Genomic DNA, 111,091 nt, shown 5'->3' on the forward strand with positions numbered 1-111,091 from the left:
TGATCGCGGGTGGGGATCAGAGTCCCGTCGACGATGGCGATCTGCTCGACCGGCCGCTTACGCACTGGCGCCAGGGCCAGTAGCGGCGCGAGGGTGTCGATGACCCGGTGCGCTGCGGAGTGCGACACCCCGAACAGCGGGCCGATCTGGCGCATCGTCAGGTTCGTACGCCAGTAGGCGGCGACCAGCAACACCCGATCCGGGAGGTCGAGGGCCCACTGCCGGCCCGGCCGGCCGTCGGCGATGCCGTCACCGCCGCGCTCGGCGACCAGCCGGACCAGCCTGCGGAACTGGGCGGGCTGCAGCCCGGTGAACGGGAAGATCCACTCCGGGCGGCCTGCCGAGATCACCTGCACCCCACCATGATCCACGATGGACGCGAGACCCAGTTACGAGACGTCCCTTAGGCTCCGCGATGTGGATGAATCAGAAGATCCCGTGACCCTGCGCCCCTTGGAACTGCAGGACGCCGATGTGATCGCAGAGTGGGCAGCAGACCCCGAGTTCTGTCGAACTGCTGACTGGACTGCCGACCTGCCCTTCACCGAGCGCCAGCGCTTTCACCAGACTCTCATCGAGTCACCTCCCCCCGGCCTGATCAGACTGGGGGCGATCCACGGAGGCCTCCTCGTCGGCTATGTCGATCTCCACGGCGACGAGCCCCACCGACGTGAACTGGGGTTCGTAATCGGCGAGCGAGGTCGCTGGGGTCAGGGGCTTGGGCGCCTCGCCGGGGCTGCAGCTCTCGACTACGCGTTCGACCACCTAGGGCTGCAGCTGGTCTGGGCTGAGGCCATGGATGCCAACCAGCGTTCCGTCCGCATCCTTCAGCGCCTCGGTCTGGTCGAAACCGGCAGAGGCGACGAGGGTACTTTCCTCGGCCAGCCGACCCACTACCGACGGTTCGCGATCAGCGCCAGGGACTGGTGCGGTGGAACGCACTGAAATGCCGCAGATAGTGAAAGCTGTGACGTGCCCGTGCCCGTGCCCGTGCCCGTGCCCGTGCGCGGTGCTGAGGTGAGGTTGAATGGCCCCCGTGCCAAGCATGAGTCGGTCCCGGTACGCCGGCGTTCTCGCACATCACGACGACAAAGTCGTTCTCGTGTACGAGGAGTACCCACGGTGGGGCGGCCCCTACTGGAACATCCCGAGCGGGCGGATCGAGGACCACGAGACGCCGTTTGAGGGCGCCTGTCGAGAGTTGGCCGAGGAGACAGGTCTGGTCGTCGCAACCGCGGACCTCGTTCTTCATGGCACGGCGGCGGTGACCGGAGCAGTCACCGTCAGCCGGGTGTGGAACTTCACCGTCGACGTGGTGGATCCGACCCTGCACGTCCGCGACCCAGATGGTCTGGTTCAGGAGGCCCGCTGGTTCCCCGTCGAAGAAGCAAGCCGCTTGCTTCATGAGTTGCCCTACCGGCCGCTGTCGGAGCCGTCAGTTGCGGTCCTCACCCGTCAGGCTCAGCCGGGCGCCCATTGGGCGTATTCCGATCCGGAAGCGGAGCCGGTTGTCACCTACCCCAACGGGTGAAGGACATTTGCCACGTCCCTGTCCTGCTGATGACCAAGATGCCCCGAGACCTTGCTGGACCGCGGCGACGAGCCCCGCGGACGGACTACAGCGTGTTCGCCTCCCGAACCGTTCTCGATCTGTCGTTTACCGGATCTGCCGCAGACAACGCGCGGGTCGGCGCCAATCGCCGCTCGGTAAGCACCAGCGCCGACTACGTTCGTTAACCGGGAACAGCGACAGTCAGCCCGTGGGTGGGGCCAGTTATGGCCGTCCCGGTGGAGACCATCTCGTCCGTCATAGCCAGCCATCCCTGTCGCAGCAACCCGAATGATCCCAGCGAGAGACAGGGCAGCGGCCAAACTAGCAGCCAGTCGGCGAGCATGTGCGACAGGTCGCGGACCGGGACACCGTGCCGGCAACGCGGACCAGGCCAATGACCAGTGCCGGGGGAGCGACTCGTAACGGCGCAGGTCATGGCACAGGGTCTACGCCCGGCGCTGCCGGAAAATCCCTCTAGGATCTGCGCTGCGCAGATCCGCCACACTCGGCCTGCTGGCGGCCTTCGGCTGGCATTGGCCGGCACGGCGGACCTGGGTCGATGTCGATCCTAATCACCGAGGAAGCGGAGGCACAGGGCCTCGCTGTCCCGACATGTTTCGGCCACGCGTCGTACCTCACTCAGGATCTGCTCCTCGCCCGCACCTTCTGCCCGCTCGGCAAGGAAATCCAACTCGCTGAGGAACTGAGGCATCTCGACCGACGTGAGTTCCAGCAGACCGTACGGGTCGATCCGGTCCAGCATCGGCGTCCTCCCGCGATGCTGGACCCGCTCCAGCGCCGATGCGAGGCGAAACTGAACGTCGCCGATCAGTGCTACCCGCGACTCGCGACGTCTTCGCGGGCTCGTGCCCTGCTGTTCGACTCGGATCAGTTCAACATCGACACCCACCTGCGGAGTCTAATATGACCGCCCGGGTTCGTTATGTAGATGCCGGTTGATGGACGAGCTGTCCGCGCGGCGGTGGCGGCTGGCCCGCCGCGCATGACGCGGGCGTTGTCCCGCGCCTTCCGTCGGATGGGTGTGCCGGCCACGTCGATCCACCACGAGGAGTTCGACTTCCGCTGATCCCAGCCGCGAGCATCCGTACGATAGCGTGCGGCCCCATGGGATCCGTGGACCTGGTCTTGGCCGTCGTGGCCGCCGTGGCCAACCTGGCCGTCGCCGCCGTGCTGCTCGCCAGGAGCCGTGGCGGCACGGCGGTGCCCCGGATCTTCGGCCGCCCGCAGCCCTTCCCGCGCCTGCGGGCCACGATGCACGCCTGCCTGGGGCTGGGGGTGGGCGTCGGCTGGCTCGTCAAGGACATCTTCCCGCCCCACTCCACGGCCGACGCGGTGCTGTTCAACGTGGTAAGGATCCTGCTGGTGGCTGGCCTCGTCACCGCCCTGCTGGGTGCCTTTCAGCACGCGCGATCCATCCGTGACAAGGCCGCCCGCTAGTGCGGTGGCCGCTATGTCGGGGAACGCCTGATGTTTCCGACGTGACCGAGGATCTTTGCGGCCATGATGACACCCGATGCGAGGTGGTTCGGCCACGGCATGGTGCTGATCATCGCGCTCGGCAGGTCACTGATTTGTTGCCGGAGCTGGAGGAGGTGACGTCGGACCACCTCGACCACCCGGCGCCGCCACACTGGCTGCCGATCCGCAGGCCCTCGCCGTCGCAGCGCGGGTCCCGCTCAGTCGAGCGCCGACTCACCGCCAGGGTAGGCGAAGGACGAGCGTGGTGAATAGAAGCCCCAGACGATTTCGAGCGGCTCAGCGGGGCGCAGGGCGTAGACCGAGTGGCCGGGTGCCAGGAACTCCACCGACTCGATCTCGAAGGGGTCGACCGGCTCCGCCACGAAGGGGTAGTTCCCGCTCACCAGCCTGCCGCCGAGTTGAGTGAGGTAGCGGAGCTGTCCCCGGTTCACGGCATCACCGGTGCGGCCGACCCGGGCCGTCGTGCGGATCACCGGTACGCCGTCCGCCTCCGTGGTGGCGACCAGCCGGTGCCCCCTCACCTCGATCGTGGTGGTGCCCGCGCTCGCCGGCGCGCCCCGGGCGGCGGCGTAGTCGCGTACCACCGGGCTGGAGTTGAAGTAGTGCGTCCACCAGCGGCCGGGGGTCACCCCGTCCGGGGCGTCGACTCCAGACAGGTCCGGACCGAGATACGTCAGCGAGTATGCGCCGAAGCCGGACGTCTGCGCGGCGTCGTCAACGACGTACTGGTTCATGAAGACCTGCCGGTTCGGGGCGGGCTTGAGGCCCTCCGGCACCAACGCGGCAACCGCGTCGGGGTCGGCCGGAACCCAACCGAAATAGATCATCCGGCTGTTCACCACGAGCTGCGGTGCGGTGAGCTCAGTCACGAGAACCCCTTCCACGCATCCGATCGGTTGCCACGACGCTACGTGCCGCACGCCGCATAGACACCGACGGATTGGCGACACCGGGGGCGCCGGCAACGGTCGCACCGACCGCCGTTTCCGATCGGCCTTGGCGGTGGTCCTGATCGGCTCGGTGACGCGTGAGCGCATCGAGGTGGTGCCCGATCCGTAGGGCCCCCTCTCTCGGCAAGCGCCGCCGCGGCTGTCGCCGCCCTCGCGAACGAACTGAGGACATCCGGGTGAACCCCGTCAACCCGGGGATGGTCAAGACCGAGATGGCGATGAACGAACGCCTGCTGAGGCGTACATCCCCGGCGTGGAGACCCCGACCCTCGCGGACGTGGTCAGGCGCGCTGGGCGAGGGCGTCGACCAGACGGCGTGCCGAGCCGGCCAGGTTCCACTCGCCGGCCAGCTCCAGCAGCCGGTCCGGGTTGGCCGGGGCGCTGGGCAGCGCGGTGGCCAGCTCGGGCAGCGGCACGTCGAGGGCGACCCGGACCACCTTCGGCGCCACGGCCAGGTAGTCCCGCGCGGCGGCGAGCTTGGTGCGCAGCCCGGGGGCGAAGCCGGAACCCGGCTCGTCCAGGGCGGCCAGGATGCCCGCGATGTCGCCGTAGCGTTCCACGAGCCGGGCGGCCGTCTTCTCGCCCACGCCCGGCACCCCGGGCAGCCCGTCGCTCGGGTCTCCGCGCAGGGCGGCGAAGTCGGCATACCGGGCGGCCGGCACCCCGTAGCGGGACCGCACGGCGGCGTCGTCGCAGTCCTCCAACTTGGCCACGCCCCGCCCGACGTAGAGCAGTCGCACCGGGCGGGCGTCGTCGACGAGCTGGAACAGGTCCCGGTCGCCGGAGACCACCTCGACCGGCGCCGGCTGGGTCACCGACAGGGTGCCGAGCACGTCGTCGGCCTCGTAGCCGGCCGCGCCGACGTGGGTGATGCCGACGGCGTCGAGCACCTCCAGGATCAGCGGCACCTGTGGGCTGAGCGTGTCGGGCACCACCTCGCCGCCCTCGGGAGCCAGCCGGTGCGCCTTGTACGACGGCAGCAGCGCGACGCGCCACTCGGGTCGCCAGTCGTGGTCCATGGCGCAGACCATCCGGTCGGGCCGGCGGGTGCGGATCAGGGCCGCCAGCATGTCGAGGAAGCCGCGCACCGCGTTGACCGGGCTGCCGTCGGCGGCGCGGGCCGCGGACTCGGGGATGCCGAAGAAGGCCCGGAAGTAGAGGCTGGGCGCGTCGATGAGCATGATCGGGGGTCGCTGTGCCACGCCCGACAGCCTGGCACACCGCACCGACGTTCGGGGGGTACGGCACGGCGGGGACAGCCCGGCGGTCAGGGGCGCTCGTCACCGGAGTAGAGCGTCTCGCGGCGGGCCAGGTACTGCACCGCGTAGCTCGTGACCAGCAGGGCGACCGCGAGCGCCATCTCGATCCAGGCCGCCGTACCGTCGGCGATCGTCAGGCCGACGATCAGCAGCACCAGGCCGGCGACCGCGAGGATCCCGGACCAGAGCAGGCGGCGGCGGCGCGCCGCGGCGCGGGCCGGGTCGTTCGGTGCCACGGCTGTCGCTCCTCTCCGCCGGCGGGGCGCTCGCGGCTCCAGGCTATCGGCGCGACCGGCCGGTCGTGCCGGAACCGTGCTGCGAGCGCCCCGACGAGGGGCGCAGACTGGCCGGTGTGACGTTCGTTCCCGGCCTGACGCTCGGCCGACGGTTCCACGACGAGGTGCTCGCGCCGATCCTGCGCCGGCGCTTTCCCGGCCTGCGCTACGCGGCCGGCCTGCTCGACGGCGGCTCGGAGCTGCTCGGGCTGGACACCGCGCGTTCCACGGACCACGACTGGGGGCCGCGGGCGCAGCTCTTCGTGGCGGCTGCCGACGCGTGGCGGATCCCGCGGCTGCACGCCGCGCTGGACGCCGACCTGCCGGCCGACTTCCTCGGCTGGCCGACCCGGTTCGCCGGCCACGGCCGCCTCGGCGTGGTCGACCCGGCGGGCGTCCGGCACGGGGTGAAGATCGACGAGCTGGTCGGCTGGTGGCGCGACCGGCTCGGCTTCGACCCGGCCGCCGGGGTCACCACAGCCGACTGGCTGGCCATCCCGACCCAGCGGCTGGCCGAGGTGACCGGCGGCGAGGTCTTCCACGACGGCCTCGACGGGGCGCTCACCGGGGCGCGGGCGGCGCTGCGGTGGTACCCGGACGACGTGTGGCGGTACGTGCTCGCCGCCGGGTGGACCCGCGTCGCCCAGGCGGAACACCTGCCCGGCCGCTGTGCCGAGGTCGGCGATGACGTCGGCAGCCGGATGGTCACCGCCGGGCTGGCCCGGGACGTGATGCGGCTCGGCCTGCTGCTGCGCCGCCGCTGGCCGCCGTACGACAAGTGGCTGGGCACGGTGTTCGGCCGGCTGCCCGGCGCGGGGCCCGTGGTCGCGGCCCTGGCCGACGCGCTGGGCCCGGGCGACTGGCCGCGCCGGGAGGACGGGCTGGTCCGGGCGCTGGAGGCCGTCGCGGCCTGGACCGACGACACCGGGCTGGCGGCGCCGGTGGGCGCCCGGCCGCGCCCCTTCCACCGCCGGCCCTTCCTGGTCCTGGACGCCGGCCGGGTCGCCGCCGCGCTGCACGCCGCCGTCACCGACCCGGCCCTGCGCGGGCGGCCGCCGGTCGGTGCGGTCGACCAGTTCGTCGACAGCGTGGACCTGCTGACCCACGCCGACCGGGCCCGCCGGCTGGCCGGCGCGCTGCCCGTCGTGCCGGACGGGCCGGGCTGAGCGCGGGGTCGGGCCGTCAGCGGCCCGCCGGTACGGGGCTCGCCCGGCGGTCGTCGGCCGCCCGGTCGTGGTCGGTGAGGTCGCGCAGGCGCCGGACGGGGGACAGCAGCAGCGCCAGGGGCGCGCAGGCCGCCGCGAACGCGAAGACCAGCAGGGTGGCGCGGGTCCCGGCGACGCCGGCGAGGGCGCCCGCGAGCAGGCCGCCAACCGGGATGGCTCCCCAGGAGACGAACCGGACGGTCGCCATCACCCGGGAGAGCAGCTCGGGCGGGCTGGCGATCTGCCGGTAGGTCCGGGTGGTCACGCTGAGCACCACGATGCCGGCCGCGAAGACGACGTTGCCGACCGCGAAGGCGACGTACGCCGGCCAGCCGGTGCCCCAGGGGACGACGAACGCCCCGCCGACCGACACGAAGCCGGCGACGACCAGGGCCCGGGCGGTCCCGATCCGGGCGGTGATCCGGGACGTCAGCGCGGCCCCCACGAGCGATCCGATGCCCTCGACGGCGAGCAGCAGGCCGACCAGGCCCGCCGGGGCGTGCAGCTCGCGCACCAGGTGCAGCGGGTAGAGCGCGAGCTGCGCGCCGCAGACGAAGTTCACCGCCGTCGCGGCCCACATGCCGGGGCCCATCACCGGGTGGTACGCCACGAAGCGCCAGCCCTCGCGGATCATCTCCCCGACCGGCGGCCAGCGGTCCGGCGCGTCGACGCGGCGGGCGGGCAGGGAACGGAGCAGGGCCGCCGAGACGAGATAGCCGGCGGCGTCGACGAGCAGGGTCGGCACCGCGCCGAGCGCCTGCACCGCGAGGCCGCCGAGCGGCGGCCCGCCGAGCTGGGTGGTGGCGTGCGTGGCGGAGGTCAGGCTGTTGCGGGACTGCAGTTGGTCCCGGTCGACGATGCTCGGCAGGAAGGTCGAGTTGGCCACGTCGAAGAGCACCGTGGCGAAGCTGACCACCAGCGCGGTGACCACCAGGTGGGCGACGGTCAACCGGTCGGACCACCACGCGACCGGCACCGACGCGACGGCCAGCGCGCGGGCCAGGTCGGCGCCCACCTGCGTCCCGCGCAGCGGCAGCCGCTGCGTGACGACGCCGGCCGGCAGCCCGATCACGAGCCAGGCGACGTAGCTGGCCGCCGCGATGAGGCCCATCTCGAACGCGGTGGCGTCGAGCACCGTCAGCGCGGTCAACGGCAGCGCCACGGCGCCGACCGCCGACCCGACCGCGCTGGTCGTGCCGGCGGCCCACCACCGCCAGAACACCCCGGCTGCATGCCCGACGCCCATGTCGTCCGCCCCCGTCCGCGAGCCAGTGAGTTCCAATTTGAAACGGACTATAGTCGAGGGCGACGGAGCGGGCGGGGGTGGGATGTGCGGCGGGCCGACCTGGCGGACGCGGACTGCGGCATCGCGCAGGCGCTGGGCGTCCTCGGCGACTGGTGGACGTTCCTCATCGTGCGCGAGGTCGCCGGCGGGACGACCCGCTTCGACGCGCTCCACCGCGAGCTGGGCGTCAGTCGCCGGGCGCTGACCGAACGCCTGGCCGGGCTCGTCACGCACGGCGTGCTGGAGCGACGGCCCTACTCCGCGCACCCGCCCCGCTTCGACTACCTGCTCACCGCCAAGGGCGAGGGCCTGCTGCCGGTGCTCATCGCCCTGCAGGACTGGGGCACCCGGTACGTGATGGGCGACGGCGACCTCACCGCGACCGCCGACGCCGCCTCCGCCGAGGCGCGCCGCGTGCACGACCTGGTCGGCCGGCGGCTGCCCGACGTCGTCCTGCCCGGGCACGACGGCCGGCCGGTCGCGCCGGCCGACGCGCGGGGCTGGAACGTGCTCTACTTCTTCCCCGGGGCGTTCGCGCCCGGGGCACGGGCCCTTCCGCCGGGCTGGGGGGAGATCCCCGGCGCGGCCGGCTGCACGTTGGAGTCCACCAGCTACGCCGCCCGGCACGCGGACTTCCGGGCCGCCGGCGCGCGGGTCCTCGGAGTGAGCACCCAGCGGCCCGACCAGCTCGCCGACTTCGTGGCGCACGCCGAGCTGCCCTTCCCGCTGCTGTCCGACCAGGACGGCCGGCTCGCGGCGGGCCTGTCGCTGCCCACCTTCCGCGCCGGCGGCGTCGAGCGGTTCAAGCGCCTGACCCTGCTGGTCGGCTCCGACGCCGTCGTCCGCGCGGTGCAGTTCCCGGTGACCGACCCCGCCGGCTCCGTCGACGAGATGCTCGCCCTCGTCCGCCGCCGGGCCGCCCTCTGAGCGTCCGGCCGGGCAGCGCCCGTCGGCGCGCCGGGCCGCCGCCCGCGCCTCGTCCGGGAGCGCCCGCCGGAGCGTCGGGTGGGCTGGGTCGGCGCCCGAACGACCGTTAAGCTGACCGGTGTGGGATCCGAGAAGCTGTACCCGCCGCAGCGGCTGGCCGCCGCGCAGCGCGCCACCGCCGCCGCCGGGCTGGATGCGCTGCTGCTCACCCCCGGCTCAGACCTGCGCTACCTGACCGGCTACGACGCGCACGCCGGCGAGCGCCTGACCTGCCTGGTGCTGCCCGCCGAGGGCGAGCCGACGCTGGTCGTGCCCGCCCTGGAGCGGCCGGCCGCCGAGGCGTCCCCGGCCCCGGCCACCGGCGTGCGGATCGTCGACCACGCCGACGGCACGGACCCGTACCCTCTCGTCACCGCCGCCCTCGGCGGGCCGGTGGCGGCGGTCGGGCTGGCCGACCGGATGTGGGCCGAGCAGGTCCTCGCCCTGCGCGCCACGCTGCCCGGCGCCACCCAGCGGCTGGCCTCCGAGGCGCTGCGCGAGCTGCGCATCCGCAAGTCCCCGGCGGAGGTGGCGGCGCTGGCCGAGGCGGGCGCGGCGATCGACGCGGTGCACGACCGGATGGGGGAGTGGCTGCGGCCGGGGCGCACCGAGACGGAGGTCGCCGCAGACATCGGCGCGGCGATCCGGGCCGCCGGCCACGTCACCGTCGACTTCGTGATCGTCGCCGCCGGCCCGAACGGCGCCAGCCCGCACCACGGCACCTCCGACCGGCCGATCGGCGTCGGCGAGCCGGTGGTGGTGGACATCGGCGGCACCATGCCCTCGGGCTACCGCTCCGACTGCACCCGCACCTACGTCGCCGGCGGTCCGCCGCCGGCCGAGTTCGCCGAGTACTACGAGGTGCTGCGTGCCGCCCAGGCGGCGGCGGTGGCCGCGGTCCGCCCCGGAGTGACCGCCGAGGCCGTCGACGCCGCCGCGCGGGAGCCGATCGCCGCCGCCGGCCACGGCGCGGCGTTCCTGCACCGCACCGGCCACGGCATCGGTCTGGACGGCCACGAGGAGCCGTACGTGGTGGCCGGCAACGCCCGCCCGCTGGAGGCGGGGATGGCGTTCTCCGTCGAACCGGGCATCTACCTGGCGGGCCGGCACGGCGCCCGCATCGAGGACATCGTCGTCTGCACCACGGACGGCGTGCAACGGCTCAACACCACCCCCACGGAGCTCATCGCGCTATGACTGTCGACCGGATCCTCCCCACCGACGAGGCCCACGACCTGCTCGACCTCGCCACCGAACTCGCCGACCGGGAGCTCGCCCCGAAGGCGGCCGGGTTCGAGGAGCGCGCCGAGTTCCCCCGCGAGGTGCTGCGCACCCTCGGCCGGGCGGGCCTGCTCGGCCTGCCGTACGCCGAGGAGCACGGCGGCGCCGCCCAGCCGTACGAGGTCTACCTGCAGGTGCTGGAGATCCTGGCCAGCCGCTGGCTCGCGGTCGCCGAGGCGGTCAGCGTGCACACCCTGTCCTGCTACCCGCTCGCCCAGTTCGGCACCGACGAGCAGCGCAAGCTGCTGCCGGACATGGTCGGCGGGGAACTGCTCGGGGCGTACTGCCTCTCGGAGCCGCAGGGCGGGTCGGACGCGGCCAGCCTGACCACGAAGGCCGTGCGGGACGGCGATTCCTACGTGGTCACCGGCACCAAGGCGTGGATCACCCACGCCCGGGTGGCGGACTTCTACAACATCTTCTGCCGCACCGGCGGGCCCGGCCCGAAGGGCATCTCCTGCCTGCTGGCCGACCGGGGCACGCCGGGCATCGCTCCGCAGGCCGCCGAGCGGACGATGGGCCTGCACGCCTCGCCGGTGGCACAGGTCGCCTTCGACGACGCCCGGGTGCCGACCGAGCGGCTCATCGGCGGGGAGGGGATGGGCTTCACCATCGCCATGTCCGCCCTGGACTCGGGGCGTCTCGGCATCGCCGCCTGCGCGGTGGGGCTGGCCCAGGCGGCACTGGACTACGCGGTGGGCTACGCGAAGGAACGGCAGCAGTTCGGTCGGGCGATCATCGACTTCCAGGGGCTGGGCTTCACCCTCGCCGACCTGGCCACCCAGATCTCCGCCGCCCGGGCGCTGATGCTCTCTGCGGCCCGGCTGCGCGACGCCGGCCGGCCGTACTCGATCGAGGCGGCGAAGGCGAAGCTGTTCGCCACCGACGTGGCGATGCGGGTCACCACCGACGCGGTGCAGGTGCTCGGCGGCGCCGGCTACGTGACCGACCACCCGGTGGAGCGCTACATGCGTGAGGCCAAGGTGCTGCAGATCGTCGAGGGCACCAACCAGATCCAACGGCTGGTCATCTCCCGGGCGCTCGCGAAGGGCTGACGGTGCCCCGACGGGCCGGCACGACGCGTACGCCGCGTCGTGCCGGCGGGGGCGCGTCGTCGCAGCCGGGCGGTTTTCCCGGTAGGTTGCACGCCGTGGAGGAGATCGACCGCGCCATCGTCGCCGCACTGACCGCTGACGGTCGGCTGTCGTACACGGATCTGGCGGAGAAGGTGGGCCTGTCGGTGTCCGCGGTGCACCAGCGGGTGCGCCGGCTGGAGCAGCGCGGCGTGATCAAGGGGTATGCCGCCCGGGTCTCCTTCGAGGCTCTGGACCTGCCGCTGACCGCGTTCGTGGCGATCCGGCCGTTCGACCCGTCCCAGCCGGACGACGCCCCGGAGCGGCTGGCCCACCTGCCGGAGATCGACTCGTGCTACTCCGTGGCGGGGGAGGACTTCTACCTGCTGCTGGTGCGGGTGGCCAGCCCGACCGACCTGGAGCGGGTGCTCCAGGAGATCCGGACGGCGGCGAACGTGACCACCCGCACGACGGTGGTGCTGTCGACCCCGTACGAGAACCGGCCGCCGAAGATCAGTGCCGAGCTCCAGGCTCGGGCGCGTTCCCGCTCGGCGGGGGAACCGGCTGGTTCCACCGCTGGATGACCCGCCGGCCGTGCTCATGACCGAGCACGCTGACGGTGGCGGTGTCCAGCCGCAGCAGCCCGCCGGCCGACGGCGGCAGGCCGACCCAGCGGGCGCCGAGCACCCGCAGGCTGTGGCCGTGCCCGACGAGGGCCACGGTGCCCCGGTCGAGCAGCGGGTGGACCCGGGCGAGCACCCGGTCGACGCGCTCGCCGACCTCGCTGGGGGACTCCCCGCCGGGGCAGCCGTCCGCCCAGAGGTTCCAGCTCGGGTGGTCGTCGTGGATGTCGGCGGTGGTGCGGCCCTCGTAGTCGCCGTAGTGCCACTCGGCGAGGTCGTCGTCGGTGCCGGTGACGGGGAGGCCGGCGAGCTGGGCGGTGCGCAGCGCCCGGGCCCGGGGGCTGGTGAGGACGGCGGCGACGTGCCGGCCGGCGAGGAACCCGCCGAGGGCGCGGGCCTGCCGCTCGCCGTCGGGGGTGAGCGGCAGGTCGGTGTACGAGGTGTGCCGGCGGCTGGCGCTCCAGGTGGTCTCGCCATGCCGGATCAGCAGGATCTCTCCCATTCGTCCAGTCAACCAGAAGCCCGTCACTCCCGTTCACCTAGCTTCCTAGGACGCCATAAAGGGTGTGCGCCCCACCACCCGACACAGCCGAGGTTTCCGGCTGCCGGGTGCGGGCACGCAGTCGGACGAGGGCACGGAGGGGCCGGCCCGGCGCAGAGGCAGGGGAGGCGACATGAGCTTCACCGACAAGGCGAAGAACAAGGTCGAGCAGTTGACCGGCGCGGCCAAGGAGCGGATCGGCGACGTCACCGACAATGAGCGGATGCGGGGCGAGGGCGCCACGCAGCAGAGCGACGCGCGTGCCCGGCAGGCCGGCGAGCGCATGAAGGAAGCCGGCCGCGACGCGAAGGACGCCTTCACCCGGTGACCCGTGCGCGATGACGGACCCTGGCGCGCATGCCGGGGTCCGTCATCGCGCACGGGGAACGGGCCCGGTCGCAGCTTCCAGCCCAGAACGCGGCCTGAGGACTGCGGCCTGGATCTGGGTGGTGTCCGGCCCGTAGCGTGCCATCCGTTTGCTGACGGTCGATGGCGCCACCGGCGTCAGGTTGATCAGCAGCAGCCCTGCTCGTCGGAATCCGGGCAGGCGGCCGGGTCTACGGTCAGCACGAGACCGAGCAGGTCCGCGAGGGCGTGCGCCAGCCGGGCGTCGGCCAGCTCGTACCGGGTGCGGCGGCCCTGCGGCGCCGCGACGACCAGGCCGCAGCCGCGCAGACACGACAGGTGGTTCGACAGGTTCTGCCGGGTCGTGCCCAGCAGTTCGGCCAGTTCCGCTGGGTATCCCGGCCCGTCGCGCAGCGCCAGCAGCAGCCGCGCCCGGGTCGGGTCCGACAGGGCATGACCGAAGCGGGCCAACACCTGCCCGTGCGTCAACGTCTCCACGCTGCGGATAGTACACCCAGTGATGTACTGATCGAGGTGGCCGCCGCCTACGGCAAACCGGGTGAACCGTCGTGCGGACGTGTCGCCGTGGGCCGGAGACGTGCCACCCCCGGAGCCGGTGGTCGGCGCCGGGGGTGGTGGGGTGCGGGTGGGTCAGTCGTCGACGCGGTGGTCGGCCCACCACTTCTGCCCGGTCTCGGGCAGGGTGTCGATCGGGTCGTAGTAGGCGTAGCGCTTGTTGAGCGCCTCGGTGTCGGCGGACTCGATCGAGGTGCGGTAGTTCTTGGTCCAGTAGGAGATGCCGCGCTCGCGGTCGTACTCGGTGAGCATGTGCACCCAGCGCTTGCCGACGAAGGGGACGTCGCAGACGATGCGCGGCGTGGCGTAGCCGGGCAGGTAGCCCATGATGTCGTGCTGGAGCTGCTGGGCGTGCCAGACCGGGACGCGCCAGTGTTCGGCGTTGGGGATCATGTCGCACATGTAGAAGTAGTACGGCAGGATGCCCGCCTCGCCCTGGAGGGCGAAGCAGAGGTCGAGCAGGTCGGGGGCGGTGGCGTTGACGCCGCGCATGAGCACGCCCTGGTTGCGGACGTCGCGGACGCCGACGTCGAGGGCGGTCTGGGCGGCCCTGGCGACCAGCGGGGTGAGCGACTGGGCGTGGTTGACGTGGGTGTGGATGGCCAGGTTGACGCCGCGGCGGGCGGCGGTGCGGGCGACGCGTTCGAGGCCCTCGACGACGTCGGGCTGGAGCCAGTGCTGGGGCAGGCCCATGAGCGCCTTGGTGGCGAGCCGGATGTCGCGGATGGTCTCGATCTCGAGCAGCCGCATCAGGTAGGACTCGAGGTTCTTCCAGGGGACGTTGGCCACGTCGCCGCCGGAGACGACGACGTCGCGGACGCCGGGGTGGGCCTTGAGGTAGCTGATGTGGGCGTCGTAGCGGTCGACGGGCTTGAGGGTGAGCTTGAGCTTGTCGACGGTGGGGGTGGAGTTGCCGACGAGGTCCATGCGGGTGCAGTGGCCGCAGTACTGCGGGCAGGTGGAGAGCAGTTCGGCGAGGACCTTGGTGGGGTAGCGGTGGGTGAGGCCTTCGGCGACCCACATGTCGTGTTCGTGCAGGGAGTCGCGGCTGGCGTACGGGTGGGAGGGCCAGTCGGTGCGCCGGTCGGAGGCGACGGGGATCATGTAGCGCCGGATGGGGTCGGCGAGGAGCGCCTCGGTGGTCATCGGGGCGAACGGGACCATGGTGTTGAGCATCTGCGGCGGCACCAGCATGGACATGGTGGCCAGGGCCTTCTGGTCGGCCTCGAGGTCGGCGTAGAAGGTCTCGTCGACGAGGTCACCGAGCACGGTGCGTAGCTGCTTGATGTTCTTGACGCAGTTGACGCGCTGCCACTGCGCGTTCTCCCACTGGTCGCGGGTGACGTGGCGCCAGCCGGGGAAGCGGGTCCAGTCGGGTTCGACGAGGGGTGCGCGGCGGTATTCGTAGGGCTGTCCGGCGGTGGGGACCGCGACCGGCGCGGGGCGGGACGCTGGGATGGTCTCCACCGGTTGTGTCTGGGTCACGGCCCCTCCTCGGGTGGTGCAGTTGATCAGCGATTCCGAAGGCTACTGGAAAATATCCGGTGAAGAAATTAGTCTGCCGGAAGTTTTCCCGCTACGCGAGCCCTGGCCGGGGCTTCGGGCGGCTTGACAGGGGGTGGTCGGCGTGACGTCACCGGTGGGTCTGCACCGCGTTGTCGAACCGGCGGGGGTGCTGCCGCAGGCGGCGTGGCGGCTCGACGCGAGCCCGGAGATCGCGGCGAACGAGGTCCGCATCCGGGTGGAGCGGTTGAACCTGGACGCGGCGAGCTTCCGGCAACTGTGGGAGAAGCACGGCGGTGACGGCGACGCGGTCCGCGCCGAGGTGCTGGAGATCGTGTCGACCCGGGGGAAGATGCAGAACCCGGTGACCGGTTCCGGCGGGATGCTGATCGGCACGGTGGAGGAGGCGGGGCGGCGTTCCCCGCTGGGGTTGAAGGCGGGGGAGCGGGTGGCGACGCTGGTGTCGCTGACGCTGACGCCGCTGACGATCCTCGACGGGCTGGCGCGGTGGGACGGGCGCAGCGAGCAGGTGCCGTGCGACGGGTACGCGATCCTGTTCGCCCGGTCGATCGCGGCGGTGCTGCCGGCGGACCTGGATCCGCAGTTGTCCCTGGCGGTGCTGGACGTGTGCGGGGCGCCGGCGTTGACCTCGCGGGTGGTGGCGCGGCACGTGGCGGACCGGGAGCGGGCGGGGGACGCGTCGCCGGTGCGGGTGGCGGTGATCGGTGGCGCGGGCAAGAGCGGGTCGTTGTCCCTCGCGGCGGCGCGGCGGGCGGGCGCCGGCCGTACGGTCGGGGTGGTGCCGGTGGCGGCGGAGCGGGACGCGCTGACGGCGGCGGGTCTGGCGGACGCGGTGGCGTTGGCGGACGCGCGGGATCCGGTGGCGTTGTCGTCGGCGGTGACCACGGCGCTGGGTGCGCCGGCCGACGTGACGGTGGTCTGCGTGGACGTGCCGGGTTGTGAGCACGGGGCGGTGCTGGCGACCGCGGACGGCGGCACGGTGGTCTTCTTCTCGATGGCGACGAGTTTCGCGGCGGCGGCGTTGGGCGCGGAGGGTCTGGCGGCGGACGTGACGATGCTGGTGGGCAACGGCTACGTGCCGGGGCACGCGGAGTTGGCGTTGGGGTTGTTGCGGTCGGAGCCGGGGGTCCGGGCGCTGTTCGAGTCGCGGCTGGCGGCAGACTGATTGTCATGACGAACCCCTCGACTCTGTACCGCGGCGGCGTGCTGCACTGTCCGGCCGATCCGAGCGCGACGGCCCTGTTGGTGACCGACGGCAGGATCTCGTGGTTGGGGGCGGACGCGGACGCGCCGGCGGCCGACCGGGTGGTGGACCTGGACGGGGCGTTGGTGACGCCGGCGTTCGTGGATTCGCACGTGCACGCGACCGACACGGGGTTGGCGTTGTCGGGGCTGGACCTGTCGGCGGTGCGGTCGGCGGGGGAGTTGCTGGACGCGGTGGCGGCGTTCGTGGCGGGATTGCCGTCGGACGCGGTGGTGCTGGGGCACGGGTGGGACGAGTCGAGTTGGCCGGTGCCGGATCTGCCGGATGCGGCGACGCTGGATCGTGCGGCCGGGGGGCGGCGGGTTTATCTGTCGCAGGCGTCGATCCATTCGGCGTTGGTGTCGGCGGCGCTGCTGGCGGCGTGTCCGGAGGCGGCGTCGGCGGTGGGGTTCGACCCGTCGGGTTGGTTGCGGCGTGACGCGCACCACGTGGTGCGGGCGGCGGCGTTCGGGTCGGTGACGCGGGCGCAGCGGGTGGCGGCGCAGCGGGCGGCGTTGGCGCACGCGGCGTCGTTGGGCATCGCGGCGGTGCACGAGTGCGGTGGTCCGGAGATCTCCGACGAGGAGGACTTCACGGGCCTGCTGGCGTTGTCGGGCGACGGCGTGGCGGAGGTGTACGGGTACTGGGGTGAGCTGCTGGGTGCGGCGCGGGCCCGGGAGTTGGGCGCGGTCGGGGCGGGGGGTGACCTGTTCGCCGACGGGGCGTTGGGGTCGCGTACGGCGCATGTGTCGCGGGACTACCTGGACGGCGACGGGGGCTGCGGGCACGGGTACGTCTCGGCGGAGCAGGTGCGGGACCATCTGTTGGACTGCGCGGCGCACGGCATGCAGGGCGGGTTCCACGCGATCGGTGATGCGGCGATCTCGACGGTGCTGGAGGGTTTCGCGGGCGCGGCGGAGAAGCTGGGCACGGATCGGGTGCGGGCGGCGCGGCACCGGGTGGAGCACGCGGAGATCATGAACAAGCGGCTGATCGCCGGGTTCGTGGAGTACGGGATCGTGGCGAGCATGCAGCCGGCGTTCGACCGGTTGTGGGGCGGTGCGGGCCGGATGTACGAGTCGCGGTTGGGTCTGGACCGGTCGTTGGAGTCGAACCCGATGGGGGCGATGCACGGGGTCGGGGTGGCGTTGGCGTTCGGGTCGGATTCGCCGGTGACGCCGTTGGATCCGTGGGGTTCGGTGCGGGCGGCGGTGTGGCACCACAATCCGACGCAGCGGATGAGTGTGCGGGCGGCGTTCGCGGCGCACACGCGTGGCGGGTGGCGGGCGGTGCACCTGGACAACGAGGGTGTGCTGGCGTTGGGGGCGCCGGCGACGTTCGCGGTGTGGTCGACGCCGGCGGGGGTGGAGCGGGGTCTGCCGGTGTTGTTGGCCGAGGACCTGGAGGCGCGGGGTCCGGAGGATCCGACGCCGTTGCCGGTGTGTCGGCGCACGGTGCTGCGTGGTGACGTGATCTACGAGGAAGGGTCGGCGTGAGCGAGCGTGGCGGGTGGTTCGGTGGGGGCGCGGGTCGCGTCGTCGCGGGCCGGAGTGAGGTGACGGTGTGACGGGCAAGCTTGACCTGGATCCGCGGTTGGTGGCGCGGGCGCGGGAGTTGGCGCGCCGTGCCGGGCAGCCGGTGGTGGATCTGGCGCGCAGCCACACGACGGTGTCGGTGGAGCGGGCGGTGCTGCGGTTGGCGGGGGTGACCGGCGCCGACCCGGATGGCATTCCGTGGGTGAACCGGCTCGTCGACGCGGTGGTCGCGGACGTGGGGTTGGGGCACGGGGTGGCGGTGCCGGTGTTCGACGCCATGGCGCGGGAGCAGATCGCCGATGTGACGTTGCTGGCGCAGAAGGCGGCGGCGGGGTCGGTGCGGTTCGAGGTGCCGTCGGGGAAGGCGGCCACGGTGGCGCGGAAGGCGGCGCGGAAGGCCGTGGCGGCCGGTATCCGGCTGGTCGACCGGCGCCGTGTCGAGCGGGAGCGTCTGGTCAAGCGGTACGGGGATCCGAAGCAGCGGCCGTGGATCTACCTGATCGTGGCGACGGGGGACATCTACGAGGACATTCCGCAGGCGCAGGCGGCGGCGCGGGCGGGTGCGGACATCATCGCGGTGATCCGGTCGACGGGGCAGTCGCTGCTGGACTATGTGCCGGAGGGCGCGACCCGGGAGGGGTTCGCCGGCACGTACGCGACGCAGGAGAACTTCCGGCTGATGCGGGCGGCGTTGGACGAGTCGTCGAAGGAGTTGGGCCGGTACGTGCGGCTGACGAACTACGCGTCGGGGCTGTGCATGCCGGAGATGGCGACCCTCGCCGGCCTGGAACGGCTCGACATGATGTTGAACGACTCGATGTACGGGATCCTGTTCCGCGACATCAACCCGATCCGTACGTTCGTGGACCAGCGGTTCTCGCGGCAGGTGCACGCGCGGGCGGGGATCATCATCAACACCGGTGAGGACAACTACCTGACCACCGCGGACGCGGTGGACGAGGCGCACACGGTGACGGTGTCGCAGTTGCTGAACGAGTTCTTCGCGCACGAGGCGGGGCTGCAGGACTGGCAGTTGGGCCTGGGGCACGCGTTCGAGATCAACCCGGATGTGCCGGGGTCGTTCCGGTTGGAGTTGGCGCACGCGCTGCTGGCGCGGGAGTTGTTCCCGGACGCGCCGCTGAAGTGGATGCCGCCGACGAAGCACATGACGGGGGACGTGTTCCGGGGGAACCTGCTGGACGGGTTCTTCAACCTGGTGGGCACGATGACGGGTCAGGGGATCCTGCTGGTGGGGATGATGACCGAGGCGGTGGTGACGCCGTGGTTGTCGGACCGGGACATCGCGCTGCAGAACGTGCGGTACGTGCTGGGTGCGGCCGGTGGGTTGCACGAGGATTTCGTGCCGGCGCCGGGCGGGTTCATCCAGCAGCGGGCCAACCGGGTGCTCGGTGAGGCGGTGGATCTGCTGGAGCGCATCGGGGAGCAGTCGCTGTTGACGGCGATCGCCGAGGGCACGTTCGGGATCATGAAGCGGCCGGCGGACCGGGGCAAGGGTCTGGCGGGGGTGGCCGCGCACGAGGCCGACTACTTCAACCCGGCCACGGAGATCCTGGAAGGGGATGCGGCGTGAGCGCCGTCGAGGTCGGCGCGGTGGCGCCGGGCGGCGGGGCCGCCGAGAAGAAGATCGTGCGGCCGTACGGGGACACCACGGGCGACGGCATGGTGCAGGTGTCGTTCACGTTGCCGGTGCCGCACGACAAGCGGGCCGAGGGCGCGGCGGTGCAGTTGGCGAACAAGATGGGCATCGACCCGGCGATGCTGGTGCACGCCAAGCCGATGAGTGACGGTTTCACCTTCTTCGTGGTGTACGGGCGGGTGAACCACCTGGTGGACCTGTCGGCGGTGCAGGTGGTGGAGCGTGACTTCCCGCTGCTGTCGGCCAAGGAGGTCAACGCGGTGGTGAAGCAGCGGTTGCGGCGCAAGTTGTCGGTGGTGGGGGCGTGTATCGGCACGGACGCGCACACCGTGGGCATCGACGCGATCCTCAACGTCAAGGGCATCGCGGGGGAGAAGGGCCTGGAGTACTACCGGGAGTTGAAGGTCACGAACCTGGGTGCGCAGGTGAGCGTGCCGGAGTTGGTGGAGGCGGCCCGGGTGGAGAAGGCCGACGCGGTGCTGGTGTCGCAGGTGGTGACGCAGCGCGACGCGCACCTGCACAACACGCGGGAGATGTCGGCGGCGTTCCGGGAGGCGATGCCGGCGGGACGCCGGCCGCTGCTGATCGTGGGTGGGCCGCGGTTCGACGAGACGATGGCCGGCGAGTTGGGCGTGGACCGGATCTTCGGCCGGGGCACCACGCCGGGCGAGGTGGCGAGCTATCTGGTGCACGCGTTGATCACGGAGAAGAAGGCGAAGGCATGAGTGATTCCCGGGTCGGTCTGACCGTCACCCACCGGCGGTACGTGCCCTACTCGCACGCGCACTACGCGGGCAACCTGGTCGACGGGGCGTACGCGTTGGGGTTGTTCGGGGATGTGGCGACGGAGGTGTGCATCCGCACCGACGGCGACGAGGGGTTGTTCGCGTCGTACTCGGACGTGCAGTTCCGCGGTGCCATGCGGGCCGGGGACGTGTTGGAGGTGACGGCGACGGTGACCCGGGTGGGCACCCGCAGCCGCACCATCGACTTCGAGGCGCGGGTGGTGTGCCGGGGCCGCCCGGACCGGGGCGAGTCGGCGGCGGAGGTCCTCGACGAACCGATCGTGGCGGTCACCGCGACCGGCACGGTGGTCGTCCCGCCGGCGGCGTGAGGCACGCGGTCTGCGCCGACGTCGGGTCCACGTACACGAAGGTGGCGGTGGTGGACCTCGACGGCGGCGCGCTGGTCGCGGCGGCGGCGGCGCCCACGACGGTGGGCACGGACGTGCTGCACGGCCTGGACGCCGCGGTCGGGGCGGCCACGGCGGGCCTGCCGGTGGGTGACGTGCCGTGGTACGTGTGCTCGTCGGCCGGTGGTGGGTTGCGGCTGGCCGTGGTGGGCTACGAGCACCTGGTGACCGCGCAGGCGGGCCGGCGGGTGGGTCTGTCGGCGGGCGCGAACGTGGTGCACGTGGCGGCGGGGCGGCTCGGCGCGGCGGAGCTGGCGGGGCTGCGGGCGGCCCGCCCGGACGTGGTGCTGCTGGTGGGCGGCACCGACGGCGGTGACGCCGAGACGTTGACGCACAACGCGACCCGGCTGGCTAAGGCCCGCTGGCGGGTGCCGGTGGTCCTCGCGGGCAACGTCGACGTCCGCGACGACCTGTACGCCCTGCTGGCCGGCGCGGGAGTGCCGGTGACGGTGGCCGACAACGTGCTGCCCCGCATCGGGGTCCTCGCGCCGGCGTCGGCGCGGGCGGCGATCCGGGAGGTGTTCCTGCGGCACGTCATCGGCGGGAAGCGGCTGTCGCGGGGGCCCCGGTTCGCGCGGCTGGTGCGGGCTGCCACGCCCGACGCGGTGCTGACCGGCGTGGAGGTGCTCGCCGACGCCCTCGGCGGTGACCTGGTGGTGGTGGATGTCGGTGGCGCCACCACCGACGTGTACTCGGTGCTGACGCCCGACGAGCGGGCCACGGGGCCGGGCCGGGAGGTGGCGGGTTCGCTGTGGCGGGCCCGGACCGTGGAGGGGGACCTGGGCATGCGGTGGAGCGCGCCGGGGGTGGTGCGGGCCGCCGTCGAGGAGCGGCTGCTGAGCGACGTCGAGGGCGACGATCTGGCGGCCGCGGCGGTGGTGCGTGCCGACGACCCGGGGTTCCTGCCCGCGGGGGACGTCGACCGGGCTGTGGACGCCCGGATCGCGGCCCTGGCGGCGACGGTGGCGTTGCGGCGGCACGCCCGGGGCGCGGCGACGGGTGAGCGGGCCGGCCGGGACCTGCGGGACGTGCGGCTGCTCGTCGGCTCCGGTGGGGTGCTGCGGCACGCCGCGCCGGCCGACGCGGCGGGTGTGCTCTCCGCGGTGTTGACCGACCACGCGGGCGGGTGGCCGCTGCCGCGTGCCGCCCGGCCGGTCGTCGACGTGGACTACGTGCTGGCCGCCGGTGGGTTGCTCGCCGCCGAGCATCCGGCGGCGGCGGGGGCGCTGCTGCGCCGCCACCTGGCCACGGATTGAGACTCGCCGACGCGACACGCCGTGTTGCAACACACGACAGGCCCGGGTGGGTTGACAGCGGCGGGGGTCCACGCCGTACCGTCTTTGAGTCCTACTACGGGAAGCGGCTGTTGTTCGCTTCGTCCCTTCGTCCGCTGGCCGAGCGACATGTGCAGTGCGTCGCGGCGGCCAGGTCCAGCGGGCGGGGGTCGGCGGGGCGGCGCGAACCGGCCGCGGTTACCGGTGTACGGGCAGGGTGAGGTGCACGGCCAGTAGACAACGGCCAGGCGGGGGCAGCCAGTCCGCGTCGGGTCGGTCCGAAGGTCGGCGTAGCTCGTTCTCGCCCCACCGGCCGGGAAGGGCCTGGGAGCATCGGGGCGCGGCGCAAGCCGCGCCCCGATTTTCGTCTCTGCGGCCAGGCTCCGTTCAGCGGGCGGAGCGTGTTCCACCGGCGCGGTGTCGCCTGCCGGCCGGGACGGGCTTCCCCGTGGGCGATGAACAAACGGCGAACGGCTCGATCTGACCGCCGCGTCTCAGCGGTCGGCGGGTGGGGCCGGGGTGTGGTAGGCGTCGAGTTGGTCGGCGAGGCGTCGCGGCTGGCTCAGCGCGATCAGGTGCCCGCCGGGCAGCACGTCGACGTCGACGCCGAGGCGTTCGCGGGCCAGGCGGCGCTGGAAGTCGGCGGGGAAGAACCGGTCGTCGCGGCCGGTGACCACGCGGGTGGGCACGTCGGGCCAGCGGCGCAGCGGGTTGGGGCGGGTGAACACCGCCGGCGACTCGTCGGGCGCGTCGGCGGCGGTGAGGCGCGCCACCACCGGCTCGGGGACGTCGTGGAAGAAGTCCACCGCCAGGTCGACGTGGTCGTCGGGGGTGCGGCCCTGCGCGACGGCGTGGTCGGCGCGGGCCTGCGCGTGGCCGGTGGCCGCCCACCACTGCCCGGCCGTCTCACCGGGGGCGGGGATCATCGGGTTGACCAGGACGACCATCGTCACCCGCGGGTCGTCGGCGACCAGTGGGGCGGTGAACGCGCCGAGGGACTGTGCGACCAGCACCACCCGGTTCCGGTCGCCGATGGCGGCGCGGACGGTGGCGGCGTACTCGGGCAGGGCGGCGGTGTCGTCGGCGGCGGGCAGGTCCACGGCGATCGCCTCGCGGCCGCGGCGGCGCAGCTCGTCGACGAGCAGGTGCCAGTAGTCGGCGCTGCCGCCCGCGCCGGGGATCAGCACGTAGGTCACGACCGGCCCCGGGCGGCGAAGTCCTCGGCGGTGCCGTCGCCCAGGCGCCGGGCCACCGGATGGTCGAGCAGTCGTAGGTCGCCCTGCGGCAGGGCGGTGGTCGCGGTCATGGGGCCTCCCTCGAACCGTTTGCTCCTACATTAGGAGTGCTCGCTTCGTTTGGGCAAGCGCCACGGCTACGCTGGGCGGGTGCGTTCCTACGACGATCTGTGCGGGCTGGCCCGCGCGCTGGCCGTGGTCGGCGAACGCTGGGCGCTGCTGGTCGTCCGGGAGCTGCTGCTCGGCCCGAAACGCTTCTCCGACCTCAGCCGTGGCCTGCCCACCATGAGTCAGAACGTGCTGTCCGCGCGGCTGCGCGAGCTGGAACGGGCCGGCGTGGTGACCCGCCGCACCCTGGGCCCCCCGGCCAGCGCCCGCGTGTACGAGCTCACCCCGCGGGGCCGGGAGTTGGAGGAGAGCCTGCTGGCGCTGGGCCGGTGGGGCAGCCGGCAGCCGCTGCCCGCCACCGGTCGGTTGAGCGTCGACGCCCTGATGCTCGCCCTGCGCACCACGTACGACCCGGGCCCCGCCGGCGGGCCGGCGGCGCCGGTGGCGCTGCGGTTGGGCGCCGACCGGTTCGTCGCCGAGGCCGACCGGGCCGGGCTGCGGATCAGCCGGGGCGGCGGCGAGCGCTGCGCCGCCGTCGTCGACACCGACCCGCGCACCCTGCTGGAGGTCGTGTTCGGCTACCGCCCCCGCGACGAGGCGGAACACCACGGCGCGCTGCGCGTCACCGGTGAGCGGCGGGTCGCCGAACGATTCCTCGGCTGCTTCACCCGCCCGGTGACCGCCGGCGACGCCGGTGCCGCGCCGGCCGCCGGGTAGCCTTCCGCTCTGTGATCGAGGTGGAGATGCCCGTGACGACCGTGGACAGCAGCCAGCCGCGCGCCGACGCCCCGCGCGTGCCCGACGTCGCGCCGCGGGCGCTGCCGCTGCGGGTGGCCGCGCCGATGGCGGTGGCCGCCGGGCTGGCGCTGCTGGCGGCGTTCCCCCCGTACGGGGTGTGGCCGCTCGCGCCGGTCGGTGTGGCGCTGCTGGCCGCGGCGACGCACCGCCGCCGCGTCCGGGCCGGCGCCGGGCTGGGCTTCCTGACCGGGGTGGCGCTGTTCGCGCCGCTGCTGAGCTGGACGAACCTGCACACCGGTTACCTGCCGTGGACGCTGCTGTCGCTGTTGCAGGCCGCCTACCTGGCGCTGCTGGGCGCGGCGAGCGCGTACGCCTCCCCGCTGGCCGACCGCCTCCGGTGGGCCTGGCCGGCGCTGACCGGCGTGCTGTGGGTGGGGCAGGAGGCGCTGCGCGACCGTACCCCGTTCGGCGGGTTCCCGTGGGGGCGGCTGGCGTTCAGTCAGGACGACTCGCCGCTGCTGCGGCTGGCCGCGCTGGGCGGCGCGCCGCTGGTGACGTTCGCGGTGGCGCTGACCGGGGGGCTGCTCGTCGCGGCGCTGTGGCGGCCGTGGGACGGGCGGCGGCGGTGGGCGCCGATCGCCGGGTTGACCGCCGGCGCGGTCGCGGTGCCCGTCGCCGGGCTGCTGGTGCCGGTGGCCGCCGCCGGGGGCGGCGACACCGTCACCGTGGCGATCGTGCAGGGCAACGTGCCCCGGCTGGGGCTGGACTTCAACGCCCAACGCAAGGCGGTGCTCGGCAACCACGTCGACGCCACCGTCGAGCTGGCCGAGCAGGTCGCCGACGGCGCCCAGCGCCGCCCCGACCTGGTGGTGTGGCCGGAGAACGCCAGCGACATCGACCCGCTGCGCGACGCCGACGCCGGCGCCCTGATCTCCCGGGCCGCCGACGCGATCGGCGCGCCGATCCTGGTCGGCGCGGTGCTGCGCGGCCCCGGCGACGGCGAGGTCCGCAACGCCGGCATCCTCTGGCGGCCCGGCACCGGCCCCGACCTGGAGCAGGTGTACGTCAAGCGGCACCCGGTGCCGTTCGCCGAGTACGTGCCGATGCGCGACCTCGCCCGGATGGTCAGCAAGCAGGTGGACCGGGTGCGGGCCGACTTCGTGCCCGGCACCGAGCCGGGCGTGCTGCGTGCCGGCGCGGCCGTGCTCGGCGACGTGATCTGCTTCGAGGTCGCCTACGACGAGGTGGTCCGCGACACTGTCACCGGCGGGGCGCAGTTGCTGGTGGTGCAGACCAACAACGCCACCTTCGACGTGGCGGAGGCGCGGCAGCAGCTGGCCATGGTGCGGCTGCGGGCGATCGAGCACGGCCGGCCGGCGTTGATGGCCTCCACGGTCGGAGTGTCCGGGTTCGTTGCCCCCGACGGGCGGGTAAGCGACGCCACCGGGTTCAACACCCGCGCGGTCGTGGTGCGGCAGCTGCGCCTGGACGACGGGCGCACCCTGGCCACCCGGGTCGGCCTGTGGCCGGAGGCGGCGCTGGCCACCCTGGCGGTGGCGGCCCTGGTCGGCGCGGCCGTGCTGCGCCGCCGGCACCGCGCCGGATGACACCAGCCGGCAATCCGGCGGAGGGGAAGCGACGGTGGGCGAGACGACCGACACCCGAGGGCCACGCGCCGGCCACCCCGGGCTGGGTCGGGTGCTCGTGGTGATCCCGACCTACGACGAGGCCGACAACGTGGCGTCGATCGTGGCGCGTGTGCGCCGCGCCGCCCCGGCCGTGGAGATCCTCGTCGCCGACGACAACAGCCCCGACGGCACCGGGGCGGTCGCCGACGCCCTGGCCGCCGCCGACCCGCACGTGCACGTGCTGCACCGCGAGGGCAAGCAGGGCCTCGGCGCGGCGTACCTGGCGGGGTTCGCGTGGGCCCGCGAGCGTGGTTTCGACGCCGTGGTGGAGATGGACGCCGACGGCTCGCACGCCCCCGAGGACCTGCCCACGCTGCTGACGGCCGCCCGCGACGCCGACGTGGTGATCGGCTCCCGGTGGACCACCGGCGCGCGGGTGGTGAACTGGCCGCTGCGGCGGCTGCTGCTGTCGCGCTGCGGCAACCTGTACGCGCGGCTGGCGCTGGGTATGCCGGTGTCCGACGCCACCGGCGGCTACCGGGTGTACCGGCTGTCCGCCCTGGACGAGATCGACCTGGGGTCGGTGTGCTCGCAGGGCTACTCGTTCCAGGTGGAGCTGTCGCGGCTGGCGCACCGGGCCGGGGCGCGCATCGTCGAGGTGCCGATCACGTTCGCCGAGCGGGAACGCGGCAGCAGCAAGATGAGCCCGCTGATCGTGGCGGAGGCGCTGTGGCGGATCACCGCGTGGGGTCTGCAGGACCGGCGGCTGGCGGTGCGGCGGGGCCTGCACGGCACCCCCGACGGTCAGGTTCGGTGGCCCTGAGCGTCGGCGTGTCATGCTGGACGCAGTGCCTGCGCGGACCGACCGCGCCGCGGATGGCGGATGAGGTGAGATGCGCCGAGGACTGAGGTACGTGCCGCTGGGCCTGTTGCTGGCGGTGCTGCTGGAGCTGGCGGTGTTCGTCGTGGTGGGCCGGGCGATCGGGTTCGGCTCGGCGCTGCTGGCGGTGTTCGCGGTGTCGCTGCTCGGGCTGGTGCTGCTGCGCCGGGAGGGGATGCGCGCCTGGCGTGGCTTCCGGGCCGCCGCGGAGGCCGGCCAGCCGCCGGGACGGCAGGTCACCGACGGTCTCGTCGGGCTGGTCGGCGCGCTGCTGCTGGCGACCCCCGGCCTGGTCAGTGGCCTGGTGGGGCTGTTGCTGCTGGTGCCGCCGCTGCGTCGGCTGGCCCGCGGCGGGGTGCAGCGTGCCGCGGAACGCCGGGTGTCGTCGATGGTCGCCGGTGACCTGTTCGGGCCCCGCCGGGTGCGGGTGCGCCGGGGTGCCCCGCAGCCCGCGCCGCGCCCGACGGCCGAGCCGCCGACCGTGGTCGACGGGGGCCGGGCCATCGAGGGCGAAATCGTCGAGCCCGGCCGGAACTGATCCGGGCAGCGGACTTGTCCCGGACACGACGGCCGGAACGGGCCTGAGGACGGCCGGCGGCATCGTCGCCGGGACGCCCGGCCCGCAACGGGCCGGAGGCGGACACGGCGGCCGTAACGGGCCCAGACACGACGGCGCCCCGGGAGCGTGGCTCCCGGGGCGCCGTGGCGTGTGCGGTGCGGGTCAGGCGCGGCCGCGGCGGGTGCGAACCTCCTGCAACCGCTCGGCGAGGATGTCCTCCAACTCGGCGATGGAGCGCCGCTCCAGCAGCATGTCCCAGTGGGTACGCGGCGGCTTGGCCTTCTTCTGCTCCGGCTCGCTGCCGTCGACCAGCCGGGCGACGCTGCCGTCGAACTTGCACTCCCAGGTCGTGGGGACCTCGGCGTCGACGGCGAACGGCACCTCGAACTGGTGACCCTTGGCGCAGAGGTACTCGCGGGTCTGACGCGGCGCGAGCTCCGTGTTGCGGTCGGATTCGTAGCTCACCGCGCCCAGACGGCTTCCGCGCAGCATACGCTCGCCCATGATCGACTTCCCCTCGTTGGTGGTGCTGGTCTTCTTGGTGTAACGGTCCGTTCCCGCCGGGCCATTCCCGCCCCGGGCGCTGCCGCGCCGCCGGGCGAGCCTGAACAAGGGTAGCCGGCCATGCCAGCCGCCCGGCGGGGTCGGCCCCGGCCGGGTCGGTTGGGTGGAGTGTTTCCGTTGCCAACGGGGATGTTAACCGCCCGAGGGGAGCGGAGGTTGCGATGGTGGGTGACGCGCCGGTGCAGTCCCGTCCGCCCTCCGGGCGGACGTTCTTCGGGCACCCGCGGGCGCTGTCCACCCTCTTCCTCACCGAGATGTGGGAACGGTTCAGCTTCTACGGCATGCGGGCGATCCTGGTGCTGTACCTAACCGCGTCCGTGGCCGACGACGGGCAGGCGATGGGCGAGGCCAGCGCCAGTGCCGTCTACGGCACCTACAACGCGATGGTCTACCTGATGGCGCTGCCGGGCGGCTGGGTCGCCGACCGGCTCATCGGCGCCCGCCGCAGCGTCCTGTGGGGCGGGGTGGTCATCGCCGCCGGGCACTACGTGATGGCGATCCCGACGCGGTGGAGCGTCTTCGCGGGCATGGCGCTGATCGTCGTCGGCACGGGGCTGCTCAAGCCCAACATCTCGACGATGGTCGGCGACCTCTACGACCGGGACTCCCCACGCCGCGACGCCGGCTTCTCGATCTTCTACATGGGAATCAACATCGGGGGGTTCGCCGCCCCACTGGTCACCGGCTTCCTCGGCGAGAAGGTCAACTGGCATCTGGGCTTCGGGGCCGCCGCGGTCGGCATGACCTTCGGCGTGCTGCAGTACGTGCTGGGCCGGCGCAACCTCGGCGACGCGGGCGCGCGGCCCGCCGACCCGCTGCTGGGCGCCGACCGCCGCCGCGCGCTGACCCGCGTCGGCGCGGTCACCGCCCTGGTCGTGCTCGCGGTCGTCGTCCTCGCCGTGGCCGGGGCGTTCACCGTCGACACCGTGGTCAACCTGCTCGCCGCCGCCACCGTACTGATCACCATCGGGTACTTCGTGCGGATCATGGTGGACCGGGAGTTGAGCGCCACCGAACGCAGCCGGATGAAGGCGTACGTGTGGCTGTTCGTCTTCGCCGCCGCGTTCTGGCTGATCTACGACCAGGCCGGGTCGGTGCTGAACATCTTCGCCGCCGACAACACCGACCGCGACGTCGCCGGGTTCACCTTCCCCGCGTCGTGGCTCCAGTCGGTCAACCCGATCCTGATCATCATCGGGGCGCCGCTGTTCGCGCTGCTCTGGCTGCGGCTGGGCCACCGGGTCTCCACCCCGGTGAAGTTCGCCGTGGGCCTGGTGCTCAACGGCCTGTCGTTCGTGCTGATGGCCGCCGCCGCCCAGGCCGCCGTCGGCGGCGACCTGGTCTCGCCGTGGTGGCTCGTGGCCGTGTACGCCATCCAGGTCGCCGGCGAGCTGTCGCTGAGCCCTGTCGGCCTGTCCGCCACCACCAAGCTGGCGCCGGTCAAGTACGCCAGCCAGATGATGGGGCTGTGGTTCCTCGCCACCGCCGTCGGCGACGCGATCGGCGGGCAGGTGGCCCGGCTCGCCGACACCTGGCCCGAGCCGACGTACTTCCTCACCTTCGGCCTGGCCTCGGCGGCCCTCGGGCTCGGCGCGGTGATGTTCGCCCGGCACATCCGGGGCCTGATGGCCGGCATCCACTGACCCGGGCGGCGGGCCATGTCCGGGCCGCCGCGGCAGGCCGGCTGGGCGCCGCCGGACGGCCAGGCCACACGCCGGGGCCCGGCGCGGCCGGGACCGGGCGTGCGGCGGCCGGGTCAGGTGGCCGGGGTCGGGGGCAGCGGCAGCGGCAGGCCGGGCAGCCCGTCGATGCTGCGGGCGATGTGCTCCTTGCCGGCGAAGTAGTCGCTCAGTGAGGCGTCGTCCTCGCGGGCGAACCGCTTGCCGTGCAGGTCGCGGTCGGCGTCGTAGGTCATGAACGGCACCGCGTAGCCGCAGGTGTCGCGGATCAGCTCGGCACGCACCACGATGATCGCCCGCAGGCCGTGCACGCTGGTGTCGACGTCCGGGAAGTGGCCCGTCAGCTCGGCCCAGCGGGGGTCGTCGCGGAACACCGGCTCACCGCGCCCGTGCACCCGGACGATGTTCGGCGGCCCCTGGAACGCGCACCACATCAGCGTGATCCGGCCGTTCTCCCGCAGGTGCGCGATCGTCTCGGCGTTGCTGCCGGCGAAGTCCAGGTACGCCACGGTGTGCGCGTCGAGCACCGCCCAGGAGCCACGCAGGCCCTTGGGGGACAGGTTGATGGTGCCGTCGCCGGAGAGCGGCGCGGTGGCGGTGAAGAACAGCGGCTGCTCCTCGATGAACGTGCGCAGCCGGCCCTCGATGCGTTCGTGTGTCTTTCCCACCCGGCCATCATCGTCCCGCCGCGACTGTCGCCGCCGTCCCGCCCTCGGTGGCGTCCCACACCCCGGACGACGGGGGCGGCCTTCGCCCCGGGCAGGGCGTGCCGGCCCGCCGGCCCCGCCGGAGTCGGGCCGGCCAGATAGTCGGCGGGCCGGGCCAGCCCAGATCGTCGGCGGGTCGGGCCCCACACCGTCGGCCCGTCGGGACGGGGTTCCGGTAGTCCTGGCGGAAGAATCAACGGATATGGCTGACCAGGGCAAACGGCCCGCGTCGGGACTCGGCGCCGGGGATTCGTCGGTGGCAGCTCGCTGGCCGCGCGGAGCCGGGTTGCAGGGCTCTGACCTGCGGATCTAGCAACCGCGGAAAATCAACGGATTTGGCTGGCCTGCGAAAATGCAGGGGTCGATGATCGTCGCAGTGATGATCTCCACTATGTTCACCGCGTCTGGCCGGTGGTTGTAGGGAGTGTTCGATGGCGACGCGGTTGTTTCCCGATGATCAGATGGAGCGGCTGAGGTCGTACCCGGACATCGGCATGGACGAGTTGATCCGGTTCTTCACGCTCACTGCGGCGGATGTGGCGTTCGTCGACCCGGGCCGGGGCCGGGGTCCGGCGGATCGGCTCGGGCTGGCTGTGCAGTTGTGCACGCTGCCGTGGCTGGGGTTCGTGCCGGATGAGGTGCGGTCGGCGCCGCCGGTGGCGGTGGCGCGGCTGGCCGGACGACTCGGTATCGATCCGGTGGTGCTGGCCCGTTACGGAGAGCGTCCGCAGACCCGTACGGATCATCTGCGGCTGGTCTGCGACTACCTGGGGTGGAGGACCGCGCCGACCGGTGGCGTCGCGCTGAAAGAGCTGGAGGAGTTCCTGCTGGGGCGGGCGATGGAGCACGACTCGCCGACGACACTGTTCAACCTGGCCTGCGAGTATCTGATCGCGAACCGGACGGTCCGGCCCGGGGTGGTCAGCCTGCTGGAGATGGTGGCCACCGCCCGGACGACGGCCACGACGGTGACCCATGATCTGCTCGCCCCGCTGCTGACCGGGCAGATGACCGCTGATCTGGACCTGCTGCCGAAGGTGGATGCGGGGTTGGGGATGACCCGGCTGGCGTGGCTGACCAAACCCGCGGTGGACGCCACGGCCACGTCGATCAAGACGTCGATCGAGAAGCTGACCTGGGTGCGGGCCATGGACGGGCACCTGATCGACCTGTCGATGCTGGCCGCGGAGCGGCGGCGGTTCCTGGCCACGATCGGGCGCCGGTCGACCGGGCAGGGCCTGGAACGACGCGAGCCTGAGCGGCGGTATCCGATCCTGCTGACCCTGGTGGCGCAGTCGGCGGCGGATCTGCTGGATGAGGTGGTGGGTTTGTTTGACCAGGCGGTCTCGGCGCGGGCGAAGGGGCGCACCGAGAAGGCCCTGGCCGAGCGGGGCAAGCGCGGCGAGTCGCGGCAGGCGCTGCTGGACATGATCCTGCCGGTGCTGGCCGACCCGGGTATCCCCGACGAGCAGGTCGGCGGGCTGTTGCGGGGGCAGATCGGGATGGGGCGGTTGCGGGAGGCCGCCGCGGTGGGCTGGCCGGCGCTGCCGCGCGACAACGGCCGGCTGGCGGAGATGAACGCCTCCTACAACTATCTGCGGCAGTTCGTGCCGCACGTGCTGGCCGCGATCGACTTTCACGGCGGTCCGGGCGCCGACGAGCTGATGCAGGCCCTGGCCGTGCTGGCCGAGCTGTCACAGACCGGGACCCGTAAGGTGCCGGCGTCGGCGCCGGACGGGTTCGTGCCAGCCCGCTTCCGGGACTACCTGAACCGGGCGCAGCGGCAGAAGGACGACGTGTCCTATCGGCACTACTGGGAGCTGTGTGTGCTGCTCGGGGTGCGTGACGGGCTGCGCTCGGGTGATGTGTTCGTGCCCGGTAGCCGCCGGTACGCCGACCCGGGCTCGTACCTGTTCACCCCCGAGGCGTGGCAGCCGCGGCGTGACGACTTCTGCGCGCTGGTCGGCAAGCCCGCCGACGGGCGGGCCGGTCTGGAGCAGGGCTTGGATGAGTTGCATACCACGCTGGGCGAGCTGGAGCGGGCGCTCGCGTCGACGGGTCCGGATGAGGTGGGGTCGGTGCGTCTGGATGAGCAGGGCAATCTGGTCATCCCGCCGTTGTGGGCCGAGGACGTGCCGGCCGAGGCGACTGCGGTGAAGGAGGAACTGGCGGGGATGCTGCCGTTCGCGCCGATCGCGTCGTTGTTGATCGAGCTGGATCACCGCACCGGGTTCCTGGGCTGTTTCACTCACGCCGGTGGCCGTAAGCGGACGCTGTCGGCCGAGGTCAAACGCAACATTCTGGCGGTCCTGATCGCGAACGCCACCAACCTCGGTTTGGTGAAGATGGCCGAAGCGTGCGGGGTGCCCTACGACGTGCTCGCCTGGACCCAGGAGTGGTATGTGCGGGAGGAGACGCTGCGGGAGGCCAACACGGTGATCGTCAACCACCATCACGGGCTGGAGTTCGCGAGGGTGTTCGGCGGGGGCACGATGTCGTCGTCGGACGGGCAGCGGTTCCCGACCCGGGGCAAGTCGCTGACCGCACGGGCGATGAACACGTTCTTCGCCGACGAGGGCCTGTCGACCTACACGCACGTGTCGGATCAGCACTCCACGTACGGCACGAAGGTGATCGTGCCGACCACCCGCGAGGCCCACTACGTGCTCGACGACTTCCTCGGCAACGCCACCGATCTGCCGATCGCCGAGCACGCCACCGACACCCACGGCGTCACGCTGATCAACTTCGCGTTGTTCGACCTGGTTGGCAAGGCACTCACCCCGCGGATCCGGGACCTGGGAAAGGTCACACTGTGCCGTGACGACACCCCGTCGGTGGTCAACGCCCGCTTTCCGCACGCCGGGCCGCTGCTGACCGACCGCCTCGACGCCGATCTGATCATCGAGGTGTGGCCGGACCTGCTGCGCATGGCCGGATCGCTGAAGTTCGGCCAAGCCACCGCTTCCCTGATCGTCGGAAAGTGGTCGGCGGCGTCGAGGCAGAACACCCTGGCCACCGCGCTGAAGGAGTGGGGAACGCTGCGACGCACGATCCACTCGGCGAAATACCTGTCGGATCCGGTGTACCGCCGCAAGATCTCCCGGCAGCTGAACAAGGGCGAGTCGCTGCACGCGCTGCGCCGTGACCTGCACTACGCGAACCACGGCACTGTCCGCCGCCGGCACCTGGAGCAACAGACCGAGCAGGCGTGGTGCCTGACCGTGCTGACCAACGCCGTGATCACCTGGACCACCGAGTACTACGCGATAGCCGTCGGCCGGCTGCGTGCCGCCGGCCGCGACATCCCCGACGAGTTGCTGGCGCACATCTCGCCGGCGCACAGCGAGAACGTCAACTTCTTCGGCACCATCACCGTCGACGTGGAGGCGGAGCTGGCCAAACTCGACGAGCAGGGCCTGCGCCCGCTGCGGCCGTTCGGCTTCGAGCAGCCGTGACGGCGGCTCTTGAGGGTCGGCAAGACCGCCGGGGCAAGGCCGTTTTACCTACCGGACGAGCGCGACGTTCGAGGACCCGCGCCGCCAACATCGCGGTCTGGTGGGCAGCGTGCGGTCGATGGTCGAGGCGATCGACCGGTTGGTCGCCGCACGTGCACCCGAGCCGCCCGGCAACCGCGCCACCTCACGCCCCTGACAGCGGGGCTGGTCAGGGGCGTGAGGTACGGCGGTTTACCCGCCGCTCGCGGAACGCTGCCCGGTACGGCCGCGCGCCGCGGTGAGTTCGGCCTCGATCAGATCGGCGGCCCGGTCGGCGCCCCCAGCCTCGCGGGCCTGCCGCTTCAGGTCGGCGCTGCGGGCCACCACGGCGGGGTCTGCGGTGAGGGCGAGCAGCGTCTCGCGGAGCTCCACGGCGGTGACGGTGGCCGAGTCGACGACCCGGGCGACGCCGAGGGAGGCCAGTTGCTCGGCGTTCGCGAATTGGTCGGCCGCCTGCGGAACGGCGATCATCGGGGTCCCGCAGTAAAGGCCTTCGCTGCTGCCGCCCATACCGGCGTGGGTGACGAAGGCGTCTGCCTGCTCCAGCACGGCCAGCTGCGGCACCCATGGGCAGACCTCGACGCTGTCCGGGACGGGACCGAGCTCGGCGGGATCGACGTGGCTGCCGATCTGCAGAACGGTGTGCCAGCCGGGCAGGTCACCGAACGCGACGATGCAGCGGCGGTAGAATTCGGGCTGCCGGGTGAAGGCGGAGCCGAGGGAGACAAGCAGCACTTTCTCGACGCCGTCCGGACGGACCCAGGGACCCTGGTGGGAGCGGTCGCCCAGAACCGGGCCGACGAAGCTGTAGACCGACCGGTCCACCCGGTCGGCGTTCGGCTGGAGCGCCTCCGGCGGCAGAACGAGGCTGCGCACCGGCCGGCCTTGGAACGCCATGCTGTCGGTGACCGACGAACCCTCCGCGGTCAGCCACTTTTTGAACCGCTGGTAATAGTCGGCCCCGCGCGGATCAGCCCGCATCGCCTCGACGACGGGCGCCATCTCCTGCTCGTAGCCGTCCCAGGCCACGAACGTCGAGGACAGCTGGATGGCCGGAATCCCCCACTGCTCGCCGAGTAGCCGAGCCGGCGCGCCGGCGATGTCGTAGAGGAACAGATCCGGCCGATCGCCGGCATAGGCGGCCCGCAACTGCGGCAGCATGGCGATGGCATCGTCGAGGAAAAGCGTAAGCTGCTCGATCGGATTGTCGGTTCCGGAGCCACCGTCGCTGGGCAGCGTTGATTCATACGGTTTCAGCTCGGCGCCGGTGCCCTCGATGACCTCGGCGAAGGCGGGGTCATTGGCGTAGGTGACCCGGTGACCGCGCTGCACGAGGGTCCGGATGATCTCCAAGCTCGGGTTGACGTGGCCGTGGAACGGAATGCTGACCATAGCGATGTGCGGCACGGAATCTCCTGAGGTTTAGAGAGCCGAGACGTTTCGTCTCGCGACAAGAAGAGCACAGCGCCACGGGCGCGTCAAGACGAAACGTTTCGTCTCGTTGTAAGCTGTTGGTGTGACTCCACAGCCCGCCCGTCGCAACGAGCAGTCCCGCCGCGCGATCCTCGCCGCCGCCCTGGAGCTGTTAACCGAGACCGGTTACTCGGCCGTGACCATCGAGGCGATCGCCGCCCGCGCCGGGGTCGGCAAGCAGACCATCTACCGCTGGTGGCGCGGCAAGGGCGCGGTCATCCTGGACGCGCTCGCCGACAATATGCCGGAGGTCCTCGCCCTGCCCAACACCGGCGACCTGCGGGCTGATCTGGGCCAGGTCCTCCGGGCCACGGTCGCCGAGTTCGCCGATCCACGGCTGTCCGCCACCACCCGCGCCATCACCATCGAGACACTCGCCGACGAGGAGTTGGCCGACCAGGCGCGCGACCGCCTGCTCCGTCCCCAGCTGAACGCGGTCCGCACCCGCCTGGAGGCCGCCCGCGAGGCCGGCCAGGTCCGCCCCGACGCCCCCTTGGACCAAGTGGTGGAGCTGCTGTTCGGCCCGCTTTACCACCGCTGGCTACTCCGCAACGGCCCACTGACCGACGACTACGCCGACGGCATCGTCGACCTGGCCGTCGCCGCCATTACCCCTCCCGGCACCCGTCCTGGCGCGTGACGCTGGGGCCGTGAAAATCTGGCTGGCCTGCCCGGACAGCACCGATCTGCTGGCACTGCCCCGACTCCGGGGCACAAACTGTCGTAGTGGCAGCTCCGTTGCTGTCGTCAAATGCTCCTTTGATGACAGGCGTCTCATCCGTCCATTGGACCGCCGCGAGCACCGGAAATCGGCCCGCCGATCCAATCCAGGCCAATCAGATTTGACGACAGGGTTTACTGACAGGTAGACCCTTTGGGTGTCGACAATAAACGGACGAAGGAGACAGCGGCATGGCGGATCTTGTCTACACGCGGGTCTCCACCGACGAGCAAAGCACCCAGCGTCAGACACACGTGCTCGCCGAGGCCGGCCTCACCGACGGCGCCGACGGTGTGCGGGTCTTCAGTGATCCGGCGACCTCCTCGAAGATCCCGGCGCTGGAGCGTGTCGGCTTCCGGGAACTGGCCCGCTTTGCCCGGCCCGGGGACCGACTCACCGTCTCCGAGCTGTACCGGCTGTGCCGAGACCTGACCGACATCCTCGCCCTACGCGCCTGGTGCCAGCAGCATCAGGTGAAACTGCGGGTGCTGTCCGGCGCGCTGTCGAACATCACCGATTTGGCCGCCACCGACGCCACCACCACCATGCTGGTCAACGTGCTGGTCTCGGTCGGTCAGTTCCAGCGCGACCTGCAAAACGAGCTCACCCGCGAAGGCCTGGCCGCCGCCTGGGCCAAGGGCAGCACCTCCGGCCGGCGCCCCCGGCACACCCAACTCGGCGTGACCGATCAGATCCGCCACGGCTACCGCGGCGGGGCCAGCCTCGCGGCCCTGGCCCGCGAGCACGGCGTCAGCCGCGGCGCGATCCGCACCGCGATCGCCGATCTGCTACCCAACCAGCCCGGACCCGCCACCACCACCACGACGGCGCAGCCGGTGCGGGTGGAAGTCCCCGGCAAGGTCGCCGGTCACCTCGCCGACCGCACCGATCTCGGCGAGGCCGAGCGGCACGCTCTGCGACGCGGGCGCATGGTCCGGCGTGGCCACGGCTACAGCCTGCACGTCACCGCACCGCCCCACGTCCACCAGACGCTGCTGGCCGCCGCGGCCGCACTCGACACCGACGGCGCGTCCTCCGCCGACCGCAAGGCGTACCGGATCTACGCCGACCGGCTAAACGCGTTTGTCCTGGCCAGCCATATCCGTTGATTTTTCCGCCAGGACTACCGGAACCCCGGGACGGTTCAGGTGGTCGGCGGGCCCGCGTCGCGGGGGCCGAGGTGGGCCAGCGCGGCGGCGAGGTGGCCCACCTGCTCGGCGAGCTGGGCCACCCGCCGGTGCGCCTCGTCGCGGTCGGTCTCGGCGGCGCGCAGCCGTACCGCCAGCTCGTCGAGCCGGCCCTGCGCGGCGGTGGCGGCGTCCCGCGCGGCGGCCAGCTCCGCGCCCAGCGTGTCGTGGCGGTCGGCGAGCGCGGCCAGTTCCGCGCGGGCGCGGTCGGCCTCCGCCCCGGCCTGCGCGCGGGCCGCCTCGGCCTCCTGCCGGGCCCGCGCCGCCTCGGCGGCCGCCGTTCGGGCCGCCTCGGCCTCGGCCCGCGCCTGGTCGGCCTGCTCACGCGCCCGGTCGGCCCGGTCCCGGGCGGCGTCGGCGTCGGCGTGCAGGCGCTGCGCCCGGTCGAGCGCCTCGGTGGCGGCGCGGGCCGCCCGGTCGGCGTCGCCGCGGGCGGCGTCCCGCTCGCCCGTCAGGTCGGCGGCCCGGCGGCGTTCCGCGTCCAGGTCGGCGCGCAGGGCACGCAGCTCGTGGCGGGCCGCGTCGCGGTCGCGTTCGGCCTGCGTCCGCAGCGCCTCCGCGGCGCTGGCCTGCCGGCGGGCCTCGTCGCGGGCCGCCTCGGCCCGGTCGGCGCGCTCGGCCGCCGTCGTGGCCTGCTCGGCGGCGCGTCGGGCCTCCACGCGGGCGGCGTCCCGCTCGGCGGCGGCCGAGCGGGCCTCCTCGCGGGCCCGGACGGCCGCCGCGGCGGCGTCCTCGGCGTCGCGACGGGCCTCGTCCCGCTCGGTCTGCGCCGCCGCCACCTGGGTCGCCGCGTCGGCGCGGGCCTGCGCCAGCTGGCGTTCCACGCCGACCGGGGACAGCTCGGCGTGCAGCGCCTCGGCGAGGGTCTCCGCGACCTGCTCCAGGCGGTCCACGGCCTCCCAGGTGCGGGCCACCTGGCCGGGCAGGCCGGGGGCGTTGCGGTGCCGCATCCGGCTGTTGCGTGAGGCCCGCTGACAGGCGCCGTCGTTGTCGCGGCAGTAGCGGAACGGCCGGCCGGCGCCGACGCGCTGCGGCACCTCCCGACCACAGTGGGCGCAGGGGCGGGTGTCGGCGGCGGCGGGCTGGGCGTCCATCGAGGGCGGAGTCTACTGCGCTGCCCGGCCCCGCCGGCGCGGCGGCCGAGCCCGGTGAGGGATGGTCCGCCGGCACCGCGCCGACGCCGACGCCGACTAGCGTGTCCGGTGTGGCCGTCTCCCCGTACGTCGCGAAGCTGCGCGCCCACGTCGGCACGGACCTGCTCCTGCTGCCCGGGGTCAGCGCCGTCGTGCGCGACGACGCCGGCCGGGTGCTGCTGGCCCGGCGCGCCGACAACGGCCGCTGGTCCCTGCCCGCCGGCCTCATCGACCCCGGCGAGCAGCCGGCCGACGCCCTCCTGCGGGAGGTGTACGAGGAGACCGGCGTGCACGTACGCATCGACCGCGTCGGTGGCGTCGCCACGCACCCGGTCGTCTACCCCAACGGCGACGCCTGCGAGTACCTGAACGTGTGGTTCCGGTGCCACGCGGTGGGCGGCGAACCACGGGTCAACGACGACGAGTCCCTCGAGGTGGGCTGGTTCGACCCGGCCGACCTGCCCGAGCTCGACGACTGGGCGCGGCTGCGCATCGACACCACCCTGCGCGAGGACGCCCCCACCTGGCACGCCCCGCCCGGCGAGCGGCACCCGGCGCTCGACCAGCCCGACGCGCTCTGAACGGACCGTCAGCGCCCCGGCTACCTGCCCACCGCGTCGGCGGTGGGCACGGCGATGTCGGGCGGCGGCGTCAGGGCATGGCGACGGCGGCGCGGGACCGGTCGGCGGCGATCCGCACCGCCAACGCCGCCAGGACCGTTCCCGTCAGCAGCCGCTGCACCCTCAGCCAGAGCGGCCGGCGGGCGAAGAACCCGGCGAGCGCGCCGGCGGTGAGCACGATCAGCGCGTTCACCGTCAGCGCCACCGCGATCTGGGTCAGCCCCAGCACCAGGCTCTGCGCCGCGACGTGGCCCCGGGCCGGGTCGATGAACTGCGGCAGCAGCGACACGTACAGGATCGCGATCTTCGGGTTGAGCAGGTTGGTGACCAGGCCCATGGCGAACAGCCGCCGAGCCGGGTCGGGCGGCAGCGGCGCCGGCGTGAACGGCGACTGCCCGCCGGGGCGCAGCGCCTGCCAGGCCAGCCACAGCAGGTACGCCGCCCCGGCCAGCTTGACCGCCGTGTAAAGGGCGGGCACCAGCACGAACACCGTGGCGATGCCGGCGACCGCGGCGACCAGGTAGACGCCGAAGCCGGCGGCGACACCGAGCAGCGAGACCAGCCCGGCCCGTCGGCCCTGGGTCACCGACCGGGAGACCAGGTAGACCATGTTCGGGCCGGGGGTCAGCACCAGCCCCAACGCCACCAGCACGATGCCCACGAGCGCACCCGTACCGACCATGTCGACCCCCGTCCCGTCCCACTCGGCTGCCGCCGACCCTACGCCCGGACCTCCGCCGGCCGGCGTCCGGCATCGGGTACCCGGCGGGCCGCGACGGCCGCGCGGGTCTCCTCGGCGACCAGGTCGGCGTTGATCGCCGCGCCGGCCGCCGAACCGGCGGACGCGGAGGTGACCACCTGGGCGCGCGGGTCCGTGACGTTGCCGGCCACCCATACGCCGGGGACCGCGGTCGCCCCCGTCGGGTCGGACGGCACGACGCTGCCGATCACCTGGCCGCCCATCTCCTGCTCCACCGCCGCGAGGCCGAGCGACGTCAGCACGTCGGCGCGGGCGTGGAAGCGGGGAGCCACCACCACCGCCCCGCACGGCAGCACCTCGCCGCCGGCCAGCCGCACACCGGTGAGTGCGTCACCGGCGACCTCCAGCGCGGCGACCGGGCCGTCGACCACCCGCACGCCGCGGGCCGCGAGCTGCTCGTCCTCCTCGGCGGTGAACGCGCACCCGCCGTGCCGCACGACCGTCACGTCGGCGCTCCAGTGCCGCCACAGCAGCGCCTGGTGCGCGGCCAGCGGACCGGTGGCCAACACCACCAGCGGCTCGTCGCGCGCCTCCCACCCGTGGCAGTACGGGCAGTGCAGCACGTCGCGGCCCCACCGTTCGGCCAGCCCCGGCACGTCGGGCAGTTCGTCGACCAGGCCGGTGGTCACCAGCAGCCGCCGGGCGTCGACCGTGCGGCCGTCGGCGAGGGCCACACGGAACCCGCCGCCGTCGCGCGGCGCCGCCGAGCGGACGGCGCCGTGGACGAACTCCCCGCCGTAGCGGGCCACCTCGGCCCGGCCGGCCGTCAGCAGCTCACCCGGTGGCGTGCCCTCCCGGCCCAGGTAGTTGTGCACGTGCCCGGCCGGCGCGTTGCGCGGCTCGCCCGCGTCCACGACCAGCACCGAGCGGCGGGCCCGGGTCAGGGCCAGCGCCCCGCTCAGCCCGGCCGCGCCGCCGCCCACCACCACCACGTCGTACGTCTCACGCACGGAACTCTCCCTCCGTCGTCGGCGGGTCCCCACGCCCGCCGCCGACCCGACTGTCCACCGGAAGCGAAGAAGGTGGCAAACATCGTTGCCGGAACGGCAAAATCCGGGGGTACGGCCGGGCCGAGCCCGCCGCCCGACGACGGCGGCGACCGGGCCGGCAGCGCGTGGGGGTGCCCGACCCGCGCCCCACGGCGGCGGCCGCAGCGGGGAGACTGGGCCGATGTTGCGCGCACCGGCCACCCCGACCCTGCCGGAACTGTCGTTGCGTCCCTGGCGCGACGACGACGCCGACGCCCTGGTGGCGGCATACCGGGACCCGGTGCTGCTCCGCTGGACCCGGGCGCCGGTGACCACGACCACCGAGGCGCGCCGCTTCGTGGCCGCGGCCCGACGCGACTGGGACGACGGGTGCCGGTTCAGCTTCGCCGTGGTCGAGCCGCACCCCGCCGGCGAGACGCTGGTCGCCCAGGTGGTGCTCAAGAACGTCGCCGCGGGGCGCGGGGACGCCGAGGTCGGCTACTGGACGGCCGCGCCCGCCCGGGGCCGGGGCATCGCCCCGCACGCCCTGGACGCGGTCACCGGCTGGGCGTTCGCCCGGTTCGCCGGCCTGCGGCGGCTGGACCTGATGCACCAGGTCGACAACCCGGCGTCCTGCCGCGTCGCCGAGAAGGCCGGCTACCGCTTCCAGGAGGTGCTGGCGGCCCGCCCGCCGTTTCCCCGCGACGGCCACCGGCACGCCCGCTGGGCCTGACCGCCGGGAATGCCCGGCACCGCCACCACGCTGTCCCTTCCGGCGGCCCCGCGGGCCCGGGCCGCGTTACCGTGGGCCGGGGAGGTGTCGGCGGGTGGACAGCTGGGAAGCGACGGTCGAGGCGCGGATCCGCGCGGCCCAGGAGCAGGGCGAGTTCGACAACCTGCCCGGCGCGGGCAAGCCGATTCCCGGCCGTGGCGAGCCGTACGACGAGTCGTGGTGGATCAAGAGCTTCCTGGAACGGGAGAAGCTCCCGACGGACCTGCTGCTGCCGACCCCGCTGCAACTGCGCCGCCGCGTCGAGCAGGTGCCCGACGAGGTGCGCGACCTGCCCACCGAGGAGTCGGTGCGCGCCTTCGTCGCCGACCTGAACGCCCAGATCATCTCCTGGCTGCGAATGCCCACCGGCCCGCGGGTCACCGTGCGGCCGGTCAACGCCGACGACGTCGTACGCCGCTGGCGAGCCGAGCGGCACCTCGCCGCCGCGCCGGCACCGGCGCCCGCGCCACCCGCCCCGCCGCGCGCCAGGCCCCGGCGGGCCTGGCGCCTGCCCTGGCGCCGCCGGGCGGCGTAGCCCGCGTCACGCCACCGCTGCCCGCCACGACCACGAGGTGCGGCGGGGCCGGCCGGGCAACTCACCGCGGCCGGTCAGCCACCGCAGCACCTGCGGCGCCGGCCCGGCGGGGGCGTCCGGGAAGAGCCGACGCACGACGCCGGCGCTGAGCCGCTCCGGCGGCTGCCACGACACGCCGAGACCACGGGCGATGTCGTCGGTGTGCAGCAGCGTCTCCGCCACCCCCATCGCGGCGAAGCCCGCCGGGTCGCACGGGCCGAAGTGCCAGGCGCGCGTCTGCGGCGCGGCGGCGTCGACCGCCACCCGCAGCAGCCCACCGCAGGCCGCGACGACCCGCAGCACCTCGGCCGGCCCGGCGGCGGGGGAGACGACCAGGTCGAACGGCAGGTATGCCGCCTCGGGTCGCCCGGCGACCTGACCGGCGTACGCCAGCAGGTCGTGCGCCACGTGCGCGGCGGTGGTCCAGCAACTCCACTCCAACCCGCCGGCGGGCACGCTCCAGTCCCGTCCGGTGTGCGGGCCGAGGACGGCGGTCATCTCGGCCACCGCGCGGTCCACGTCGGCGCCGGTCAGTTCGATCATTCCCCGACCGTGCCAGCGTCCCACGCACGGCGCAACCGAACATCGTTGCCCTCGGCCGCCGCGGGCCGCTAGGGTCGGACCCGTGACTGCCGGGTCGGCCATGGGCCACGAGCGGACAGGGCACCCGGCCATCCGGTGAGCCGGGGGCGGGCCCGCGGCCCGCCGATGCGCCACATCTTCCGGTGTCGACGTCGCGTCCACCGCCTCGCGCGCCCTTCCCACCGTCCACGCCGGTCGTACGCCGGCGCGACTCCACCTTCGCCGCCACCGGTCGCCGGACGGGCGATCCACTGTGGCCGCACTCCTCCTGCCCAACAGAAAGCAGAGCATGCCCAACGACTTCAACCAGCAGGTCATCGACGAGTTCCGCGCCAACGCCGGCCGCGTCGGCGGCCCCTTCGAGGGCGCCCGGCTCATCCTGCTCACCACCACCGGGGCCCGATCCGGAGCCCCGCACACCACCCCGGTCGGCTACCTGCCCGACTCGGACCGCATCCTGGTCATCGCCTCCGCCGGAGGCGGCCCGAAACACCCTGACTGGTACCACAACCTGCGTGCCGACCCGCTCGCCACCGTGGAGGACGGCGTCTTCACCTACCAGGCGCGCGCGGAGGTGCTGACCGGGGACGAACGCGACGCGGTCTTCGCCAGGGCCGTGGAGGCCGACCCGGGCTGGGCCGCGTACCAGGCGAAGACGTCGCGGGTGATCCCGGTGCTGGCGCTGCACCAGGTGGCGGGCGGGCCGCCGAACGCGCCGTCCTGGGGCGCGGCGCTCAAACTGGTCCACGACGCGTTCCGGCGGGAACTCGCGCTGATCCGCGACGAGGTCGACCGCTCCGGTGCGGGCCTGGGCGCGCAGCTGCGGGTGAACTGCCTGACCGTCTGCCAGGGCCTGCACCACCACCACACCAACGAGGACGACGGCATGTTCGCCGCCCTCGACGGGCAACGCCCCGACCTCGCCCCGACCCTGGCGCGGCTGCGCGAGGAACACCAACGGATCGCGGCGCTCGTCGCACGCCTCCAGCAGGTCGTCGGCGCTCCCGACGCCGACCCGGCCGAGGTCCGCCGGGAGGTCGCGCGGCTCACCATCGAGCTGGAGGCCCATCTGGCGTACGAGGAGGAGCAGCTCATCCCCGTCCTCGACGCGACCGGCTAGCGGCCGCCCGTGGTGTGCGCGCCCCCGGCGGCCTCGCCCGCCGCCGGGGGCGCGCGGTCGCTGCGGCGCCCGGGCGGGTTACGCCGCGAGTTGAGGGTTAGCGCCTCTGAACCTAGACAAATGGCACGCAGGCCTCAATAAGCATTTCAATGAAAAACTTGAGGCATGGACGTCGACGAAATGAAGCACTACATCTGCCGGACCTTCGCCGGGGTGACCGCACCCGAGGCGAACGGGGACACCTTCTTCCTCTATGACCCGCAACGGGACCTGCCGGCCGAGCGGCAGTTGCCGTTCGCGACGATCGTGACCGGCGACCACTACGACACCGCCTCCGCGTTGAGCCGACCGGGCTTCTGGCGGCTCAACATCGGGTTGACCCGGTCCGGGTACGCGGCCCTGTTCGGGGCCCCGTCGCGGCGGGGTGAGCACGGCGAGACGGACGCGCGCGTCGACCACGCGGCGACGGACGTCGTGCTGCCGCATCCGGTCTACGCTGCGCAGCACTGGGTGTGCGTGGTGAACCCCGGCGAGGCGACCCTGGACACGGTGCGCACGCTGCTGGCCGACGCGTACGACTTCGCGGTCCGCAAGCACGCCAAGCACCGGGCCCGCCGCACCCCGTCCTGACCGGACGGTCTCCGGGCCGGCCGGCGCGTTCCGCCTCGGGTGTCGCACCGCGGGGCCAGCTTCGGCGGGTCTGCCGTAGGGGCAGGCCCGCCGAGGACGAGGTGGCACCGCACATGTCGCGTAACACGCAGACCATCGAGACCTAGCTGGACGGCTTCCGGAAGAACCTGCCGACGCTCACGTCACCGGCCACCACGTTTGCCCCGCAGGGGCGTCCTTGACGAACACGATCCCGTCATTGCTTGCCAGGTGGGCCGGGTCGAGCGGGGCGTAGCCGAACCAGGGGGACACGCGGGGCGCGGGCGTCACGTCGTCGAGGGCGACGACCAGCCGGCGGGCGTCGACGACGTATCGGTCCTCCGGGAGCGCGTACAGGAGCCCTTCGACGGTGTCCGGGGGTGGAGTGTCCACACCGCGGTGGCGGATCGTGCCGAGGGCCGTGGCCAGGAAGGCGTACCCCTCGCCCAGTCGGGCGCTGACGATCGCGCCGGCGCTCCACCATCGCACCGGCAGGCCGCCCATCTGCATCCTGCTCTTGTCCCGCTGGAGATGCCCGTTGTGGGCGTGCGCCAGCGCCGGGCCCCGTTCGGCGATGGCGAGCAGGTTGGCGGCCATCATCGAAGCCCGCCCGCCCAGCAGCCGCGCCATGCGGCTCGGTGACGTGTCGGCCATCCAGAAGTGGTACCGCAGCAGCCCGGTGGCGGTACGACCGTAGATGCGTGCCCGGTCCCAGTCGTCGGGTGAGGACGCCGCGATCAGGTGTGGCGTCTGCGCGTCGAGCAGGGCTACCAGATCGTCGGCGAGCAGCCGCAGCTGTCTGGCCTCGGGCGTCTGCCCCACGGACTGGGACGGGTCCAGCATCGCGGCGGGATTGGTCCACCGGTCGTCGGCGCCGATCAGGCGGTCGAGCGTTTCCGGGGTGCAGGGAAGCAGGTCGGCGTCAACCCAGGCGGTGAGGTAGGCGTGGAGCGCGGTGAGGGCCTGCCGGGGGCTCGCGGCGCCGGTGATCTCCAGCGGGCCGTCGAAACCGGCGAAGCGCAGCCGCTCGGACGCGGACCGTCCGTCGTTGTACGCGCGCATCCAGCTCACCAGCTCGCGGTTGGCCGCGGACGCGCCGAACCCGTGGCTGAAGCCGCGCTCCATGACCTCGTCGAGGGTGCCCATGCCCGAGGCGACGTAGTCGTCCACGACCAGGCCCATCAGGCAGTCGCTCTCGACAGCGATCGTCTGGTAACCCTCCCGCTCGACGAGTTGCCGGAAGAGCTCGTTTCGCACGTCGAGCAGGGCGTCCTCGCCGTGGGTGGGCTCGCCCAAGGCGAGCAGTCGGGGCCGAGCCGGAAGCAGCCCCATGACAGCGGCAGCGTCAACGACATGAGCGGTGTCTGTGATACCGGTGATCATGCCTTAAACGGTATCGTTGAACCGACGGTTGAAAGTTATGCGCGACATCGGCGGGACAGTGCGGCAGAACCCTCAAAACGGCAGACAGCTCAGGCCGGTTGACCTGGCGCGCCGGCACGGTCTGTCCACGCAGGCGATCAGGAACTACGAGGCGGCCGGCATCCTTCCGGGCGCCGAACGCACCCCGCACGGCTACCGCACCTACACGTCACTGCACGCGCACGCCCTGCGCGCGTTCCTCGCCCTCGTGGCCGGGCACGGCCACCAGACCGCCACGGCGATCATGCAGGCGATCAACCGGGACGCGACCGAGGACGCGCTGCGGCTCGTCGACGAAAGTCACGCCCAGCTTCTCGACGACCGCCGCACCCTCCAGGCCGTCGAAGCCGCGCTTCGTGACCTCAGTCCCGTACCGCAGGAACGCGGCGACACGTTCGTCGGGCCCCTGGCGGGGAGGCTGGGCATCCGCCCAGCCACCCTGCGTAAATGGGAACGCGCCGGCTTGGTGCAACCGCGCCGCGACCCGCAGACGGGCTACCGGGTCTACAGCGCGGCCGACGTGCGTGACGCCCTACTCGTCCACCAGCTCAGACGAGGCGGCTACCTGCTGGAGCAGATCGCCCCGCTGATCGTTCAAGTCCGCTCCGCCGGAGGCGTCGCGCCCCTTGAATCGATGCTGCGCGACTGGCATGCCCGCCTCTCGGCCCGCAGCCGCGCCATGCTCACCGGTGCCGCAGCACTGGACGCCTACCTCGGCTGCCGACCGGACCCCGCCCGGAGCCAGGCCGACTTGCCACCAGTTCCGGATCGTTGACGCGGTAGCCGTGGCGCTCGGCCGGATCGAAGGACCCGACCGGTGCTCGCTCGTGACACGACCTCTCCCTACCTGCACGAGGCCGATTACGCGCGGCCTCGAACGCGGTATGACCGAACGCACGTCGGCAGCCCAGCAGAGCCGACGGGAGCGTCGGCTTCATTTCGGTTGCGCAGGCGTAATCAGTTGGCGGGCTTACCGAACCAGCGGGAGAGGTGGTCGTCCAGGTCCTGCTGATCGTCGCCGATCCAGGCGACGTGGCCGTCGGGGCGTAGCAGGACGCACGGAACATCCAGTCCCGCAGTGGGATCGCCGAGGTAATCGACCCGGTCCGACCAGCCGCCGACGGTCAGGCGTTCGGTGCGGTCCAGCAGCAGGCCGCGGCCGCGATGCAGCAGACCGTAGAGGTGGCCCTGTTTCACGTCGATGTCGCGCAGGCGGCGGCCGAGCAGGTCGGGGCCTTCGCCGAAGTCGTAGCGGATGCCGATCGCGGTGATTTTCTCGATCAGATAGCGGTTCACCTCGTCGAAGTCCATCAGTTCGGTGAGCAGCCTGCGCACGGCCTGCGGGCCCGGTTCGGTGGACGACAGTTCCATCTGGGCGCGGGTGTTGTCCAGCACGTCCTCGGCGACCGGATGACGTTCGGCCTGGTAGGTGTCCAGCAGTGTCTCCGGCGCCCAGCCGCGGATCTGTGCGGCCAGTTTCCAGCCGAGGTTGAATGCGTCCTGAACGCCCAGGTTGAGGCCCTGTCCGCCGGTGGGTGGATGGACGTGTGCCGCATCGCCGGCCAGCAACACCCGCCCGACCCGATAACGTTCGGCTAGCCGGGTGGCATCCCCGAAGCGGGACAACCAGCGTGGGGAGTGAACGCCGAAATCGGTTCCGGCGATGGCGCGCAGCTGTTGTCTGAAATCCTCGAGGGTGGGCGGTTCCGCACGATCGCTGACTCCCGCGGCAGGGACCACGACGCGATAGACCCCAACACCTGCAGACCTGAGGCTGAATCGCTTGTCGGTCTCGCCGATTTCGGTCACCTTGGCGGCGATCTCCTCCTGCGGCACCCCCACTTCCATCTCGCCCATCAGCGTCTCGGTCCGCGAGGGCTCGCCGGGGAAGCCGACGCCGAGCAGTTTGCGCACCGTACTGCGCCCGCCGTCGCAGCCGACGAGATAGCGCGAACGCAGCTGTTCCCCGTCGGCCAGCTCGACGGTCACACCGTCGTCGTCCTGCTCGAAGTCGGCCACCGCGCAACCGTGCCGGACCTGCGCACCCAGTTCGATCGCATGCTCCTCGAGCAGGTGAACGATGACCGGCTGCGGGATGCCCAGCAGATAGGCGTGCGCGGAATCCAGGCCCTCGGGCGCGGGTTTGTTGATGGCGGCGAAGAAGCCGCCGGCCGGACGCTGTCTTCCGCGTGCGAGAATGCGCTCCAGCAGTCCGCGCATTGCCATCAGCTCGACACTGCGAACATGCAGACCGACTATGCGGACGAACGACACGGGCTCGGTTTCCTTCTCCAGGACGAGTACCCGCACGTCGTGCAGCCGCAGTTCGGCGGCCAGCACCGCACCAGTCGGCCCGCACCCGGCAATGATCACGTCGAACATGAGGGGCGCGCGATCGGCGCCGGCGGCCGGCAATGGGAGTCCGGGGACGTCGCCCACGGTGGAGTCGCGCTCGACCGTATCGGTCGACGACGGCTCGGCGGTGAACTGCGAAGAGTGCATCGGTGTTGCCCTTCGGGAGTGCCTTGTTGGCAAGGCGCTCCCGGCGACACCTACGTCAATCGCCCGACCGTGACGGGAAGGGGGAGCACCCACATCGATACAGCGTTCATGGGGTCTCACCTCCTCGGGCGGTGTCACGGGCAACTGCAAGCTACAAGCCGAGCATCATCCCGTCCAGTCCTTTCCCCGTCACGTGATCACGACTCCGAACGGGCCAGGGCGGTTGCAGGGCGAATCCGGCGTGGCGGTCCGGCTGGTTCCGGTCACGGTCGACGGTCTGATCCTGGCTGCTCCCGAGGCGGACCGGGACCGCGACCATCCGCGCCTGGCTCGCCCGGCACCCATGCTTCCACCTGCACTTCATCCCGACCGGATCCTCATGGATCAACCAGGTCGAACGCTGGTTCGGCTACCTTACGCAACAGAAGATCCGCCGCGGCGCCCACAGAAGCGTCCAGAGCCTCGAGGCCGACATTCGGGCGTGGACCACCGACTGGAACAGCAATCCACGCCCGTTCGTCTGGACCAAGACCGCCGACGAGGTCGAGCGCCTGCGCCCGTCGCAGAGCCGCCCGGGTCGGATTATCGGATTATCGGTAATGGCAATCCGATAATCCATGCGGACAAGGCCGGCAAACCGGACGCACATCATAATGACTGTTCTTGTGTAACAGAAGGCCCAGGGCTACCGGTGCGTCATCTGCGGCAAACACGAGAGCGAACTAAGGGTCAGGTCCCGAGGCCGGCCAAGACTTGACGGGACGCCGAACTCCGAGCCGTTCCGCCTCGTCGTGGACCATTGCCCCGACTCCCGGCGGGTGCGCGGCCTGCTCTGCACCGAGTGCAACGTTGGCCTCGGCGCGTTCCAGGACTCGCCCGAGGAACTCATGGCGGCTGCCCGCTACCTCCTCGCACGGGACGCGTCGCTCATGCCGGAATCGAGCCCAGCGATGGAAGCGTGATCTGGCGGGGCGGTACGCACTGGGGGACGGCGGCCGAGATCGCCGCCGCCCTCGGCCCCGACATCACCCCGGCCGCATCCGCGGCTGGGCCCGCGCAGCGACAGGCGCAGCACCAGACCGCCGACTCGGCGCCCGAGGACCGCCAGATGCAGGTGCCACGCAAGACGGCCATTGCAGTGCAGCAGCCCGCTCATGGCTCGAAACCCAGCCGACCGCCAGTCTGCGGCGGGGTTCAGGCTACGAGCAGGCGAAGGCCGAGCTCTGCTGCGTCGAGAGCGACGAGGTCGCGGTTGCGTTCGGCCCACCGGCCTGAGACAAGTTCCGCACGGAGGCTGCGCACGGCCCGCTGCTCGGCCTCCGTGCCGACTCTGGCCCATACCGATACTCCGCGGCGTACGTGATCATCCAGGTACGCCTCGGGCCGACGCCAGTAGGCCTCGAAGAGGCCGTCGGCGCAGTCCCACGGAATGAGCACCGGCTCCACGCGGGCTCCGATCGCGCGGGCCTGCTCGGTCAGCGAAGGTCGGCCGGCGAGAAGGTCTGCGACCTCGGGTAGGTAGTCGCGGGTGAGCCAGAACCGGCGGCGCCATCCGGTGTCACTGGCGTCATGCGTGAACACCACCACGCGGCGGGCCACGCGCCGCATCTCGCGCAGCCCGGCGATCGGGTCCGGCCAGTGGTGAACGGTGGAAACAGCCATCGCGGCGTCGAAGGACTGGTCCTCGAACGGGAGGCTCTCCGCCGCGGCGGCCACGCACGGCGCTGCGCCGGCGGGGCGCTGCGCCCGCATGAGCGCCGACGGTTCCACCGCGGTGACGTCACGGTCGGGGGGCTCGTAGGAGCCGGTGCCGGCCCCGACATTCAGTACCGTCCGCGCATCGCCGAGCGCGGCCCAGATCCTTGCGGCGATCCGCGGCTCGGTGCGCCGCGTCACGGTGTAAGTGGCTCCGATGGTGTCGTACAACTGCCCGCTGGACATGTCGCTGCCTCCCTGACTGTCACCATCCCACGCCGCGCGTGGTCTGGCCTCGCCGCCCTGGATCGAGAGCGATAGACGCCGGGCAGCACGCCGTCACCTGAGCGTCCTGCGTGTCGGACAGCGCGTCGAGTGAGCCCGACGTAGCGGGTGTCGACCAGCGCCACGGGCGTTGTCGTCGGCGGCGGCCCGGCGGGCGCCCTGCCGCGGGTCAGGGTCAATTCGGGTGGGCGCGTCCGAGGGCACCGGCTCTGCCCCACCGCCCGGGGATGTGGAGCAGTTCGATCCGGCCCATGCTCGGGGGCACGGCCGGTCTGGTCACCAGGTGCTCGCCGCGTGGCTCCATGCCGAGCATGGTGCGCAGCAGCAACAGGGGGGTGCCGGTGGACCACGCCTGTGGGCTGCACGCCGTGGGGTACAGCACGGGATATCTGGTCAACGTCCGCTCGTAGCCGCCGAACGCCTCGGGCAGCCGCCCGTCGAAGTGTTCCGCAGCGTCGATGATTCCCTCGGCGATGTGCCCGGCCTCCCGGTGGAAGCCGTAGCGGCGTAGCCCCCAGGCGATGAAGGAGTTGTCGAACGGCCAGACGGTGCCGACGTGGTAGCCGATCGGGTTGTAGCGTCCCTGCCCCTGCGCGAGGGTGCGTACGCCCCAGCCGGAGAACAGTTGGGGGCCGAGCAGGTGTTCGGCGATCTTTCCAGCTCGGGATCCGTCGACAATGCCGCTCCACAGGAGGTGGCCGATGTTGGAGGAGAGGGCGTCGACCTGGCGGCCGTCGCCGTCGAGGGCGAGGGCATAGTACTCGCCGTCGGAGACCCAGAAGTCGCGGTTGAAGCGTTCCTTGAGTTCGGCCGCCTGTTGTTCGAGGCGGTCGGCGTACGCGGGGTCGTGCCAGAACTGGCGGGCCAGGCGGGCGCCGCGGATCTTGGCGTCGTAGGCGTAGCCCTGTAGTTCACACGTCGCCCGGGGCAGGCCGGCCAGCCGGCCGTCCCGGAACGAGATCGAGTCCCAGGAGTCCTTCCAGCACTGGTTCTCCAGCCCGTTGAGCTCGTTGCGGCGCTGGTACCAGACGTAGCCGTCGCCCATGATGTCGCCGTACTCGTCGATCCAGTTCAGGGCGGCTCTCGCGGAACGTTCGAGACGCCGAACCGTGGCGGAGTCGCCGGTCCACCGTTCGTACTCGTCGAGCAGGATGACGTAGAGAGGCGTCGCGTCCGCGCTGCCGTAGTACGGCGAATGGGGCTGCTCCTCGAACGCGGTCGTCTCCCCGTACCGGAACTCGTGGAGGATCTTCCCCGGTTCCTCCTCCCGGAAATCGTGCAGGACGACACCCTGCCTCAGGGCAAGCATGCGTAGCGTCGTGGCGGCGAGGTCGGGCGCGAACGGCAGCGCCTGGATGCTGGTGAGGATGCTGTCCCGGCCGAAGATCGCCATGAACCACGGCAGGCCGGCGGCGGGGATGGCATGTGCGCCGGCGGTCAGCGGCGCGAAACGCAGCGCGGAGAGGTCGGCCAGGCTGCGCCGGTAGGTCATCGCCAACGTGGGGGAGTCGCAGGTGAGGCGGGGTGCCTCCGCGAGCCAGTCGGCCAGGTCCTGCCGGATCTCCGCTCGGGCCCGACCGGGTCTGCCCTCCAGGCTCTCCCGAAGGTCGCGCCCGCCCAGGCCCAGCGCCTGCACGTGCAGCTCGGTGGTCCACTGACCGTGGGGTCCGAGCCGAACGTGGTACGTCAGCCCCTGCTCGTCGAGTCGGGCCGGCACAGTGGACGAGACCAGGGTCTCCCGGCAGAACCCCTCCCGCTGATAGCCGAGACGTAGGCACCCGGCATCAACCCGGGTGTAGTACGTCCCGGACTTGTTCCGCACGTCCTTGATCTCGAAAAGGTCGGCGAAGTCGCTCTCGACGTCGATCCGGATCCGCAGGTCGACGGGCTCGGGTTCGTGGTTGATCACCGTCAGCCGCTCGGTGAAGCTTCCACCGATGGAGCGGTCGCGAACGGCCGAAACACCGACGTCGACGAGCGGATTGGGGAGGGCCGGGACGACGACCATTCGACTCTCGAAGAATTCGACCTCCTCGACGGTGAGCGCCTTGACTCGCTCGTCGTTGATGGACAGGATCCATTTCGACAGGAAACGCGTGTCGAACGAGAAGAAACCGGTCGGGAAGGTGGGGGACGCGTCGATGTCGCCCGTCTCCTCGCTGACCACGAACGTGTTGCCGTCCAGCAGCCGGACGAGACCGTCGCTCATGCCGCACGTCTCCGCTCACGGCCGAAATCCCGAGGGTGACGGGCTCCGGGCGGTGCCGGTAGGAGCCGATTGAAGATGCGGAACAGCCGGACATCGCCCTCCGTTCTGACCTCGTTGCGCAACCACGCAGGGTATATCTGTAACTGGCCATCGATGATCCGGTCGAAGGTGGCCCGGCTGCCGTAGAAGACACAGTCGGCCTCGCCCCCATCCCGCGAAACGTGGACATCGCCCTGTTCGATCGCCACGAACCAGCGGTCGACGCCGTGCTCGTGCGTGAGGTCGAACCGCATGGTCGCGGTGGCTTCCTCGACGAGGGTTTCGTGGCCGCGACGGGCGAGCGCTTGAAAGAAGCTCGTGGTGGGATCCGACACGTCCGCCTCCCTCCGGTGGTGCCGAGCCAGGATGAGCCGCGTACCCACCCTGACCGGGAGCGAGGCATGGCCGCATCACCCGGATCGGATGATTTCCCCGCGCCGCTCGCGGTCGCGGTTCCAGGAGCGGTGGGCCGCCGCGGGAAGCGGTCAGGGGCGCGCGCCCCCGAAGCCCAGCAGGACAGCGAGGCCCAGGGCGCTGCGCGGGGCGTACGGCACCCGCCACAGGCCGCCGTGCGCCGCGGCGTACGCCTCGTCCTGCCACGGGTGCGGCAGCGACGGCCCGCCGGTGCGCAGGGCGTGCACCAGCAGCGCGGCCATCAGCGTGTTGCTGGTCGCCGGCTCGAACACCTCGATGCCGAACCGGTGCGCGCCCGCGTACGCGGCGGCCAGCGCGCGGTTGCGCAGCACCGAGCGGGTGCGGGTGGGTGGCGCCACCGCGAACGACACGGTCGACCCGGCGTCACGGGCCACCGTCGCCCGCCACCGTTGCAGCCGCTTCGCCAGCGCGTAGTTGGGCCCCTGCTGGGGGACGAGGCTGTCGTTGACGCCAGGGTCGACGCCCGGCGGGTAGTTGCGGTGCAGGAGCCTGCCCCCGGAGGCGACCCGCAGCGACCGGCGGACGATCCCGCGCGCCGCGTAGCCCCGTTCGGCGTGGCGTACCGCGTCGCCGGGGACGGCGAAGACGTCGGTGGGGGTGGCCAGGAAGGCGAGCGCCACGTCGTCGCGACGGTCCTGCAGCCGCAGCGTGAGCGCGTCGACGGCCGTGGCGACCCGGACGTTGGTCGCGCCGTCGGCGTAGACGTAGTTGCCGAGCACGAGCCGGCCGTCGACGCCGAGCAGCCAGTCGGCCACCTGCGGGAGGTTGTGCAGCAGGTCGGCGCCGGCGCGGGCGGCCAGCGCCTCGTCGTCGGGGCCGGTCCCGGCGGGCACGGGCAGGTGGAGCCGGCCGCCGCAGCGGCGCGTCGTGTGCAGCAGCCGCCGCCAGATCTCCGGCCGCGGCAGGTCGACGGCGATCACGTCGCCGCCCCAGCGCAGCACGGACGGCAGCGGGCCCATCTCGGCGCCCGCGCCGAGCACCACGATGCGCTGGTCGCGCAGGTCGAGCCAGTCGGGGTTCGCCATGACGGCGCGTACGGCCTCGGCGCAGGACGGCTCGACGACGCCGGCGGTGACCCAGGCGTCGAGCCGGCGGCGCAGGTCGTCGCCGCGCAGCCGCTGGCCCCGGTACGGCAGGGACAGCTCGCGCTCGACCTCACCGGTGCCGGCGACCGTCGCGGTGTGCAGCGGCGCGACGTCGGTGGCGGTGGTGAACACCTCGCCGAGGCCGATCTCGGTGCCGTCGGCGCGGACCACGGTCATCCGGCGGTGCAGCGCGGCGAGCCCGTCCCGGGCGATGGTGACCGCGGCGTCGCGGGAGAGTAGTCCGGCCTCGACGAGCCGCCGGAAGTGCCCGAGGTATCCGTGCCGCCAGTTCGTCTCGTGTTCGGCCGAGCGCGCGCCGACCGCGTCGACGGCACGCAGCGCGTCGGCGACGACGGCCCGCCCGAGCGCGGAGGTGCTGCGCCCCGCGTCGGTCTTGGGGAACACCACCCCGGTCGGACCCTCCACGGCCACCATCCTTCCGCCCGGCCCGTCGGGCCGTCCTCGGTCGTCGGGTGCCACTCTGCCCTACCCGGTTGCGCGGCGCAGAGCGGGCCCGACGCGGGCGTACGGGCCGTGAGTCGCCGGAGCGGGCCCCGGTCGCCGGTCAGCCGCGGTGGCGTACCTCGGTGTCCCAGATCGCGGCCCAGGGACGCCGCAGGCCGCGGCAGACCCAGATCGGCCCGCCGTTCTCGTCGTTGTCGACCTCGACCCGCTGGTCCACCCGGCCGGCGAGGGTGACCTCGGAGAACCAGCTGCGCAGCCGGTCCGGCCGCGTGAACCCGACCGCGAGCACCACGTCCGCGGTCTCCGGCGGGCGGCCGAAGGCGGCCATGCTGTTGTGGCCGGAGTAGGCGAGCGGCAGGTCGCGCGCCGGGCCGTACCGGGCCACGGCGCCGGCCTCGCCGTAGTTGGCGGTGAGAATGACGGCCCGCTGCCGCTGGTCGGCGGGGAGGCCACGGTGGACGGTGGCGAGCGAGTCGGCGAAGGCGGGCCAGCCGATGGTCTCGCCGGCGTCGTAGTTGGCCGCGACGACGAAGCCGGGCAGCCGGTCGGCGGGCAGGACCGGCAGCAGCAGCACCGCGCTGCTGACAGCGGTCAGCACGGCGCCCACGGTCAGCAGGGCCCGGCGCGGCAGCACGCGACCCCGGGCGGCCCAGCCGGCGGTGACGATCGCCCCGGCGGCGGTGAGCACCAGCAGCAGCGGGGCGTCGTAGTAGCCCTTGCCGCCGGCGAGCAGCACGATGGCGACCACCACCAGCCAGGCCCACCCGACGGCCCGGTAAGCCCGCCAGGCCGGCCGGCGCAGCAGCGTCACCAGCCCGGCGACCCAGATCGGCACCGTGAAGGGGCTGATGATGGCGACCTGGAGGACGAGCGCGTCGAGCCGGCCACTGTAGGAGCTGTCGCCGCCGGCGATCGAGGCGGCCACCGACAGCTGCGGGAAGTCGTGTGCCGCCTGCCATGCCACGGTCGGCGCGGCGAGCAGCAGGAAGACGGCCGCGGCAGCGAGCACCCACCGGTCGCGCAGCAGCGGCCGCGGCCCGGCGATCAGGAGCCCGGCCAGCAGGCCCACGGCGAGCAGGGCCGGCAGCAGCTTGTTGAGCATGCCGACGCCGAGCGCGAGCCCGACGCCAAGAGCCCAACGGCTGTCCCCGGTGCGCAGCATCCGCACCGTGCCCAGCGCGGCCGCCAACCAGACCAGCAGGTCGACGCTGGTGGTGCTGAGCAGGTGACCGCCGGCGAGGACGATGCCGGCGGTCGCGGCGAGAAACGCGGCGTAGGTCTGCGCGCCTCGCCCGGCGCCGAACTCGCGGGCGATCGCGGCGACCAGCAGGACCGCCGCGCCGCCGATCAGCGCCGACGGGGTGCGCAGCGCCACCAGGCTGCCCGGGGCGATCGTGTCCGTCAGCCGGGCCAGCGCCGGGACCAGGGGGCCCTGGTCGACGTAGCCCCAGTCGAGGTGCTGGCCGCAGAGCAGGAAGTACAGCTCGTCGCGGTGGTAGCCGTAGCGGCCGGAGAGCAGAAGGAGCACTGCCGTCGTGGCCGCCGCGACCGCCCAGGGGCCGGTGGCCTGGGGACCACGTGGGCGGGGACGGTCGTCCGCGGGCGTCGCGCGGCGGGGTGTCCGGGCGGCGACATCGGCGACGGGATCGGCCATCCGCACATCATCGCCCCGCACGGCCGGCCCGCGCTGCCCCGTCGGGGGTGGATCCCGCGTGGGTCCGTGCCCTCGTCGAACCCGGCCGTACCCGCTCGGCGGTCCGCATCCGCCCCCGGCGGCGCCGGCTTCCCGCGGTGGGTCAGGTCCGCGTCGGGACGCGCAGTCGGCCGTCGACCATCTCGGCGACCTCGTCGACGCGGTCGAGATGCCCCCGGTCGTGGGTGACCAGGACGGTGGCGGTGCCGCGCTGCCGGGTGAGCTCGGTGAGCAAGTTGATGATCGCCGCGCCGCGCTCGTGGTCCAGCGCACTGGTGGGCTCGTCGACGAGCAGCACCGCCGGGTCGTTCATCAGGGCGCGGGCGATGTTGACCCGCTGGCGTTGCCCGCCGGAGAGCTGGTGCGGGCGGCGGTCGGCCTGCCCGGTCAGCCCTACCGCGGCCAGCAACCGGGCGGCGCGGTCGCGTCCGGCGCGGCGGGAACCGCCGCTGAGGTGGGCGATCACCTGCAACTGTTCGGCGGCGGTCAGCGAGGCGATGAGGTTGGGCTGCTGGAAGACGATTCCGACCTTCGCGCGTCGCAGGGCGGTCGTCTGGCGACGGCTGAGGCCGGTGGTGTCGGTGCCGGCGATGACGACCCGGCCCGAGTCGGGGGTGATCAGGGTGGCGGCCACCGCCAGCAGGCTGGACTTGCCGGATCCGGACGGGCCGATGACGGCGGTGGTGGTGCCGGCCGGCACGCTCAGGCTGACCCGGTCGAGCGCGGTCAGGCGGGTGTCCCCGTCGCGGTAGGTCAGCGTGACGTCGGACAGGTCGAGGCTCATCGGGCACTCCCCAGGGCGGTCAGCGGGTCGACGGAGGTGATGCGGCGGACGGAGAGGGCGGCGCCGGCCGCGCCGAGCGTGATCGTCACGGCGGCCGGCAGCAGGACGGATCCGGCGGTGAGCGCGAACGGCACGGCGCCGGCCGCCGCGGCGCCGATCGCGACGGCGAGCCCGGTGCCGACGGCCGTGCCGGCGAGCAACAGCGCCAGGGCCTGCCCGAGGGCGTCGCGCAGCAGGTGGCCGGTGGTGGCACCGAGCGCCTTCAGCACGGCGATGTCGGGGCCGCGTTGGATGGTCCACACGGTGAAGAACGCGCCGATGACCAGGGCGGAGATCGCGAACAGCATGCCGCGCATGAGCTGGAGCGAGCCGTTCTCGGCGGTGTGCGAGCCGATCGCGGACAGCGCCGCCGTACGGGTCACGGTGCGGGTGTCCAGCTGCCGGTCGGCGTCGGCCAGGTCGGCGTCGGGGGCGGTGGTCAGCGCGATGACGGTGGCGGAGTCGTCGGCGGCGCCGGGGGCCAGGTGCTGCCAGTCGGCCAGGTCGGTCCAGATGACCGGGGTGTGGCTGTGGGAGGCGTCGCCGGCCACCGCGGCGACGGTCAGTCGCCGACCGCCGACGACCACGTCCTGGCCCGGCCGGGCGGCCAGGGCCTCGGCCGCCCCCTCGGACAGCACGGCCTGCCCGGCGGCGACGGCGCCGGGGGCCAGGTGCGAGTCGGGCGCGACGCCGAACGCGGACAGCGCGGCGGTGCGGTCGCCAGCGCTGACCCTGGTGGTGGTGATGCCGAGGGGGGCGGCGCTGCGCACCCCCGGGACGGCCCGCCAGCGCAGCCACTGCTCCCGGGTGACGGTCGACTCGGTGAAGGAGAGCTTCTGCCCGTCGGCCGGAGCGGAGAACACCAGGTGGTCGGCGGGCAGGTCGGTGATGGCCGAGGTGCTGTCCCGGCCCAACCCGGCGGTCAGGCCGGACAGCAGGACGACCAGCAGCGTCATCAGCGTCACGACCGTTCCCATCAGGGCGAACCGGCCCTTGGCGAACCGCAGATCTCTCCACGCGACGAACACGAGCGCAGCAACCTTCCGTTGGTGGGCGGGGCCGCGGTGGCGGCCCGGCACCAACCCTCGCCCGATCCACGCCGGTCGGCATCGCGCCGCGGATCGTGCCGGTGGCGTCGAAGTGCGCACGTCAGGATCAACCCTTTGGTTGATGGCGGCGGCCGTGCACGCCCTAGCCTGGAGTCATCGTGAACCCGGAATCGCTCACCCGGCCGCTGCGCGTGCTGCGCGTCTGCCTGCACCTGCTGGTCGGGGGTCTGCTCGTGGTGGTCGCCGGACGTGCCCTGGCAGGGCAGGCCCCGCACCGCGCCGCCGTGCTCGCCGTGTCGGCGGCGCTGGCCGTCGGCTACGCCGTCGGTGCCGCGTTGCCGCCGGTCCGCCGGTCCCGTCGCGCGGCGGCGGCGTGGCTGGCGGCGCTGACCGTCGGGTGGCTGGTGCTGCTCGGCCTGACCCCGGACGGGGTGTGGCTCGCGTTCCCCCTGTTCCTGCTGCACCTGCACCTGCTGCCGGTCCGGTGGGGGATCGTCGCGGTGGCGGCGACGACGGCGGCGGCGGTGGGTGGCGTGGTCGCCCACCAGGGGGCGATCACACCGGGCGTGGTGCTCGGGCCGGTCCTCGGCGCCGCCGTCTCCGTCGGCACGGTGCTGGGCTACCAGGCGTTGTACCGGGAGAGCGAACACCGCCGGCGGTTGATCGAGCAGCTGACCGCCACCCGCGGCGAGCTGGCCGCCGCCGAGCACGCCGCCGGCGTCCTGGCCGAACGCGAACGCCTGGCCCGCGAGATCCACGACACCCTCGCGCAGGGGCTGTCCAGCATCCAACTGCTGCTGCGCGCCGCCCAGCGGGCCCTGCCGGAGCGGGTGGACGTCGCCGGCGACCACGTCGAGCAGGCCCGCCGGACGGCGCAGGACAACCTGGTGGAGGCCCGTCGGTTCGTGCGTGCCCTGGCGCCGCCCGGGCTCGACGGCGGCTCGCTGCCGGCGGCGCTGCGGCGGCTGTGCGCCACGACCGCCGCCCGCTCTGGGCTGGCGGTGGACTGTGACCTCGACGGGACGGCGGTGCGCCTGCCGACTCCCCACGAGGTGGCGCTGCTGCGCATCGCCCAGTCCGCGTTGGCCAACGTCGTGCACCACGCCGGGGCGACCCGTGTCGAGGTGACGCTGCGATACCAAAAGGACGGCGTCGTCCTGGCCGTGGTCGACGACGGCAGTGGCTTCGACCCCGGCGCCGTCGCCGGTCGCGGTGACGGCGGGTTCGGGCTGGCGGCGATGCGGGCGCGGGCCGAGGAACTGGGTGGCACGCTGACCGTGGAGTCGACGCCCGGCCGGGGCACCGCGCTGACCGTCGCCTTCGCCCACCCGTACGACGGGGCACCGGTGGGCGCATGAGCGATCCGATCCGGCTGCTGCTGGCCGACGACCACCCGGTCGTCCGGGCCGGCCTGCGCGCCGTCCTCGCCACCGAACCCGACCTCGAGGTGGTCGCCGAGGCCGCCACCGCAGAGCAGGCCGTCGTGCTCGCCGAACCGGACCGGGTGGACGTGGTGCTGATGGACCTGCAGTTCGGTGCGGGCATGCACGGCGCCGAGGCCACCGCCGCCATCACCGCGCGCGCGGGCGGCCCGGTCGTGCTGGTGTTGACCACGTACGACACGGACGCCGACATCCTCGCCGCGGTCGAGGCCGGCGCGTCGGGGTATCTGCTCAAGGACGCCCCGCCCGAGGAGCTCGCCGCGGCGGTGCGCGCCGCCGCCGCCGGCAGGTCGGCTCTCGCCCCCGCGGTCGCCCACCGGCTGATGGACCGGATGCGTGCCCCGGGCACCGCGTTGAGCCGTCGCGAGACCGAGGTCCTCCAGCTCGTCGCCGACGGGCTGTCCAACCAGCAGATCAGCAGGCGGCTGCACGTCAGCCACGCCACCGTCAAGACGCACCTGGTCCACGTCTACGGCAAGCTCGGGGTCGACTCCCGTACCGCCGCCGTCGCCGCCGCCCGGGCCCGCGGGTTGATCCGCCGCTGACCGGCGGGCGACGTCGGGGGATGACAGGAGTCGCCGCCGCCGCGAGGATGACCGGGTGAGAAACGAGCCGATCGGGCTGGCGAGCGCGCTCGCCAGCTTCACCGAGCTGTGGAGCCCGCGCGTCGTCACGCGGGTCAACGACTACGACGTGCGGATCGCGAAGGTCGCCGGCGAGCACGTCTGGCACGCGCACGACGACACCGACGAGTTCTTCCTGGTGCTGGAGGGAGAGCTGCGCATCGCCCTGCGCGACGGCGACGGCGGCGCCGAGCGGGAGGTGGTGCTGCCCCGGGGCGCGGTGCACGTGGTGCCGCGCGGGGTGGAGCACCGCCCGTCGTCGCCGGGTGGCGCGTCGATCCTGATGTTCGAGCCGTCGGGCACCTCCAGCGTCGGGGACCGGCACGACCCGGTCCCCGACCACGTGGACGCCACGACGGGTCACCCGCTGTGACCGTTCACCGCGCGGCGGTCGCGAGGGCGCCGTCGCGCGGTGCCGTGGTGAGTCGTCGTACGCCGGGCACGGCGGCGGTGCCGGCGCAGGCGACGAGGACCAGCGCGCCGGCCGTGAGCAGCGGCATGCCCTCGCCCCAGGCCCGCGCCGCGATCGGCGCGAGGGCGTAACCCAGCGGCATCGCGCCGAGGGAGACCAGCCAGTCGTACGAGGTGACGCGGGCGAGGACGTGGGGCGGGAACTGCCCCTGCACGACGGTCTCCCACACGGGGTTGAGGTAGCCGAGGGCGGTCAGCGCGACGCCGTAGGCGACGACGACCAGCGGGGCGGGGGCGGCGACGGCGAGCAGGGCCAGCGGCGCGGCGTAGCTGGCGAGGCCGAGGTTGGCCACCAGCACCGGGCGGCGGGGGCGGATCCGGGCGGCGAGCAGCGAGCCGACGAGCATGCCCACCGCGCCGGCCTGGAGCATCAGCACCCAGACGCCCTCGCCGCCGAGGCGTCCCACGGCGACCGCCGGGCCGAGGGTCGTCAGGACGGCGGCGGCGCCGTTCCAGACGCCGTGGCCGAGCAGGCTGGTCCAGAACCAGTCGCGGCTGCGGACCTCCCGCCAGCCGTGGGTCAGGTCGGCGAGGATGCTTCGTTTCGGCATCGGGACGTGGCGGACCCGGACGACCGCGAGCAGCAGCGCGCTGAGCGCGAACGTCGCGGCGTCGAGGACGAACGCCCAGCCGGGGCCGGCGGCCCAGATCAGCGCGCCCGCGAGGGCGGGCCCGGCGAGGCGGCTGGCGTTGGCGGTGACGCCCATCAGCGCGTTGGCCTGTTGCCGTTGCGTCGCGTCGACGGTGCCGGCGATCAGGGGCGAGGCGGTGGGCAGGGCGAACGCGCCGGCGGCGCCGCCGACGGCGGCGGCCACCGCGATCACGCCGAGCGACGCCTGGCCGAGGAGTTCGAGGCCGACGACGAGTTGCGCGAGGCAGCGTACGAGGTCGGCGAGGATCGCGACGCGGCGGGCGTCGAGTCGGTCGGCGAGCACGCCGCCGAGGGGCAGCAGGAGCAGGCGGGGCACCATCGCGCAGGCCAGCACGAGGGCGAGGGCACCGGTCGAGCCGGTCGCGCGGAGCACGGCCAGGGCCAGGGCGGCGGGCACGACGGCGTCGCCGACAGCGGAGACGGTGCGGCCGAGGAAGAGCAGCCGGAACGGGCGTACGCGGAGGGGATGAGTCACCGCACCACCATACTTCGACATCGAATCTTTCGACAACGAATATTTTGGCGGCGACATAGGGTGGGTCCATGACCGACCACGACCGCGTCGACCGCCACGTCGAGCGCTGGCTGCCGATCCTGCCGACCCTCGACCCCGACGTCGAAGGCGCGGTGACGCGGATGCAGTTCCTCACCCGGCACCTGCGCGAGGTCAAGGAGCGGACCCTCGTCGACCTGGACCTGCAGGGCCACGAGTACGACACCCTGCACGCCCTGGCCGGCCGAGGGGGCCGGGCCGCCCCGTCGGACCTGGCGCGTGACATGGCGATGGCTCCCGCCTCCGTCACCGCCCGCGTCGACGCGCTGGTCCGGCGCGGCTTCGTGCACCGGATCCCGTCCACCACCGACCGGCGGCGGGTCGACGTGGAGCTGACCGAGGCGGGCCGGGCCGCCTGGCGGGGGGCCATGGACGTCGGAGGCGCCGAGGAGCACCGGCTGCTGGCCGCCCTCGCCCCGGACGAGCGGCGACTGCTGTCCGACCTGCTGCGCCGGGTCGTGCTGCGCGCCGAGGCCCCGGGCGACTGACCAGCGGGCGGAAATGCCGTGGCGGCGGGCGTACGCCGGCTGGCAGGGTGACCGGCATGACAGCGCAGGCTCTGGCGGGAGCGCTCGCCGACGACGTACGACGGCGGGTCTTCGCGGCGATCGTGCTGGGCGGCGCCGACGCCCCGGCGGTGGCCGAGCGCACCGGGCTGCCCGCCCGGCAGGTGGTCACCGCGGTCCGGCGGCTCGTCGACGCCGGCCTGGTGGCCGACGACGACGGCGAGCTGCGGGTGGACGCCGACCGGCTGCGGGAGGCCGCCCGCACGCCGGCGGAGCCCCGACCGGCGGGGGAGCCCGCGGACCGGGTGCTGCGCACGTTCCTGCGCGACGGCGCCCTGGTCGGGTTGCCGGCGCAGCGCGGCCGGCGGCGGGTGCTGCTGGCGCACGTCGCGACGTCCTTCGAGCCAGGGGTGCGCTATCCGGAGCGGGCGGTGGACGAGGTGCTGCGGCGGTGGTGCGAGGGCGGGGGTTCCGACCACGTGACGCTGCGGCGGTACCTGGTCGACGAGCAGTTGCTGGCCCGGGAGCAGGGCGTCTACTGGCGCATCGGCGGCTGATCGTCCGCGCCGCGAACCGTCTGCCCCCGGACCACCCGCCGTGGCGGCGGATATTCCCTTGCCCGGCCCGTGATGATCGACGGGTGACGACGACAGACTGGACCGTGGCCCCGACCCGTCCCGACCACCCGGACGCGGCGGTCCTACTCGAGGCGTACTACGAGGAGATGGTCCGCCGCTACCACGGCCGGCCGGTCCGCCCGGGCGAGGTCGCGGCGGCGATGGCCGACGATCCGAGCCACGACCTGACCGCCCCCACCGGGTTCCTCCTCGTCGCCCACCGCGACGGACGCCCGGCCGCCTGCGCCGGGCTGCGGTTCCGGCCGGACTGGGCGGAGCTGACCCGGGTGTACGTGCGTCCCGCGCACCGCGGTCGCGGCGGTGGCGCGTTCCTGCTCGCCGCCGTCGAGGAACGGGCCCGCGCCGCCGGCGTCGCCCGGATCCGGCTGGACACCCGCAGCGACCTCGTCGAGGCCCGAGCCCTGTACGCCCGGCACGGCTACCGGGAGATCCCGGCGTACAACGACGGCGTCTACGCCGAGCACTGGTTCGAGAAGGTCGTCCAGTTGACGACGTCCGCGCCACGCGCTAAATAGAGAAGTGGCAAGTTGAGTCACCAGGACTCAACTTAGGACCTTCGGCCAGGAGAACCGAGGAGGCAGGACCATGTTGATGCGCACCGACCCGTTCCGTGAGATCGACCGGCTCACCGAGCAGTTCTTCGGCACCGCCGCGCGCCCCGCGGTCATGCCGCTGGACGCCTACCGCGACGGTGACTGGTTCTACGCGGCGTTCGACCTGCCCGGCGTCGACCCGGACAGCATCGACTGCACGGTGGAGCGCAACGTGCTGACCGTCCGCGCGCAACGGCACCGGCCCACCGGCGACAGCGTCGAGCTCGTCGCCGCCGAACGCCCGATGGGCACCTTCACCCGGCGGCTGTTCCTCGGCGACACCCTCGACACCGACAAGCTCGAGGCCGGCTACGACAACGGGGTGCTGACCCTGCGGATCCCGGTGGCGGAGCGGGCCAAGCCCCGCCGCGTCACCATCACCGCCACCGCTGACGGCAACGGCCGCAAGCAGATCAACGCCTGAGCATCCGCCGGGGGCGGGGCGGCCGGCGCGCGCCGCCCCGCCCCCGCGTCACGACCCGGGACAGGCCGGGCGGCGCGCCGCGGGCGGATAGAGCGCGGCCAGGGCGTGCGCGGTGGCGGTGAGCCGGTCGCGCAGCTCGGCCGGCGCGAGCACCTCCACCTGCGCGCCGAGCTTGAGCAGCTCCACGTGGCCGTGCTTCACCGACTCGATCGGCACCGCCGTGTGCACCCAGCCGGCCGGGTCCGGCTCGGAGGCCGCCGCCCGCGCCGCCCGGCTCATCGCCGGCGGCAGGACGTGCGCCGCCAGCTCCAGCGCGGCCGTCGTCATCCGCACCCGGGCCTCGTCCCGGTACACGCCGCGCTCGTACCGGTCGGCGTGCTCCTGCCAGCAGCGGGCCAGGTCGAAGCCGTCCGGGCGGTCGAACCGTTCGTCGAGGACGGTCAGCGCCAGGACCGCCGCGACCCGGTAGGTGCGCACCTGCCCGTCCGCGTCGGCCACCAGGTACCAGCGGCCGGCCTTGAGTACCACACCCAGCGGGGCCAGCGTCCGGGTCACCTCCCGCGGGGCCTTCCACCGTCGGTAGCGCACCTCGACGCGCCGGTCCTCCCACACCGCCCGGGCCAGCTCGGCCAGGTGCGGCGTGGGTTCGGGCTCCCGGAACCAGGTGGGGGCGTCGAGGTGGAACCGCTGCCGGATCCGGCCGCCCCGGTCGGCCAGCTCCGCCGGCAGGGCGGCGCGCAGCTTCAGCTCGGCGGCGGCGAGCACCGACCCGAGGCCCAGCTCGGCGGCGGGGCCGGGCATGCCGGCCAGGGACAGCGCCTCCGCCTCGCCGGCGGTCAACCCGGTGAGGCGGGTGCGGTAGCCGTCGACCAGCCGGTAGCCGCCGGCGGGGCCGCGATCGGCGTAGACCGGCACCCCGGCGGCGCCGAGCGACTCCACGTCCCGGTAGACGGTGCGCACCGACACCTCCAGGGCCTCGGCCAGCTCCGGGGCTGTCATCCGACCCCGGGTCTGCAGGAGCAGCAGCAGGGAGACCAGCCGACTCGCGCGCACCGCCCGACCGTACCGCCCCCGGGCGGCGGCAGACCGGTCGCCGGGGGCGGTCGAGCCGTGGCGGGGCACCCTCGTGATGGCCACGCAACGGCGCCTGGCTCGCCGAGGCGGTCGGCTTCCGCCGGCGCTGGTGGATGGTCGACGAGCCGGCGGCGGTGCCGATCACGTATGGCGCGCCTCCTCCCGTTTGCCAGCCGGAGCTGGGAACCTTTTTCACATGCTGTCCCCGAACGTCCCGGCGCGGTCCCGCCAGTCGCCCCCGCCGGCCCTGCCCGTCGGGCCCACCGACTTCACCGAGGCGTGGCTGCGCAACCGGCGGCTGTCCGAGCACACCCGCGACGCGTACCGGCGGGACGTCGCCGGGTGGCTCGCCTGGTGCGCCGCCCGTGAGCTGGACCCGCTGCACGCGAACTTTTTGCACGTCAACGAGTACGCCCGGGGGCTGGAGGCGACGCTGGCCGCGCGCAGCGGCAAGCCGCTCACCCCGGCCACGGTCGCCCGCCGGCTCTCGGCCCTGTCGAGCTGGTACGACTTCCTGGTCAAGCTGCGGGCCGTGGACGCCAACCCGGTCGCCGGCGCCGACCGGCCCCGCATCGACCGGGACCACTCCGCCACCGTGGGGCTCAGCCCGGAGGAGGTGGACGCGCTGCTCGCCGCCGCCGAGGCCGACACGGGGCCGACCGCCGCCCGCAACCGTGCCGCGATCGCGCTGCTGGCCGACCTCGGGCTGCGCGTCGGGGAGCTGGTCTCGCTCGACCTGACCGACCTCGGCGCCGAGCGGGGCCACCGCAGCGTCCGGTTCGTCGGCAAGGGCGGCAAGTCCCGCCGCCGCGCCCTGACCCCCGGCACCGCGTACGCGGTCGACGCGTACCTGGCCCAGCGGGCTGTCGCCCAGGGCGTGGCGGTGCACGAGCTGACCGGCCCGCTGCTGGTCACCGCGACCGGGGCCCGGCTGGACCGGCACGCCGTGTTCCGGCTGGTGCGCCGGCTGGCCCGGGCGGCCGGCATCGCGGCCTGGGCGAAGCTGTCGCCGCACTCGCTGCGGCACGCCTTCGCCACCACCGCCCGGGCCGAGGGGGTCCCGCTGGAGGACGTGCAGGACGCGATGGGCCACGCCGACCCGCGCACCACCCGCCGCTACGACCGGGACCGGCACAACCTCGACCGCGACCCCGCGTACGCCATCTGGGCGGCCCGGGCCCGTCGCCGCGGCTGACACCGACGTCTGCGCGCCCGGTGGTGCCGCGCGGCGTTTCCTTCGCGCGCCGCACCACCGGGCGCCTGCCGTGGGCCGCAGTCGGACGAGGGCACGGAAGGCCCGGCCGCCCTGCGGGTGGCCGCCGCCTGGACTGGGTCAGCCCTGCGGGCGGGGGCAGATGCAGAACGGCTGCCCGGCCGGGTCGGTCAGCACCACCCACCGGTCGCCGCCGGGCTGGAAGTCCGGCTTCGTGGCACCGGCGGCGACGAACTCCTTCTCGGCCTGCGCGAGGTCGTCGACGTACAGGTCGAGGTGGTAGCGCTTGCCGGCGTCCTCGTCCGGCCAGGACGGCGGCCGGTACCCCTCGACCAGGCCGAAGCCCACGGCCACGCCCCCGGCGGTGACCATCGCGTACTCCGGCTGGCTGTGGGTGATCTCCCCACCGAGGACGCGCTGCCAGAACGCGGCGTGGGCGACGGGGTCGGGGCTGTCGAGGTTGACCATGGCGAGGTCGGCGGTGACTGTCATGCCCGACAGTCTGCCGCGCGTACCTGACATCCACTGTCAGGTACGCGCCCACCTCGCGGCGGTCTACGGGTCCGCGAGGGCGAGCAGGCGGCTCAGCGCGCCGATGCCCTCCTGGGTTCCGGCCGCGACCAGCACGTCGCCGTGGGCGAGGACGTGCCGGTCCCCGGGTGCCGTGATCGTCCGGCCCGCGCGGAGCACGGCGATGACGGTCACACCGCCGGTACGCGCGACGGCCTCGGCCAGGGGCCGGCCGTCGTAGGGCGACGCGGCCGTGACCGGCAGCTCGGCGACGCTGATCGCCTTGGGGTGCCGCTCCAGGTGCGTGACGTGGTCGACGGTGGCGACCGGGTGCAGCAGCTCGGCCACCTCCTGCGCCTCCGCGGGGCTGAGCGACAGCGACCGCTCGACGGTGTCCGGATCGCCGGGCGCGTACAGGACGAGGTCGCGTCGCCCGCCGCGGTGGCAGATGACCCCGAGCAACCGCCCCTCGCGGGTGTGCACGGTGTAGCCGACGCCGATGCCGGGCAGCGGGACACGTTCGATCTGCATCATTGCCTCCTGTCCTGGGACGGTGCGGTGTGCGCCTGGCCGGTCTCGCCGAACCAGGTGGCCAGCCGCCCGGCGCGCGCGACGGCCCGCAGGCGCCGTTCGGTGGCGTCGCGTACGGGTGGGGTGGTGAGCACGACGAGCTGGTCCCCGACGCGTAGCCGGGTGTGGTGGTCGGGCACGAAGGTGTCGTCGCCGCGGACGACGAGGGTGGTCGCGGCGGGCGGCGGCAGCCGCAGCTCGGGCAGGTAGACGCCGTGCAGGCGGGAGCCGGCCTCGACGGTGACGTGGATGAGGTCGGCGTCCATGGCGTCCAGCGGCGCCAGCTCGATCTGCAGGTCGGGCCCGACGTCGCGCGACGCGAGGCGGAGCCGGCGCGCCAGCCAGGGCAGCGTGGGCGCCTGGATGACCGTGAACACCACGACGAGCACGAAGACGATGTTGAAGACCTGCTCGCTGCCCGGAGTTCCCGCGACGACCGGAATGGTGGCCAGCACGATCGGCACGGCGCCGCGGAGCCCGGCCCACGACAGGAAGGCCTGTTCGCGCAGGGGGATGCGGAACGCGGCCAGCGAAACCAGCACGGACGCGGGCCGGGCGAGCAGCAGCAGGGCCGTGCCGACCACGATCGCGGGGACGATCGCGGCGGGCAGCTCGCTGGGCGTGGCCAGCAGGCCGAGCATCACGAACAGGCCGATCTGGGCGATCCAGCCCAGTCCCTCGGCGACCGAGTGGGTAGCTCGCCGGTGTGCCAGGCCGGCGTTGCCGAGCACCAGCCCCGCCAGGTAGGCGGCGAGGAACCCGCTGGTCTGGGTCAGGCCGGCGACCGCGAACGCCAGCACTCCGCAGGCGACCGTCGCGATGGGGTACAGGCCGGAGGTCGGCAGGGTCAGCCGCCGCAGCAGCCACACGCCGGCCGCCCCGGTCACCACGCCGATCGCGCCGCCGGCGACCAGCTGGTAGGCCATCGTGCCGATCAGCGGCAGGGGGGCGACGGTGTCGAGGGTGGCGGCGCTGAAGGTGAGCACCAGGATCAGCGTCGGGGCGTCGTTGAGCCCCGATTCGGCCTCCACCAGGCTTGTCAGTCGTCGGGGCAGCGGCACCGACCGCAGGACGGAGAACACCGCCGCCGCGTCGGTGGACGACACGATCGCCCCCAGCAGCAGCGCCATCCGCCAGTCGACGTCCAGCAGCAGGTACGCCGCCCCCGCGGTGACCGCGACGCTGACGAACACGCCGACGGTGGCCAGCACCGACGCGGGCGCCAGCACGCCGCGTACGTCGCTGAACCTGGTGGTCAGGCCGCCCTCCACCAGGATGACCGCCAGCGCCGCCAGGCCCAGGGCCTGCGCCAGGGCCGCGTCGTCGAAGGGGAAGCCGGCGACGTCCTGGCCCAGCAGCAGGCCGACGCCGAGGTACGCCAGCAGGACCGGCATGCCCAGCCGGGTGGCCAGCCGGGCCGCGCCGACGCTGGCCAGGACCACGCCGGTGCCGACGGCCAGCGTCACGTACAGCTCGCCGAGGTTCACGTCGACCCCCTCGCGCCCGCCCCGGGCGCGTCGTCGCGACCGCCCCGGGGGCCGGCTACGCGGCGAAGTAGCGCAGCCACACGTAACCCCAGGCGATCACCGTGGTCAGCACCGTGGTGACGATGCCGTACCGGGTGAACTGCCAGAAGCTGATCGGCTCGCCGGCGCGGGCCGCGATGCCCAGCACGACGATGTTGGCGCTGGCCGCCACGGCCGTGCCGTTGCCGCCCAGGTCGGCGCCGAGGGCGAAGGACCACCACAGCGCCTCGCCGGTGACGGGATCCGGGGCGCCGGCGACGAGGTTCTCCACGATCGGCGCCATGGTCGCCGTGTAGGGGATGTTGTCGAAGAACGCGCCGAGCACCGCCGAGCCGAAGATCAGGCCGGTGGCCGCCGTGAGGTAGTTGGCGCCGACGGCGTCGCTGGCCCATTCCCCGATCAGCCCGATCGCCCCGGTCTCGGTGAGGCCGGCGACCATCACGAACAGCCCGGTGAAGAAGACCAGCGTCGGCCACTCGACCTCGGCGAGGTAGGCCGACGTGTCCGCCCGGGTCACCAGGACCATCAGCCCGGCGCCGAGCAGCGCGACGACGGCCACGTCGACGTGGATCACCGTGTGCAGCATGAACCCGGCCATCACCAGGCCGAGCACGACCAGGCAGCGGACCAGCATCCTCGGGTCGGTGATGGCGGCGCGGGCGTCCATGTCACGTACGGCCTCGAACCGTTCGGGGTGGTGCACGAACGAGCGGCGGAACATGACCCGCGCCAGCACCAGGAACGCGAGGAACATCAGCAGCGTGACCGGCGCCATGTGCACCAGGAAGTCGTTGAAGCTCAGCCCGGCCCGGCTACCGATGATGATGTTGGGCGGGTCGCCGATCAGGGTCGCGGCGCCGGCGATGTTGGAGGCGAGCACCTCGGCGATCAGGTACGGCGCGGCGGGGACGCCCAGCCGGCGGCACACCGAGATGGTGATCGGGGCGACCAGCATGACGGTGGTGACGTTGTCCAGGAACGGCGACAGGGCGGCGGTGATCGCCATGAGCAGCACCATCAGCCGGTACGGGCGCCCCCGCGAGCGCTGTGCCGCCCAGATCGCCAGGAACTCGAACACCCCGGTCTGTTTGATCACCCCGACGATGATCATCATGCCGAGGAGCAGGAAGATGACGTCCCAGTCGATGCCGGCGTGCTGCTCGTAGAACACGTGCGACCCGGGCACGAGCCCGAGCAGGGCCATCAGGCCGGCGGCGCCCAGCACCACCGCGACCCGGTTGATCTTCTCTGTGGCGATGAACACGAACGCGACCACGAAGATGGCGGTCGCGGCCAGGGCGGGCCAGACGCTCACGGGCGCCCGCCCGGCGGGCCGTTCTCCGTGCTGGTGGGCCGGTGCCCACAGGCGAGGATCGCGGCTTCCGGTGGCACGGGTGCTGACAGCACCAGGTGACGGTTCACGGGGTCCTCCCAGGAGGGGTTCGGCGCAACGGGGCAGCGCACCGGCAGGCGGTGCGTCCGGGTGCGCAGGAGTGGGGCCCGGGCGTCCGGGCCTGTCTTCATGGTCATTCGCCCGGTGCGGGCCGACATCGGGGCTGACACCCATTTGCCGCCGTCGCCCCGCCGGCGGCCCCGCCCGGCGCACGTCGCGGCAGGTCGCGGCGGCTAAATGGGTGCGGGCACGCATTTACACCACGCGCGCCGCCGGGCAGGCTGGATCATGAAGAGGGGGACCGCTGCGGAGCGTGACCGCCCGCCGGCCTGCGGACAATTTGCCGATGTCGGCGCGGGCCGGCGGGGCACCAGGGCCGGGGAGGGGAGGCGTCGTCGTGTCGCTGTTCTGGCGGATCTTCCTGCTCAACGCGGCGGTGCTCGTGACCGCCACGTTGCTGCTGCTCGGCCCGGTCACGGTCTCCACCCCGGTGCTGCTCACCGAGGCCGTCGTCCTGGCCGTGGGCCTCGCCGCGATGCTGGTCGCCAACGCCGCGCTGCTGCGGGTCGGCCTGGCGCCGCTGCGCCGCCTGACCCGGGCCATGACCACCATCGACCTGCTCCAGCCCGAGCCGCGCCCGGTCCCGGCCGGGCAGGCCGGCATCGCGGAGCTGATCCGCGCCTTCAACGCCATGATCGACCGTCTGGAGGCGGAACGGGCGACCAGCGCGGCCGCCGCCCTGTCCGCCCAGGAGGCCGAGCGCCGCCGTATCGCCCAGGAGCTGCACGACGAGGTCGGCCAGACGCTGACCGCGGTCCTGCTCGAACTGAAACAGGTCGCCCGCCACGCGCCCGACCCGGTTCGCGCGCAGCTCGCCCAGGTGCAGGAGACCACCCGCGACAGCCTCGACGAGATCCGCCGCATCGCCCGCCGGCTACGCCCCGGGGTGCTGGAGGAACTCGGCCTGATCAGCGCCCTGAAGGCGCTCGTGACGGAGGTCACCGGGCACACCGAGCTGGCCGTGCGCCTGCACCTCGGCGCGGACCTGCCGGCCCTCGACGGCGAGGCCGAACTGGTGATCTACCGGGTCGCCCAGGAGTCCCTCACCAACACCGTCCGGCACGCCAGGGCCACCACCGTCGAGGTGTCCCTGGCCGCTCAGCCGGGCCAGGTGCAGCTGCGTATCCGCGACGACGGCCGGGGCATCGGCGACGCGGCCGAGGGCGCCGGCATCCGCGGTATGCGCGAGCGGGCCCTGCTCATCGGCGCCCCGCTCGCCGTGACCCCCGGCCCGGCCGGCGGCACCGAGGTGCGGCTGCGGGTGCCGCTGACCGACCGGGACGGCCGGCCGTGACGACCCGCATCCTGCTCGCCGACGACCACGCCCTGGTGCGCCGCGGGGTCCGGCTCATCCTCGACAGCGAACCGGACCTGACGGTCGTGGCCGAGGCCGGCGACGGCGCGGAGGCCGTCGCCCTGGCCCAGGCCGAGCGCCCCGACCTGGCCATCCTCGACATCGCCATGCCCCGGATGACCGGCCTGCAGGCGGCCCGGGAGCTGTCCCGGCAGCAGCCGGACCTGCGCATCCTCATCCTGACCATGTACGACAACGAGCAGTACTTCTTCGAGGCCCTCAAGGTCGGCGCCAACGGCTACGTGCTCAAGTCCGTCGCCGACCGTGACCTGGTGGAGGCCTGCCGCGCCGCCGTACGCGACGAGCCGTTCCTCTATCCCGGCGCGATCAACGCCCTCATCCGCACCTATCTGGAACGCACCGCCCGGGGCGAGAGCCTGCCGGCGCGGGCCATCACCGAACGGGAGGAGGAGATCCTCAAGCTCGTCGCCGAGGGCCACTCGTCGAAGGAGATCGCCCGCCTGCTGTTCATCAGCGTCAAGACCGTCGAACGGCACCGGGCCAACCTGCTGCAGAAGCTCGGCCTCCGGGACCGGCTCGAGTTGACCCGCTACGCCATCCGGGCTGGCCTCATCGAGCCGTGAGGCGGCCCGGCGGAGCGGGCCCTTCCGGGTGGGCGCGTCGGCGGGCACGCGCCGACGGTGGGCGCGTCGGCGGGCTCGCGGGGCACGCGCCGACGGAGGGACGACGGGGCGCCCGTCCGGGCCGGGCCGGCTTTTCCTGCGGGCGGCCCCACCGGTTCTCTACGGTCGACGGGTGGGCGCTGAGCAGCCGTGGAGCCGGCCGGCCCGGCGGCGCCGCCCGATGCGCACCGGGCTGGTGTTCGCGGGCGTCGCCGTGCTGCTGTGCTGCGTCGGGGTGGCCGGGCTGGGCGCCTGGAACGTGCAGGTGGTCACGCAGGCCAGTGGTCCGGTGCGGGAGACCGCCGACGGGTTCCTGCGCTCCGTCGCCGCGGGCGACACCGACGGCGCGTACGACCGGCTCTGCGCCGACGCGCGCTCCCGGTGGAGCCCGATCGGGTTCACCAGTTGGCTGCGCACGCCGCCGGTGGTCAGCGGCTACGAGATCCTCGACGTGTCGGTGGCGACGCGCGGCGGCCGCCCGCAGGGCACGGTGACGGTGCGGCTGACCCGCGACAGCGGGCTGACCGAGGAGCGGAAGCTGTCGGTGGTGCGGGAGGGCGGCGACTGGCGGGTGTGCGGCGACCCGTACTGACGGGTCAGCGGCGCGGGCCGAGTTCGCCGGCCCGGTAGTGCCGCCGGCACAGCACCTGGTAGCGCACCTCGGCGCTGTCCACCGTGTCGCCGATGACGACCTGTTCGCCCTCGCGGACGACCCGCCCGCCGACCACCCGGGCGTTGAGCAGCCCTTCCCGGCCGCACCAGCAGAGCACCTCGACCTGGATGCGGGCCACCTCGTCGGCGAGTTCGAACAGCCGTTGCGCGGCCGGGAACAGGCAGGATCGGAAGTCGGTGGCCAGCCCGAACGCGTACACGTCGACGTCGTAGCTGTCGACCAGCTCGGCCATCTGCTCGATGTGCTCCAGGTTGTAGAAGGAGGCCTCGTCGCAGATGAGGTAGTCGACGCGGACCCCCTCGGCCCACGTGTCGCGCACCAGCGTGCGCAGGTCGAGGCCGTCGGTGACCTCGACGGCCTCGTGGGCCAGCCCGATGCGGGTGGTGACCTGCGGGCCCAACGAGCGGTCGATGCGGGTGGTGACCAGGCCACGGCGGCCCTGCCGGGCGTGGTTGTGGTTCATCTGCAACGCCATCGTGGACTTGCCGCAGTCCATCGGCCCCCAGAAGAACTTCAACGCCGCGGCGTGCAGCGGACGCCCGTCCACGCCCCGCGCCGCGGCGCACCCGGCGGGGGAGTCGTCGGGGCCCAGCGGCGGGCGCGCCAGACAGGTCGGGGCGGCGGCGTGGTCGGTCACGGTCGGGCAGCCTAGCTGATCGACGTCCCCCGATCAGGTTGGTGCGGTCCGCGCTGCCTCACAGCACCCGGGGCGGGGTGTTGCCGGCGGCGACGATCGCGCGGCGGATCGGCACGGCCAGCAGCAGCAGGAACCCGACGACGAAGAAGATGAGCAGGGAGACCAGGCCCACCCGGTACGAGGACGTCAGCTGGAACACCAGGCCGAAGGCCAGCGGGCCGAGCCAACTCGTGCCCTTGTCGCTGATCTCGTAGAAGCCGTAGTACTCGCCCTCCTTGCCGGCGGGGATGAGCTGGCTGAACAGCGACCGGCTCAGCGCCTGGCTGCCGCCGAGCACCAGGCCGATGGCCGCGCCGAGAACCATGAACGGCAGCGGCGCCTCGGCGGGCAGCCGGAACGCGCCGAGGATCACCCCGGTCCACAGCACCAGGCTGATCAGGACGGTCTTCCAGGCGCCGATGCGCGTGGCGAGCGCGCCGAGCAGCAGCGCGCCGCCGAAGGCGAGGAACTGCACCAGCAGGATGGTCACGATCAGGGTGCTCTGGCCGAGCTTCAGCTCCTCGGTGCCGTACTGGCTGGCCAGGGCGATGACGGTCTGGATGCCGTCGTTGTAGATCAGGAACGCGAGCAGGAAGAACAGCGTCAGCGGGTACGCCTTGATCTCCCGCAGGGTGCGGCCGAGCTGCCGGAACCCGTCGGTGACCGGGTTGCCGCCGGCCAGCGCGGCGGCGGTGGGGTGTTCGCGCAGCCAGCGCAGCGGAACCAGGGTGAACGCCGCCCACCACAGCCCGGCGGACACGATCGACCAGCGGGCCAGGTCGAGGGTGCGCTGGTGGTTGCCCTCCTCGCCGAGCATGCTGACCGCGACCAGGTTGAGTGCCAGCAGCAGGCCGCCGCCGAGGTAGCCGAGGGCCCAGCCGCGGCTGGAGATGCCGTCACGGTCGTCGGGGCCGCCGAGCTGCGGCAGGAACGAGTTGTAGACCACGACGCCGGCGCCGAAGGCGATGTTGGCGACGAGGAACAGCAGCCCGCCGAGCAGGTACCGGTCGCCGGTGACGAAGAGCATGCCGACGGTGGCGCCGGCGCCGGTGAAGGCCGCCGCGGCGAGCAACCGCTTCTTGTGCGCCGACCGGTCGGCGACCGCCCCGATGACGGGCAGCACGAACACGGTGAGGAACACCGACAACGACACCAGGTACGGGAAGTACGAGCCGGCGGCGACCTTGATGCCCAGCGGGTACACGTACCCGGTGCAGGTGTCGGCGCCGAGTTCGCAGCCGGCGGCCAGTTCGGTGACGGTGGTCAGGAACGGGCCGAGGAACACGGTGATCACCGTGGTGGAGAAGGCGGACATCGCCCAGTCGTAGAAGTACCAGCCGGTGCGTTCGCGGCGGGTGCTCGCCGGGGCGGGGGTGTCGCCGACCGTGGGGGTGGCGGTCTCGGCCATCGGGGGTCCTTCGGCGCTCAGGCGGCCCAGTGGCCGCGGCTGCGGTAGACGTCGCGCAGCACGCCGACGTGATCGGTCATGATGCCATCCACACCAAGATCAAGTAACTCGTGCATCTCGGCAGGTTCGTCGATCGTCCAAACGTGCACCTGCAGGCCGAGTCGGTGGGCGTAGCGCAGGAACCGGCGGTCCACCACACGCACCCGCCCGTAGCGCACCGGCACCTGGGCGGCGACGACCGACGGGGGCAGCCGCAGCGCCCGGCCGGTCAGCGAGGCCATCCGCAGCCGGGCCACCCCGCGCATGCCGAGGCTGGTGGCGATCCGGCCCCCGGTGCTGGCGCGCAGCCGGGCCAGCCGGGCGTCGCTGAACGAGGCGAGCAGCACCCGGTCGCCGGCGTTGGCGCGCGCGACCGTGGCCACGGTCGGGTCGACGCCGCCGTCGGCCTTGACGTCGATGTTGAACCGGACCCCGGGCCAGGCGTCGAGGACCTCGTCGAGGCGGGGCACCACGGCGGCACCGCCGACGCGTACCGAGGCCAGGTCCGCCCAGCGCAGGTCGGCGATGCGCCCCGGCTCGCCGGTGACCCGCGTCAGGGTGGCGTCGTGGAAGACCACCGCCACGCCGTCGGCGGTGCCGTGCACGTCGGTCTCCACGTACCGGTAGCCGAGCCCGATCGCGCGGGCGAACGCCGCGGCGGTGTTCTCGTCGCCCTCGGCGGCGCCGCCGCGGTGGGCGAAGGCCAGCGGCGCGGGGGCGTCGAGGTAGGGGTGACGGGTCAGCACGCGACGCAGTATGCCGGTCTCCGGTTGCCGCGCGGCGACCAGCCCGTGACCGTTGATCGCCGGTGCGGACCGCTTTCCGGGGCGGCCGCCGCGCAAGCCCACGGGCGTGCGCCGAACCCACGGTCGCGCCGGTCGTTCGCTCACAGGCTGTCACGCCGCATGGATTACTCAGCGTGCGGGGGCGTCAGGTCCGGGCGGGTGCCGGTTCTACCCCTTTGCTCTGCAGCCCTATGCGCACCACCCCGTTGGCCTGCGGGTTCTCCCCGGGGCTTGGCGCTGGCCGCTGTCCACGGGTCTCACTCTCGGTGGCCGGTGCGTCGATGGGTGCAGAGCAAAGGGGCCGACAGGGGTCCTCCAGCGGGAGTGACCGCCTGTGCGCTGAGTGACGATTCGGGTGGCAGGACAGGTTCGCACGACAAGGCGGCCGCCGCGTGGGGTGGCGGGCGGCGCGCGCTCCGGGCGCGCTCCGGCTGCGGCCGGGACGAGACTCGGGTTCAGGACGTCGGGACTCGGGTTCAGGACGTCGGGCGGCGGCGGTGCGAGCGGCTGGTGTCGGCGGGGCGGCCGGGGTCGACGTGGCGGGGCCGGTCGGGCTCGTCGGGCCGCAGTGGGACGAGGCCGTCGGTGATGGCGTCGATGATCCGGTCGGTGGCGTGCCGGGCCGCGCCGGGCGTGACGGGCGTGACGTCGCCCAGGTTGACCGGGTCACCGAAGTGCACCCGGACCACGGGGCGCCGCCACATCGCGCGGGCGACGCCGCGCAGCAGACCCTTCGGGGCGCGGTAGGGCACCACCTCGTGCGACCCCCACTGGGCGACCGGGATCACCGGCGCGGCGCAGGCCAGGGCGAGGCGGGCCGTGCCGGTCTTGCCGCGTTCGGGCCACATGCCGGGGTCCAGGCCGATGCGGCCCTCGGGGTAGACCAGGATCACCGAGCCGCCGGCGACGGCCGCGGCGGCGTCGTCGAGGGCCCGGTGTACGGCGCTGGTGCCCCGGTCGACGCGGATGTGCCCGGCGCGGCGCATCGCGGTGCCGATGACGGGGGTGCGGAACAGCCCGCCGGTGGCCATGATCCGGGGGGCGACGCCCCGGGCCCGGCAGGCGGCGGCGAGAACGACCGGGTCGAACGGGCTGATGTGGTTGGCGGCCAGGATCAGCGGGCCCCGGCGCAGCGTCTCGGGTATGTCCCCGCTGACCTCGAGGCGGGCCACGAGCGCGACGACGGCGCGGGCGAGCAGTTGCGCGGCGCGCCAGATCAGCGGGGGCTGCCACGTCGGGTGGGCGGTGTCCATCAGCCGGCAATGGTCGCACGCGCGGGCCGGGTGGTGGGGGCGGGGGAGTCGGTTCGGCCCCGACGGCGCGGCGACCGTCGGGGCCGTTCGGCAGAGGTGATCAGGGTCATTGGTCCCGGGTCGGTTAGGGACCCCCGCCCCTGCCCATTCGTCTACGACGAGAAGTAGTATTTACTACGTCTCGTAGTATGCACAGCTGGGGGTTTCTGGTGGACGCGTTGGACGTCGCCCGCTGGCAGTTCGGTGTCACCACCGTCTACCACTTTCTCTTCGTACCGCTGACCATCGGCCTGTCCGTGCTGGTGGCGATCCTGCAGACGATGTGGCACCGCACCGGCGACGAGAAGTACCTGAAGCTCACCAAGTTCTACGGCAAGCTCTTCCTGATCAACTTCGCCATGGGCGTGGTCACCGGCATCGTGCAGGAGTTCCAGTTCGGCATGAACTGGAGCGACTACTCCCGCTTCGTCGGCGACATCTTCGGCGCGCCGCTCGCCATCGAGGCGCTGGTCGCGTTCTTCCTGGAGTCGACCTTCATCGGCCTGTGGATCTTCGGCTGGGACCGGCTGCCCAAGCGGCTGCACCTGGCCGCCATCTGGGCCGCCGCGATCGGCAGCAACCTCAGCGCGTACTTCATCCTCGCGGCGAACTCGTTCATGCAGAACCCGGTCGGCTACCGGATCAACCCCGACACCGGCCGCGCCGAACTGACCGACTTCATGGCGGTGCTGACCAACAAGGTCGCCCTGGTCACCTTCCCGCACACCATCGCCGGCGCGTTCCTGGTCGCCGGCTCACTGCTGGTCGCGGTCGCGCTGTGGCACCTGATCCGCAACCGCGACTCGGCCGACACCCCGGCCTACCGGTTCGCCGCCAAGTTCGGCTCCTGGGTCACCCTGGTCGCCACCGCCGGCGTGATCATCACCGGCGACATCCAGGGCAAGATCATGACCGAGGTGCAGCCGATGAAGATGGCCGCCGCCGAAGGGCTCTACACCACCGAGTCGCCCGCCTCGTTCTCCGTGCTCACCGTCGGCAGCCTCGACGGCAGCCGCGAGCTGTTCGCCCTCAAGATCCCGTACCTGCTGTCGTTCCTCGGCACCGGCGACCCCAACGGCACCGTCCAGGGCATCAACGACCTGCAGGCCCAGTACGCCACCCAGTACGGCGCCGGCAACTACGCCCCGATCATCCCGGTCACCTACTGGAGCTTCCGCTTCATGATCGCCTTCGGGTTGGCCGCCGCCGCCATCGCGCTGCTGGTGCTCTGGAGCCAGCGCAAGGGCCGCACCCCGACCAGCAAGTGGCTGCTGCGCGCCGGCCTGGCCATGCCGCTGCTGCCCCTCGCGGCGAACTCCTTCGGCTGGATCTTCACCGAGATGGGCCGCCAGCCGTGGATCGTGTTCGGCGAGATGCTCACCCGCGACGGCGTGTCCCGCAGCGTGTCGATGACCGAGGTGCTCACCTCGTTCACCGCCTTCACCCTGATCTACGCCACCCTCGCCGTAATCGAGGTCAAGCTGCTGCTGCGCTACGCCAGGGCCGGCGTGCCCGACCTCACCCCGGATCCCCAGATCGACGACAGCCACGACGACGCCGAGCGCCCGCTCGCCTTCGCCTACTGATCACCGGAGCCCACCGTGGAACTCACCACCATCTGGTTTCTGCTCGTCGCGGTCCTGTTCACCGGGTACTTCATCCTGGAGGGCTTCGACTTCGGCGTCGGCATGCTGCTGCCCGTGCTCGGCCGCAACGACCGGGAACGCCGCGTCCTGATCAACACCATCGGCCCGGTCTGGGACGGCAACGAGGTGTGGCTGATCACCGCTGGCGGCGCGATGTTCGCCGCCTTCCCCGAGTGGTACGCCACCCTGTTCTCCGGCTTCTACCTGCCGCTGCTGCTGATCCTGCTGGCCCTGATCGCCCGCGGCGTCGCCTTCGAGTACCGCCACAAGCGCTCCGAGGCGTCCTGGAAGCGGCGCTGGGACACGGCGATCTTCGTCGGCTCGCTCGTGCCGGCGGTGCTGTGGGGCGTGGCGTTCGCCAACATCCTGCGCGGCGTGCCGCTGGACGCCGACCACGAGTACGTCGGCGGCCTGCTCGACCTGCTCAACCCGTACGCCCTGCTCGGCGGCGTGACCACCGCGGCGCTGTTCCTCACCCACGGCGCGGTGTTCCTCGCGCTGAAGACCGTGGGCGACATCCGCGAGCGTGCCGGCGCGCTCGCGGTGCGCCTGGGCGTGGCCACCGCCGTGCTCGCCGTGGCGTTCCTGGCCTGGACGCTGACCATCCGCTCCAGCACGGCCGCCGTCGTGTTCGCCGTCGGCGCGGCGCTGGCCCTGCTCGGCGGTCTCGCCGCCGCCCGGGCACGCCGGGAGGGCTGGGCGTTCACCGGCACCGCCGTGGCGATCGGCCTGGCCGTGGCGACGCTGTTCGCGGCGCTGTTCCCGAACGTGCTGCCGTCCACCCTGGACGCGGCGGGGACGCTGACCGCCACCAACGCCGCCTCCACCCCCTACACCCTGAAGATCATGACCTGGGTGGCGGTGGTGTTCACCCCGATCGTGCTGGCCTACCAGGGCTGGACGTACTGGGTGTTCCGCAAGCGCATCGGAGTGGCCCACATCCCGCAGCACTGACCCGGCCCGGGACTAGGGTGAGGCGATGACCGGCGACGCGTGGACCAACCTGTTCGGCAGCGCGACGCCGGTCGTCGCCGCCCCGCTCGCCGGGGGCGCCACCACCTGCGCCCTGGTCCGCGCCGTCGCCGCGGCCGGCGGCTTCGCCTTCCTCGCCGCCGGCTACAAGACCCCCGAGGCGGTCGCCGCCGAGCTGGCCGAGCTGCGCGCCACCGGGACGCCACACGGGGTGAACCTGTTCGTGCCCGGTGCCCGCGACATCGACGAGACCACCTTCCGCCGGTACGCCCACCAGATCGCCGCCGAGGGCGCACCGTACGGGCTCGACCTGGCCGGCGCGCCGCTGGTGCACGACGACGACCACTGGCCGGACAAGATCGACCTGCTGCTGGCTGCCCCGGTGCCGGTGGTCAGCTTCACCTTCGGTCTGCCCGACCCGGCGGCGGTGACCGCGCTGCGCCGCGCCGGCACCCGGGTGCTGGTCACGGTGACCTCGGTGGACGAGGCGCTCGCCGCACGCGAGCTGGGCGTCGACGGCCTGGTGGCCCAGGGCACCGAGGCCGGCGGGCACAGCGGCACCCACACCCCGCACCGGCCGGCCCCGCCGACCTCGACCCGCCCCCTGGTCCACGACGTGCTCCGGGCCACCGGGCTGCCGGTGGTGGCCGCCGGCGGCGTCGCCGGCCCCGACGACGTCCGTGACCTGGTCGCCGCCGGTGCCACCGCGGTGGCCGTCGGAACGTTGCTGCTACGCACCGACGAGAGCGGGGCCAGCCGCACCCATCGCGACGCCCTGGCCGACCCGGCCCGCACCGGCACCGTGCTCACCCGCGCCTTCACCGGCCGGCCGGCGCGCGGGCTGCGCAACGCCTTCATCGACCGGTACGAGCCCGTCGCGCCGCTCGGCTATCCGGAGCTGCACCACCTGACCCGGGGCATGCGCGCGGCGGCGGCCGCGGCCGGGCACGCGGACCGGGTGCACCTGTGGGCCGGCACCGGCTACCGGCACGCCACCACCGGCCCCGCCGCCGCCGTGGTCGAGCGGCTGACCGCGACGCTCTGACCGGGCGCCGGCCGGGCCGACGGCGCCACCGCCACCCGCCCCGCCGGCGCCCGCCGCTCAGTGGGCCTCGCGCAACTCCGCCAGCCGCGCCTCGATCTCGGCCAGCTCCGCGCGCAGCTTCTCCGCCTGCTGCTCCGCCTCGGCACGCTCCGCCGCCATGATCTGCTCCACCGCCTCGTGGACCCCCGGCACGTCGACCAGCGCCACCATCCGCAGCGCCTCCGCCGGCTTGACCACGTACGGCTTCGCCAGGGACTTGCTGCCCTGCTGCGCCGCGACCGTCCACTCGCCGTCGGCGTACGCCAGCGTGACCGTCAGCCCCGTTGGGCCCTTCGGCTTCGCCGCCTTCACCGGCCGCCGCGCCGGCTTCGCCTCCGCCGTCTCCACCTTCGGCTCCTCCCGCTGCTCCCGCGGCGCCGGCACCGGCGCCCGGTCCAACACGAACTCCGGCTCCGCCGGCACCGGCACCGGCGCCGGCTCGGGCTCCGGCTGCGGCTCCGCCACCTTGCGGCCCACGCCCCGCGGCGCCACCGCCACGTCGGCGGGGGAGAAGGGCAACTCGTCGCGACCGAACCGGACCACCACGAACTCGTCGGACGCCGCCGGGTCGGTCAGCTCCACCACCTGCCCCACCTGCCCGGCGATCTGGCCCGCCGACGCGGTGAACACCACCTTCGGTTTCCGCCCCGCCGCCAACGCCTCCCGGATGGTGCGCACGTCCTCGTCGGACAACCCCTGGCCAGCGCCACCCATCAGCAACCTCTTCCCTCGTACACCTGTTCAGACGCCTGCCTTGATACCAGCCGGCCCCGACACGCGCGAGATCAACCCCCCAGCGCCCGCAGCGCCGCGTCGGCGTGCGCGTTCATGTTCAGCTCACTGTGGACCACCCCGATCACCCGCCGGTCCGTGCCGATCACGAACGTCATCCGCCGCGTGCCCAACGCGCCCAGCGGCAGCCGCCGCCGCACCCCGAACCGGTCCGCCACCACACCGTCCGGGTCGGACAGCAGCGGATAGTCGAACCCGTGCAACCGGGAGAACTCCGCCTGCCTCGCCACCGGGTCCCGGCTGATGCCCACCCGCTGCGCGCCCACGGCCGCGAACTCCGCCGCCAGGTCCCGGAAGTGGCAGCTCTCCGCCGTGCACCCGCGGGTCAGCGCCGCCGGGTAGAAGAACAGCACCACCGGGCCGGCGGCCAGGAACTCCGACAGCCGCCGTGGCGTACCCGTCTCGTCGGGCAGCGTGAAGTCCTCCACCACGTCCCCGACACCCACACCCGCCACCGCACACCTCCACCGTCGTCACCAGGGTCGCGCCGAGCGTATGCGGCGACCGGGCCGCCCACCCCCACACCCGCCGCCACCGACCGCCCGTGTGACCTTCCCCTCCCGCAGCAGGCGCGCCGGTCGCGGTAACGTCGGCCCAGCAGCCACGGCAGGGGAGAGGCGCATTGAATCCCGTCACCGTCATCACCGGCGGCAGCCGCGGCATCGGCGCGGCCACCGCCCGCCGCCTCGCCCACGCCGGCCACCACGTCGTGTTCGGCTACCGCCGTGACCGCGACGCCGCCGACAAGGTGCTCGCCGACCTCCACGCCACCGGCGTACGCGGCCTCGCCGTGCCCGCCGACACCCGCGACCCCGAGCGGGTCGCCGCCCTGTTCGACGCCGCCGCCGACCTCGGCCCGATCACCGGCCTGGTCAACAACGCCGGCGTCACCAGCCCCATCGGCGCCTTCGTCGACCTCGACCCGGCCGACCTGCGCCACGTCGTCGACGTCAACCTCGTCGGCTACGTCCTGTGCGCCCAGCAGGCCGCCCGCCGGATGGGTCGCGGCGCCGCCATCGTCAACGTCTCCTCCGCCGCGGCCACCCTCGGCAGCCCCGGCGAGTACGTCCACTACGCCGCCGTCAAGGCCGCCACGGACACCCTCACCACCGGCCTCGCCAAGGAACTCGCCCCCCGCGGCATCCGCGTCAACGCCGTCGCCCCCGGCATCATCCGCACCGACATCCACGCCCTGTCCGGCCGACCCGACCGACCCGACACCGCCGCCGACCGCATCCCCCTCGGCCGCCCCGGCGAACCCGACGAGGTCGCCGCCGCCATCGCCTGGCTCCTCGGCCCCGACGCCACCTACACCACCGGCACCGTCCTACGCGTCGCCGGTGGCCTGTAGCCGTCGCATGCTGCGCCTGCGCACCACCCTCGTCCTCGCCCGCCGTCCCCGGCTCGTCGACGCGGGCTCGTGAGCAAAGGCGTCCGCGCAGGGGCGCGGCCACCCGATCGGTAGGAAAGTTTCACCGATTGCCCCGGCCGATACAGATCATTTACGATCGACGCCCATCACTCGACCGGGTGCCCGGACACCACGGGCCCGAACAGGGAGACCCGATGAGCGACGACCTGGGAACACGCCGCCTGCTCGACACGCCCGCCCGGCGCCGCACCCTCCTCACCGCACTGGGCACCGGCGTCGGCATCGGCGTCGTCGGTATGCCGAGCCCCGCCATGGCGGCCGTCGCCGGCTGGAGCAACCCCACCCTCGGCACCCTGACCTCCGGCTACAAGACCCCCAGCCGCCCCACCCACACCGGCTGGGACGTCGCCAACAACCAGGGCACCCCCGTCTACGCCACCGCCGACGGCACGGTCCGCGACATCAAAACCAACTCGTACCCGGGCGACACCACCAGCGGGCCCCTGCCCGGACGCACCGGCAACAGCGTCCACCTCAACCACGCCGACAGCTACTTCTCCTACTACGGCCACCTCCACCGCGTCCTGGTCGACGTCGGCCAGCGGGTCAGCTGCGGACAACTGATCGGCCTCATGGGCAACACCGGCAACTCCAGCGGCCCGCACCTGCACTTCGAGATCCACCGCCCCCGACTGACCTCCACCGACCCCCGCATCTTCCTCGCCAACCGCGGCATCACCCTCGGCGCGACGGCCCCCGTCGGCAGCACCGGCTACCCGAGCGTCAGCCAGGGCGCCTCCGGATGGGTGCCCCGCACCATCCAGTACCTCCTGCGGGCCCGCGGCATCACCGTCGTCGTCGACGGCGTCTTCGGACCGGCCTGCACCTCCGCCGTCAGGTCGTTCCAGACCAGCCGCGGCCTCTACGCCGACGGCCTCGTCGGCCCGATCACCTGGACCGCCCTCATCCTGCCCCTACGGGAAAGCAACTCCGGCGACCTCGTACGCGGCCTCCAGACCGCCCTCAACGCCCGCGGCGCCAACCTCCTCGTCGACGGCTCCTTCGGCTCGGTCACCGCCAACGCCGTACGCGGCTTCCAGAGCCGCAACGGCCTCGTCGCCGACGGCCTCGTCGGCCCCGTCACATGGAGCGTGCTCATCTGACCCCGGACACCGCCACGAGTGCGCCCTCTGGCCGCGCCCGGGCTGACACGACGTCCTCTTGAGACGACACTGCCCGGCCGGAGAGATCACCGGCCGGGCAGCATCCTGGCTCTGGTCAGTTGCCGGTAGACGCGCCCTTCAGGCCCTGCAGCATCTCGGCGAAGTCGGCGGTCTCCGCCGCAGGCGGCGTCTCGACGTTCGCCGCCTTGCCGTAGTCGGTGTAGTCGACCGTCATGTCGCCCATCTTGCCCATGTCCAGGCTCGCCCGGCGCGGCCGGTACTGCTCGTCGACCCAGAGGTCGATCGTGAGCTCCTTGACGCCCTGCTTGGCGTACTGCTGCTCGACGCCCGACCGCAGCTCGGCGTCGAGCTGCCCCAGGTAGGTCGCCACCGGAGCAGTGACGGTGTAGTGGACCGTGCGCGCCCCGTTCACCGTCTCCTCGCCGACGACCGTGACACCCTCGGTGGCGAGCAGCGTCTTGACCTGCTTGGTCGGGTCGATGTCCTCGAACTGCTTGGTGAAGTCCATCCCCGCCTGCTCGCCGGCCGCGGCCAGGTCCAGCTTCATCCAGCGCTTCCCGCCGATGCTCGCGCGGTCCTTCGCCGGGATCTCGACGTAGACCACGCTGCCGATCATCCGGACGACCGTCGGGCTGCCGTCCGGGCCCGCCGTCGTCATCTCGGCCTTGACCGGGTCTCCCAGATCGACCACGCCCTGCACCGAGATCTTCTCGCCGCCCGCCGTGCCCTGCATCGTCACCGTCACCGACTCGCTCTTGTCGGTGGCGTCGATCGTCTTCTGCAACGAACCCTTGAGATCACTGGCGAGCAGCTCCAGCACGCTGGGCTGCGCCGGCGCGTCCGAGCCGGGCTTCGAGCCGCAGGCAGTCACCGCGAGTGCCGTGAGCGCGGAGACCGCCAGAACAGTGGTCTTCTTCCAAAGTGACACGTGACAGCTTCTTTCCCCCGAAGGACTCTGGAGATCTCCCCAGACAGAGCGACGACACGCTATCCCAAGCGGTCAACATCGAGGCGCATCCCCGCCGGATCTTTGGTGGAAACCGACACGGCGGCAGGGGAGCGGCGGCCACAATCGGCACATACCGCCCACCCGTGGCGTCGGCCGTCGCCCCCGGGCGCGCCCGGGGGCGACAACCCGGCACCGACCGCGCCGACCCAACGGACCTGGTGTCGACCGCGACGTACGATCCGCATGTGACCAGCAGACCGGACCTGGAGCAGCGCCTGCGCGACCTCACGCGGCTGCGCCGCGTCCGCGACCGGATCGACCGGGAGTACGCGCAGCCGCTGGACGTCGAGGCGCTCGCCCGCGGCGTCAACATGTCGGCCGGACACCTCAGCCGCCAGTTCCGCGCCGCGTACGGCGAGTCGCCGTACGCCTATCTGATGACGCGGCGCATCGAGCGCGCGATGGCGCTGCTGCGTCGTGGCGACCTCAGCGTCACCGAGGTCTGCTTCGCGGTCGGCTGCTCCTCACTGGGCACCTTCAGCACCCGCTTCACCGAGTTGGTCGGCGTGCCGCCCAGCACCTATCGCGCCCGGACAGCACCCGCGAGCGCGGAGATGCCGCCGTGCATCGCGAAACAGGTGACCAGACCGATCAGGAATCGAGAAGCCCCCCGCCCCGAGCCGCAACTAGCGTGACTGCCATGAACATCACCATTCACTCGAGCTTCCTCCCGCACACCGACCCGGACGCCTCCCTGGCCTTCTACCGCGACACCCTCGGCTTCGAGGTCCGCAACGACGTCGGCCACGGAGGGATGCGCTGGATCACGGTCGGCCCCGCCGACCAGCCCGACACGTCCATCGTCCTGCACCCGCCGACCGCCAGCCCCGGCATCACCGACGACGAGCGCCGCACCATCCTCGAACTGATGGCCAAGGGCAGCTACTTCGGCGTCAACCTGGCCACCCCCGACCTCGACGACACCTTCGCGAAGCTGGAAGGCAGCGGCGCCGAGGTGGTCCAGGAGCCGACCGAGCAGCCGTACGGCGTCCGCGACTGCGCGTTCCGCGACCCCGCCGGCAACATGATCCGCATCCAGGAGCTGCGCTGAGCCGCCCGGCGATCGCAGCCACGCCCCAGACAGACGGCACCGTGAACGAGCCCACGCACGACGCCGGTGGGCCACCCCCCGCGACATCCCCATGATCGAGGGGAAGACCGAGGTTCTCGAGATCGACGCGCTGCCGCAGAAACGGGATGACTTCGTCGCGCGCACCGGCTTCGACCCGCGCGCGCCGGCCACGCCGTACCGCTGGTTCCGCATCTCCCCGCGCCGCACCCAGACCTGCCGCGAGGTGAACGAGATGCCCGACCGCGAGCTGATGCGCGACAGCCACTGGTTGGTCTGACGCCCGGCCGGGCGGTCGGAGGCTGCACGGGCCGAAGCGGCGTGGATATCTTGGTTCGTACGCCGAACGCGACTCCGGCCGGCGTCAGCCGGACGATCAGGCAGACAACGGAACGTTGCCGCGACCGCGCCGACCAAGGAGAACCAGACACACTGCGCGAAGCGCGTCAGATCGAGCCAGGCGACGCCGACGCAGACCGCGAAGGCGGCCCGCCCAACAGATGGAGACACGATGAGCATGGCCCCGAGGACGGACCCGCAGTCGCCCGCGCCGCACGTTGCCGACAACCACGACCTGATCCGTGTGCACGGCGCGCGCGTGAACAACCTCAAGGACGTCACCGTCGAGATCCCGAAGCGCCGGCTCACGGTCTTCACCGGCGTCTCCGGCTCGGGCAAGAGCTCCCTGGTCTTCGACACGATCGCCGCGGAATCGCAGCGGATGATCAACGAGACCTACAGCGCCTTCGTGCAGGGCTTCATGCCGACACTCGCACGGCCAGAGGTCGACCGGCTGGAGGGGCTGACGACCGCGATCATCGTCGACCAGGAACGGATGGGGTCCAACCCGCGCTCCACCGTCGGCACCGCCACCGACGCGAACGCGATGCTGCGCATCCTGTTCAGTCGGCTCGCGCAGCCCCACATCGGCCCGCCCAACGCGTACTCCTTCAACGTCCCCTCGGTGAAGGCCAGCGGCGCGATCACCGTCGAGCGTGGCGCCGGCAAGACGAAGACCGAGAAGGCGACCTTCACCCGTCTCGGCGGCATGTGCCCGCGCTGCGAGGGCATGGGCTCGGTCAACGACATCGACGTGACCCAGCTGTACGACGACAGCAAGTCCCTCAACGAGGGCGCTATCACCGTTCCCGGCTACAGCATGGACGGCTGGTACGGCCGCATCTTCCGCGACGGCGGCATGTTCGACCCCGAAAAGCCGATCCGCAAGTACACGAAGAAGGAGCTGGACGACCTTCTCCACAAGGAACCCACCAAGATCAAGGTCGACGGGATCAACCTGACGTACCTGGGGCTGATCCCGCAGGTCCAGAAGTCCTACCTGTCCAAGGACGTCGACTCACTGCAGCCGCACGTCCGCGCCTTCGTGGAGCGGGCGGTAACGTTCACGACCTGCCCCGAATGCGACGGCACCCGGCTCAGCAAGGAGGCCCAGTCGTCGAAGATCAAGGGGAAGAACATCGCCGACCTCTGCGCGATGCAGATCAGCGACCTGGCCGAATGGATCCGGGACCTCGACGAGCCGTCGGTCGCCCCACTGCTCACCGGGCTGCAACACCTCCTCGACTCGTTCACGGAGATCGGGTTGGGCTATCTCTCGCTCGACCGGCCGGCCGGCACCCTGTCCGGGGGAGAGGCCCAACGCACCAAGATGATCCGCCACCTCGGCTCGTCGCTCACCGACGTCACCTACGTCTTCGACGAGCCCACCATCGGCCTGCACCCCCACGACATCCAGCGGATGAACGAGCTGCTGCTGCAGCTACGCAACAAGGGCAACACCGTGCTGGTCGTGGAGCACAAGCCGGAAGTGATCGCGATCGCCGACCACGTCGTGGACCTGGGCCCGCGGGCTGGCACCGAGGGCGGCGAGGTGGTGTTCGAGGGCACCGTCGACGGGCTGCGGGCCAGCGACACGCTCACCGGGCGGCACCTGGACGACCGGGCCACCCTCAAGAAGTCGGTGCGTTCGTCCTCCGGCGCCCTGGAGATCCGCGGCGCGTCGACGCACAACCTCCAGGACGTGGACGTCGACATCCCACTCGGGGTGCTCTGCGTGCTCACGGGCGTCGCCGGCTCCGGCAAGAGCTCACTGATCCATGGCTCGGTCGCCGGCCGCGACGGCGTGGTCGTCATCGACCAGGGCGCGATCCGCGGATCGCGACGGAGCAACCCGGCGACGTACACCGGCCTGCTCGACCCGATCCGCAAGGCGTTCGCGAAGGCCAACGGCGTGAAGCCGGCGCTGTTCAGCTCCAACTCCGAGGGCGCCTGCCCAGGCTGCAACGGCGCCGGCGTCATCTACACCGACCTGGGCGTCATGGCCACCGTCGAGTCCGTCTGCGAGGAGTGCGAGGGCAAGCGGTTCCAGGCGTCGGTGCTGGAGTACACGCTGGGCGGCCGGAACATCGCCGAGGTGCTCGCGATGTCGGTGACCGAGGCCGAGGAGTTCTTCTCCGACGGCGAGGCGCGCACGCCGGCCGCCCACAAGATCCTCGACCGGCTCGCGGACGTCGGGCTCGGCTACCTCAGCCTCGGCCAGCCGCTCACCACGCTGTCCGGCGGCGAGCGGCAGCGGCTCAAGCTCGCCACGCAGATGGCAGAGAAGGGAGACGTCTACGTCCTCGACGAGCCGACCACCGGTCTGCACCTCGCCGACGTCGAGCAACTGCTCGGCCTGCTGGACCGGCTCGTCGACGCCGGCAAGTCGGTCATCGTCATCGAACACCACCAGGCGGTCATGGCACACGCCGACTGGATCATCGACCTGGGTCCCGGCGCCGGCCACGACGGTGGCCGGATCGTCTTCGAGGGCACACCCGCCGACCTCGTCGCCGCCCGCGCCACGCTCACCGGCGAGCACCTGGCGGCCTACGTCGGCAGCTGACCGAGACCCTCCGAACGCGGCGGTACGAGCGCGATGTGCGCGGACAGCGCGCGGAGGAAGTCGGGCGCGTCGAAGATCTCGCCGGCGGAGGCGACGCCGCTCGTCCTCGTCCGACCGCCGAGAATGCGATGGACCGCTTCGACCGCCAGCGGCGCGCTGATGGCGTAGATGTCCCGGCCGCTGGCCACGACGCGTCGCTGCGTGTCGCCGGCGCGCACGACGACGTCGACGGTGAACGTCTGCGCGGACCGGCCGAACTCGTCGACCGCAGCCGGCGCGGGCGCGTCCGCAGCGGCAAGGTCCTCGGCTGCGTCGGCGGTCATGTACGTGCGCACCTCGGGGATGGACAGGTGGCTGGGGACCGTGACGACGTCAGCCATCGTGAACCCGCCGAGGACGGTCCGGCGGCCCATCGGAGCGGGAAAGTCCCATTCCACGGTCGGCAGGGCGCACTCGTCGACGTAATACTCCAGCTTGCCACCGGTGTAGCGGACACGTCGGCCATCGCGCCGCTCCCGGGAGACGGTGCCGGAGGCGAGGGTCCCGGCCGTGGGGTGCCAACTACTCAGTCCGTACGCGACGTGCGCCTCGTCGGCCGCCGTCCAATCGCCCATCGCCGCCGTGACCAGCAGATCGCCGAGTCCACCGAAGAAGGCCATCGCCGGGACCACCGCGACGCCCGCGCTCCGAGCGCGGTCCGTGAAGTGCGTGAACGTGTCGAGGTTGGCCTCGATCTCAGCCGCCACGTCCACGTACGGGACCCCGGTACGCAGGGCGGCCTCGATCACGGGAGCCGCGGTCGAGGCGAACGGGCCGGCACAGTTGACGACCGCGGCAGCGCCCTTCAACGCCTGGTCGAGCGAGACCGGATCATCGACCGACGCCACCCGGAATTCGAGCCCCGAATGCGACGCCGCCAACGCCTGAAGCCTACCCACGTCACGACCGACGAGCAGCGGAACGAACCCGCGATCGCGCAACTCCGTCACCACGAACCGCCCCGTGTGTCCGTACGCACCGAACACCGCCACCGTACGACCCGAACCCATCTGCAGTTCCTCCACGCTCCGCGAAAGATCGACTGAGAAGATCCTCTCGGCAGCGACCGGCCCCGAACCAGTGTCTGGAACGCCATGCCCCATACAATTTCGGACATGGCCACTGTCGCGCTCGCCGCCACCGACGCGATGCTGCACTTCGAGCTCGCCATGGCCTGCGAGGTCTTCGTCCGCGACCCCTCCGGCCTGGCAGACCCGTGGTACGACCTCGTGGTCTGCGGCCCGGGCCCGGTCCGGATCGGCAGATTCCGCATGGAACCCGACGACGGGTTGGACCGACTCACCCGCGCCGACACCGTGATCATCCCTGGCGTGGCAGACATCGACGCGGACATGCCACCCGACCTGCTCGACGCCGTCCGCGCGGCCCACGAGGCGGGCGCTCGGATGGTCTCGCTGTGCACCGGAGCGTTCGTGCTGGCCGCCGCCGGGGTGCTGGACGGGCTGCGCGCGACCACCCACTGGGCCCACACCGAGGCGCTGGCCGCCCGCTACCCCCGGGTCCAGGTCGACCCGGACGTGCTCTACGTCGACAACGGCAACGTGCTCGCCTCCGCCGGCAAAGCCGCCGCGATCGACCTGTGCCTGCACCTGATCCGCCGCGACCACGGCGCGACGGTCGCCAACGCCGTCGCCCGCCGCCTGGTAGTGCCGCCACACCGCGCCGGAGGCCAGGCCCAGTTCGTCACCACCCCGGTGCCCGCCCGCGACGACCACCCCCTCGCCGACCTTTTTCCCCTGGGCGATGGAACGGCTGAACCGTCCGCTGACCGTGGAGGACCTGGCCCGCCAGGCGAACATGAGCTCGCGCAACCTGGCCCGCCACTTCAAGTCGGCAACAGGCACCACCCCGCTCCAGTGGCTGTCGACGCAGCGGATCCGTCGGGCCCAGGAGCTGCTGGAGAACACCGACAACAGCATCGACGCCATCGCCCAGGCGGCCGGCATGGGAACCGCCACGACGCTACGCCGACACTTCAACCGCACCGTCGGCATACCGCCGGACGCCTACCGTCGCACCTTCCGCAGCGCCGGGCCCGCATCAGAATCGTGATCACCCACTCCGACCGCTCGATCGTCGGGCGGCGGGACTCTGACCGCTCCCATTCGCCCTGGTTGACCCAGCCGACGATGCAACGACAACGCGAAGCCGACCGTACGGGCTGGGACACGGGGGAGCGGTGCCCACCTGCGCATCGATCCACTTCTAGCGGATCGCGGCATCGGTAGCGCTGGGAGGCTGCTCGCCGGGCTCCAGGCGCCCGGTCGTGAGAGCCCACTCGCCGCTGTCCGACCGCCGGACCAGGAGCACCCGTTTCCGTGCGGCCGAGGTGAGCCACCCGGACGGCAGATAGCATGTGTCGGTGCTTCACATGCCTGTGGGCGATCCCCGAAGCTCCCGAGCTGTCTATCCCGGAACGTTCGACCCCTTCACCGACGGTCATCGGGATCTCGTTGATCGGGCGCGGCGCTTGTTCGAACACGTAACGGTGCTGGTCGCGGTCAACGATGAGAAGCGGCCCACCAAGACCGGTGCGGAACGCGCGCTGGAGATCCGTGCCGTTCTCCCGGCGGGCTGGGAGAACGTGACAGTCGCAGCCTGGAGCGGGTTGACCGTGGCCTACTGCCGGCAACACGGAGCCGGAGTGATCATCCGTGGCGTACGGAACGCCGTCGACGCGGAGCGCGAGTATCAGCTGGCGGCCATGAACGAGACACTGGGAATCACGACCCTGTTCATGCCGGCTCGGCCCGAACTGGCGACGATTTCCTCGACCGTGGTCCGCGCCGCTGCGACCCAGCCGCGCCCTTCTCGCTGGAAGCCCATGCACCGGTGACAGGCGAGCCTGACGATGTTCGGTTTGGCCCGCGACGGTACGGCCGGCGAGATGTAACACGCCGCGATCAGCGAGCTGCGCTCTAATCTCCGGCAACGCGTAGGCCAGACGCGCGGCCGGACGGCCACTGGCCGCAGCACACGGAATGAGAAGAACAACGAGGTCACGCGCCGATACAGCCTGGTTCGATAATGCACATTATGTCAAGTAGACCGAATATCGCTCCTCCCCGGCGCCCGCCCTCATATGGCACAGGGGGCAACCTCACGGACGTGTGGCGGGATCCCGGCCGAGGAAGGCGACGAGGCGGTCGCCCGGCGCCGCGCCGGACGGGACCGGCACGGGCGGGTCGAACCGGGACTGGCGGGCCTGCTCGCCGATCAGCGACGCGGACAACGCGAGAAGCTCGGTGGCCAGCCCGGCGGGGATCTCCCGGTCCGCGCCGCAGGCGGTGGCAATGTCCCACCCGTGCGCCGCGAACTCGATCGCGCCGCCGCGCGCGGCACCGCCCGCCCACGCGGCCTGGGCGGGGTGCTGCGCGTCGTCGTGCACCGCCGTACGCACGGCGTCGAGCAGGCGCCGGGTGCGCTCCCGCGCGACGGCCACGGGGTCGGCCTCGCCCGCTCGCGGTGACGCCGGAAGGACCAGCTCTCCCGTGGCGGCGAAGTCGGTGAGGGCGTCGGCGGCGTCGGCGAGATGCAGCACCAACGTCCGCAGGTCCCAGCCGGCGCACGGGGTCGGCCGGTCGAGGTCGGCGTCGCCGACGGCCGACAGGGCTCCGAGCGCGTAGTCGGCGGACCGTTGGAACAGCGCGACACTGTCGGCGAGCGGGGTCGGGGGTGATGCGGTCACGAGGGTCTCCTTCGGCAACGGGTGGCGGGGGTGGCGTGGCCAGGATGTCTCAGGCGTCCGTCGACATCTCCCACGGTGCCGAGGAAAGGGCCTCTCCGGTCTCGAGCAGCGACTTGAGATTCGCGAGGATGGCGGGCCAGCCCTGCGATATCCCGGTGTGCATCTCCTGGTCGGTGAGATTCTCGTGGGTCACGGTGAGGCGGACGAAGTCCTGGTGCGGCTCGACGAGGAACGTGACGACCGACGGGCCCGCGGGCGGCTCGTCGCCCGGCGCCGCGAAGGTGATCACCAGGCGTGCCGGCGCCTCGGCCTCGACGACTCGCCCGACGGCGTCGAGGCCGCCTGACCCGTCGGCGCGCCGGTGCTCCCAGGTGGACCCCGGCTGCCAGTCGGAGACGTTGGCGTGTCCCCAGTAGGAGGCCGTCAGGTCCGCGTCCGTCAGGGCCTGCCACACCTGTTCGGCGCTGGCGCGGATGTACGTGACGTAGACGTAGGTCGGCGGGGCCGTGGCCGTGTTGGTCATGGTGTGCTCCTCTGCCTGGTTCCTGATGGCACTGATTGCTTGCAGGCGGCGCCTCTCGAAGCCCCAGATCCAGCGCTCCTCGATCTCGTGGATCGGCGTCGGGTTCAGGTAGTGCAGCCGCTCGCGTCCGCGCCGTACGACGGTGACGAGATTGGCCCGGACGAGGACGTCGAGGTGCTGGGTCGCCGACTGGCGCGCCATGTCGAGGCGCTCGCAGAGCTCCCGCAACGTCTGCCCGTTGTGTTCCCGCAGGCGGTCGAGCAGAAGCCGTCGGGTGGGGTCGGCCAGTGCCTTGAAGACCTGGTCCATCTCTCCCGCCTCTGCGCTCACCTCGCCGATTATGCAGGTATCCGCCTGCACATAATCCACCCCCTTCCACCGATCGGGCACACGAGCGCGCCGCGCGGAGACCCCGCCCCCCGTCAGCCGGGACCCTGCGGGAGGCCGGCGAGCCGCCGCAGGTGCGCCTCCACCAGCGCGACCCGCGCCGCCACCGGGGCGGGCGGGACGGCGATGAGTTCGTGGCCGTGCTCCCGGTAGACCTGCTCGTGGACACGGGCGAACGCCAGCGACTCGGCGTAGTCGATCCGGCGGGCGGCGGTGCGGGTCACGAAGCCGAGCGGCTCGACGAGGAACACCGGACGCTGGTAGGCCCCCTCCCAGAGCACCCGCTCCACCTCGGCGGCGAGCGTCGGCCCGACGGGGCAGCCCAGGTGCCGGGCGAGCGCCAGGGTGCACAGCGGAGACCTGTCGTGGACCTGCACCGGCCCCCGCGACCCGGCCGCCTCCCGCCGTTCGCGCTGCAACCGCGCCACGGCGTCGACGAAGCCCACCCCGCGCCACGGTTCGTCATCGCCGCGCGCCTGCCCCGCGGCGATGACGTCGGTGGCCGCCTCGGCGACGACGCTCCACCCACGACGTCGTAGCGCGTCGGCGAGCGTCGTCTTTCCCGCCCCGGGCGCGCCGGTGAGCACGTAGCGTTGCACGCTCTCCCCCTTCTTCCCGCCGTTGCCGGCGAACACGAAATTCATGCATAATGGTCCTTATGCATGACGAACAGGACGAATCGGTACTGCGATTGATCGAGGAGTTCCTGACCGCCCGCGCCACCCGCAAGCCCTCCCCCCACACGCTGGAGGCGTACCGGCGGGACCTGCGAACTGTCGCGGCGTTGGCGGCCGAGGAGACCGCCCCTCCCCTCCCCCTCGACGAGTTGCCACTCACCGCCCTCACTCCCCGGGTCATGCGGGCGGCCTTCGCCCGATTCGCCGCTCCCCGGGCGGCCGCCTCGGTACACCGGGCCTGGTCCACCTGGAACAGCTTCTTCTCCTTCCTGGTCGCCGACGGCGTCGTCGCCGGCAACCCGATGCCGGCGGTCGGGCGGCCCCGGGCGCCGCTCCCCCAGCCCAAGCCCCTGCGTGGGGCGGACACCCCGGAGCAACTGCTGGCCTCGGTGGCGCGGCAGGAGGGCCGGCAGCGCGACCCGTGGCCGGAGCGGGACGTGGCGGTGCTGGCGTTGGCGCTGTGCGCGGGGCTGCGGCTGTCGGAACTGCTGGCGTTGCGGGTGGGTTCGCTGGCGGGTCGCCCGGGTGAGCGGCGCGTCGACGTCGCCGGCAAGGGCGGGCGACCACGCGTGGTGCCGGTCGAGCCGGAGCTGGACCGGGTGCTGGTGGACTACCTGGACAGCCGCGCCCGCCGGTTCGGGTCGCGGACGGTGCGGCCGGACGCGCCGCTGCTGGTGGACCGCCGGGGTGAGCCGCTGCGCCGGGGCGGACTGCAGTATCTGGTGGAGTCCTGCTACCGGCGGGCCGGCATCACCGACCGGGTGCCGCGCGGGGCGCGGTTGCACGCGTTGCGGCACACGTTCGCGACGCGGTTGGCGGAGGACGGGGCGAGCGCGGCGGAGATCATGCGGCTGCTGGGGCACGCGTCGCTGGCGTCGTCGCAGACCTACATCGAGGTGACGGCCGGGCAGCAGCGGGAGGCGGTGCGGTCCAACCGTACCAACCGGGCGTTGGCGGCGCTGGCCCCGGCGGAGCGGGGGGCGGGGTCGTGAGGGCGGGTGCGGCGCGCGCGGTCGCGGCGGCATGGGTGCGGGCGTACGCGGCGCGGGAGCCCGGTGTGGAGGGCGCGCTGCTCAGCGGGTCGGTGCTGGGGATGGCGGCTGGCGAGGTGGTGCCGCCGTGGTCGGACGTGGACGTGCTGGTGGTGCGGTCGGAGCCGGCGGAGAAGTTGGGGAAGTTCCGCTGGGGTGGGGTGCTGCTGGAGGTCACGTTCGTGACGTGGGAGGACCTGGGGTCGCCGGAGGACGTGTTGGGCTCGTTCGTGTTCGCGGGGTGTTTCCGGGGCGACGGGGTGCTGCTGGATCCGACGGGGCGGCTGGCGTGGTTGCGGGCGCGGGTGTCGGCGGGGTTCGCCGACGCGGTGTGGGTGCGGCGGCGGTGTGCGGGGGTGCGGGCGCGGATCGAGGCCGGGTTGCGGGGCGTGGGCGACTCGGGGGCGTTGCACGAGCAGGTGACGGGGTGGTTGTTCCCGACGTCGTTGACGGCGGTGTTGCCGCTGGTGGCGGGGTTGGTGGAGCCGACGGTGCGGCGGCGGTACGTGGTGGCGCGGGAGGTGTTGGCGGCGTACGGCCTGGTGGACCGGTATGTGGCGGTGCTGGACCTCTTGGACGGCGGTGGGGTGTCGGCGGACCGCGTGGCGGGGCATCTGGCGGGGTTGGCGCGCACGTTCGACGTGGCGGCGCAGGTGGCGCGGACGCGGTTCTTCTTCAGTGCGGACATCACGCCGGCGGGGCGGGTGGTGGCGGTGGACGGCAGTGCCGCGTTGGTGTCGGCGGGGTGTCACCGGGAGGCGATGTTCTGGATCGTGGCGACGTACGCGCGGTGTCATGCGGTGCTGGCGGTGGACGCGCCGGAGCGGGGGGTGGAGTTGGCGCCGGCGTTCGAGGCGGCGGTGGCGGATCTGGGGGTGTCGTCCGCGGCGGATCGGCGGCGGCGGGCGGACGAGGTGTTGGCGTTCCTGCCGGGGTGGTGGGCGACGGTGGAGCAGATCGTGGGCCGGTGAGCGCCACGGGCGGGTCAGCGGGTGGCGCTGTGGTGTCGGTCGTGCTGGCCGGGGCGGGGTTGGTCGCCGCCCTCGATGGTGGCGAGCAGGCTCAGTGCGGCGGCGGAGCGGGGGTCGGCGGCGACGTGGGCGATGAGGCGTTGCCCGGTGTCGTCGGCGGTGTGGAGGACCTCGAAGTCGACGTCGACGTCGCCGACGACGGGGTGGTGCAGGTGCTTGCGTCCGGTGCTGCAGCCGTGGACAGGATGGCTGGCCCAGAGGGCGGCGAACTCGTCGCTGCGGACGCAGAGGTCGCCGACGAGTTCGTTGAGGGTGGGGTCGTCGACGTGGCGGCCGGCGACTAGGCGCAGGGATGCGACGGCGCGGCAGGCTTCCTCGTGCCAGTCGCGGTGGAGTTCGCGGGTGTGCGGGTCGAGGAAGAGCATGCGGGTGAGGTTGGGTCGGTCGGCGGGTCGGGCGGGTGCGGTGGGGTCGAGGTGGCCGGCGAGCAGGGCGTGCCCGAGCGGGTTCCAGGCGAGTACCTCGGTGCGTCGTCCCATGACGACGGCGGGGACGGTCGGCATGGCGTCGAGCAGGCGGATGGTGGTGCCGCGGGCGTGTTCGGGGCGGGGTGGACGGCGGCGGCGGGCCCGGGTCGGGCGGGCGAGGTCGGTGAGGTGGGCGCGTTCGTCGGCGGTGAGCCGCAGCGCGCGGGCGAGGGCGTCGATGACGGCGTCGGAGGCGTTGGTGCTCTGGCCCTGCTCGAGGCGCATGTAGTAGGTGGGGCTGATGCCGGCGAGTTGGGCGAGTTCTTCGCGTCGTAGTCCGGGGACGCGGCGGAGGCCGTAGGAGGTGATGCCGACGTCCTCGGGGGTGAGTCGGGCTCGGCGGGACCGGAGGAATGCGGGGAGGTCGCCGGAGGGTCGCCCTGTGTTCATGCCTGCATTGTTGCCGGTGGCGTGGTGGCCCGGCCAGGGGCGTGCCTGGCCCTGGGAGTGCTAGGCGGCGTGGTGCTGCGTGGGTCAGGGGTCTGGCTGGCTTCCGGGTGGGCGGCGAGCGTGTCCGGGTGACGGGCGGCATGGGGCCGGCCCGGGGAGAGGGAAGCCTGGTCATGGTGAATGTCGAGGCGGCGTCGGTCGCCGATGCGGTGCGGGTCGAGGAGGGTGGGGCGGGCCGGCAGCGGCTCGCGCTGCTGGTGTTGTTGACGGCGAGTTTCACGTTGGCGGTCGATTTCTCGATCCTGAACGTGGCGTTGCCGGCGATCGGTCGGGACGTGGGCCTGTCGTTGGGGGCGCTGCAGTGGGTGGTGACGGCGTTCGCGTTGTGCGCGGCGGGGTTCACGCTGCTGTTCGGTCGGGTTGCGGACCTGTTCGGTCGGCGGCGGCTGTTCCTGGTGGGGGTGGCGGCGCTCGGGGTGTCGTCGCTGGTCGGTGGGTTGGCGGATGACGCGGGGGTGTTGTTGGCGGCGCGGGTGGTGCAGGGTCTGGCGACGGCGGCGGTGACGCCGGCGGCGCTGTCGCTGTTGACGACGTCGTTTCCGGAGGGGCCGGCGCGTGAGCGGGCGCTCGGGCTCAACGGTGCGGTGATGGCTGCCGGGTTCACCGCGGGTGCCGTCCTCGGCGGTGTGCTGACGGATCTGTGGAGTTGGCGGTGGACGTTCTTCATCAACGTCGTGGTTGCGGTGGCGGTGCTGGCGGTCGCGCCGGCGGTGCTCGCGGAGAGCCGGCCGCAGCGGCGGCCGCGGCTGGACGTGCCGGGTGCGGTGGCGGTGACCGGTGGTCTTCTGGCGCTGGTGTACGGGCTCACCGAGGCTGGGCGGCGGTCGTGGGGTGATCCGCGGGCGTGGGGGTCGCTGCTGGCGGCGGTGGTGTTGCTGGCGGTGTTCTGGATGGTGGAGCGGCGGGCGGCGGAGCCGCTCGTTCCGGTGCGTGTCCTGACCCGCCGCGGTGTGGGTTGGGGGAACGTGGCGGGGATGCTCGCGTTCGCGACGGAGACGTCGCTGGTGTTCCTGCTCACCCTTTACCTGCAGGACGTGCTGGGCTATTCGCCGCTCGCGGCGGGGTTGTCGTTCGCGGTGCTGGGGGTCGGGACCGTGTTGGGGGGAATGGTGGCGCCTCGGTTGCTCGCCCGGATCGGCGGCAAGCGGGCCATCGTCGTGGGGTTCGCGGTGCAGGCCGCGGCGACGTTGCCGTTGGCGTTCCTGGGTGCCGATCGGGTGTGGCTGGTGGTGTTGCTGGCGGCGACGTTCGTCGGTGGGGTGGCGAATCTGGTGGCGATCGTCGGTTTCATGGTCACGGCCACCTCGGGGCTGCCGCCCGAGGAGCAGGGTTTGGCGACCGGGCTGGCGACGATGAGTCAGCAGGTCGGGATCACTCTTGGTGTGCCGGTGATGTCGTCGGTGGTGACGGCGGTCGCCGCCGGTGCGTCGGGTGTGGTGCTGCAGGGGGTCGGGGTCGCGGTGTGGGTGAATGCCCTTGTCTGCGTGGGTGCGGCGGTCCTCGCCGGGTTCGTTCTTCCGTCGGCGCGGGAGGGGGCGTGACCGTCCGGCACGTGTGGGCGTTCGCCGGTCTCGGCGGGGTCATCGAGCTGGTGTTCGCGGCCCGCGTGGAGCGGGACGAGCGTTTCGCTTCCCCGGCGTTCTGATCCGGGAACCGGGCTGCCGGTGCCGGGTGCGGCCCGAGGTGGTCGGGTGGGCCGGGGTTACGGCGGCCGGTCCGCCCGGGGTCCGTCGTGTCCGGCCCGGCGTCGAGGGCGTTCGTCGCCGGGCCGGACGATGTCAGAGGTGGCCGGCGTCGAGGGCGTTCGCCGCCGGGCCGGACGGCGTCAGGCCTGGCCGGTGGCGCGGCGGGCGGCGTCGAGGGCGTTACGGAAGAGCATCGCGACGGTGGTGGGGCCTACTCCCCCGACGCGGGGGGTGATGGCGCCGGCGACGTCGGCGCAGGTCTCGTCGACGTCGGGCAGCAGGCGGCGTCCTTCGTAGCGGACGCCGCCGCCGATGACGGTGGCGCCGGGGCGGACGTGTTCGGGCTGGATGATGCCGGGGACGCCGGCGGCGGCGATGAGGATGTCGGCGCGGCGGGTGTGGGTGGCCCAGTCGGGGACGCCGGTGTGGACGACGGTGACGGCGGCGTTGGCGGTGGGGCGTTTCTGGGTGAGCAGCAGGGCGAGGGGGCGGCCGAGGGTGGCGCCGCGGCCGAGGATGACGACGTCGCGGCCGGCGACGGGGATGTCGTGGAAGGCGAGCAGGGCTTCGATGCCGGCGGGGGTGCAGGGCAGCGGGCCGGGCAGGCCGAGGGCGAGTCGTCCCATGTTGAGCGGGTGCATGCCGTCGACGTCGAGGTCGGGGTCCATGGTCTGCAGGGCCCGGTCGTAGTCGAGGTGGCTGGGGATGGGGTGTTGGATGAGCAGGCCGTGGACGTCGGGTGCGGTGTTGAAGTCGGCGATGGCGCGGTGCAGGTCGGCCTGGGTGGCGGTGGCGGGCAGGTGGATGTGGGGTGAGTCGAAGCCGAGTTCGGCGGCCTGGCGCTGTTTGATGCGGATGTAGCCGGCGCTGGCGTCGTCGTCGCCGACGAGGATGGTGGCGAGGCTGGGGGTGATGCCGGCGGCGCGTAGGGCGGTCACGCCGGCGGCGACGTCGGTGAGGATGCGCTCGGCGACGGGGGCGCCGGGCAGGAGTCGGGCGGTGGGCATGGTGCTCCTCTGTCAGCGGAGGCCCAGGCGGTCGACCTCTGCTCGTGGAGCTCCCCGATGGTTGTTGCCATCCCCTGGCCGCCAGTCGCGTCGGGTTCAGCTTGCCACAGGTGGTCAGCCGAGGTCGACCAGGAGGGGGCGGTGGTCGGAGATGGCGGACAGGGGGGTGTGTACGGCGGTGACGGGCGGGAGCCGGTCGATGCCGTGGCGGTCGGCGAGGATGTGGTCGAGTTGCACGCGGGGTTGCCCGGCGGGGTAGGTGGGGCGGCGGCCCAGGGGGCGCCAGCCGGTGAGGAGTCGGGCGGGGCCGGCGGGGAGGTTCAGGTCGCCGAGGAGGATGCGGGGCGCGGGCAGGGTGCGTAGGGCGCGGACGGTCTGGCGGAGTTGGTGGGCGTTCCAGCCGGGGACGAAGGACAGGTGGGTGGCGGCGACGGTGAGGTGGCCGTGTGGGGTGTCGAGGACGGCGGCGAGGACGACGCGGGGTTCGTCGTGCAGGAGGGTGAGGCCGCCGCCGGGCCCGGGGACGTAGACGGGTGAGCGTACGGGGGCGGGGCGCAGGCGGGTGACCTGCCAGCTGCGGACGCGGTGGCGGGTGACGAGGCCGACGCCGTAGCAGGGTTCGCCGTGTCCGTCGTCGTCGTGGCGCAGGGGGCGGAACTGTTCGCCGGGGGTGCCGACGACGGCGGCGGCGAAGCGGTGTTCGTCGGCACCGAGGGCGCGGGCGGCGATGGCGGTGAGGTCGAGTTTGCCGCTGCGGCTCTGGTCGCGGTCGACTTCCTGAAGGGCGAGGACGTCGGCGTCGAGGGCGGTGACGGCGGCGGTGAGCCGGTCGGGGTCGACGAGGCCGTCGGTGAGGGACCGGCCGTGCAGCAGGTTGAAGGTGGCCAGGCGCACGTTTGCACACTACGTGGCCGTGGGAGGGTTGCCGGGTGTTGAAGGTGCTGTGGTGTTCGGTGGTGCTGTTCGTGGCGGTGGGTGCGGTGGGTGTGTGGTTGCGTCGGCGGCGGGGCCGGTGACGGTGGTGCGTCCGGCGGGGTTGGGGGTGCCGGTCGAGTTTTGGCGGATGCGCCGAGCCGCGCCGTATGCATCGAGAGGCATCGGTGCGCGCCGAGTTGGAGTGTTCTTCTTCGGGGACGCCGCGGCGTAAATGATGTCCTGGGACGGCGTGGTGCCGCGATCATGGAGCGGACACGGACCTGTAACCGATGGGAGTCGCTTCCCGTGCCTGTGCCTGCCGACCCGACGGTCCTCCATCCGATGCCTGAGCAGCCGCGGGTGGTGCTGCTCCGGCCGCTGGTGAGGTCCCCGCTGATCGAGGTCGGGGAGTACTCCTACTACGACGACCCGGATGATGCGACCGCGTTCGAGACGCGCAACGTGCTCTACCACTACGGGCCGGAGAAGCTGATCATCGGCAAGTTCTGCGCGCTGGGCACGGGAGTCCGGTTCATCATGAACGGTGCCAACCACCGGATGGACGGCCCCTCGACCTTCCCCTTCCCTACCGTGGGCGGCTCGTGGTCAGAACACTTCGACCTGCTCACCGGGTTGCCGAGCCGAGGGGACACCGTCGTCGGCAACGATGTCTGGTTCGGTTACGGCGCGACGGTCATGCCCGGCGTACGGATCGGACACGGCGCGATCGTCGGCGCGGGCGCCGTGGTCACCAGCGACGTACCCGATTACGGCATCGTCGGCGGTAACCCGGCCCGCCTCATCCGCACCCGTTACAACGACCAGGACGTCGCCCGGCTGCTGGCGGTGGCCTGGTGGGACTGGCCCGCGGAGCACATCACCGCGCACGTGCGGACGATCATGTCGGGCAGCATCGCCGATCTGGAGGTCGCCGCCCCGGACACTCCGCACGTGTGACGCGCGGCTAGGGTGGCGGACATGTACTTCCATCAGATCTACGGCTGACAGGGTCGGGGCAGCGCCCCGGCTCCCGCTCGCATGTCCAGGTGCGCCCCTACGACCGGTCTTTCCCGGAGACGTCGGCGCGCTGGCTTGCGGTGTCCTCTTCGCCGTAGACCTGAAATGAGTGAGCTTCCGTGTCTTCCGTGTACCGTCGCCGCGCCCACATCGCGATGGTCGGCATCCCCGCCGTCAGCCACGTTCTGCCAAGCCTTGAGGTCATCCGCGAGCTCGTGGCTCGGGGCCACCGCGTGACCTACGCCAACGACCCGGCGGTGGCCGATCTGATCGCGGCCACCGGCGCCGAACTCGTCCCCTGCACGTCCGAACTGCCGGTCGCCGACAACGACTGGCCCGACGACCCCGTTGCCGCGATGGGTCTCTTCCTCGACGACGCCATCCAGGCGCTCCCCCAGTTGCGCGCCGCCTACGATCCCGACCCGGCGGACCTGTACCTGTACGACATCGGCGCCTACGCCGCGCGCGCCCTCGCCGAGTCGCAGGACCGGCCCGTCCTGCAGCTGTCTCCGACGTTCGTGGCGTGGGACGGCTACGAACAGGACGTCGTGGCACACCTGCGGCAACTGCCGGGTGCCGACGCGTACCGGGCGAGGTTCGCCCGGTGGCTCGCCGACTGCGGGGCGTCCACCACCGACGTGGACGCCTTCTCCGGTCGCCCCCCGCGGGTCCTTGCGCTGATCACCCGGGCGATGCAGCCACACGGCGACCGGGTCGACACCGACAGGGTGACCTTCGTCGGGCCCTGCTTCGACGTACGTGCGGGCGCGGACGGCTGGACGCGCCCGGCGGGCGCGGAGCGCGTGCTGTTGATCTCCCTGGGGTCGGCGTACACCCGTCAGCCGGAGTTCTACCGCCAGTGCCTGGCGGCCTACGGCAACCTGCCCGGCTGGCACGTCGTCCTTCAGATCGGCAAGTACACCGACCCGCGGGAACTCGGCGACATCCCGCCCAACGTCGAGGTGCACTCCTGGGTTCCGCAGCGTGCGATCCTGGAGCAGGCGGACGCTTTCGTCACCCATGCTGGCATGGGCGGCTGTGGCGAAGGGCTACTGGCGGGTGTCCCCATGATCGCCGTGCCGCAGGCCGTCGAACAGTTCATGAACGCCGACCGGCTCGTGGAACTGGGCGTGGCCCGCCGCATCGACACCCCCGAAGCCACCGCCGAGACCCTACGGGCGGCCCTGAACGGCCTGGTCACCGACGCGCAGGTCGCCCGCCGTTCGGCACTGCTGCGCGTCGGCGCGCAGGCCGAGGGCGGCACCGCGCGCGCCGCCGACCTCATCGAGGACATGCTGGCCTGAGCCTTGCCCGTCGCAGCCGGGGGTGGTGAAGCGGCATTTCGCTTTCACCACCCCCGTTCTCAGCTGCGGCTTGTCCCGGGAGCGAGGAGGCTGGTGAGCTCGGCGATCGCTTCCGTGGGGTGGCGGCGGAGGTTCTCGGGCTTTGTGCCGTGACTGCTGGTGAGGCTGGCCACAAGGGGTCTCGTGGGGCGGGCGGCGGTGGGAAGAATGGCGGCCCGTGGACCCCCTGTCGCTGACCACCCTGCTCGCTGCGGCCGCCATGGCCGGTTGGGTCGATGCCGTGGTGGGGGGTGGGGGGTTGTTGCTGTTGCCGGCGTTGTTGGTGGCGGCGCCGGGGATGCCGGTGGCGTCGGCGTTGGGGACGAACAAGCTGGCGGCGATCGCGGGTACGACGACGGCGGCGGTGACGTACGCGCGGCGTACGAAGATCGACTGGGCGGTGGCGGGGCCGTCGGCGGGGTTGGCGGTGTGTTGCGCCGGGTTGGGTGCGGCTCTGGCGGGGGCGGTGCCGGCGTCGGCGTACCGGCCGGTGGTGTTGGCGGTGCTGGTGTCGGTGGCGGTGTTCGTGGTGCTGCGGCCCCGGTTGGGGGTGGTGGCGCAGCCGGAGCGGCGGACGCGGTGGCGGGTGGCCACGGTGGTCGCGGTGGCGGGTGTGGGGATCGCCCTGTACGACGGGTTGATCGGGCCGGGTACGGGGACGTTTCTGGTGTTGGCGTTCACCGCGTTGGTGGGTGCGGACTTCGTGCACGGTTCGGCGATGGCGAAGATCGTGAACGCGGGCACGAACCTGGGGGCGTTGGTGGTGTTCGCGGCGACCGGGCATGTGTGGTGGCTGCTGGGTGCGGCGATGGCGGTGTGCAACATCGCCGGAGCCGCGCTCGGGGCGCGGATGGCGCTGCGGCGCGGCTCCGGCTTCGTGCGGATCGTGCTGTTGGTGGTGGTGCTGGCGCTGGTGGGCAAGCTCGGTTACGACCAGTGGGTGGCGTCGACCTGACCGCTCCCCCGGTGCTAGGCCGGCCCCCGGTTTCTGCGGATCCCGGGGGTGCGACGGCCGGCCTCGGCGCCGGTGGGTGGTGTCAGGCGTGCCGGACGACGTCGGTGTAGCCGAGGCGGGGCAGGCGCGGGAACCAGGCGTTCTCGGCGGGCCGGCCGATGTTGACCACGAGCAGGCTCTTCCAGGTGGAGTCGGTGAAGAACTCCCGGTCGACGCCGGTGGCGTCGAATCCGGCCATGGGGCCGGCGGCGAGGCCGGCGGCGCGGACGGCGAGCAGGAAGTAGCCGATCTGCAGGGTGGCGTTGAAGCGGGCCATCTGCTCGCGGGACTCGGGGTTGCCGGCGAGGTCGTCGCGCAGTTGCGGCCGGATCGGGAACACCTGCGGGATGAACTCGTGGAAGTCGGTGTCGGCGGCGAGCACGGCGACCATGGGCGCGGTGCTGGTCTTGGCCTGGTTGCCCTCGCTCATGTGGGTGACCAGGCGCGTGCGGGCCTCGCCCGGGCCGACGAAGAGGATGCGCAGGGGCTGGGCGTTGACGGCGGTGGGCGGGAACTTGGCGAGTTCGAAGATCGCCTGGAGCTGCTCGTCGGTGACGGGTTCGTCGGTGAAGGCGTTGGCGGTCCGGGCGTCGGTGAACAGCTGCGCCTGGGCCTCGGGGTCCAGGGTGATCAGGGGCGAAAAGACGTCGGTCATCGGGTTGTCTCCATGCAAACAGACTGGATGGCTACGACGACAGTAGCAGCTAGCTTTTTAGTAGTCCCTGGTTCTGTCGGTCCCCGCCGTATCCTGGGACCATGACGGTCGAGCGGGAGGTCGACGGCGCGCGTCGCGCGTGCCACGGGGGCATCACCCGGGCCTTCGCGTTCCTCGGCAAGCGGTGGAACGGCATGCTCCTGGGCACCCTCGCCGACGGCCCCGCCGGGTTCGCCGAGCTGGGTCGCGCCCTGCCCGGGATCAGCGAGTCCGTCCTGTCCGACCGGCTGGGTGAGCTGGTCCGGGTCGGGCTGGTCAGCCGGACGGTGCGGCAGGGTCCGCCGCTGGGGGTGAGCTACGAGCTGACCGAGCGGGGCGCCGCGCTGGTGCCGGCCCTCGACGCGCTGGCCCGCTGGGCGGACGAGAACCTCCCCGCCGTGCCTCCCACGGGCTGCTGACCCGCGCCACCGCGCCCACGGGGCTCACCGGCCGTGGGACCGCCCGAGCGAATGTGTGATCATCAGCGGATGCCGGTGCGCGCCGAACACGACCGGGCCGTCCTCGCCGGGCTGCTGGGACGCGACCCGGTGCTGCACGCCTACCAGCTCGGCGACCTCGACGACTTCTTCTGGCCGTACACCTCCTGGTTCCGCCAGGGCGAGGAGGTGGCGTTGCTGTACCACGGGGCCGACCCGCCCACCCTGCTGGCGTTCGCGGCGCCGCCGCGGGTCGCGGAGCTGGGGGCGCTGCTGCGGGAGCTGGCGCCGGTGCTGCCGGCCCGGCTGTGGGCGCACCTGTCCCCGGGCCTGGAGCCGGCGCTGGCCGGGGCGTACCGGATGGAGCCGGCCGGCCCGCACCACAAGATGGCGCTGACTGACCCGGCCCGGCTGGCCGCGACCCCGCCCGCCGGGGTGGTGCTGGACGCCGCGGACCTGCCGGCGCTGCACCGGCTGTACGCGGACGCCTACCCGGGCAACTGGTTCGACCCGCGGATGCTGGACACCGGCCAGTACGTGGGCATCCGCGAGGGCGGCGAGGTGGTGGCCGTCGCCGGGGTGCACGTGTTCTCGCCGGCGTACCGGGTGGCGGCGTTGGGCAACGTGACCACCCATCCCCGGGCCCGGGGACGCGGGCTGGCCGCGGCGGCGGTGGCCGCGCTGTGCGGGCGGCTGCTGACCAGCGTCACGCACGTCACGCTCAACGTGAAGGCGGACAACAGGCCGGCCGTGCGGCTCTACGAGCGCCTGGGCTTCACCCGCGTCGCCGACTACGGCGAGTACGCGTTGACCGCGCGCGGGCGCTGACGGCCGGTCGTCCGGCGACCGCCGGCCGCGCGGCCCGGCGCGAGCGCCGGCCGGCGCGGCGGTGCGACCGTCCGGCGCGGTGGCCCGGACGACCGGCCGAGGGTCGACGTGAGAAGTCTTTCACCTGCATGTTCGGCCGCCCAGGGGGGTCGGGAACCCGACGCTGGGCGCTGCTGGTGTCGGACCGGCGGGGGCCCGTCCCGGCCCTAGCGTCTCCCGGCAGAGGTCGCGCGTGCGACGCGCGGCGGAGCTGAAGGAGCAACGCATGGCAACAGCAGCAGTGCCCTGGCGGCGAACACGGACGGTGAGCCTGCTCGCCGGCGTGACGGCGGTGGTGACCGCGCTGGCGACACCCGCGGCGGCGGCGCCCGGGGTGAACCCGGCCCTCGTGGACCGCGACGCCGACCCCGGCACGTCGATCGGCGTCAGCAAGGTGGTGTCCACCCCGCCGATCCCGCCGAAGCCCGACGTGGTGCTGCTGGTCGACACGACCGGCAGCATGGGCGGGGCGATCGCCAACGTACGGACCAACCTGCAGCAGGTCATCACCGACGTGCGCGCGGCGCAGCCGTCGGCGCAGTTCGCGGTGGCCTCCTACCGGGACACTGGGGACGGCGCGGAGCTGTTCCAGGTGCGGCAGGACCTGACCGACGACGCGACGGCCCTGCAGAACGCGGTGAACGGGCTGGCCGCCGCCGGCGGCGGGGACACCCCCGAGGCGTGGGTGAACGCGCTGGTCGAGGTGTCCGAGGGGGCGATCGGCTACCGGTCGGGCAGCAGCCGGATCGTGGTGCTGGTGGGTGACGCGCCGAGCCACGACCCGAGCAACGGGCGCAGCCTGGCGCAGGCGACGGCGGCGTTGCAGGCCGACGAGGCGCGGCTGCTGGCGGTGAACGTCAGCGGTGGCGGTGGCGGCCTGGACGCGACCGGGCAGGCCACGGCGGTGGTGTCGGCCACCGGCGGGCAGCTGGTGGGCAGCTCCCCCGACACGGTGACCGCCGCGATCCTGGCGGGCCTGCGGGACCTGGACGTCACGGTCACCCCGACGGTGACGTCGTGCGACGCGGGCCTGTCGGTGGGCTTCGACGCGGCGTCGCGGACGCAGCAGTCGGGCACCGACGTGCCGTTCGCCGAGACGATCACGGTGGCGGCGGACGCCGCGCAGGGCGCCGAGCTGACCTGCACGGTGGACTTCCTGCTCAACGGCCTGTCCGGCGGGCCGGCGTTCACGCAGCAGATCCGCGTGCGGGTCAACGACGTCACTCCGCCGACCGTCGTCGTCGACGACCGGACGGTGGAGGCGACCAGCCCGGCCGGCGCGGTGATCGACTACCCGGCGACGGCGACCGACAACGTCGACGGTCCGCTGACCCCGACCTGCGTGCCGCCGCCCGGCTCGACGTTCCCGCTGGGCGCGACGACGGTGACGTGCACGGCCACCGACGCGGCCGGCAACACCGGCGGCGACACCGCCGTGATGCGGGTGGTGGACACCACCCCGCCGGCGACGGCGTGCGTGCCGACGAACAACCCGAGCGGCGGCACCATCCCCGGCTCGTACAACCCGGACGGGTTCTACGAGCTGACGTCGACGGACGTGGTGGACACGGCCGTGCAGGTGTTCATCGGTGACGCGGCGGACCCGAGCGTGCGGTTCGGGCCGTTCCCGGCCGGTACGAAGATCAAGCTGGTGCAGGCGCCGGGTGCGCAGTCGCGGGTGAAGGACGGCACCGGCGACATCGACTACAAGGTGACGTTGCGCGGCGACGCGCTGATCGTCGGCGTGGACGACGCGGGCAACGCCTCGTCGCCGGCGGTGTGCCTGGTGGCTCCCCCGCCGAAGTGACGACCGCCGCGCGCGGGGTCGTGCCCCGCGGGTGACGTCCCGGCCGCCGGGCCCCGTCGGGGTCCGGCGGCCGTTCGCGTACGCGCCGGGTCGCGGGCGCCCACGCCGTTCAGGCGCGGCGGGTCGCCGCGTCTGCGCGGTTCAGCCTCGGCGGCTGGGCGAGTCGAAGCGGCCGGCGCGCATCTCGCGCAGCGCCCGGCGGCGGGTGTCCCCGCGCAGCGTGTCGACGTACAGGCGGCCGGCCAGGTGGTCGGTCTCGTGCTGCAGGGCCCGGGCGAGGAACCCACTACCGGAGATCGTCAGCGGCTCGCCGTGCTGGTCGAAGCCGTGGGCGGTGGCGTGCATCGCCCGGGGGGTCGGGAAGTAGAGCCCGGGGACGGACAGGCAGCCCTCGTCGTCGTCCTGCAACTCCTCCGACAGTTCCAGCGTCGGGTTGACCAGGTGGCCGCGGTGGCCGTCGGCGTCGTAGACGAACACCTGCGCGTTGACGCCGATCTGGGGCGCGGCGACGCCGGCGCGGCCAGGAGCGCCGAGCAGGGTGTCCATCAGGTCGGTGACCAGGGCGCGTAGTTCGGCGTCGAAGCTGGTCACCGGCTCGCTCGGGGTGCGCAGCACGGGGTCGCCGATGATCCTGATGGGTCGCATCGTCATGCCGGCAAGGCTATCCGTCGTCGCCCCCGGTGGCGGCGCCCGGGCGGGCGGCCACGAGCACCTCGACGCCGTCGAGGATGCGGGCCAGGCCGAACTCGAACGCGCGGGCGGGGTCGCCGGCGGCCTGGTACTCCTGACCGGCGGCGCTGCCGACCCGCGCCGCGAGGGGGTAGCGGCGCGGGTCGAGGGCCTTCTCCAGGTAGGGGGCGTGGGCCTGCCACCACTGTTCCTCGGTCATACCGGTGTGCGCGGCGGCCTGGGCGGCCTCCACGGCGCTGCGCACGGCCCCGTGGACGTACCCGGAGACGAGGGTGACGACGGCGTCCATCTCCAGGTCGGTCAGGCCGATGCCGTCGACGGCGCGCAGCTCGTACTCGTAGCGGGCGATGACGTTGGGGCCGAGCGGGGGGCGGGTGGTGGCGACCTGCAGCAGCCAGGGGTGACGCAGGTAGAGCGCCCAGGTCTCGCGGGCGATGTGTGCGAGGCGGCCGCGCCAGCCGCCGGGCACGTCGTCGGGGCGGGCGGTCTCGCCGTAGACGGTGTCGAGCATGACGTCGAGCAGCTCGCCCTTGCCGGGGACGTACGTGTAGAGGCTCATGGTGCCGACGCCGAGGCGTTCGGCGACCCGGCGCATGGACAGGGCGGCCAGCCCGTCGGCGTCGGCGACCTCGATGGCGGCGCGGACGATCCGGTCCACGGACAGGTCGGGCCGGCCCTTGCGGCTGGCGCGTTCGCGGGTGCGCCAGAGCAGGGCGAGGCTGCGCGCGGGGTCGCCGGTGCCGCTGTACTCGGTCGTCATGCCCCGGAACTCTACCGTGCGCCGTACCGTATGGTGTACGGTACGGCGTACGGAACGAGCGGACGGGGGCACGGATGCACCGGGACGGACCGGCCATCGAGGCCGAGGGACTACGCAAGCGCTACGGCGACACCGAGGCCCTCGCCGGCCTCGACCTGACGGTGCCCGCCGGCACGGTCTGCGGGCTGCTCGGGCGCAACGGCGCGGGCAAGACCACCGCGGTGCGGGTGCTGACCACCCTGCTGCGGCCCGACGCCGGCACCGCCCGGGTGGCCGGCGCCGACGTGCGGCGACACCCCGACCGGGTGCGCGCCCGCATCGGGCTGGTCGGTCAGCACGCCGCCGTGGACGAGGTACTCAGCGGCCGGCAGAACCTGGTGCTCTTCGGCCGGCTGCACCACCTCGGTGGCGCGCGGGCCCGCGTCCGGGCCACCGAGCTGCTCGCCCGCTTCGACCTGACCGACGCCGCCGACCGGCCCGCCGGCACGTACTCCGGCGGGATGCGCCGCCGCCTCGACCTCGCGGCCAGCCTGGTCCTCGACCCGCCGGTGCTGTTCCTCGACGAGCCCACCACCGGCCTCGACCCGCGCGCCCGGGCGCAGGTGTGGGACGCCGTGCGGGGCCTCGTCGCCGACGGCACCACCGTGCTGCTGACCACCCAGTACCTGGAGGAGGCCGACCAGCTCGCCGACAGCGTCCGGGTCGTCGACGCCGGCCGGGTGATCGCCGACGGCACCCCCGACGAGCTGAAGGCCGCACTCGGCGGCGACCGGGTCGACGTGGTGCTGTCCCGCGCCGACGAACTGGACCGGGCGGCGCGGGCCGTCGGTGCCGCCGTCGCGGCGAGGCCGCACGTCGACCCGGCGGCCCTGCGGGTCAGCGTGCCCGTCTCCGGGCGCGTCGCCGCGCTGGCCGCCGTGCTGCGGGCGCTCGACGACGCCGGCCTGACCGCCGCCGACATCGCGGTACGCCGCCCCACACTCGACGAGGTGTTCCTGAAGCTCACCGGCGAGGACTCCCCCGCCGCCCGCCCCGCCGACGAGAAGGTAACCGCATGACCGTGACCGTCCACCCGCTGCCGCACCGCCTGCGCTGGGCCGTCGCCGACGGCGTCACCCTCACCGGCCGCGCGCTGGCGCACTGGGTCCGGCAACCCGCGCAGGCGATCGTCGGGCTGCTGTTCCCCGTGCTGCTGGTGCTGATGTTCGGCTACCTCTTCGGCGGCGCGATGAGCGTGCCCGGCGGCGGCGACTACCGGGAGTTCCTGCTGCCCGGCATGTTCGCCATGACGATGGCCTTCGGCATCGAGTCGACGTACGCGGCCGTGGCCACCGACACCGCCCGCGGCGTCACCGACCGGTTCCGGTCCCTGCCGATGGCGCCCTCGGCGGTGGTCACCGGCCGGGCCGCCGCCGACCTGCTGCACTCCGCCGCCGGCCTGGCCGTCATGCTGGCCTGCGGCCTCGCCGTCGGCTGGCAGTGGCGCGCCGGCGCCGCCGCGGCCCTGGCCGCCGTCGGGCTGCTCCTGCTGCTGCGCTTCGCCCTGATCTGGGTCGGCATCCACCTGGCGCTGGTGCTGCGCCGACCCGAGTCGGTGGTGGTGCTGCAGATCCTGGTCTGGCCCGTCGGGTTCACCTCCAACGCGTTCGTCGCCCCCGACACCATGCCCGGCCCGCTGGCGGCGGTCGCGCAGTGGAACCCGCTGTCGGCGACCGTCGC

Annotated in this window: 107 protein-coding genes, 6 pseudogenes and 1 riboswitch (1 of these 114 cut by a window edge); of the genes and pseudogenes, 64 read left to right on the plus strand and 49 right to left on the minus strand. The window is 73.0% G+C overall.

The annotated features are described in order from the left end of the window. A partial coding sequence (locus ACZ6Q9_RS00005) for a transposase family protein (RefSeq protein ID WP_396828806.1) occupies window positions 1–356 on the minus strand: 356 nt, incomplete at its 3' end. 16 nt (window positions 357–372) lie between these two features. Between ACZ6Q9_RS00005 and ACZ6Q9_RS00010 the strand changes: the two genes are divergently transcribed. Together ACZ6Q9_RS00010 and ACZ6Q9_RS00015 are read left to right on the plus strand one after the other, a co-directional pair. Then, the gene (locus ACZ6Q9_RS00010; RefSeq protein ID WP_466021374.1) at window positions 373–945 is read left to right on the plus strand and encodes a GNAT family N-acetyltransferase; all 573 of its coding nucleotides are present in this window, start codon (window positions 373–375) and stop codon (window positions 943–945) included. A gap of 100 nt (window positions 946–1,045) precedes the next feature. Next, window positions 1,046–1,531 carry an NUDIX hydrolase gene (locus ACZ6Q9_RS00015; RefSeq protein WP_393449906.1) on the plus strand — a complete coding sequence of 162 codons (486 nt, stop codon included), beginning with the start codon at window positions 1,046–1,048 and terminating at the stop codon, window positions 1,529–1,531. Between the two features lie 589 nt (window positions 1,532–2,120). Here ACZ6Q9_RS00015 and ACZ6Q9_RS00020 read toward each other — a convergent pair. Further along, window positions 2,121–2,462, minus strand: a complete 342-nt coding sequence (locus tag ACZ6Q9_RS00020) for a hypothetical protein (RefSeq protein WP_393449909.1) — start codon at window positions 2,460–2,462, stop codon at window positions 2,121–2,123. A 215-nt stretch (window positions 2,463–2,677) separates the two neighbouring features. On the opposite strand from ACZ6Q9_RS00020, the gene ACZ6Q9_RS00025 reads away from it, so the two are divergent. Further along, a complete protein-coding gene (locus ACZ6Q9_RS00025; protein WP_393262007.1) occupies window positions 2,678–3,010 on the plus strand; it encodes a hypothetical protein in 333 nt (110 codons plus the stop codon). 239 nt (window positions 3,011–3,249) lie between these two features. Here ACZ6Q9_RS00025 and ACZ6Q9_RS00030 read toward each other — a convergent pair whose 3' ends face one another. The 3 genes from ACZ6Q9_RS00030 to ACZ6Q9_RS00040 all read right to left on the minus strand — a co-directional run bounded on the left by ACZ6Q9_RS00030 (window position 3,250) and on the right by ACZ6Q9_RS00040 (window position 5,497). Further along, window positions 3,250–3,921, minus strand: a complete 672-nt coding sequence (locus ACZ6Q9_RS00030; protein WP_393449912.1) for a hypothetical protein — start codon at window positions 3,919–3,921, stop codon at window positions 3,250–3,252. Window positions 3,922–4,283: 362 nt separating this feature from the next. Further along, window positions 4,284–5,183 (minus strand): 5'-3' exonuclease, encoded by a 900-nt coding sequence (locus ACZ6Q9_RS00035; RefSeq protein ID WP_393262611.1) that lies wholly within the window; start codon window positions 5,181–5,183, stop codon window positions 4,284–4,286. A gap of 86 nt (window positions 5,184–5,269) precedes the next feature. Then, window positions 5,270–5,497: a hypothetical protein gene (locus ACZ6Q9_RS00040; protein WP_396827094.1), complete on the minus strand. Its 228-nt coding sequence runs from the start codon at window positions 5,495–5,497 to the stop codon at window positions 5,270–5,272. 116 nt (window positions 5,498–5,613) lie between these two features. Between ACZ6Q9_RS00040 and ACZ6Q9_RS00045 the strand changes: the two genes are divergently transcribed. Further along, window positions 5,614–6,702 (plus strand): DUF4037 domain-containing protein, encoded by a 1,089-nt coding sequence (locus ACZ6Q9_RS00045; protein ID WP_396827092.1) that lies wholly within the window; start codon window positions 5,614–5,616, stop codon window positions 6,700–6,702. A 16-nt stretch (window positions 6,703–6,718) separates the two neighbouring features. Here ACZ6Q9_RS00045 and ACZ6Q9_RS00050 read toward each other — a convergent pair whose 3' ends face one another. Beyond that, complete coding sequence (locus tag ACZ6Q9_RS00050) at window positions 6,719–7,987, minus strand: MFS transporter (protein ID WP_396827138.1); 1,269 nt, start codon at window positions 7,985–7,987, stop codon at window positions 6,719–6,721. An 84-nt stretch (window positions 7,988–8,071) separates the two neighbouring features. Between ACZ6Q9_RS00050 and ACZ6Q9_RS00055 the strand changes: the two genes are divergently transcribed. The 4 genes from ACZ6Q9_RS00055 to ACZ6Q9_RS00070 all read left to right on the plus strand — a co-directional run bounded on the left by ACZ6Q9_RS00055 (window position 8,072) and on the right by ACZ6Q9_RS00070 (window position 11,930). Beyond that, on the plus strand, window positions 8,072–8,953 hold the full coding sequence (locus ACZ6Q9_RS00055) for a winged helix-turn-helix transcriptional regulator (protein WP_396827090.1): 882 nt from the start codon (window positions 8,072–8,074) through the stop codon (window positions 8,951–8,953). A 120-nt stretch (window positions 8,954–9,073) separates the two neighbouring features. Further along, on the plus strand, window positions 9,074–10,189 hold the full coding sequence (locus tag ACZ6Q9_RS00060; RefSeq protein WP_396827088.1) for a M24 family metallopeptidase: 1,116 nt from the start codon (window positions 9,074–9,076) through the stop codon (window positions 10,187–10,189). Next, on the plus strand, window positions 10,186–11,328 hold the full coding sequence (locus tag ACZ6Q9_RS00065; protein ID WP_393261991.1) for an acyl-CoA dehydrogenase family protein: 1,143 nt from the start codon (window positions 10,186–10,188) through the stop codon (window positions 11,326–11,328). The genes ACZ6Q9_RS00060 and ACZ6Q9_RS00065 overlap by 4 nt, the downstream gene beginning before the upstream one ends. 95 nt (window positions 11,329–11,423) lie before the next feature. Then, the gene (locus ACZ6Q9_RS00070; protein ID WP_357461989.1) at window positions 11,424–11,930 is read left to right on the plus strand and encodes an Lrp/AsnC family transcriptional regulator; all 507 of its coding nucleotides are present in this window, start codon (window positions 11,424–11,426) and stop codon (window positions 11,928–11,930) included. Here ACZ6Q9_RS00070 and ACZ6Q9_RS00075 read toward each other — a convergent pair. Then, complete coding sequence (locus tag ACZ6Q9_RS00075; RefSeq protein ID WP_393449924.1) at window positions 11,860–12,471, minus strand: histidine phosphatase family protein; 612 nt, start codon at window positions 12,469–12,471, stop codon at window positions 11,860–11,862. The two genes, ACZ6Q9_RS00070 and ACZ6Q9_RS00075, sit on opposite strands and share 71 nt — an antisense overlap. Window positions 12,472–12,643: 172 nt before the next feature. Here ACZ6Q9_RS00075 and ACZ6Q9_RS00080 point away from each other — a divergent pair, with 172 nt between their 5' ends. Beyond that, complete coding sequence (locus tag ACZ6Q9_RS00080; protein WP_393261983.1) at window positions 12,644–12,838, plus strand: CsbD family protein; 195 nt, start codon at window positions 12,644–12,646, stop codon at window positions 12,836–12,838. A gap of 185 nt (window positions 12,839–13,023) precedes the next feature. Here ACZ6Q9_RS00080 and ACZ6Q9_RS00085 read toward each other — a convergent pair whose 3' ends face one another. After that, window positions 13,024–13,353, minus strand: a complete 330-nt coding sequence (locus ACZ6Q9_RS00085) for an ArsR/SmtB family transcription factor (protein WP_393449927.1) — start codon at window positions 13,351–13,353, stop codon at window positions 13,024–13,026. A 153-nt stretch (window positions 13,354–13,506) separates the two neighbouring features. Continuing rightward, window positions 13,507–14,916 carry a KamA family radical SAM protein gene (locus ACZ6Q9_RS00090; RefSeq protein WP_350705418.1) on the minus strand — a complete coding sequence of 470 codons (1,410 nt, stop codon included), beginning with the start codon at window positions 14,914–14,916 and terminating at the stop codon, window positions 13,507–13,509. 142 nt (window positions 14,917–15,058) lie between these two features. On the opposite strand from ACZ6Q9_RS00090, the gene kdd reads away from it, so the two are divergent. The 6 genes from kdd (at window position 15,059) to ACZ6Q9_RS00120 (ending at window position 21,838) form a co-directional block, all read left to right on the plus strand. Then, on the plus strand, window positions 15,059–16,120 hold the full coding sequence (gene kdd / locus ACZ6Q9_RS00095) for an L-erythro-3,5-diaminohexanoate dehydrogenase (RefSeq protein WP_466021375.1): 1,062 nt from the start codon (window positions 15,059–15,061) through the stop codon (window positions 16,118–16,120). 5 nt (window positions 16,121–16,125) lie between these two features. Continuing rightward, window positions 16,126–17,694 (plus strand): amidohydrolase, encoded by a 1,569-nt coding sequence (locus ACZ6Q9_RS00100; protein ID WP_393449933.1) that lies wholly within the window; start codon window positions 16,126–16,128, stop codon window positions 17,692–17,694. Between the two features lie 67 nt (window positions 17,695–17,761). Further along, window positions 17,762–19,324, plus strand: coding sequence for a lysine 5,6-aminomutase subunit alpha (gene kamD, locus ACZ6Q9_RS00105; protein ID WP_393449936.1), 1,563 nt, complete (start codon window positions 17,762–17,764; stop codon window positions 19,322–19,324). Window positions 19,325–19,344: 20 nt separating this feature from the next. Then, window positions 19,345–20,115 (plus strand): lysine 5,6-aminomutase subunit beta, encoded by a 771-nt coding sequence (gene kamE, locus ACZ6Q9_RS00110; RefSeq protein WP_466021384.1) that lies wholly within the window; start codon window positions 19,345–19,347, stop codon window positions 20,113–20,115. Then, window positions 20,112–20,504 carry a 3-aminobutyryl-CoA ammonia lyase gene (gene kal / locus ACZ6Q9_RS00115; protein WP_350705426.1) on the plus strand — a complete coding sequence of 131 codons (393 nt, stop codon included), beginning with the start codon at window positions 20,112–20,114 and terminating at the stop codon, window positions 20,502–20,504. The genes kamE and kal overlap by 4 nt, the downstream gene beginning before the upstream one ends. Continuing rightward, the gene (locus tag ACZ6Q9_RS00120; protein ID WP_393449939.1) at window positions 20,501–21,838 is read left to right on the plus strand and encodes a glutamate mutase L; all 1,338 of its coding nucleotides are present in this window, start codon (window positions 20,501–20,503) and stop codon (window positions 21,836–21,838) included. Before kal ends, ACZ6Q9_RS00120 begins: the two co-directional genes overlap by 4 nt. A 512-nt stretch (window positions 21,839–22,350) precedes the next feature. Here ACZ6Q9_RS00120 and ACZ6Q9_RS00125 read toward each other — a convergent pair. Continuing rightward, on the minus strand, window positions 22,351–23,052 hold the full coding sequence (locus ACZ6Q9_RS00125; protein WP_393449942.1) for an alpha/beta fold hydrolase: 702 nt from the start codon (window positions 23,050–23,052) through the stop codon (window positions 22,351–22,353). A gap of 234 nt (window positions 23,053–23,286) precedes the next feature. Between ACZ6Q9_RS00125 and ACZ6Q9_RS00130 the strand changes: the two are divergent. The 4 genes and pseudogenes from ACZ6Q9_RS00130 to ACZ6Q9_RS00145 all read left to right on the plus strand — a co-directional run. Next, window positions 23,287–23,532 (plus strand): annotated as a pseudogene (locus ACZ6Q9_RS00130) (winged helix-turn-helix transcriptional regulator); the annotation flags it as partial. A 342-nt stretch (window positions 23,533–23,874) separates the two neighbouring features. Next, window positions 23,875–25,570: pseudogene (gene lnt / locus ACZ6Q9_RS00135) on the plus strand (apolipoprotein N-acyltransferase); the annotation flags it as partial. An 8-nt stretch (window positions 25,571–25,578) separates the two neighbouring features. Next, window positions 25,579–26,388, plus strand: a complete 810-nt coding sequence (locus tag ACZ6Q9_RS00140) for a polyprenol monophosphomannose synthase (RefSeq protein WP_393261966.1) — start codon at window positions 25,579–25,581, stop codon at window positions 26,386–26,388. 70 nt (window positions 26,389–26,458) lie between these two features. Beyond that, a complete protein-coding gene (locus ACZ6Q9_RS00145) occupies window positions 26,459–26,983 on the plus strand; it encodes an FxsA family protein (protein WP_393261965.1) in 525 nt (174 codons plus the stop codon). Between the two features lie 183 nt (window positions 26,984–27,166). On the opposite strand, the gene ACZ6Q9_RS00150 is transcribed toward ACZ6Q9_RS00145, so the two are convergent. Further along, window positions 27,167–27,508, minus strand: a complete 342-nt coding sequence (locus ACZ6Q9_RS00150) for an RNA polymerase-binding protein RbpA (protein WP_046564157.1) — start codon at window positions 27,506–27,508, stop codon at window positions 27,167–27,169. 221 nt (window positions 27,509–27,729) lie between these two features. On the opposite strand from ACZ6Q9_RS00150, the gene ACZ6Q9_RS00155 reads away from it, so the two are divergent. Continuing rightward, the gene (locus tag ACZ6Q9_RS00155) at window positions 27,730–29,211 is read left to right on the plus strand and encodes a peptide MFS transporter (RefSeq protein ID WP_393261963.1); all 1,482 of its coding nucleotides are present in this window, start codon (window positions 27,730–27,732) and stop codon (window positions 29,209–29,211) included. Between the two features lie 113 nt (window positions 29,212–29,324). Here the strand turns inward: ACZ6Q9_RS00155 and ACZ6Q9_RS00160 are convergent, their stop codons facing one another. Next, complete coding sequence (locus ACZ6Q9_RS00160) at window positions 29,325–29,915, minus strand: pyridoxamine 5'-phosphate oxidase family protein (protein WP_393449948.1); 591 nt, start codon at window positions 29,913–29,915, stop codon at window positions 29,325–29,327. Window positions 29,916–30,385: 470 nt separating this feature from the next. On the opposite strand from ACZ6Q9_RS00160, the gene ACZ6Q9_RS00165 reads away from it, so the two are divergent. After that, entirely contained in the window at window positions 30,386–33,412 is a 3,027-nt protein-coding gene (locus ACZ6Q9_RS00165; RefSeq protein WP_396827081.1) for a Tn3 family transposase, read from the plus strand. 231 nt (window positions 33,413–33,643) lie between these two features. Here ACZ6Q9_RS00165 and ACZ6Q9_RS00170 read toward each other — a convergent pair whose 3' ends face one another. Continuing rightward, the gene (locus ACZ6Q9_RS00170) at window positions 33,644–34,843 is read right to left on the minus strand and encodes a macrolide family glycosyltransferase (protein ID WP_393450255.1); all 1,200 of its coding nucleotides are present in this window, start codon (window positions 34,841–34,843) and stop codon (window positions 33,644–33,646) included. Between the two features lie 124 nt (window positions 34,844–34,967). Here ACZ6Q9_RS00170 and ACZ6Q9_RS00175 point away from each other — a divergent pair, with 124 nt between their 5' ends. Beyond that, window positions 34,968–35,564, plus strand: coding sequence for a TetR/AcrR family transcriptional regulator (locus ACZ6Q9_RS00175; protein ID WP_393449951.1), 597 nt, complete (start codon window positions 34,968–34,970; stop codon window positions 35,562–35,564). Between the two features lie 272 nt (window positions 35,565–35,836). After that, the gene (locus ACZ6Q9_RS00180; RefSeq protein ID WP_396827079.1) at window positions 35,837–36,754 is read left to right on the plus strand and encodes a recombinase family protein; all 918 of its coding nucleotides are present in this window, start codon (window positions 35,837–35,839) and stop codon (window positions 36,752–36,754) included. 35 nt (window positions 36,755–36,789) lie between these two features. On the opposite strand, the gene ACZ6Q9_RS00185 is transcribed toward ACZ6Q9_RS00180, so the two are convergent. Beyond that, on the minus strand, window positions 36,790–37,926 hold the full coding sequence (locus ACZ6Q9_RS00185) for a hypothetical protein (protein WP_396827077.1): 1,137 nt from the start codon (window positions 37,924–37,926) through the stop codon (window positions 36,790–36,792). A gap of 110 nt (window positions 37,927–38,036) precedes the next feature. Between ACZ6Q9_RS00185 and ACZ6Q9_RS00190 the strand changes: the two genes are divergently transcribed. After that, window positions 38,037–38,546, plus strand: coding sequence for an NUDIX hydrolase (locus ACZ6Q9_RS00190; protein WP_396827075.1), 510 nt, complete (start codon window positions 38,037–38,039; stop codon window positions 38,544–38,546). A gap of 70 nt (window positions 38,547–38,616) precedes the next feature. On the opposite strand, the gene ACZ6Q9_RS00195 is transcribed toward ACZ6Q9_RS00190, so the two are convergent. Next, window positions 38,617–39,267, minus strand: a complete 651-nt coding sequence (locus tag ACZ6Q9_RS00195; RefSeq protein WP_393261956.1) for a LysE family translocator — start codon at window positions 39,265–39,267, stop codon at window positions 38,617–38,619. A 38-nt stretch (window positions 39,268–39,305) separates the two neighbouring features. Beyond that, entirely contained in the window at window positions 39,306–40,295 is a 990-nt protein-coding gene (locus tag ACZ6Q9_RS00200; RefSeq protein WP_396827073.1) for an NAD(P)/FAD-dependent oxidoreductase, read from the minus strand. 220 nt (window positions 40,296–40,515) lie between these two features. Here ACZ6Q9_RS00200 and ACZ6Q9_RS00205 point away from each other — a divergent pair, with 220 nt between their 5' ends. Then, window positions 40,516–41,046, plus strand: a complete 531-nt coding sequence (locus tag ACZ6Q9_RS00205) for a GNAT family N-acetyltransferase (RefSeq protein WP_357698608.1) — start codon at window positions 40,516–40,518, stop codon at window positions 41,044–41,046. A 94-nt stretch (window positions 41,047–41,140) separates the two neighbouring features. Next, window positions 41,141–41,620 carry a DnaJ family domain-containing protein gene (locus ACZ6Q9_RS00210; RefSeq protein ID WP_393449966.1) on the plus strand — a complete coding sequence of 160 codons (480 nt, stop codon included), beginning with the start codon at window positions 41,141–41,143 and terminating at the stop codon, window positions 41,618–41,620. 6 nt (window positions 41,621–41,626) lie between these two features. On the opposite strand, the gene ACZ6Q9_RS00215 is transcribed toward ACZ6Q9_RS00210, so the two are convergent. Next, on the minus strand, window positions 41,627–42,202 hold the full coding sequence (locus ACZ6Q9_RS00215; RefSeq protein ID WP_396827071.1) for a maleylpyruvate isomerase N-terminal domain-containing protein: 576 nt from the start codon (window positions 42,200–42,202) through the stop codon (window positions 41,627–41,629). A gap of 328 nt (window positions 42,203–42,530) precedes the next feature. Here ACZ6Q9_RS00215 and ACZ6Q9_RS00220 point away from each other — a divergent pair, with 328 nt between their 5' ends. Then, window positions 42,531–43,361, plus strand: coding sequence for a nitroreductase/quinone reductase family protein (locus ACZ6Q9_RS00220; protein ID WP_396827069.1), 831 nt, complete (start codon window positions 42,531–42,533; stop codon window positions 43,359–43,361). Window positions 43,362–43,526: 165 nt separating this feature from the next. Continuing rightward, window positions 43,527–43,991, plus strand: coding sequence for a DUF6194 family protein (locus ACZ6Q9_RS00225; RefSeq protein WP_396827067.1), 465 nt, complete (start codon window positions 43,527–43,529; stop codon window positions 43,989–43,991). A gap of 177 nt (window positions 43,992–44,168) precedes the next feature. Here ACZ6Q9_RS00225 and ACZ6Q9_RS00230 read toward each other — a convergent pair whose 3' ends face one another. Continuing rightward, a complete protein-coding gene (locus ACZ6Q9_RS00230) occupies window positions 44,169–45,341 on the minus strand; it encodes an erythromycin esterase family protein (RefSeq protein ID WP_396827065.1) in 1,173 nt (390 codons plus the stop codon). 88 nt (window positions 45,342–45,429) lie between these two features. Here ACZ6Q9_RS00230 and ACZ6Q9_RS00235 point away from each other — a divergent pair, with 88 nt between their 5' ends. After that, entirely contained in the window at window positions 45,430–46,206 is a 777-nt protein-coding gene (locus ACZ6Q9_RS00235; protein WP_396827063.1) for a TioE family transcriptional regulator, read from the plus strand. 182 nt (window positions 46,207–46,388) lie between these two features. Here the strand turns inward: ACZ6Q9_RS00235 and rox are convergent, their stop codons facing one another. Continuing rightward, complete coding sequence (rox, locus tag ACZ6Q9_RS00240) at window positions 46,389–47,813, minus strand: rifampin monooxygenase (RefSeq protein WP_393262600.1); 1,425 nt, start codon at window positions 47,811–47,813, stop codon at window positions 46,389–46,391. Window positions 47,814–48,259: 446 nt separating this feature from the next. On the opposite strand from rox, the pseudogene ACZ6Q9_RS00245 reads away from it, so the two are divergent. Then, a pseudogene (locus tag ACZ6Q9_RS00245) lies at window positions 48,260–48,547 on the plus strand (hypothetical protein); the annotation flags it as partial. 75 nt (window positions 48,548–48,622) lie between these two features. Beyond that, window positions 48,623–48,895 (plus strand): annotated as a pseudogene (locus ACZ6Q9_RS00250) (endonuclease domain-containing protein); the annotation flags it as partial. A gap of 232 nt (window positions 48,896–49,127) precedes the next feature. Here the strand turns inward: ACZ6Q9_RS00250 and ACZ6Q9_RS00255 are convergent. The 7 genes and pseudogenes from ACZ6Q9_RS00255 to ACZ6Q9_RS00285 all read right to left on the minus strand — a co-directional run. Continuing rightward, a pseudogene (locus tag ACZ6Q9_RS00255) lies at window positions 49,128–49,862 on the minus strand (class I SAM-dependent methyltransferase); the annotation flags it as partial. Window positions 49,863–50,088: 226 nt separating this feature from the next. Further along, a complete protein-coding gene (locus ACZ6Q9_RS00260; RefSeq protein WP_393449983.1) occupies window positions 50,089–52,122 on the minus strand; it encodes an amylo-alpha-1,6-glucosidase in 2,034 nt (677 codons plus the stop codon). Then, window positions 52,119–52,496, minus strand: a complete 378-nt coding sequence (locus ACZ6Q9_RS00265; RefSeq protein ID WP_393449986.1) for an SCP2 sterol-binding domain-containing protein — start codon at window positions 52,494–52,496, stop codon at window positions 52,119–52,121. Before ACZ6Q9_RS00265 ends, ACZ6Q9_RS00260 begins: the two co-directional genes overlap by 4 nt. Before the next feature lie 150 nt (window positions 52,497–52,646). After that, window positions 52,647–54,107 (minus strand): hypothetical protein, encoded by a 1,461-nt coding sequence (locus tag ACZ6Q9_RS00270; RefSeq protein WP_393449989.1) that lies wholly within the window; start codon window positions 54,105–54,107, stop codon window positions 52,647–52,649. A 139-nt stretch (window positions 54,108–54,246) separates the two neighbouring features. After that, window positions 54,247–55,800, minus strand: a complete 1,554-nt coding sequence (locus ACZ6Q9_RS00275; RefSeq protein WP_393449992.1) for an ArnT family glycosyltransferase — start codon at window positions 55,798–55,800, stop codon at window positions 54,247–54,249. Window positions 55,801–55,942: 142 nt separating this feature from the next. Then, a complete protein-coding gene (locus tag ACZ6Q9_RS00280; protein WP_396827060.1) occupies window positions 55,943–56,623 on the minus strand; it encodes an ABC transporter ATP-binding protein in 681 nt (226 codons plus the stop codon). Next, a complete protein-coding gene (locus tag ACZ6Q9_RS00285) occupies window positions 56,620–57,690 on the minus strand; it encodes an ABC transporter permease (RefSeq protein WP_393449998.1) in 1,071 nt (356 codons plus the stop codon). The genes ACZ6Q9_RS00280 and ACZ6Q9_RS00285 overlap by 4 nt, the downstream gene beginning before the upstream one ends. 179 nt (window positions 57,691–57,869) lie before the next feature. Here ACZ6Q9_RS00285 and ACZ6Q9_RS00290 point away from each other — a divergent pair, with 179 nt between their 5' ends. The 3 genes from ACZ6Q9_RS00290 to ACZ6Q9_RS00300 are packed head-to-tail and all read left to right on the plus strand — an operon-like array spanning window position 57,870 to window position 60,149. Further along, complete coding sequence (locus ACZ6Q9_RS00290; RefSeq protein WP_396827058.1) at window positions 57,870–59,069, plus strand: sensor histidine kinase; 1,200 nt, start codon at window positions 57,870–57,872, stop codon at window positions 59,067–59,069. Continuing rightward, on the plus strand, window positions 59,066–59,698 hold the full coding sequence (locus ACZ6Q9_RS00295; protein WP_393450004.1) for a response regulator: 633 nt from the start codon (window positions 59,066–59,068) through the stop codon (window positions 59,696–59,698). Before ACZ6Q9_RS00290 ends, ACZ6Q9_RS00295 begins: the two co-directional genes overlap by 4 nt. A gap of 55 nt (window positions 59,699–59,753) precedes the next feature. After that, window positions 59,754–60,149, plus strand: a complete 396-nt coding sequence (locus ACZ6Q9_RS00300; RefSeq protein WP_393261895.1) for a cupin domain-containing protein — start codon at window positions 59,754–59,756, stop codon at window positions 60,147–60,149. A 4-nt stretch (window positions 60,150–60,153) separates the two neighbouring features. Here ACZ6Q9_RS00300 and ACZ6Q9_RS00305 read toward each other — a convergent pair whose 3' ends face one another. After that, complete coding sequence (locus ACZ6Q9_RS00305) at window positions 60,154–61,374, minus strand: MFS transporter (protein WP_396827055.1); 1,221 nt, start codon at window positions 61,372–61,374, stop codon at window positions 60,154–60,156. A 68-nt stretch (window positions 61,375–61,442) separates the two neighbouring features. Between ACZ6Q9_RS00305 and ACZ6Q9_RS00310 the strand changes: the two genes are divergently transcribed. From ACZ6Q9_RS00310 to ACZ6Q9_RS00325, 4 genes are all read left to right on the plus strand, one after another. After that, entirely contained in the window at window positions 61,443–61,940 is a 498-nt protein-coding gene (locus tag ACZ6Q9_RS00310; protein ID WP_393261891.1) for a MarR family winged helix-turn-helix transcriptional regulator, read from the plus strand. Window positions 61,941–61,996: 56 nt separating this feature from the next. Next, complete coding sequence (locus ACZ6Q9_RS00315; protein WP_393450010.1) at window positions 61,997–62,515, plus strand: DUF2087 domain-containing protein; 519 nt, start codon at window positions 61,997–61,999, stop codon at window positions 62,513–62,515. An 83-nt stretch (window positions 62,516–62,598) separates the two neighbouring features. Further along, window positions 62,599–63,111, plus strand: a complete 513-nt coding sequence (locus tag ACZ6Q9_RS00320; protein ID WP_396827053.1) for a GNAT family N-acetyltransferase — start codon at window positions 62,599–62,601, stop codon at window positions 63,109–63,111. A 70-nt stretch (window positions 63,112–63,181) separates the two neighbouring features. Beyond that, window positions 63,182–63,613, plus strand: coding sequence for an Hsp20/alpha crystallin family protein (locus ACZ6Q9_RS00325; protein ID WP_396827051.1), 432 nt, complete (start codon window positions 63,182–63,184; stop codon window positions 63,611–63,613). Between the two features lie 48 nt (window positions 63,614–63,661). Here the strand turns inward: ACZ6Q9_RS00325 and ACZ6Q9_RS00330 are convergent, their stop codons facing one another. Continuing rightward, a complete protein-coding gene (locus ACZ6Q9_RS00330) occupies window positions 63,662–64,666 on the minus strand; it encodes a helix-turn-helix transcriptional regulator (protein WP_393450019.1) in 1,005 nt (334 codons plus the stop codon). 217 nt (window positions 64,667–64,883) lie between these two features. Between ACZ6Q9_RS00330 and ACZ6Q9_RS00335 the strand changes: the two genes are divergently transcribed. After that, entirely contained in the window at window positions 64,884–65,882 is a 999-nt protein-coding gene (locus tag ACZ6Q9_RS00335) for a tyrosine-type recombinase/integrase (RefSeq protein ID WP_396827049.1), read from the plus strand. 138 nt (window positions 65,883–66,020) lie between these two features. Here the strand turns inward: ACZ6Q9_RS00335 and ACZ6Q9_RS00340 are convergent, their stop codons facing one another. The 4 genes from ACZ6Q9_RS00340 to ACZ6Q9_RS00355 form a co-directional block, all read right to left on the minus strand. Continuing rightward, window positions 66,021–66,392 carry a VOC family protein gene (locus ACZ6Q9_RS00340; RefSeq protein WP_393261874.1) on the minus strand — a complete coding sequence of 124 codons (372 nt, stop codon included), beginning with the start codon at window positions 66,390–66,392 and terminating at the stop codon, window positions 66,021–66,023. A 63-nt stretch (window positions 66,393–66,455) separates the two neighbouring features. Continuing rightward, window positions 66,456–66,941, minus strand: a complete 486-nt coding sequence (locus ACZ6Q9_RS00345; RefSeq protein ID WP_393450025.1) for a cation:proton antiporter regulatory subunit — start codon at window positions 66,939–66,941, stop codon at window positions 66,456–66,458. Next, window positions 66,941–68,467, minus strand: coding sequence for a potassium/proton antiporter (locus tag ACZ6Q9_RS00350; RefSeq protein ID WP_393450028.1), 1,527 nt, complete (start codon window positions 68,465–68,467; stop codon window positions 66,941–66,943). The genes ACZ6Q9_RS00345 and ACZ6Q9_RS00350 overlap by 1 nt, the downstream gene beginning before the upstream one ends. 55 nt (window positions 68,468–68,522) lie before the next feature. Beyond that, on the minus strand, window positions 68,523–69,821 hold the full coding sequence (locus tag ACZ6Q9_RS00355; RefSeq protein ID WP_396827046.1) for an ArsB/NhaD family transporter: 1,299 nt from the start codon (window positions 69,819–69,821) through the stop codon (window positions 68,523–68,525). A 475-nt stretch (window positions 69,822–70,296) separates the two neighbouring features. On the opposite strand from ACZ6Q9_RS00355, the gene ACZ6Q9_RS00360 reads away from it, so the two are divergent. The 3 genes from ACZ6Q9_RS00360 to ACZ6Q9_RS00370 all read left to right on the plus strand — a co-directional run bounded on the left by ACZ6Q9_RS00360 (window position 70,297) and on the right by ACZ6Q9_RS00370 (window position 72,528). Then, a complete protein-coding gene (locus ACZ6Q9_RS00360) occupies window positions 70,297–71,253 on the plus strand; it encodes a sensor histidine kinase (RefSeq protein WP_396827044.1) in 957 nt (318 codons plus the stop codon). Continuing rightward, window positions 71,250–71,897 (plus strand): response regulator transcription factor, encoded by a 648-nt coding sequence (locus ACZ6Q9_RS00365; RefSeq protein ID WP_350705562.1) that lies wholly within the window; start codon window positions 71,250–71,252, stop codon window positions 71,895–71,897. Before ACZ6Q9_RS00360 ends, ACZ6Q9_RS00365 begins: the two co-directional genes overlap by 4 nt. A gap of 172 nt (window positions 71,898–72,069) precedes the next feature. Next, window positions 72,070–72,528 carry an Rv0361 family membrane protein gene (locus ACZ6Q9_RS00370; RefSeq protein WP_393261859.1) on the plus strand — a complete coding sequence of 153 codons (459 nt, stop codon included), beginning with the start codon at window positions 72,070–72,072 and terminating at the stop codon, window positions 72,526–72,528. Between the two features lie 4 nt (window positions 72,529–72,532). On the opposite strand, the gene ACZ6Q9_RS00375 is transcribed toward ACZ6Q9_RS00370, so the two are convergent. From ACZ6Q9_RS00375 to ACZ6Q9_RS00390, 4 genes are all read right to left on the minus strand, one after another. Next, a complete protein-coding gene (locus ACZ6Q9_RS00375; protein WP_393450037.1) occupies window positions 72,533–73,246 on the minus strand; it encodes a thymidine kinase in 714 nt (237 codons plus the stop codon). A 58-nt stretch (window positions 73,247–73,304) separates the two neighbouring features. Further along, window positions 73,305–74,693 (minus strand): MFS transporter, encoded by a 1,389-nt coding sequence (locus tag ACZ6Q9_RS00380; RefSeq protein WP_393450040.1) that lies wholly within the window; start codon window positions 74,691–74,693, stop codon window positions 73,305–73,307. A 17-nt stretch (window positions 74,694–74,710) separates the two neighbouring features. Further along, complete coding sequence (locus ACZ6Q9_RS00385) at window positions 74,711–75,478, minus strand: glycerophosphodiester phosphodiesterase (protein ID WP_396827041.1); 768 nt, start codon at window positions 75,476–75,478, stop codon at window positions 74,711–74,713. Window positions 75,479–75,993: 515 nt separating this feature from the next. Further along, entirely contained in the window at window positions 75,994–76,770 is a 777-nt protein-coding gene (locus ACZ6Q9_RS00390) for a lysophospholipid acyltransferase family protein (RefSeq protein WP_393450043.1), read from the minus strand. A gap of 209 nt (window positions 76,771–76,979) precedes the next feature. Here ACZ6Q9_RS00390 and ACZ6Q9_RS00395 point away from each other — a divergent pair, with 209 nt between their 5' ends. Genes ACZ6Q9_RS00395 through ACZ6Q9_RS00405 form a run of 3 tightly spaced genes read left to right on the plus strand, consistent with a single transcriptional unit; the run spans window position 76,980 to window position 80,472 of the window. Further along, complete coding sequence (locus ACZ6Q9_RS00395; RefSeq protein ID WP_396827135.1) at window positions 76,980–78,395, plus strand: cytochrome ubiquinol oxidase subunit I; 1,416 nt, start codon at window positions 76,980–76,982, stop codon at window positions 78,393–78,395. Window positions 78,396–78,410: 15 nt separating this feature from the next. Further along, the gene (gene cydB / locus ACZ6Q9_RS00400; protein WP_393261847.1) at window positions 78,411–79,409 is read left to right on the plus strand and encodes a cytochrome d ubiquinol oxidase subunit II; all 999 of its coding nucleotides are present in this window, start codon (window positions 78,411–78,413) and stop codon (window positions 79,407–79,409) included. 25 nt (window positions 79,410–79,434) lie between these two features. Then, window positions 79,435–80,472 carry an NAD(P)H-dependent flavin oxidoreductase gene (locus tag ACZ6Q9_RS00405; RefSeq protein ID WP_393450049.1) on the plus strand — a complete coding sequence of 346 codons (1,038 nt, stop codon included), beginning with the start codon at window positions 79,435–79,437 and terminating at the stop codon, window positions 80,470–80,472. A gap of 57 nt (window positions 80,473–80,529) precedes the next feature. Here the strand turns inward: ACZ6Q9_RS00405 and ACZ6Q9_RS00410 are convergent, their stop codons facing one another. Next, window positions 80,530–81,225, minus strand: a complete 696-nt coding sequence (locus tag ACZ6Q9_RS00410; RefSeq protein ID WP_396827038.1) for a hypothetical protein — start codon at window positions 81,223–81,225, stop codon at window positions 80,530–80,532. 71 nt (window positions 81,226–81,296) lie between these two features. Next, window positions 81,297–81,758: a peroxiredoxin gene (locus tag ACZ6Q9_RS00415; protein WP_393261841.1), complete on the minus strand. Its 462-nt coding sequence runs from the start codon at window positions 81,756–81,758 to the stop codon at window positions 81,297–81,299. Between the two features lie 167 nt (window positions 81,759–81,925). Here ACZ6Q9_RS00415 and ACZ6Q9_RS00420 point away from each other — a divergent pair, with 167 nt between their 5' ends. Together ACZ6Q9_RS00420 and ACZ6Q9_RS00425 are read left to right on the plus strand one after the other, a co-directional pair. After that, window positions 81,926–82,654, plus strand: a complete 729-nt coding sequence (locus ACZ6Q9_RS00420; RefSeq protein WP_393261839.1) for an SDR family NAD(P)-dependent oxidoreductase — start codon at window positions 81,926–81,928, stop codon at window positions 82,652–82,654. 215 nt (window positions 82,655–82,869) lie between these two features. Beyond that, on the plus strand, window positions 82,870–83,838 hold the full coding sequence (locus ACZ6Q9_RS00425; protein WP_396827036.1) for a peptidoglycan DD-metalloendopeptidase family protein: 969 nt from the start codon (window positions 82,870–82,872) through the stop codon (window positions 83,836–83,838). 115 nt (window positions 83,839–83,953) lie between these two features. Here ACZ6Q9_RS00425 and ACZ6Q9_RS00430 read toward each other — a convergent pair whose 3' ends face one another. Beyond that, window positions 83,954–84,787 carry an SCO4651 family lipoprotein gene (locus ACZ6Q9_RS00430; RefSeq protein ID WP_393261835.1) on the minus strand — a complete coding sequence of 278 codons (834 nt, stop codon included), beginning with the start codon at window positions 84,785–84,787 and terminating at the stop codon, window positions 83,954–83,956. 266 nt (window positions 84,788–85,053) lie between these two features. Here ACZ6Q9_RS00430 and ACZ6Q9_RS00435 point away from each other — a divergent pair, with 266 nt between their 5' ends. The 4 genes from ACZ6Q9_RS00435 to ACZ6Q9_RS00450 all read left to right on the plus strand — a co-directional run bounded on the left by ACZ6Q9_RS00435 (window position 85,054) and on the right by ACZ6Q9_RS00450 (window position 88,842). Further along, window positions 85,054–85,503: a helix-turn-helix transcriptional regulator gene (locus ACZ6Q9_RS00435; RefSeq protein WP_396827034.1), complete on the plus strand. Its 450-nt coding sequence runs from the start codon at window positions 85,054–85,056 to the stop codon at window positions 85,501–85,503. A 5-nt stretch (window positions 85,504–85,508) separates the two neighbouring features. Further along, a complete protein-coding gene (locus ACZ6Q9_RS00440) occupies window positions 85,509–85,919 on the plus strand; it encodes a VOC family protein (protein ID WP_393450059.1) in 411 nt (136 codons plus the stop codon). A 91-nt stretch (window positions 85,920–86,010) separates the two neighbouring features. Beyond that, entirely contained in the window at window positions 86,011–86,217 is a 207-nt protein-coding gene (locus ACZ6Q9_RS00445; protein WP_393450062.1) for a hypothetical protein, read from the plus strand. 237 nt (window positions 86,218–86,454) lie between these two features. Further along, window positions 86,455–88,842 (plus strand): ATP-binding cassette domain-containing protein, encoded by a 2,388-nt coding sequence (locus tag ACZ6Q9_RS00450; protein ID WP_393450264.1) that lies wholly within the window; start codon window positions 86,455–86,457, stop codon window positions 88,840–88,842. On the opposite strand, the gene ACZ6Q9_RS00455 is transcribed toward ACZ6Q9_RS00450, so the two are convergent. After that, window positions 88,827–89,984, minus strand: a complete 1,158-nt coding sequence (locus tag ACZ6Q9_RS00455) for a saccharopine dehydrogenase family protein (RefSeq protein ID WP_466021385.1) — start codon at window positions 89,982–89,984, stop codon at window positions 88,827–88,829. The two genes, ACZ6Q9_RS00450 and ACZ6Q9_RS00455, sit on opposite strands and share 16 nt — an antisense overlap. Window positions 89,985–89,996: 12 nt before the next feature. Between ACZ6Q9_RS00455 and ACZ6Q9_RS00460 the strand changes: the two are divergent. After that, window positions 89,997–90,954, plus strand: a pseudogene (locus ACZ6Q9_RS00460) (helix-turn-helix domain-containing protein). A 319-nt stretch (window positions 90,955–91,273) separates the two neighbouring features. Next, complete coding sequence (gene coaD, locus ACZ6Q9_RS00465; protein WP_396827130.1) at window positions 91,274–91,738, plus strand: pantetheine-phosphate adenylyltransferase; 465 nt, start codon at window positions 91,274–91,276, stop codon at window positions 91,736–91,738. 264 nt (window positions 91,739–92,002) lie between these two features. Here the strand turns inward: coaD and ACZ6Q9_RS00470 are convergent, their stop codons facing one another. The 3 genes from ACZ6Q9_RS00470 to ACZ6Q9_RS00480 form a co-directional block, all read right to left on the minus strand. Further along, window positions 92,003–92,590, minus strand: a complete 588-nt coding sequence (locus ACZ6Q9_RS00470) for a TIGR03086 family metal-binding protein (RefSeq protein ID WP_396827029.1) — start codon at window positions 92,588–92,590, stop codon at window positions 92,003–92,005. Between the two features lie 49 nt (window positions 92,591–92,639). Next, on the minus strand, window positions 92,640–93,443 hold the full coding sequence (locus tag ACZ6Q9_RS00475) for an ArsR/SmtB family transcription factor (protein ID WP_396827027.1): 804 nt from the start codon (window positions 93,441–93,443) through the stop codon (window positions 92,640–92,642). A 92-nt stretch (window positions 93,444–93,535) separates the two neighbouring features. Then, the gene (locus tag ACZ6Q9_RS00480) at window positions 93,536–94,144 is read right to left on the minus strand and encodes an AAA family ATPase (RefSeq protein WP_393261817.1); all 609 of its coding nucleotides are present in this window, start codon (window positions 94,142–94,144) and stop codon (window positions 93,536–93,538) included. Between the two features lie 14 nt (window positions 94,145–94,158). On the opposite strand from ACZ6Q9_RS00480, the gene ACZ6Q9_RS00485 reads away from it, so the two are divergent. Then, complete coding sequence (locus tag ACZ6Q9_RS00485; protein ID WP_393450074.1) at window positions 94,159–95,169, plus strand: tyrosine-type recombinase/integrase; 1,011 nt, start codon at window positions 94,159–94,161, stop codon at window positions 95,167–95,169. After that, window positions 95,166–96,179 (plus strand): hypothetical protein, encoded by a 1,014-nt coding sequence (locus tag ACZ6Q9_RS00490; RefSeq protein ID WP_396827024.1) that lies wholly within the window; start codon window positions 95,166–95,168, stop codon window positions 96,177–96,179. The genes ACZ6Q9_RS00485 and ACZ6Q9_RS00490 overlap by 4 nt, the downstream gene beginning before the upstream one ends. A 14-nt stretch (window positions 96,180–96,193) precedes the next feature. On the opposite strand, the gene ACZ6Q9_RS00495 is transcribed toward ACZ6Q9_RS00490, so the two are convergent. After that, window positions 96,194–97,096 carry a helix-turn-helix domain-containing protein gene (locus tag ACZ6Q9_RS00495; protein WP_396827022.1) on the minus strand — a complete coding sequence of 301 codons (903 nt, stop codon included), beginning with the start codon at window positions 97,094–97,096 and terminating at the stop codon, window positions 96,194–96,196. Between the two features lie 173 nt (window positions 97,097–97,269). On the opposite strand from ACZ6Q9_RS00495, the gene ACZ6Q9_RS00500 reads away from it, so the two are divergent. Then, entirely contained in the window at window positions 97,270–98,697 is a 1,428-nt protein-coding gene (locus ACZ6Q9_RS00500) for an MFS transporter (protein WP_396827020.1), read from the plus strand. Between the two features lie 284 nt (window positions 98,698–98,981). Here ACZ6Q9_RS00500 and ACZ6Q9_RS00505 read toward each other — a convergent pair whose 3' ends face one another. Together ACZ6Q9_RS00505 and ACZ6Q9_RS00510 are read right to left on the minus strand one after the other, a co-directional pair. Next, a complete protein-coding gene (locus ACZ6Q9_RS00505) occupies window positions 98,982–99,848 on the minus strand; it encodes a bifunctional 5,10-methylenetetrahydrofolate dehydrogenase/5,10-methenyltetrahydrofolate cyclohydrolase (protein WP_393450084.1) in 867 nt (288 codons plus the stop codon). Between the two features lie 14 nt (window positions 99,849–99,862). Further along, window positions 99,863–99,947: riboswitch (ZMP/ZTP riboswitch) on the minus strand. A 15-nt stretch (window positions 99,948–99,962) separates the two neighbouring features. Beyond that, on the minus strand, window positions 99,963–100,742 hold the full coding sequence (locus ACZ6Q9_RS00510; protein ID WP_393261805.1) for an endonuclease/exonuclease/phosphatase family protein: 780 nt from the start codon (window positions 100,740–100,742) through the stop codon (window positions 99,963–99,965). A gap of 327 nt (window positions 100,743–101,069) precedes the next feature. On the opposite strand from ACZ6Q9_RS00510, the gene ACZ6Q9_RS00515 reads away from it, so the two are divergent. The 3 genes from ACZ6Q9_RS00515 (at window position 101,070) to ACZ6Q9_RS00525 (ending at window position 104,078) form a co-directional block, all read left to right on the plus strand. Continuing rightward, window positions 101,070–101,720, plus strand: a complete 651-nt coding sequence (locus ACZ6Q9_RS00515; protein ID WP_393261802.1) for a CatB-related O-acetyltransferase — start codon at window positions 101,070–101,072, stop codon at window positions 101,718–101,720. 215 nt (window positions 101,721–101,935) lie between these two features. After that, window positions 101,936–103,084: a macrolide family glycosyltransferase gene (locus ACZ6Q9_RS00520; protein ID WP_393262595.1), complete on the plus strand. Its 1,149-nt coding sequence runs from the start codon at window positions 101,936–101,938 to the stop codon at window positions 103,082–103,084. Window positions 103,085–103,301: 217 nt separating this feature from the next. Further along, a complete protein-coding gene (locus ACZ6Q9_RS00525) occupies window positions 103,302–104,078 on the plus strand; it encodes a sulfite exporter TauE/SafE family protein (protein ID WP_357461918.1) in 777 nt (258 codons plus the stop codon). Between the two features lie 82 nt (window positions 104,079–104,160). Here the strand turns inward: ACZ6Q9_RS00525 and ACZ6Q9_RS00530 are convergent, their stop codons facing one another. Further along, window positions 104,161–104,772, minus strand: coding sequence for a malonic semialdehyde reductase (locus ACZ6Q9_RS00530; RefSeq protein ID WP_393450087.1), 612 nt, complete (start codon window positions 104,770–104,772; stop codon window positions 104,161–104,163). Window positions 104,773–104,873: 101 nt separating this feature from the next. On the opposite strand from ACZ6Q9_RS00530, the gene ACZ6Q9_RS00535 reads away from it, so the two are divergent. The 3 genes from ACZ6Q9_RS00535 to ACZ6Q9_RS00545 all read left to right on the plus strand — a co-directional run bounded on the left by ACZ6Q9_RS00535 (window position 104,874) and on the right by ACZ6Q9_RS00545 (window position 107,922). Then, entirely contained in the window at window positions 104,874–105,230 is a 357-nt protein-coding gene (locus tag ACZ6Q9_RS00535; protein ID WP_393261796.1) for a winged helix-turn-helix transcriptional regulator, read from the plus strand. Window positions 105,231–105,299: 69 nt separating this feature from the next. Further along, window positions 105,300–106,076 (plus strand): GNAT family N-acetyltransferase, encoded by a 777-nt coding sequence (locus ACZ6Q9_RS00540; protein ID WP_396827017.1) that lies wholly within the window; start codon window positions 105,300–105,302, stop codon window positions 106,074–106,076. A 265-nt stretch (window positions 106,077–106,341) separates the two neighbouring features. Further along, window positions 106,342–107,922 carry a VWA domain-containing protein gene (locus ACZ6Q9_RS00545; RefSeq protein WP_396827015.1) on the plus strand — a complete coding sequence of 527 codons (1,581 nt, stop codon included), beginning with the start codon at window positions 106,342–106,344 and terminating at the stop codon, window positions 107,920–107,922. A gap of 141 nt (window positions 107,923–108,063) precedes the next feature. On the opposite strand, the gene def is transcribed toward ACZ6Q9_RS00545, so the two are convergent. Further along, the gene (def, locus tag ACZ6Q9_RS00550) at window positions 108,064–108,573 is read right to left on the minus strand and encodes a peptide deformylase (RefSeq protein ID WP_350705633.1); all 510 of its coding nucleotides are present in this window, start codon (window positions 108,571–108,573) and stop codon (window positions 108,064–108,066) included. A 10-nt stretch (window positions 108,574–108,583) separates the two neighbouring features. Further along, complete coding sequence (locus tag ACZ6Q9_RS00555; protein WP_393450099.1) at window positions 108,584–109,372, minus strand: TetR/AcrR family transcriptional regulator; 789 nt, start codon at window positions 109,370–109,372, stop codon at window positions 108,584–108,586. Window positions 109,373–109,446: 74 nt separating this feature from the next. Between ACZ6Q9_RS00555 and ACZ6Q9_RS00560 the strand changes: the two genes are divergently transcribed. Further along, complete coding sequence (locus tag ACZ6Q9_RS00560) at window positions 109,447–110,430, plus strand: ATP-binding cassette domain-containing protein (RefSeq protein ID WP_396827012.1); 984 nt, start codon at window positions 109,447–109,449, stop codon at window positions 110,428–110,430. Next, window positions 110,427–111,091 carry the 5' portion of an ABC transporter permease gene (locus ACZ6Q9_RS00565; protein WP_396827010.1) on the plus strand. It continues 151 nt past the right edge of the window, so the window shows 665 of its 816 coding nt (coding positions 1–665); the start codon lies at window positions 110,427–110,429; its stop codon lies off the right edge, out of view. The genes ACZ6Q9_RS00560 and ACZ6Q9_RS00565 overlap by 4 nt, the downstream gene beginning before the upstream one ends.

The sequence above is a fragment of the Micromonospora sp. NPDC049139 genome (assembly GCF_055586845.1).

What these genes read in the sequence shown, in the direction of transcription:
- ACZ6Q9_RS00450 (WP_393450264.1), top strand. Translation starts at nt 86,455, where the DNA reads ATGGCCCCGAGGACGGACCCGCAGTCGCCCGCGCCGCACGTTGCCGAC.
- ACZ6Q9_RS00555 (WP_393450099.1), bottom strand. Translation starts at nt 109,372, where the DNA reads ATGACGACCGAGTACAGCGGCACCGGCGACCCCGCGCGCAGCCTCGCC.
- ACZ6Q9_RS00225 (WP_396827067.1), top strand. Translation starts at nt 43,527, where the DNA reads ATGGACGTCGACGAAATGAAGCACTACATCTGCCGGACCTTCGCCGGG.
- ACZ6Q9_RS00025 (WP_393262007.1), top strand. Translation starts at nt 2,678, where the DNA reads ATGGGATCCGTGGACCTGGTCTTGGCCGTCGTGGCCGCCGTGGCCAAC.
- ACZ6Q9_RS00275 (WP_393449992.1), bottom strand. Translation starts at nt 55,800, where the DNA reads ATGGCCGATCCCGTCGCCGATGTCGCCGCCCGGACACCCCGCCGCGCG.
- ACZ6Q9_RS00530 (WP_393450087.1), bottom strand. Translation starts at nt 104,772, where the DNA reads ATGACCGACGTCTTTTCGCCCCTGATCACCCTGGACCCCGAGGCCCAG.
- ACZ6Q9_RS00325 (WP_396827051.1), top strand. Translation starts at nt 63,182, where the DNA reads ATGTTGATGCGCACCGACCCGTTCCGTGAGATCGACCGGCTCACCGAG.
- ACZ6Q9_RS00495 (WP_396827022.1), bottom strand. Translation starts at nt 97,096, where the DNA reads ATGAACACAGGGCGACCCTCCGGCGACCTCCCCGCATTCCTCCGGTCC.
- ACZ6Q9_RS00445 (WP_393450062.1), top strand. Translation starts at nt 86,011, where the DNA reads ATGATCGAGGGGAAGACCGAGGTTCTCGAGATCGACGCGCTGCCGCAG.
- ACZ6Q9_RS00100 (WP_393449933.1), top strand. Translation starts at nt 16,126, where the DNA reads ATGACGAACCCCTCGACTCTGTACCGCGGCGGCGTGCTGCACTGTCCG.
- def (WP_350705633.1), bottom strand. Translation starts at nt 108,573, where the DNA reads ATGACGATGCGACCCATCAGGATCATCGGCGACCCCGTGCTGCGCACC.
- ACZ6Q9_RS00340 (WP_393261874.1), bottom strand. Translation starts at nt 66,392, where the DNA reads ATGACAGTCACCGCCGACCTCGCCATGGTCAACCTCGACAGCCCCGAC.
- ACZ6Q9_RS00335 (WP_396827049.1), top strand. Translation starts at nt 64,884, where the DNA reads ATGCTGTCCCCGAACGTCCCGGCGCGGTCCCGCCAGTCGCCCCCGCCG.
- ACZ6Q9_RS00015 (WP_393449906.1), top strand. Translation starts at nt 1,046, where the DNA reads ATGAGTCGGTCCCGGTACGCCGGCGTTCTCGCACATCACGACGACAAA.
- ACZ6Q9_RS00235 (WP_396827063.1), top strand. Translation starts at nt 45,430, where the DNA reads ATGCGCGACATCGGCGGGACAGTGCGGCAGAACCCTCAAAACGGCAGA.
- ACZ6Q9_RS00145 (WP_393261965.1), top strand. Translation starts at nt 26,459, where the DNA reads ATGCGCCGAGGACTGAGGTACGTGCCGCTGGGCCTGTTGCTGGCGGTG.
- ACZ6Q9_RS00180 (WP_396827079.1), top strand. Translation starts at nt 35,837, where the DNA reads ATGGCGGATCTTGTCTACACGCGGGTCTCCACCGACGAGCAAAGCACC.
- ACZ6Q9_RS00390 (WP_393450043.1), bottom strand. Translation starts at nt 76,770, where the DNA reads ATGGACACCGCCCACCCGACGTGGCAGCCCCCGCTGATCTGGCGCGCC.
- ACZ6Q9_RS00065 (WP_393261991.1), top strand. Translation starts at nt 10,186, where the DNA reads ATGACTGTCGACCGGATCCTCCCCACCGACGAGGCCCACGACCTGCTC.
- ACZ6Q9_RS00035 (WP_393262611.1), bottom strand. Translation starts at nt 5,183, where the DNA reads ATGCTCATCGACGCGCCCAGCCTCTACTTCCGGGCCTTCTTCGGCATC.
- ACZ6Q9_RS00520 (WP_393262595.1), top strand. Translation starts at nt 101,936, where the DNA reads ATGGTCGGCATCCCCGCCGTCAGCCACGTTCTGCCAAGCCTTGAGGTC.
- ACZ6Q9_RS00480 (WP_393261817.1), bottom strand. Translation starts at nt 94,144, where the DNA reads ATGAATTTCGTGTTCGCCGGCAACGGCGGGAAGAAGGGGGAGAGCGTG.
- ACZ6Q9_RS00165 (WP_396827081.1), top strand. Translation starts at nt 30,386, where the DNA reads ATGGCGACGCGGTTGTTTCCCGATGATCAGATGGAGCGGCTGAGGTCG.
- ACZ6Q9_RS00295 (WP_393450004.1), top strand. Translation starts at nt 59,066, where the DNA reads ATGAGCGATCCGATCCGGCTGCTGCTGGCCGACGACCACCCGGTCGTC.
- ACZ6Q9_RS00080 (WP_393261983.1), top strand. Translation starts at nt 12,644, where the DNA reads ATGAGCTTCACCGACAAGGCGAAGAACAAGGTCGAGCAGTTGACCGGC.
- ACZ6Q9_RS00075 (WP_393449924.1), bottom strand. Translation starts at nt 12,471, where the DNA reads ATGGGAGAGATCCTGCTGATCCGGCATGGCGAGACCACCTGGAGCGCC.
- ACZ6Q9_RS00215 (WP_396827071.1), bottom strand. Translation starts at nt 42,202, where the DNA reads ATGATCGAACTGACCGGCGCCGACGTGGACCGCGCGGTGGCCGAGATG.
- rox (WP_393262600.1), bottom strand. Translation starts at nt 47,813, where the DNA reads ATGTTCGACGTGATCATTGCCGGGTGCGGGCCGACTGGTGCGGTGCTG.
- ACZ6Q9_RS00405 (WP_393450049.1), top strand. Translation starts at nt 79,435, where the DNA reads ATGACCGGCGACGCGTGGACCAACCTGTTCGGCAGCGCGACGCCGGTC.
- ACZ6Q9_RS00185 (WP_396827077.1), bottom strand. Translation starts at nt 37,926, where the DNA reads ATGGACGCCCAGCCCGCCGCCGCCGACACCCGCCCCTGCGCCCACTGT.
- ACZ6Q9_RS00545 (WP_396827015.1), top strand. Translation starts at nt 106,342, where the DNA reads ATGGCAACAGCAGCAGTGCCCTGGCGGCGAACACGGACGGTGAGCCTG.
- ACZ6Q9_RS00220 (WP_396827069.1), top strand. Translation starts at nt 42,531, where the DNA reads ATGCCCAACGACTTCAACCAGCAGGTCATCGACGAGTTCCGCGCCAAC.
- ACZ6Q9_RS00485 (WP_393450074.1), top strand. Translation starts at nt 94,159, where the DNA reads ATGCATGACGAACAGGACGAATCGGTACTGCGATTGATCGAGGAGTTC.
- ACZ6Q9_RS00540 (WP_396827017.1), top strand. Translation starts at nt 105,300, where the DNA reads ATGCCGGTGCGCGCCGAACACGACCGGGCCGTCCTCGCCGGGCTGCTG.
- ACZ6Q9_RS00260 (WP_393449983.1), bottom strand. Translation starts at nt 52,122, where the DNA reads ATGAGCGACGGTCTCGTCCGGCTGCTGGACGGCAACACGTTCGTGGTC.
- ACZ6Q9_RS00425 (WP_396827036.1), top strand. Translation starts at nt 82,870, where the DNA reads ATGAGCGACGACCTGGGAACACGCCGCCTGCTCGACACGCCCGCCCGG.
- ACZ6Q9_RS00205 (WP_357698608.1), top strand. Translation starts at nt 40,516, where the DNA reads ATGTTGCGCGCACCGGCCACCCCGACCCTGCCGGAACTGTCGTTGCGT.
- ACZ6Q9_RS00560 (WP_396827012.1), top strand. Translation starts at nt 109,447, where the DNA reads ATGCACCGGGACGGACCGGCCATCGAGGCCGAGGGACTACGCAAGCGC.
- ACZ6Q9_RS00500 (WP_396827020.1), top strand. Translation starts at nt 97,270, where the DNA reads ATGGTGAATGTCGAGGCGGCGTCGGTCGCCGATGCGGTGCGGGTCGAG.
- ACZ6Q9_RS00345 (WP_393450025.1), bottom strand. Translation starts at nt 66,941, where the DNA reads ATGCAGATCGAACGTGTCCCGCTGCCCGGCATCGGCGTCGGCTACACC.
- ACZ6Q9_RS00315 (WP_393450010.1), top strand. Translation starts at nt 61,997, where the DNA reads ATGACAGCGCAGGCTCTGGCGGGAGCGCTCGCCGACGACGTACGACGG.
- ACZ6Q9_RS00155 (WP_393261963.1), top strand. Translation starts at nt 27,730, where the DNA reads ATGGTGGGTGACGCGCCGGTGCAGTCCCGTCCGCCCTCCGGGCGGACG.
- ACZ6Q9_RS00380 (WP_393450040.1), bottom strand. Translation starts at nt 74,693, where the DNA reads ATGGCCGAGACCGCCACCCCCACGGTCGGCGACACCCCCGCCCCGGCG.
- ACZ6Q9_RS00010 (WP_466021374.1), top strand. Translation starts at nt 373, where the DNA reads ATGGACGCGAGACCCAGTTACGAGACGTCCCTTAGGCTCCGCGATGTG.
- ACZ6Q9_RS00195 (WP_393261956.1), bottom strand. Translation starts at nt 39,267, where the DNA reads ATGGTCGGTACGGGTGCGCTCGTGGGCATCGTGCTGGTGGCGTTGGGG.
- ACZ6Q9_RS00230 (WP_396827065.1), bottom strand. Translation starts at nt 45,341, where the DNA reads ATGGGGCTGCTTCCGGCTCGGCCCCGACTGCTCGCCTTGGGCGAGCCC.
- coaD (WP_396827130.1), top strand. Translation starts at nt 91,274, where the DNA reads ATGCCTGTGGGCGATCCCCGAAGCTCCCGAGCTGTCTATCCCGGAACG.
- ACZ6Q9_RS00410 (WP_396827038.1), bottom strand. Translation starts at nt 81,225, where the DNA reads ATGGGTGGCGCTGGCCAGGGGTTGTCCGACGAGGACGTGCGCACCATC.
- ACZ6Q9_RS00505 (WP_393450084.1), bottom strand. Translation starts at nt 99,848, where the DNA reads ATGCCCACCGCCCGACTCCTGCCCGGCGCCCCCGTCGCCGAGCGCATC.
- ACZ6Q9_RS00150 (WP_046564157.1), bottom strand. Translation starts at nt 27,508, where the DNA reads ATGGGCGAGCGTATGCTGCGCGGAAGCCGTCTGGGCGCGGTGAGCTAC.
- ACZ6Q9_RS00310 (WP_393261891.1), top strand. Translation starts at nt 61,443, where the DNA reads ATGACCGACCACGACCGCGTCGACCGCCACGTCGAGCGCTGGCTGCCG.
- ACZ6Q9_RS00170 (WP_393450255.1), bottom strand. Translation starts at nt 34,843, where the DNA reads ATGGTCAGCATTCCGTTCCACGGCCACGTCAACCCGAGCTTGGAGATC.
- kal (WP_350705426.1), top strand. Translation starts at nt 20,112, where the DNA reads ATGAGTGATTCCCGGGTCGGTCTGACCGTCACCCACCGGCGGTACGTG.
- ACZ6Q9_RS00440 (WP_393450059.1), top strand. Translation starts at nt 85,509, where the DNA reads ATGAACATCACCATTCACTCGAGCTTCCTCCCGCACACCGACCCGGAC.
- ACZ6Q9_RS00280 (WP_396827060.1), bottom strand. Translation starts at nt 56,623, where the DNA reads ATGAGCCTCGACCTGTCCGACGTCACGCTGACCTACCGCGACGGGGAC.
- ACZ6Q9_RS00455 (WP_466021385.1), bottom strand. Translation starts at nt 89,984, where the DNA reads ATGGGGCATGGCGTTCCAGACACTGGTTCGGGGCCGGTCGCTGCCGAG.
- ACZ6Q9_RS00050 (WP_396827138.1), bottom strand. Translation starts at nt 7,987, where the DNA reads ATGGGCGTCGGGCATGCAGCCGGGGTGTTCTGGCGGTGGTGGGCCGCC.
- ACZ6Q9_RS00535 (WP_393261796.1), top strand. Translation starts at nt 104,874, where the DNA reads ATGACGGTCGAGCGGGAGGTCGACGGCGCGCGTCGCGCGTGCCACGGG.